The sequence below is a fragment of the Nocardioides lianchengensis genome, from assembly GCF_900101465.1.
GTDB classification, from domain to species: Bacteria; Actinomycetota; Actinomycetes; order Propionibacteriales; family Nocardioidaceae; genus Nocardioides; species Nocardioides lianchengensis.
In genome coordinates this window covers 1-111352 of record NZ_FMZM01000001.1, presented here as the reverse complement: position 1 = coordinate 111352, position 111352 = coordinate 1, and the positions used below count along the sequence as shown (strand labels likewise).

At 73.4% G+C, this 111352-nt stretch carries 115 protein-coding genes and 1 riboswitch (1 of these 116 cut by a window edge); of the genes, 48 read left to right on the top strand and 67 right to left on the bottom strand.

Annotation, left to right across the window (positions count from 1 at the left end):
- Positions 1–566: the 3' portion of a DUF58 domain-containing protein gene (locus tag BLT76_RS00590; protein ID WP_090849706.1), read on the top strand. 727 nt of this gene lie to the left of the window's left edge; the window shows 566 of its 1293 coding nt (coding positions 728–1293); its start codon lies beyond the left edge, outside the window; its stop codon occupies positions 564–566.
- A gap of 7 nt (positions 567–573) precedes the next feature.
- Here BLT76_RS00590 and BLT76_RS00585 read toward each other — a convergent pair whose 3' ends face one another.
- Complete coding sequence (locus BLT76_RS00585; RefSeq protein WP_090849704.1) at positions 574–1569, bottom strand: stage II sporulation protein M; 996 nt, start codon at positions 1567–1569, stop codon at positions 574–576.
- Positions 1570–1611: 42 nt separating this feature from the next.
- Here BLT76_RS00585 and BLT76_RS00580 point away from each other — a divergent pair, with 42 nt between their 5' ends.
- Both BLT76_RS00580 and BLT76_RS00575 read left to right on the top strand, forming a co-directional pair.
- On the top strand, positions 1612–2421 hold the full coding sequence (locus tag BLT76_RS00580; protein WP_090849702.1) for an RDD family protein: 810 nt from the start codon (positions 1612–1614) through the stop codon (positions 2419–2421).
- Entirely contained in the window at positions 2418–2915 is a 498-nt protein-coding gene (locus tag BLT76_RS00575; protein ID WP_090849700.1) for a helix-turn-helix domain-containing protein, read from the top strand. Before BLT76_RS00580 ends, BLT76_RS00575 begins: the two co-directional genes overlap by 4 nt.
- On the opposite strand, the gene BLT76_RS00570 is transcribed toward BLT76_RS00575, so the two are convergent.
- Positions 2826–3377 (bottom strand): hypothetical protein, encoded by a 552-nt coding sequence (locus BLT76_RS00570; RefSeq protein ID WP_090849698.1) that lies wholly within the window; start codon positions 3375–3377, stop codon positions 2826–2828. The two genes, BLT76_RS00575 and BLT76_RS00570, sit on opposite strands and share 90 nt — an antisense overlap.
- 115 nt (positions 3378–3492) lie before the next feature.
- Between BLT76_RS00570 and BLT76_RS00565 the strand changes: the two genes are divergently transcribed.
- Positions 3493–3933, top strand: coding sequence for a VOC family protein (locus BLT76_RS00565; protein WP_090849696.1), 441 nt, complete (start codon positions 3493–3495; stop codon positions 3931–3933).
- Between the two features lie 2 nt (positions 3934–3935).
- On the opposite strand, the gene BLT76_RS00560 is transcribed toward BLT76_RS00565, so the two are convergent.
- The 4 genes from BLT76_RS00560 to BLT76_RS00545 form a co-directional block, all read right to left on the bottom strand.
- Positions 3936–5009, bottom strand: coding sequence for a WD40 repeat domain-containing protein (locus BLT76_RS00560; protein ID WP_090849694.1), 1074 nt, complete (start codon positions 5007–5009; stop codon positions 3936–3938).
- A complete protein-coding gene (locus BLT76_RS00555) occupies positions 5006–5497 on the bottom strand; it encodes a SigE family RNA polymerase sigma factor (protein WP_244509199.1) in 492 nt (163 codons plus the stop codon). The genes BLT76_RS00560 and BLT76_RS00555 overlap by 4 nt, the downstream gene beginning before the upstream one ends.
- 16 nt (positions 5498–5513) lie before the next feature.
- Positions 5514–6815, bottom strand: a complete 1302-nt coding sequence (locus BLT76_RS00550) for an MFS transporter (RefSeq protein WP_244509198.1) — start codon at positions 6813–6815, stop codon at positions 5514–5516.
- A gap of 92 nt (positions 6816–6907) precedes the next feature.
- On the bottom strand, positions 6908–8113 hold the full coding sequence (locus BLT76_RS00545) for a S8 family peptidase (protein ID WP_090849689.1): 1206 nt from the start codon (positions 8111–8113) through the stop codon (positions 6908–6910).
- Positions 8114–8349: 236 nt separating this feature from the next.
- Between BLT76_RS00545 and BLT76_RS00540 the strand changes: the two genes are divergently transcribed.
- The gene (locus tag BLT76_RS00540) at positions 8350–10026 is read left to right on the top strand and encodes a dihydroxyacetone kinase subunit DhaK (protein WP_090849687.1); all 1677 of its coding nucleotides are present in this window, start codon (positions 8350–8352) and stop codon (positions 10024–10026) included.
- Position 10027: 1 nt separating this feature from the next.
- Here the strand turns inward: BLT76_RS00540 and trmB are convergent, their stop codons facing one another.
- On the bottom strand, positions 10028–10753 hold the full coding sequence (gene trmB, locus BLT76_RS00535; RefSeq protein ID WP_090849685.1) for a tRNA (guanosine(46)-N7)-methyltransferase TrmB: 726 nt from the start codon (positions 10751–10753) through the stop codon (positions 10028–10030).
- Positions 10754–10786: 33 nt separating this feature from the next.
- On the opposite strand from trmB, the gene BLT76_RS00530 reads away from it, so the two are divergent.
- Complete coding sequence (locus tag BLT76_RS00530) at positions 10787–12133, top strand: transaminase (protein WP_090849683.1); 1347 nt, start codon at positions 10787–10789, stop codon at positions 12131–12133.
- A 60-nt stretch (positions 12134–12193) separates the two neighbouring features.
- On the opposite strand, the gene tuf is transcribed toward BLT76_RS00530, so the two are convergent.
- The 7 genes from tuf to BLT76_RS00495 form a co-directional block, all read right to left on the bottom strand.
- Positions 12194–13387, bottom strand: coding sequence for an elongation factor Tu (tuf, locus tag BLT76_RS00525; protein WP_090849681.1), 1194 nt, complete (start codon positions 13385–13387; stop codon positions 12194–12196).
- Between the two features lie 81 nt (positions 13388–13468).
- Complete coding sequence (gene fusA, locus BLT76_RS00520) at positions 13469–15529, bottom strand: elongation factor G (RefSeq protein ID WP_218856912.1); 2061 nt, start codon at positions 15527–15529, stop codon at positions 13469–13471.
- A 121-nt stretch (positions 15530–15650) separates the two neighbouring features.
- Positions 15651–16121: a 30S ribosomal protein S7 gene (rpsG, locus tag BLT76_RS00515; RefSeq protein WP_090849676.1), complete on the bottom strand. Its 471-nt coding sequence runs from the start codon at positions 16119–16121 to the stop codon at positions 15651–15653.
- 1 nt (position 16122) lies between these two features.
- A complete protein-coding gene (gene rpsL, locus BLT76_RS00510; RefSeq protein ID WP_028636428.1) occupies positions 16123–16497 on the bottom strand; it encodes a 30S ribosomal protein S12 in 375 nt (124 codons plus the stop codon).
- A gap of 151 nt (positions 16498–16648) precedes the next feature.
- The gene (locus BLT76_RS00505) at positions 16649–17953 is read right to left on the bottom strand and encodes an MFS transporter (protein ID WP_090849674.1); all 1305 of its coding nucleotides are present in this window, start codon (positions 17951–17953) and stop codon (positions 16649–16651) included.
- A gap of 8 nt (positions 17954–17961) precedes the next feature.
- On the bottom strand, positions 17962–18411 hold the full coding sequence (locus tag BLT76_RS00500) for a MarR family winged helix-turn-helix transcriptional regulator (RefSeq protein WP_244509197.1): 450 nt from the start codon (positions 18409–18411) through the stop codon (positions 17962–17964).
- 72 nt (positions 18412–18483) lie between these two features.
- Positions 18484–19920, bottom strand: coding sequence for an NCS2 family permease (locus tag BLT76_RS00495; RefSeq protein WP_090849669.1), 1437 nt, complete (start codon positions 19918–19920; stop codon positions 18484–18486).
- Between the two features lie 48 nt (positions 19921–19968).
- Between BLT76_RS00495 and BLT76_RS00490 the strand changes: the two genes are divergently transcribed.
- Positions 19969–20277, top strand: a complete 309-nt coding sequence (locus BLT76_RS00490; RefSeq protein ID WP_244509196.1) for a DUF2530 domain-containing protein — start codon at positions 19969–19971, stop codon at positions 20275–20277.
- Here BLT76_RS00490 and BLT76_RS00485 read toward each other — a convergent pair.
- On the bottom strand, positions 20274–21041 hold the full coding sequence (locus tag BLT76_RS00485; RefSeq protein WP_244509230.1) for a DUF3027 domain-containing protein: 768 nt from the start codon (positions 21039–21041) through the stop codon (positions 20274–20276). The genes BLT76_RS00490 and BLT76_RS00485 overlap by 4 nt on opposite strands.
- Positions 21042–21118: 77 nt before the next feature.
- Here BLT76_RS00485 and BLT76_RS00480 point away from each other — a divergent pair, with 77 nt between their 5' ends.
- Positions 21119–22570, top strand: a complete 1452-nt coding sequence (locus tag BLT76_RS00480; protein WP_090849665.1) for an MFS transporter — start codon at positions 21119–21121, stop codon at positions 22568–22570.
- Between the two features lie 3 nt (positions 22571–22573).
- Here BLT76_RS00480 and BLT76_RS00475 read toward each other — a convergent pair whose 3' ends face one another.
- On the bottom strand, positions 22574–22969 hold the full coding sequence (locus BLT76_RS00475) for a cold-shock protein (RefSeq protein ID WP_170866887.1): 396 nt from the start codon (positions 22967–22969) through the stop codon (positions 22574–22576).
- Between the two features lie 56 nt (positions 22970–23025).
- On the bottom strand, positions 23026–24456 hold the full coding sequence (gene larE, locus BLT76_RS00470) for an ATP-dependent sacrificial sulfur transferase LarE (protein ID WP_090849661.1): 1431 nt from the start codon (positions 24454–24456) through the stop codon (positions 23026–23028).
- A 110-nt stretch (positions 24457–24566) separates the two neighbouring features.
- Here larE and BLT76_RS26500 point away from each other — a divergent pair, with 110 nt between their 5' ends.
- Positions 24567–26693, top strand: coding sequence for a S8 family serine peptidase (locus tag BLT76_RS26500; protein WP_090849659.1), 2127 nt, complete (start codon positions 24567–24569; stop codon positions 26691–26693).
- On the opposite strand, the gene BLT76_RS00460 is transcribed toward BLT76_RS26500, so the two are convergent.
- From BLT76_RS00460 to BLT76_RS00425, 8 genes are all read right to left on the bottom strand, one after another.
- A complete protein-coding gene (locus BLT76_RS00460; RefSeq protein WP_090849657.1) occupies positions 26662–27951 on the bottom strand; it encodes a hypothetical protein in 1290 nt (429 codons plus the stop codon). The genes BLT76_RS26500 and BLT76_RS00460 overlap by 32 nt on opposite strands.
- 7 nt (positions 27952–27958) lie before the next feature.
- Complete coding sequence (locus tag BLT76_RS00455) at positions 27959–28444, bottom strand: SigE family RNA polymerase sigma factor (protein ID WP_244509195.1); 486 nt, start codon at positions 28442–28444, stop codon at positions 27959–27961.
- 37 nt (positions 28445–28481) lie between these two features.
- Positions 28482–30095: an AMP-binding protein gene (locus BLT76_RS00450; RefSeq protein ID WP_090849655.1), complete on the bottom strand. Its 1614-nt coding sequence runs from the start codon at positions 30093–30095 to the stop codon at positions 28482–28484.
- 17 nt (positions 30096–30112) lie between these two features.
- Positions 30113–30667 carry a dihydrofolate reductase family protein gene (locus tag BLT76_RS00445; protein WP_090849653.1) on the bottom strand — a complete coding sequence of 185 codons (555 nt, stop codon included), beginning with the start codon at positions 30665–30667 and terminating at the stop codon, positions 30113–30115.
- 63 nt (positions 30668–30730) lie between these two features.
- Entirely contained in the window at positions 30731–31141 is a 411-nt protein-coding gene (locus tag BLT76_RS00440) for an SRPBCC family protein (protein WP_090849651.1), read from the bottom strand.
- A gap of 81 nt (positions 31142–31222) precedes the next feature.
- On the bottom strand, positions 31223–32524 hold the full coding sequence (locus BLT76_RS00435) for an RDD family protein (RefSeq protein ID WP_090849649.1): 1302 nt from the start codon (positions 32522–32524) through the stop codon (positions 31223–31225).
- A 17-nt stretch (positions 32525–32541) separates the two neighbouring features.
- A complete protein-coding gene (locus BLT76_RS00430) occupies positions 32542–33804 on the bottom strand; it encodes an FHA domain-containing protein (protein WP_090849647.1) in 1263 nt (420 codons plus the stop codon).
- Positions 33801–34619: a PP2C family protein-serine/threonine phosphatase gene (locus BLT76_RS00425; protein WP_090849645.1), complete on the bottom strand. Its 819-nt coding sequence runs from the start codon at positions 34617–34619 to the stop codon at positions 33801–33803. The genes BLT76_RS00430 and BLT76_RS00425 overlap by 4 nt, the downstream gene beginning before the upstream one ends.
- A 33-nt stretch (positions 34620–34652) precedes the next feature.
- On the opposite strand from BLT76_RS00425, the gene BLT76_RS00420 reads away from it, so the two are divergent.
- From BLT76_RS00420 to BLT76_RS00370, 11 genes are all read left to right on the top strand, one after another.
- Complete coding sequence (locus tag BLT76_RS00420; protein ID WP_090849642.1) at positions 34653–36941, top strand: helicase C-terminal domain-containing protein; 2289 nt, start codon at positions 34653–34655, stop codon at positions 36939–36941.
- 11 nt (positions 36942–36952) lie between these two features.
- Positions 36953–37483: a CGNR zinc finger domain-containing protein gene (locus BLT76_RS00415; RefSeq protein WP_090849640.1), complete on the top strand. Its 531-nt coding sequence runs from the start codon at positions 36953–36955 to the stop codon at positions 37481–37483.
- Positions 37484–37579: 96 nt separating this feature from the next.
- Entirely contained in the window at positions 37580–39220 is a 1641-nt protein-coding gene (locus tag BLT76_RS00410; protein ID WP_090849638.1) for a DNA repair helicase XPB, read from the top strand.
- On the top strand, positions 39217–39657 hold the full coding sequence (locus BLT76_RS00405) for a hypothetical protein (protein ID WP_090849636.1): 441 nt from the start codon (positions 39217–39219) through the stop codon (positions 39655–39657). Before BLT76_RS00410 ends, BLT76_RS00405 begins: the two co-directional genes overlap by 4 nt.
- 99 nt (positions 39658–39756) lie before the next feature.
- On the top strand, positions 39757–40398 hold the full coding sequence (locus tag BLT76_RS00400; RefSeq protein ID WP_090849634.1) for a hypothetical protein: 642 nt from the start codon (positions 39757–39759) through the stop codon (positions 40396–40398).
- A gap of 100 nt (positions 40399–40498) precedes the next feature.
- Positions 40499–41080: a hypothetical protein gene (locus BLT76_RS00395; RefSeq protein WP_139175362.1), complete on the top strand. Its 582-nt coding sequence runs from the start codon at positions 40499–40501 to the stop codon at positions 41078–41080.
- Positions 41077–41700 (top strand): hypothetical protein, encoded by a 624-nt coding sequence (locus BLT76_RS00390; RefSeq protein ID WP_139175361.1) that lies wholly within the window; start codon positions 41077–41079, stop codon positions 41698–41700. Before BLT76_RS00395 ends, BLT76_RS00390 begins: the two co-directional genes overlap by 4 nt.
- Before the next feature lie 97 nt (positions 41701–41797).
- Positions 41798–42967 carry an RtcB family protein gene (locus BLT76_RS00385; protein WP_090849628.1) on the top strand — a complete coding sequence of 390 codons (1170 nt, stop codon included), beginning with the start codon at positions 41798–41800 and terminating at the stop codon, positions 42965–42967.
- 31 nt (positions 42968–42998) lie between these two features.
- The gene (locus tag BLT76_RS00380) at positions 42999–43856 is read left to right on the top strand and encodes an oxygenase MpaB family protein (protein WP_090849625.1); all 858 of its coding nucleotides are present in this window, start codon (positions 42999–43001) and stop codon (positions 43854–43856) included.
- A 90-nt stretch (positions 43857–43946) separates the two neighbouring features.
- Positions 43947–45209, top strand: a complete 1263-nt coding sequence (locus BLT76_RS00375; protein ID WP_090849623.1) for an MSCRAMM family protein — start codon at positions 43947–43949, stop codon at positions 45207–45209.
- Positions 45210–45342: 133 nt separating this feature from the next.
- The gene (locus BLT76_RS00370; protein ID WP_090849621.1) at positions 45343–46047 is read left to right on the top strand and encodes an MSCRAMM family protein; all 705 of its coding nucleotides are present in this window, start codon (positions 45343–45345) and stop codon (positions 46045–46047) included.
- A 9-nt stretch (positions 46048–46056) separates the two neighbouring features.
- Here BLT76_RS00370 and BLT76_RS00365 read toward each other — a convergent pair whose 3' ends face one another.
- On the bottom strand, positions 46057–46434 hold the full coding sequence (locus BLT76_RS00365) for a nuclear transport factor 2 family protein (RefSeq protein ID WP_090849619.1): 378 nt from the start codon (positions 46432–46434) through the stop codon (positions 46057–46059).
- A gap of 67 nt (positions 46435–46501) precedes the next feature.
- Here BLT76_RS00365 and BLT76_RS00360 point away from each other — a divergent pair, with 67 nt between their 5' ends.
- Both BLT76_RS00360 and BLT76_RS00355 read left to right on the top strand, forming a co-directional pair.
- The gene (locus tag BLT76_RS00360) at positions 46502–47101 is read left to right on the top strand and encodes an HD domain-containing protein (RefSeq protein ID WP_090849617.1); all 600 of its coding nucleotides are present in this window, start codon (positions 46502–46504) and stop codon (positions 47099–47101) included.
- Positions 47098–48393: an 8-oxoguanine deaminase gene (locus tag BLT76_RS00355; protein ID WP_090849615.1), complete on the top strand. Its 1296-nt coding sequence runs from the start codon at positions 47098–47100 to the stop codon at positions 48391–48393. Before BLT76_RS00360 ends, BLT76_RS00355 begins: the two co-directional genes overlap by 4 nt.
- Positions 48394–48473: 80 nt before the next feature.
- Here BLT76_RS00355 and BLT76_RS00350 read toward each other — a convergent pair whose 3' ends face one another.
- The 6 genes from BLT76_RS00350 to BLT76_RS00310 form a co-directional block, all read right to left on the bottom strand.
- Positions 48474–48740: a DUF4031 domain-containing protein gene (locus tag BLT76_RS00350; protein ID WP_090849613.1), complete on the bottom strand. Its 267-nt coding sequence runs from the start codon at positions 48738–48740 to the stop codon at positions 48474–48476.
- Positions 48737–49450, bottom strand: coding sequence for a copper homeostasis protein CutC (locus BLT76_RS00345; protein ID WP_090849611.1), 714 nt, complete (start codon positions 49448–49450; stop codon positions 48737–48739). Before BLT76_RS00345 ends, BLT76_RS00350 begins: the two co-directional genes overlap by 4 nt.
- Positions 49451–49466: 16 nt before the next feature.
- The gene (locus BLT76_RS26080) at positions 49467–53159 is read right to left on the bottom strand and encodes a lamin tail domain-containing protein (protein WP_211752653.1); all 3693 of its coding nucleotides are present in this window, start codon (positions 53157–53159) and stop codon (positions 49467–49469) included.
- A 138-nt stretch (positions 53160–53297) separates the two neighbouring features.
- Positions 53298–53585 (bottom strand): hypothetical protein, encoded by a 288-nt coding sequence (locus tag BLT76_RS00320; RefSeq protein ID WP_090849609.1) that lies wholly within the window; start codon positions 53583–53585, stop codon positions 53298–53300.
- A complete protein-coding gene (locus BLT76_RS00315) occupies positions 53582–54325 on the bottom strand; it encodes a hypothetical protein (RefSeq protein WP_090849607.1) in 744 nt (247 codons plus the stop codon). Before BLT76_RS00315 ends, BLT76_RS00320 begins: the two co-directional genes overlap by 4 nt.
- Positions 54326–54682, bottom strand: coding sequence for a hypothetical protein (locus tag BLT76_RS00310; protein WP_139175360.1), 357 nt, complete (start codon positions 54680–54682; stop codon positions 54326–54328).
- A 94-nt stretch (positions 54683–54776) separates the two neighbouring features.
- Here BLT76_RS00310 and BLT76_RS00305 point away from each other — a divergent pair, with 94 nt between their 5' ends.
- Positions 54777–55118, top strand: a complete 342-nt coding sequence (locus BLT76_RS00305; protein WP_090849603.1) for a hypothetical protein — start codon at positions 54777–54779, stop codon at positions 55116–55118.
- A 7-nt stretch (positions 55119–55125) separates the two neighbouring features.
- Here BLT76_RS00305 and BLT76_RS00300 read toward each other — a convergent pair whose 3' ends face one another.
- The 3 genes from BLT76_RS00300 to BLT76_RS00290 form a co-directional block, all read right to left on the bottom strand.
- Entirely contained in the window at positions 55126–55797 is a 672-nt protein-coding gene (locus BLT76_RS00300; protein WP_244509194.1) for a GntR family transcriptional regulator, read from the bottom strand.
- Positions 55798–55934: 137 nt separating this feature from the next.
- The gene (locus tag BLT76_RS00295; RefSeq protein WP_090849600.1) at positions 55935–58478 is read right to left on the bottom strand and encodes an ABC transporter permease; all 2544 of its coding nucleotides are present in this window, start codon (positions 58476–58478) and stop codon (positions 55935–55937) included.
- Positions 58478–59203 carry an ABC transporter ATP-binding protein gene (locus BLT76_RS00290; RefSeq protein WP_090849598.1) on the bottom strand — a complete coding sequence of 242 codons (726 nt, stop codon included), beginning with the start codon at positions 59201–59203 and terminating at the stop codon, positions 58478–58480. Before BLT76_RS00290 ends, BLT76_RS00295 begins: the two co-directional genes overlap by 1 nt.
- A gap of 63 nt (positions 59204–59266) precedes the next feature.
- Here BLT76_RS00290 and BLT76_RS00285 point away from each other — a divergent pair, with 63 nt between their 5' ends.
- The 5 genes from BLT76_RS00285 to BLT76_RS00265 all read left to right on the top strand — a co-directional run bounded on the left by BLT76_RS00285 (position 59267) and on the right by BLT76_RS00265 (position 63107).
- Positions 59267–59884, top strand: coding sequence for an alpha-ketoglutarate-dependent dioxygenase AlkB (locus BLT76_RS00285; protein ID WP_090849596.1), 618 nt, complete (start codon positions 59267–59269; stop codon positions 59882–59884).
- A 183-nt stretch (positions 59885–60067) separates the two neighbouring features.
- Positions 60068–61510 (top strand): NADP-dependent phosphogluconate dehydrogenase, encoded by a 1443-nt coding sequence (gndA, locus tag BLT76_RS00280; RefSeq protein ID WP_090849594.1) that lies wholly within the window; start codon positions 60068–60070, stop codon positions 61508–61510.
- A complete protein-coding gene (locus BLT76_RS00275) occupies positions 61511–62383 on the top strand; it encodes an aldo/keto reductase (RefSeq protein WP_090849591.1) in 873 nt (290 codons plus the stop codon).
- Between the two features lie 112 nt (positions 62384–62495).
- A complete protein-coding gene (locus tag BLT76_RS00270) occupies positions 62496–62744 on the top strand; it encodes a hypothetical protein (protein WP_090849589.1) in 249 nt (82 codons plus the stop codon).
- A 36-nt stretch (positions 62745–62780) separates the two neighbouring features.
- Complete coding sequence (locus BLT76_RS00265) at positions 62781–63107, top strand: LapA family protein (RefSeq protein WP_090849587.1); 327 nt, start codon at positions 62781–62783, stop codon at positions 63105–63107.
- Between the two features lie 16 nt (positions 63108–63123).
- On the opposite strand, the gene BLT76_RS00260 is transcribed toward BLT76_RS00265, so the two are convergent.
- From BLT76_RS00260 to BLT76_RS00220, 9 genes are all read right to left on the bottom strand, one after another.
- The gene (locus BLT76_RS00260; RefSeq protein ID WP_090849586.1) at positions 63124–63837 is read right to left on the bottom strand and encodes an SRPBCC family protein; all 714 of its coding nucleotides are present in this window, start codon (positions 63835–63837) and stop codon (positions 63124–63126) included.
- Positions 63837–64688: an FAD binding domain-containing protein gene (locus BLT76_RS00255; protein ID WP_090849584.1), complete on the bottom strand. Its 852-nt coding sequence runs from the start codon at positions 64686–64688 to the stop codon at positions 63837–63839. The genes BLT76_RS00260 and BLT76_RS00255 overlap by 1 nt, the downstream gene beginning before the upstream one ends.
- Positions 64685–67159 (bottom strand): xanthine dehydrogenase family protein molybdopterin-binding subunit, encoded by a 2475-nt coding sequence (locus BLT76_RS00250; RefSeq protein WP_090849582.1) that lies wholly within the window; start codon positions 67157–67159, stop codon positions 64685–64687. Before BLT76_RS00250 ends, BLT76_RS00255 begins: the two co-directional genes overlap by 4 nt.
- Positions 67156–67629, bottom strand: coding sequence for a (2Fe-2S)-binding protein (locus BLT76_RS00245; RefSeq protein ID WP_090849580.1), 474 nt, complete (start codon positions 67627–67629; stop codon positions 67156–67158). Before BLT76_RS00245 ends, BLT76_RS00250 begins: the two co-directional genes overlap by 4 nt.
- A 196-nt stretch (positions 67630–67825) precedes the next feature.
- Complete coding sequence (locus BLT76_RS00240) at positions 67826–69067, bottom strand: helix-turn-helix domain-containing protein (RefSeq protein WP_090849578.1); 1242 nt, start codon at positions 69065–69067, stop codon at positions 67826–67828.
- Between the two features lie 62 nt (positions 69068–69129).
- A complete protein-coding gene (locus tag BLT76_RS00235; protein WP_090849576.1) occupies positions 69130–70191 on the bottom strand; it encodes an alpha/beta hydrolase family protein in 1062 nt (353 codons plus the stop codon).
- Positions 70188–71321: an XdhC family protein gene (locus tag BLT76_RS00230; RefSeq protein ID WP_090849574.1), complete on the bottom strand. Its 1134-nt coding sequence runs from the start codon at positions 71319–71321 to the stop codon at positions 70188–70190. Before BLT76_RS00230 ends, BLT76_RS00235 begins: the two co-directional genes overlap by 4 nt.
- Positions 71314–72435, bottom strand: a complete 1122-nt coding sequence (locus BLT76_RS00225; protein WP_090849572.1) for a vWA domain-containing protein — start codon at positions 72433–72435, stop codon at positions 71314–71316. Before BLT76_RS00225 ends, BLT76_RS00230 begins: the two co-directional genes overlap by 8 nt.
- Complete coding sequence (locus BLT76_RS00220) at positions 72432–73307, bottom strand: AAA family ATPase (protein WP_090849570.1); 876 nt, start codon at positions 73305–73307, stop codon at positions 72432–72434. Before BLT76_RS00220 ends, BLT76_RS00225 begins: the two co-directional genes overlap by 4 nt.
- 17 nt (positions 73308–73324) lie before the next feature.
- Here BLT76_RS00220 and BLT76_RS00215 point away from each other — a divergent pair, with 17 nt between their 5' ends.
- Positions 73325–73567: a DUF3253 domain-containing protein gene (locus BLT76_RS00215; RefSeq protein WP_090849569.1), complete on the top strand. Its 243-nt coding sequence runs from the start codon at positions 73325–73327 to the stop codon at positions 73565–73567.
- Here BLT76_RS00215 and BLT76_RS00210 read toward each other — a convergent pair.
- The 6 genes from BLT76_RS00210 to BLT76_RS00185 all read right to left on the bottom strand — a co-directional run bounded on the left by BLT76_RS00210 (position 73558) and on the right by BLT76_RS00185 (position 79101).
- A complete protein-coding gene (locus tag BLT76_RS00210) occupies positions 73558–74133 on the bottom strand; it encodes a nucleotidyltransferase family protein (protein WP_090849567.1) in 576 nt (191 codons plus the stop codon). The two genes, BLT76_RS00215 and BLT76_RS00210, sit on opposite strands and share 10 nt — an antisense overlap.
- Complete coding sequence (locus tag BLT76_RS00205; RefSeq protein ID WP_090849565.1) at positions 74130–74798, bottom strand: hypothetical protein; 669 nt, start codon at positions 74796–74798, stop codon at positions 74130–74132. The genes BLT76_RS00210 and BLT76_RS00205 overlap by 4 nt, the downstream gene beginning before the upstream one ends.
- The gene (locus tag BLT76_RS00200) at positions 74795–75331 is read right to left on the bottom strand and encodes an RNA polymerase sigma factor (RefSeq protein ID WP_244509193.1); all 537 of its coding nucleotides are present in this window, start codon (positions 75329–75331) and stop codon (positions 74795–74797) included. The genes BLT76_RS00205 and BLT76_RS00200 overlap by 4 nt, the downstream gene beginning before the upstream one ends.
- A 254-nt stretch (positions 75332–75585) precedes the next feature.
- Complete coding sequence (groL, locus tag BLT76_RS00195; protein ID WP_090849563.1) at positions 75586–77217, bottom strand: chaperonin GroEL; 1632 nt, start codon at positions 77215–77217, stop codon at positions 75586–75588.
- Positions 77218–77417: 200 nt separating this feature from the next.
- Positions 77418–78260 carry an ATP-grasp domain-containing protein gene (locus tag BLT76_RS00190; RefSeq protein WP_090849561.1) on the bottom strand — a complete coding sequence of 281 codons (843 nt, stop codon included), beginning with the start codon at positions 78258–78260 and terminating at the stop codon, positions 77418–77420.
- A gap of 10 nt (positions 78261–78270) precedes the next feature.
- On the bottom strand, positions 78271–79101 hold the full coding sequence (locus BLT76_RS00185; RefSeq protein ID WP_090849559.1) for an SGNH/GDSL hydrolase family protein: 831 nt from the start codon (positions 79099–79101) through the stop codon (positions 78271–78273).
- A 110-nt stretch (positions 79102–79211) separates the two neighbouring features.
- On the opposite strand from BLT76_RS00185, the gene BLT76_RS00180 reads away from it, so the two are divergent.
- From BLT76_RS00180 to BLT76_RS00160, 5 genes are all read left to right on the top strand, one after another.
- A complete protein-coding gene (locus tag BLT76_RS00180; protein ID WP_090849557.1) occupies positions 79212–79580 on the top strand; it encodes a YciI family protein in 369 nt (122 codons plus the stop codon).
- On the top strand, positions 79577–79924 hold the full coding sequence (locus BLT76_RS00175) for a YciI family protein (RefSeq protein WP_090849555.1): 348 nt from the start codon (positions 79577–79579) through the stop codon (positions 79922–79924). The genes BLT76_RS00180 and BLT76_RS00175 overlap by 4 nt, the downstream gene beginning before the upstream one ends.
- Before the next feature lie 3 nt (positions 79925–79927).
- Positions 79928–80245 carry a YciI family protein gene (locus tag BLT76_RS00170; RefSeq protein WP_090849553.1) on the top strand — a complete coding sequence of 106 codons (318 nt, stop codon included), beginning with the start codon at positions 79928–79930 and terminating at the stop codon, positions 80243–80245.
- 182 nt (positions 80246–80427) lie between these two features.
- Positions 80428–81444 (top strand): RNA polymerase sigma factor, encoded by a 1017-nt coding sequence (locus tag BLT76_RS00165; protein WP_308632312.1) that lies wholly within the window; start codon positions 80428–80430, stop codon positions 81442–81444.
- 41 nt (positions 81445–81485) lie between these two features.
- Entirely contained in the window at positions 81486–82262 is a 777-nt protein-coding gene (locus BLT76_RS00160; RefSeq protein WP_090849550.1) for a hypothetical protein, read from the top strand.
- 12 nt (positions 82263–82274) lie between these two features.
- Here the strand turns inward: BLT76_RS00160 and BLT76_RS00155 are convergent, their stop codons facing one another.
- Complete coding sequence (locus BLT76_RS00155; RefSeq protein WP_090849548.1) at positions 82275–82568, bottom strand: helix-turn-helix domain-containing protein; 294 nt, start codon at positions 82566–82568, stop codon at positions 82275–82277.
- 153 nt (positions 82569–82721) lie between these two features.
- Here BLT76_RS00155 and BLT76_RS00150 point away from each other — a divergent pair, with 153 nt between their 5' ends.
- Positions 82722–83063 carry a DUF6907 domain-containing protein gene (locus BLT76_RS00150; RefSeq protein WP_139175359.1) on the top strand — a complete coding sequence of 114 codons (342 nt, stop codon included), beginning with the start codon at positions 82722–82724 and terminating at the stop codon, positions 83061–83063.
- Between the two features lie 5 nt (positions 83064–83068).
- The gene (locus BLT76_RS00145) at positions 83069–84292 is read left to right on the top strand and encodes a PucR-like N-terminal domain-containing protein (protein ID WP_090849544.1); all 1224 of its coding nucleotides are present in this window, start codon (positions 83069–83071) and stop codon (positions 84290–84292) included.
- Here BLT76_RS00145 and BLT76_RS00140 read toward each other — a convergent pair.
- Complete coding sequence (locus BLT76_RS00140; protein ID WP_090849542.1) at positions 84267–84542, bottom strand: MoaD/ThiS family protein; 276 nt, start codon at positions 84540–84542, stop codon at positions 84267–84269. The two genes, BLT76_RS00145 and BLT76_RS00140, sit on opposite strands and share 26 nt — an antisense overlap.
- 66 nt (positions 84543–84608) lie before the next feature.
- Positions 84609–85874, bottom strand: coding sequence for a threonine synthase (thrC, locus tag BLT76_RS00135; protein ID WP_090849540.1), 1266 nt, complete (start codon positions 85872–85874; stop codon positions 84609–84611).
- Positions 85875–85883: 9 nt separating this feature from the next.
- Positions 85884–86026: riboswitch (SAM riboswitch) on the bottom strand.
- Positions 86027–86190: 164 nt separating this feature from the next.
- On the opposite strand from thrC, the gene BLT76_RS00130 reads away from it, so the two are divergent.
- The gene (locus BLT76_RS00130) at positions 86191–87006 is read left to right on the top strand and encodes a hypothetical protein (protein WP_139175358.1); all 816 of its coding nucleotides are present in this window, start codon (positions 86191–86193) and stop codon (positions 87004–87006) included.
- Entirely contained in the window at positions 87003–88391 is a 1389-nt protein-coding gene (locus BLT76_RS00125; RefSeq protein ID WP_090849536.1) for a glycosyltransferase family protein, read from the top strand. The genes BLT76_RS00130 and BLT76_RS00125 overlap by 4 nt, the downstream gene beginning before the upstream one ends.
- A 6-nt stretch (positions 88392–88397) precedes the next feature.
- On the opposite strand, the gene BLT76_RS00120 is transcribed toward BLT76_RS00125, so the two are convergent.
- Both BLT76_RS00120 and pseB read right to left on the bottom strand, forming a co-directional pair.
- Positions 88398–89522, bottom strand: coding sequence for a DegT/DnrJ/EryC1/StrS family aminotransferase (locus tag BLT76_RS00120; RefSeq protein WP_090849534.1), 1125 nt, complete (start codon positions 89520–89522; stop codon positions 88398–88400).
- A 28-nt stretch (positions 89523–89550) separates the two neighbouring features.
- Complete coding sequence (gene pseB / locus BLT76_RS00115) at positions 89551–90531, bottom strand: UDP-N-acetylglucosamine 4,6-dehydratase (inverting) (RefSeq protein ID WP_090849532.1); 981 nt, start codon at positions 90529–90531, stop codon at positions 89551–89553.
- Positions 90532–90591: 60 nt separating this feature from the next.
- On the opposite strand from pseB, the gene BLT76_RS00110 reads away from it, so the two are divergent.
- Complete coding sequence (locus tag BLT76_RS00110; protein WP_090849530.1) at positions 90592–91614, top strand: PseG/SpsG family protein; 1023 nt, start codon at positions 90592–90594, stop codon at positions 91612–91614.
- On the opposite strand, the gene BLT76_RS00105 is transcribed toward BLT76_RS00110, so the two are convergent.
- The 7 genes from BLT76_RS00105 to BLT76_RS00075 form a co-directional block, all read right to left on the bottom strand.
- On the bottom strand, positions 91607–92662 hold the full coding sequence (locus BLT76_RS00105) for an N-acetylneuraminate synthase family protein (RefSeq protein WP_170866885.1): 1056 nt from the start codon (positions 92660–92662) through the stop codon (positions 91607–91609). The genes BLT76_RS00110 and BLT76_RS00105 overlap by 8 nt on opposite strands.
- Positions 92663–92735: 73 nt before the next feature.
- Positions 92736–93218 (bottom strand): GNAT family N-acetyltransferase, encoded by a 483-nt coding sequence (locus BLT76_RS00100; RefSeq protein WP_170866884.1) that lies wholly within the window; start codon positions 93216–93218, stop codon positions 92736–92738.
- Positions 93215–93916, bottom strand: a complete 702-nt coding sequence (gene pseF / locus BLT76_RS00095) for a pseudaminic acid cytidylyltransferase (RefSeq protein WP_090849526.1) — start codon at positions 93914–93916, stop codon at positions 93215–93217. The genes BLT76_RS00100 and pseF overlap by 4 nt, the downstream gene beginning before the upstream one ends.
- 54 nt (positions 93917–93970) lie before the next feature.
- A complete protein-coding gene (gene lon, locus BLT76_RS00090; protein ID WP_090849524.1) occupies positions 93971–96295 on the bottom strand; it encodes an endopeptidase La in 2325 nt (774 codons plus the stop codon).
- Between the two features lie 337 nt (positions 96296–96632).
- The gene (gene otsB, locus BLT76_RS00085) at positions 96633–97478 is read right to left on the bottom strand and encodes a trehalose-phosphatase (protein WP_090849522.1); all 846 of its coding nucleotides are present in this window, start codon (positions 97476–97478) and stop codon (positions 96633–96635) included.
- Positions 97479–97561: 83 nt separating this feature from the next.
- The gene (locus BLT76_RS00080) at positions 97562–98053 is read right to left on the bottom strand and encodes a LytR C-terminal domain-containing protein (RefSeq protein WP_090849520.1); all 492 of its coding nucleotides are present in this window, start codon (positions 98051–98053) and stop codon (positions 97562–97564) included.
- Positions 98054–98061: 8 nt separating this feature from the next.
- Complete coding sequence (locus BLT76_RS00075; RefSeq protein WP_090849518.1) at positions 98062–98361, bottom strand: nucleoid-associated protein NapA; 300 nt, start codon at positions 98359–98361, stop codon at positions 98062–98064.
- A gap of 112 nt (positions 98362–98473) precedes the next feature.
- On the opposite strand from BLT76_RS00075, the gene BLT76_RS00070 reads away from it, so the two are divergent.
- Entirely contained in the window at positions 98474–99484 is a 1011-nt protein-coding gene (locus BLT76_RS00070) for a Gfo/Idh/MocA family protein (protein WP_090849516.1), read from the top strand.
- Here BLT76_RS00070 and BLT76_RS00065 read toward each other — a convergent pair.
- Complete coding sequence (locus tag BLT76_RS00065) at positions 99466–100119, bottom strand: sensor domain-containing protein (RefSeq protein ID WP_139175356.1); 654 nt, start codon at positions 100117–100119, stop codon at positions 99466–99468. The two genes, BLT76_RS00070 and BLT76_RS00065, sit on opposite strands and share 19 nt — an antisense overlap.
- Positions 100120–100235: 116 nt before the next feature.
- On the opposite strand from BLT76_RS00065, the gene BLT76_RS00060 reads away from it, so the two are divergent.
- From BLT76_RS00060 to BLT76_RS00035, 6 genes are all read left to right on the top strand, one after another.
- The gene (locus tag BLT76_RS00060) at positions 100236–101663 is read left to right on the top strand and encodes an alpha,alpha-trehalose-phosphate synthase (UDP-forming) (protein WP_090849512.1); all 1428 of its coding nucleotides are present in this window, start codon (positions 100236–100238) and stop codon (positions 101661–101663) included.
- Entirely contained in the window at positions 101663–102070 is a 408-nt protein-coding gene (locus BLT76_RS00055; protein ID WP_090849510.1) for a GNAT family N-acetyltransferase, read from the top strand. Before BLT76_RS00060 ends, BLT76_RS00055 begins: the two co-directional genes overlap by 1 nt.
- Positions 102071–102079: 9 nt before the next feature.
- Positions 102080–103300 (top strand): alpha/beta fold hydrolase, encoded by a 1221-nt coding sequence (locus tag BLT76_RS00050; protein ID WP_090849508.1) that lies wholly within the window; start codon positions 102080–102082, stop codon positions 103298–103300.
- A gap of 88 nt (positions 103301–103388) precedes the next feature.
- Positions 103389–104126 (top strand): D-Ala-D-Ala carboxypeptidase family metallohydrolase, encoded by a 738-nt coding sequence (locus tag BLT76_RS00045; protein ID WP_090849506.1) that lies wholly within the window; start codon positions 103389–103391, stop codon positions 104124–104126.
- A gap of 60 nt (positions 104127–104186) precedes the next feature.
- On the top strand, positions 104187–105497 hold the full coding sequence (locus BLT76_RS00040) for an MFS transporter (RefSeq protein WP_090849504.1): 1311 nt from the start codon (positions 104187–104189) through the stop codon (positions 105495–105497).
- A complete protein-coding gene (locus tag BLT76_RS00035) occupies positions 105497–106942 on the top strand; it encodes a pyridoxal phosphate-dependent decarboxylase family protein (protein WP_090849502.1) in 1446 nt (481 codons plus the stop codon). Before BLT76_RS00040 ends, BLT76_RS00035 begins: the two co-directional genes overlap by 1 nt.
- Before the next feature lie 211 nt (positions 106943–107153).
- Here BLT76_RS00035 and BLT76_RS00030 read toward each other — a convergent pair whose 3' ends face one another.
- The 3 genes from BLT76_RS00030 to BLT76_RS00020 are packed head-to-tail and all read right to left on the bottom strand — an operon-like array spanning position 107154 to position 109359.
- On the bottom strand, positions 107154–108089 hold the full coding sequence (locus BLT76_RS00030; protein ID WP_090849500.1) for a carbohydrate kinase family protein: 936 nt from the start codon (positions 108087–108089) through the stop codon (positions 107154–107156).
- Positions 108086–108733 (bottom strand): class II aldolase/adducin family protein, encoded by a 648-nt coding sequence (locus BLT76_RS00025; RefSeq protein ID WP_090849498.1) that lies wholly within the window; start codon positions 108731–108733, stop codon positions 108086–108088. Before BLT76_RS00025 ends, BLT76_RS00030 begins: the two co-directional genes overlap by 4 nt.
- A complete protein-coding gene (locus BLT76_RS00020; RefSeq protein ID WP_090849496.1) occupies positions 108730–109359 on the bottom strand; it encodes a TetR/AcrR family transcriptional regulator in 630 nt (209 codons plus the stop codon). Before BLT76_RS00020 ends, BLT76_RS00025 begins: the two co-directional genes overlap by 4 nt.
- 99 nt (positions 109360–109458) lie before the next feature.
- On the opposite strand from BLT76_RS00020, the gene BLT76_RS00015 reads away from it, so the two are divergent.
- Entirely contained in the window at positions 109459–109824 is a 366-nt protein-coding gene (locus BLT76_RS00015) for a VOC family protein (protein WP_090849494.1), read from the top strand.
- A gap of 16 nt (positions 109825–109840) precedes the next feature.
- Positions 109841–110272, top strand: a complete 432-nt coding sequence (locus BLT76_RS00010; RefSeq protein ID WP_090849491.1) for a VOC family protein — start codon at positions 109841–109843, stop codon at positions 110270–110272.
- A 61-nt stretch (positions 110273–110333) separates the two neighbouring features.
- Here the strand turns inward: BLT76_RS00010 and BLT76_RS00005 are convergent.
- Positions 110334–111352: YncE family protein (locus tag BLT76_RS00005; protein ID WP_211752651.1), on the bottom strand; the 1019-nt coding region annotated here is incomplete at its 5' end.

The following is a 111352-nucleotide window of genomic DNA, read 5'->3' as shown; positions in this document are numbered from 1 at the left end:
CGGACGTCCCCCGTCTCGACTCGGCGATGGACGCGACCCTGCTCCTCGCCGCCCTCGCGGCCCGCGCCGGTGACCGGGTCGACTTCGTCGCCGGCGACCGGCGCGTCCGGGCCCGGCTTCGCTCGGCCGGCTCACGAGACGTCGCGGCCCGGCTCCAGGACGTGATGGCCGACCTTGAGCCGGTGATCGTCGAGGCCGACTGGGGCGCGCTCGCCGGCGCGGTCACCGCCCTCGGCCGCCAGCGCGCGCTGCTGGTGCTGCTGACCCCGCTGGAGCCCGCGGCCGTCGAGGAGGGTCTGCTGCCGGTCCTGCCCACGCTGACCCGCCACCACCGGGTCGTCGTCGCCTCCGTGCGCGATCCGGCGTTGGAGGAGCTGGCCGGGCGCCGTACCTCTGTCGACGACGTGTACGGCGCCGCCGCGGCCGAGCAGGCGCTGCGCCGGAGGCGAGCCACCGCCGACCTGCTCGGCGCCCTCGGCGTCGAGGTGATCGACGCCGACGCCGAGCGGCTACCGCCGGCGCTGGCCGACCACTACCTGTCGTTGAAGGCGCGCGGACTGCTCTGAGAGCGTCCTACTCCTGCATGGCCACCCGGTCCTCCAGCAGCGCGGCGTCGACGTCGCCGGTGCTGCCGCGGAGGACCGCCTGGCGGCCGAGGACGAAGACGTAGGCGAAGAAGAGAACCTCGGCGAGGACGCCGATCGCGAGCCGGGCCCAGGTGGGCAGGCCGGACGGCGTCACGAAACCCTCGATGATCCCGCTGACGAGCAGCACGGCGACGAGCCCGAGCGCGACGGTGCCGGCGGTGCGGCCCTCGCGGGCGATCGACTGGGTGCGGGTCAGGCCACGCGGCTCGACCCAGGACCAGAACAGGCGCAGGCCGACGCCGCCGGCGACGAAGACCGCGGTCAGCTCCAGCAGTCCGTGCGGGAGCAGCAGTCCCCAGAAGTGCTGCCCGTGGTCGTGGCGGTGCATGATCGAGCCGATGATCGCGAGGTTGGCGATGTTCTGGAACAGCAGGTAGACGACCGGGAACCCCAGGATCCCCAGGGCCACGCAGAGCGCGGCGACCCAGGCGTTGTTGATCCAGACCTGGGCGGCGAAGTTCCCGGCGGCGTACTCGCTGTAGTAGCCCTCGAAGTCCTCGTTGACGAGCTGGTCGACCTCGGCCGGCGACAGCAGGCTCTGCTCGACCGCGGGGTGCTGGACCAGCCAGATCATCATCACCGCGATCACGACCGCGTTGGCGACCAGGCAGCCCAGCCACCACCAGCGCAGCCGGTAGAGCGCGGCCGGGAAGCGGTCGGTGAAGAACCGGGCGACGCCGCGCCAGGAGCCGACCCGGGCACCGACGGTGCGATATCGGGCCTTGGCCAGGAGGGAGGAGAGGTAGGCGATCGTCGCCCCGTCGGGTGCGGAGGTGCGCAGCACGGAGAGGTGCGTCGCCACCCGCTGGTAGAGCTCGACCAGCTCATCGCTCTCGGCACCGCTCAGCCGCCGACGACGAACCAGGTCCTCCAGGCGCTGCCACTCGTGGGCGTGCGCGAGCACGTAGGCGTCGAGATCCACGCGATCACCCTAGTGGCGCGCGCGCCCATAGACTTCGACCCGATGTCAGCCCCGGAGTTCGCCACCCTCACCAGCGACGACCTCGTCACCGGCGAGGCCGTGGCGCTCGACCTGCCGCCGGCCGGGCTCGGGGTACGGATGGTGTCGTCGCTGATCGACGTCTGCCTCACCATCGTGCTGCTGTTCGTGGTGCTGCTGGTCTTCGTCGTCGCCGCCCTGCAGGCCGACGGCGCGATCTTCCACATCGCGATCATCGGCACCCTGATCACCGTGTTCCTGGTCTACCCGACGGCGATCGAGACCCTCACGCAGGGCCGCTCGGTCGGCAAGCTCGCGATGGGGCTGCGGACCGTCCGCGACGACGCCGGTCCGATCAGCGCCCAGCACGCCTTCGTCCGCTCGCTGATCGCCGTGGTCGAGATCTGGGCCTTCACCGGCGCGCCCGCGTTCATCTGCGCCCTGATCAGCCCCCGCGGGAAGCGGCTGGGCGACTACGCCGCCGGGACGTACGTCGTGCGCGAGCGGGTCCGGCTGCGGCTCGCCCCGCCCCCGCAGATGCCGCCGCCGCTGGCCGGCTGGGCCCGGACCGCCGACCTGACCGCGTTGCCGACCGGGCTGGCGCTGGCGGTGCGCCAGTACCTCTCCCGCCTCCCCTCCCTCGACCCGGCCTCCCGGCAGCGGATCGGGCTGGACCTCGCCGGGCGGGTGTCCGTGCACGTCGCACCCGCGCCGCCGCCGGGCACCCCGCCCGAGGCGTTCCTGGCGGCGGTCATCGCGGCTCGCCGCGAGCGGGACGCCGCCCGCCTGGCCCGTGAGGCCGAGCTCCGGCGGCGGCTGACCCGGCGCCGATGAGCCGGCGGGCCCCCGACGACACGCTCGTCCACCTGCGCCGCGCCCGGGACCACGCCGACCGGAACTTCGCGGAGCCGCTGGACCTGCCGGCGCTGGCCGCCGTGGCCGGCATCAGCAAGTACCACTTCCAGCGACTGTTCACCGCGACCTACGGGCGCAGCCCGGCGGCGTACCTCTCCGAACGGCGCATCGAGCGCGCCCAGGACCTGCTCCGCACGACCAACCTGACGGTGACCGAGGTCTGCCACGCGGTGGGGTTCTCCAGCCTCGGCTCGTTCAGCAGCCGGTTCCGGCAGCTGGTCGGCGAGACACCCAGCGCGTTCCAGCGACGGTACGCCGAGTCCGGCGTCCCGCGGGTGCCCGGCTGCTACGTCTTCATGTGGGGGCTGGCCGAACGTCGCGGGTCAGAGCCCGCTGGAGAGGACCAGCCCGTTGCGGGCCTCCAGCCGCCAGCCGGTGGCGACCGGTCCGGCCAGCCCGACCACGCCGGATGAGACGACCCGGACCGGGGTCGCCTCGGTCAGCAGCGCCTCGACCGATCCGGCCTGGGCGTCGCTGAGGCGGGCGGTCCCCGGGATCCGCCAGCGGGAGGTGCCGGGACCGCCGCCGCTGACGTGGTCGGGCGTCCCGGACTCGTCGAGCACCATCGTCTGCACCTCCTCGCTCGCGACGAGCAGCGTGACGCCGCCCTCGTCGTGGCTGATGCCGGTGACCCGGGCCCCTTCGTGGCGGGTGACGAAGTGGCGGCCCAGGTCGGGCAGGTGCCGCAGCTCGCCGAGCCGCCGGCGCAGGACGAGCGAGGCCGCCGCGACACCGGCCGCGGCCAGGGCCACGGCCAGCAGGGCGGCCGCGCCTGCGACGCGCAGGCTGGTGTCGACGCCGAGCAGGCCGGCGGGGAGCACGCCGGCGGCCAGGACGCCGACGAAGGTCAGGACGGGGGCGAGTCGCGAGGTCATGTTGTCGATCCTGCGAGCCCGGGCGGTGCGGGCGCCGTACCCCGGCTGTGGGGTGGCTGTGGTTGTCGCAACCTGGGAGAAGCAACCCGCCGTACGACGTCCCTAGCCTGGCCGCATGATCACCAACATCTCCCTGGTCAGCGTCTTCGTCACCGACATCGACGACGCGCTCGCCTTCTACACCGACGTCCTCGGCTTCACGGCGAGGGAGGACCTCATGTTCGGCGAGGACTTCCGCTGGTGCACCGTCGTGCACCCGAACCAGCCGGAGCTCCAGGTGCACCTGACGACGCCGTCGGCACCACTGTCGGACGACCTGGTCGCGGCCATGCGACGGGCCCAGGCCGAGGGCGGGCTGCCGGGCCTGGGGCTGGCCGTCGACGACTGCCGGAAGACCTACGAGGAGCTGTCCGCCAAGGGCGTCGTGTTCCTGCAGGAGCCGACCGAGCGGCCGTACGGTGTCGAGGCCCTGATGCGGGACAACTCCGGCAACTGGATGGTGCTGGTCGAGCACCGCGACTACGTGCCCGCGGACTTCCAGGGCTTCGAGGTCTAGCCTCAGGACGTCAGCTTCAGCGTCCCGGACGGGTCCTGGTAGAGCAGCCGGCAGGTCCGCTCGACCGCGTCGCACTCCTGGAGGGTGCCGGTGCCGGTGCCGGTGGCGGTCTGGTCGCCGCGTGCGGCGACGACGAACGTGTCGGGTCCGGTCCACGCGATGCCTGTCGCGGAGCCGTCGACCTCCGTCGCCACCGGCGAGAGACGTCCGTCGCGTGGGTCGACCAGTGTCACCCCGTCCGGCGCGGTGCGGGCGTAGCTCGTGCCGTCCGGAGCGAGCCGGCCGCTGTAGCCCGCGCCGCGGATCCGGGACAGGAGCTCGCCCGTGCTCGCGTCGAAGAAGCGAGCGCCGTGCGACGTCTCCAACGCCAGCACTCCGGCCACCAGGTCCTCATCGATGATGCCTCCCCCGGTCGGCAGCGACCGGACCGGGCCGCCGGTGCCGGTGAGGAGGTAGCCGTCAGGTCCCGAGTCGACCCGGTGGTCACCGTCGAAGGCTGCGGCGCTGCCGCCGTCGGCGGGGTCGACGTCCAGGTCGGTCCAGGTCCGGGTCTCGGGCGACCACGCCCGGTAGGTGTCGTCCTCCTGCTGGGTGATGATCCGACCGCCCGCCGGGTCCAGGTAGTCCCGGAGACCCGTGCCCAGCCTCTCGGCCTTCCCGGGCACCCCGTCCTGATCGACCGGCACGGCCACCAGGTCCCCCGCCCCGTCCGAGAGCAGCACCCGTCCCCCGAGGACACCCAGCACGTTGCGCGCCGGGATGCCCGTCACGGTGAAGCCGGCCGGCCCGCCGACGACCAGGCGGCCCTGCACCACGAAGCCGACGACCCGACTCGGGTCGTCGACCTCCAGCGGGGACCCGCTGGCCACCGGGGCCCGGTCCGCCTCGGGAAGGAGCCGGCCGACGCCCGCCGCTGCCGCGGTCACCGCGACCGCCGCCACGAGCGCGACCGCGGTGCGGCCCGTCGTACGACGGCGACGCGCGGCGCGGACCCGGGCCTGGAGGGCGACCCGGTCGGGGGCGGGGACGTCGACGGCGTCGCGGACGGCGCTGAGGGTGGTGCGGACCTGGTTCATGACAGCTCCTCGATCAGGGTCCGGGCATCGGGCAGGGCGGCGCGCAGCCGCTGGAGGGCGTGGTGGGTCTGGCTCTTGACCGAGCCGACGGAGCAGCCGAGCTCCTGGGCCGTCGCCTCGACGGTGAGGTCCTCGACGTAGCGGAGCACCAGGGTGGCCCGCATCCGCGGCGGCAGCCGGCGTACCTCCGCCCACAGGTCGAGGTGCTCGGCACGCACGTCGAGGCCGCCGGCGTACGACGACTCCGGCAGCTCGTCGGTCGGCACCTCGCGACGCCGCTTGGGCCACTGCCGGGTCATCTGCCGGACCATCGCCTGGCGGACGTAGCCGTCGGCCGCGCGCGTGTCGCGGATCGACGACCAGCGCACGCAGGTGCGGGCCAGGGCGTCCTGCAGCAGGTCCTCGGCCTGGTGCCGGTCACCGGTGAGCAGGTACGCCGTACGGAACAGCGGCGCCCAGCGCGCGGCCATGAACTCCTCGAACGTCACACCCGGAGAAGACACCTCAGGGCGCCGAAAGGTTGAGAGCCCTCTCGTCGGGGCGCTCCGGGATGAACAGGCACAGGCCGGCGGCCAGCAGGCAGAGCACGCCGGCGGTGATCCAGGCGGCGAAGTAGTCGCCGTTGGCCTGCCGGACCCACCCGGCGAAGCTCGCGGCGACGCCGGCGCCGACCATGTGGCTGGCGAAGACCCAGCCGAACACCACCCCGGCCCTCTCGATGCCGAAGTGCTGGCGGCACAGAGCCACCGTCGGGGGCACCGTCGCCACCCAGTCGAGGCCGTAGAACACGACGAACAGGAACAGGCTCGGGTGCACCTGCGGGCCGAGCAGCAGGTGGACCCACAGCAGGGAGAGACCGCGCAGGCCGTAGTAGGCGAAGAGCAGCTTGCGCGGGTCGACCCGGTCGGTGAGCCAGCCGCTGGCGATGGTCCCGACGATGTCGAAGACGCCGACCAGGGCGAGCAGGCTCGCGCTCGTCGTCTGGGCCATGCCGTGGTCGTGGGCGGCCGGGATGAAGTGGGTGCCGATCAGGCCGTTGGTCGACCACCCGCAGATCCAGAACGTCGCGAACAGGATCCAGAACGTCCGCGAACGGGACACGCCGCGCAGGGTGGTCAGCGCGGCGGCGGCCGCGCCGCGCGAGGCGGTGACGGGCGGCGGGGGCGTCCAGTCCGCCGGAGCGCCGTACGGCGTGGCGCCGACGTCGGCCGGCTGGTCCCGCATCAGCCACAGGACGAACGGCACCAGGGCCAGCGCGAACGCCGTCACCAGGCCCGCGGCCCAGCGCCAGCCCGGCCCGTCGGCCAGGTGCGCGATGGCCGGCAGGAACACCAGCTGACCGGTCGAGCTGGCCGCCGAGAACACACCGACCACGAGGCCGCGGTGCCGGACGAACCAGCGGTTGGCGACGATCGCGCCGAAGACCAGGGCCAGCGAGCCGGTCCCGACCCCGACCGCGAACCCCCACAGCAGCCACAGCTGCCAGGCCTCGGTCATCACCAGGGTGAGACCCGAGCCGGCCGCGACGAGGGTCAGCGAGGCGGCGACCACCCGTCGTACGCCGAAGCGCTCCATGAGCGCGGCCGCGAACGGGGCGGTCAGGCCGTAGACGATCAGGTTGAGGCTGACCGCGCCGCTGGTGGTGGCCCGTGACCAGCCGAAGTCCTCCTCGAGCGGCTCGAGCAGCGCTCCGGTCGACGAGCGGAAGCCGGCGGCCGCGATCAGTGCGGCCATCGTGATGATCGCGACCGGCCAGGCCCGGTGGAGCCGCCGCGCCCCGACGCTCTTCTCCAGGGACGCGGTCACGCGCGTCAGCGTAGAACGCCGCCTGTGGACAAGTCCGCCGAGTCGGCGCACATGTGCGCCGACTCGGCGAGCTCATCCACAGGCGGGGTGGGTCAGAAGCCGGTGAACAGGAGCAGGTTGGGCGAACCGGCGGGGTCGGCGATCGCGTCCGGGGTCGCCGCGCCGGTCAGGCCGGCCGAGACGTCCGCCGGGCTGGCACCGGGGTTGGACTCCAGGTAGAGCGCTGCGGCACCCGCGACGTGCGGGGAGGCCATCGACGTGCCGGAGATCGTGTCCGTCGCGGTGGAGCCACCGATCCAGGCGGAGGTGATGTCCTCGCCGGGGGCGATGATGTCGACGCACGAGCCGAAGTTGGAGAAGTAGGCGAGCTCGTCGCTGCTGTTGGAGGCCGCGACGGTGATCGCCGAGGGAGCCGCTGCCGGCGAGCTGCCGCAGGCGTCGGAGGTCTCGTTGCCCGCGGCGACGACGGTGGTCACGCCGGCCGAGGTGAGCCGCTCGACGGCCTCGTCGATCGCGGCGTCGGCCGGACCGCCGAGGCTCATGTTGGCGACCGCCGGTCCGCCCTGGCCGGCCACCCAGTCCATGCCGTCCACGACGCCCGCGAACGAGCCGCTGCCCGCGCAGTCGAGCACCCGGACGGGCACCAGGGTGACGTCCTTGGCGACCCCGTACGTCGTGCCGCCGACGGTGCCGGCGACGTGCGAGCCGTGGCCGTTGCAGTCCTCGGTGCCGTTGCCGTCGCCGACGGCGTCGTACCCCTCGCCGAGGCGGTCGGCGTACTCGCTGTGGGAGCTGTTGATGCCGGTGTCGATGACGTACGCCGTGACGCCCGCGCCGGTGGCGGTGTACTCGTAGGTGCCGGAGAGCGGCAGCGCCGCCTGGTCGATCCGGTCGAGACCCCAGGTCGCGTCGTCCTGGACCTCGTTGATCGTGACCTGGGCGTCCTGCTGGACGAAGGCGACGTCGGGGTCCTGGCGGACCGCGGCGAGCTCGTCGGCGCTCAGCTCGGCGGCGTACCCCTTGAGGCTGCGGAAGGTGTCGGAGATCTGCGCACCCTCGCCGCGGGCCTCCTTCTTCGACGCCCGCAGCTCCTTCAGCGAGCTGCCCTCCTTCAGCATCACGACGTAGTGGCCCTTGATGGCCCCGGACTCCGCCTGCATCAGCGGGGCCGCGGACCCGTCCTTGGCGGCCGCCGGGGCGGTCCCGGTCGCAGCGCTGGCGCTGCCCGTGGCGAGCCCCGCCGAGGCCAGCGTGGTGACGGCGAGGGCTGCCGCTCCGAGAGCTGTTCGCTTCAACATCCTGCTTTGACCTCCAGTGGAGCCGGTCGGGCTCCTCGTCGGCACCGTCCCGAGAAACGGACAGCGAGCGGTGTCGTCGACCGCTGCCACCGACCCTCCCCCGGCCCGCAGGGGGCCACCAGGGGGATAACCCTTGACGTCACCCCACGGTGACCGGGTCGACTTGGACCCGGCGGACAGGGTGGAGCTGAGCGTCCCGCCCCCACCCTGCTCCTGTTCCCGACGGAAGGTCCGACATGGCCCGCAGCTTCCTGACCGACGGCGTCTCCCCCTCCGCCCACGCGCTGGAGGGGGTGGCGCTCGCCTCCGGCCACACGGTCGGCACCAGCCCCGCCCCGTCGTACGTCTGGGCGCTCCGGCCCGCACCCGAGCGACAGGTGGCGCTGGTCAGCGGCGGCGGCGCGGGTCACGAGCCGATGCACGCCGGCTTCGTCGGCGCGGGCGGCCTCGACGCCGCCGCTCCCGGCGAGGTCTTCACCTCGCCGCACAACCGCCAGGTGTACGCCGCCAGCGCGCGGGTGGCCCGGCCCGGCGGCGTGATCCACGTCGTGAAGAACTACACCGGCGACCGGATCAACTTCGCCATCGCCGCCGAGCGGCTGCGCGCCGAGGGCCACCGGGTGGCCGAGGTGCTGGTCGACGACGACCTCGGCTCCGAGGGCCATGAGGTCGGGCGGCGCGGCACCGGCGCGACCGTCGTCGTCGAGAAGGTGCTGGGCGCCGCCGCCGACACCGGCGCGACGTTCGACGACCTCGTCACCCTCGGCCGCCGCGTCGTCGACCGCTCGCGGACCCTCGCGGTCGCCCACGGCGCGCAGACCTCCCCCGAGACCGGTGAGCCCGCCTTCGACGTCGCCCCCGGCGCCCTCGAGTACGGCGTCGGCATCCACGGCGAGACCGCCGCCGAGAGCATCGACCAGCCGGACCTGGGCAGGCTGGTCGACCGGATGGTCGGCGACCTGCTCGCCGCGCTGCCGGCCTCCGAGGACGGCTACCTGCTGCTGGTCAACGGGCTCGGGGGCACCGGCAACCTCGAGCTGGCCCACGTGGCGACCGAGGCCGCCCGCGCGCTCGACGCCGCGGGTCGCCGGCTGCGCAGCGTCGAGACCGGCACCTACGTCTCCGCGCTCGACATGCGCGGCTTCTCGATCACCCTCACCGCCGCCGAGGAGTCCTGGCTGGCGCACTGGTGGGCCCCGCACGACACGGTCGCGCTGCCGAGCCCCCGCGAGCTCGGGACCGGCGTCACCGCCGCCGCCGAGGACCCCGCGCCGGCCACCGGTGGGGAGCCCTCGCCCTGGCTGGCCGGGCTGGCCGCCACGTTCGAGGCCCGTCGCCCCGGGCTCAACGCCCTCGACCAGCGCGCGGGCGACGGCGACATCGGCACCAACCTGGACAACGGCCTCCAGGCCGCCGTACGACGGGCTCCGGGCCCGGAGGCCGACCTCGCCGCTGACCTGGCCGCGGTGGCGGGCGCGTTCCTGGACGACGTCGGCGGCTCCAGCGGTCCGCTCTTCGGCCTGGTGTTCCAGGCGGTCGCCGCGGCGGTCGAGGGAGCCGACGACCCGTCCGCGGCCCTCGTCACCGGGCTCCGCGAGGGCCAGGAGGCGGTGACCCGGGTCGGCGGCGCCGTCCCGGGCGACCGCACGCTGCTCGACGCCCTGGCTCCGGCGGTCGCGGGCCAGCGCCTCGACCGCGAGGCGGTCGCCGCAGCGGTCGCGGGTGCCCGTGAGACTGCGCGGCTGGTGGCCAGGCGCGGCCGGGCCAGCTACCTCGGCGACCGGGCGCTCGGCGTTGCCGACCCCGGCGCCGTCGCCGTGGCCCTGCTCCTGAGCGCGCTGCTGGAGCACCTGGACGGCTCGGTCGACGACGACCTGCGGACCGACCTGGACGAGCTGGTGGCCGGGCGGTGAGTCAGCGCCTGACGTAGCGCAGGTCGGTGATGTCGCGGCCGACCTCGAGGCCCTTGCGCTCGAACTTGGTGACCGGCCGCTCGGACCAGCGCTCGACGACGCCGCCTTCGAGAGCCGGCTCGGCGTCGAGGACCTCGCGCATCTGGTCGGCGTAGTCGGCCCAGTCGGTGGCCAGCCGCCAGGTCCCGCCCGGCACCAGCCGGGTCGAGACCAGGCGGGCGAAGTCGGCGTCGACCAGCCGGCGCTTGCGGTGCTTCTTCTTGTGCCACGGGTCCGGGAAGAACGTCCACAGCTCGCTGATGCTCGCCTCGCCCAGCAGGTGCTGGAGGGTCCACGCCGCGTCGACGCTGCACAGCCGGAGGTTCTCCGCCCCCGCCTCGGCCGCCCGCCAGAGCGTGTCGGCGACACCCGGCCGCCACACCTCGAGCGCGAGGACGTCGTACGACGGGCGCGCCGCCGCGAGGACGGCCGTCGCCTCGCCGACACCCGACCCGATCTCCACGATCAGCGGCGCCTCGCGGCCGAACCACGACGCCCACGCGAAGTCGGGCCGGTCGACGGCCTCGTCCGGGATGACCCACTTCTCCTGGTGCGCGGCCCAGGCCGCGGCCTGGTTGGGGGTGAACCGCGCCCCGCGCCGTGAGTAGCTCAGCACCTCCCGCATCCGGCGACCGTCCTCGGTCAGCCGATGGTGGGGTCGTGCGGGTCGGACGCCGTGCTCGTGCATGCGCCCATCCTCCCTGATCGCTACGTTCAGACCATGATCGCCAGAGCCCGCCTCCAGTCCCTGCACGCCGAGGAGGAGCGCCGCTTCGTCGAGCTCCACCCCCGATCCGCCACCCTGGCCGAGCAGGCCCGCGGACCGCTGCTCGCGGGCGTGCCGATGCCGTGGATGACCCGCTGGCCCGGGGCGTTCCCGGTCTTCGTGGAGTCGGCCTCCGGCGCCCGCCTCGTCGACGTCGACGGCGTCGAGTACGTCGACCTCTGCCTCGGCGACACCGGCGCGATGACCGGCCACGCGCTCCCCCAGGTGGCCGAGGTGATCGCCGAGCGGGCCCGCACCGGCATCACCACCATGCTGCCGTCGGCCGACGCGGTCTGGGTCGGCGAGGAGCTGGCCCGGCGGTTCGGCCTCCCGACCTGGCAGCTGGCCATGTCGGCCACCGACGCCAACCGCTTCGTGCTCCGCTTCGCCCGCTACCTCACCGGCCGTCCGCGGGTCGCGGTGTTCGACTGGTGCTACCACGGCACCGTGGATGAGACCCTGGCCGTGCTGGACGGCGACCGGGTGGTCCCCCGCCCGGGCGCCCTCGGGCCACAGGTCGACGTCGCGGTGACCACGGCGGTCGTGCCGTTCAACGACCTCGACGCCCTCGAGCGCCGCCTCGCCGAGGGTGACGTCGCCTGCCTGCTGATGGAGCCCGCGCTCACCAACATCGGCATCGTGCTCCCCGAGGAGGGCTACCTGGCGGGCGTGCGCGAGGTCACCCGGCGGCACGGGGTGCTGCTGATCGTCGACGAGACGCACACGATGTGCGCCGGGCCGGGCGGCTGCACGGCCGCCTGGGGCCTGGATCCCGACCTGGTCGTGGTCGGCAAGGCGATCGCGGGCGGGGTCCCGGCTGCGGCGTACGGCATGAGCGCCGAGGTCGCCGGGCGGCTGTCCGGCCCGATGCTCGGCCACGAGATCGACGTCGCCGGGGTCGGCGGCACCCTGACCGCCAACGCGCTCGCGCTGGCCGCGGTCCGGGCGACGCTGTCGACCTGTCTGCGCGAGGAGGACTTCGCGGTCGCCGTACCCCTGGCGGAGCGGTTCACCGAGGGCGTCGCCGGGGTGATCGCCGAGCACGGGCTGCCCTGGCACGTGCAGCGGCTCGGCTGCCGCGCGGAGTACTGGTTCTGCCCGCCGCCCCGCGACGGCGCGGCCGCTGCGGCAGCGGTCGACGAGGAGCTCGAGGCGTTCCTGCACCTGTGGTGCCTCAACCGCGGCGTGCTGCTGACGCCGTTCCACAACATGGCGCTCTTCAGCCCGCACCACACGACGGCCGACGTCGACCGGCACACGCAGGTGTACGCCGAGGCCGTCGCCGCCCTGCTCGGCCAGTGAAATGCAGGACGGCCCCGGACCGAGGTCCGGGGCCGTCCTGGTGAAGCTGGTGGGACTAGATCACTTGGTGATCTTGGTGACCCGGCCGGCGCCGACGGTGCGGCCACCCTCACGGATCGCGAACCGCAGGCCCTCGTCCATGGCGATGGGCTGGATCAGCTCGACGGCCATCTCGGTGTTGTCACCGGGCATGACCATCTCGGTGCCCTCGGGCAGCGTGACGACGCCCGTGACGTCCGTGGTCCGGAAGTAGAACTGCGGACGGTAGTTGTTGAAGAACGGCGTGTGACGGCCGCCCTCCTCCTTCGACAGGATGTAGACCGACGCGTCGAAGTTGGTGTGCGGGGTCGTGGTGCCCGGCTTGATGACGACCATGCCGCGCTCGATGTCCTCGCGCTTGGTGCCACGGAGGAGCAGACCGACGTTCTCGCCCGCCTGGCCCTCGTCGAGCAGCTTGCGGAACATCTCGACACCGGTGACGGTCGACTTCTGGGCCTTCTCGCGGATGCCGATGATCTCGACCTCCTCGTTGACCTTGACGATGCCGCGCTCGATGCGACCGGTGATGACGGTGCCACGACCGGTGATCGTGAAGACGTCCTCGACGGGCATGAGGAACGGCTTGTCCGTCTCACGCTCGGGGGTCGGGATGGCCTCGTCGACCGCGTTCATGAGCTCGACGATCGAGTCGCCCCACTTGGCGTCGCCCTGCAGCGCCGGGAAGGCCGCCACGCGCACGACCGGGATGTCGTCGCCCGGGAACTCGTACTCGGAGAGGAGCTCGCGCACCTCCATCTCGACGAGCTCGATGAGCTCCTCGTCGTCGACCATGTCGCACTTGTTGAGCGCGACGACCAGGGCGGGGACGCCGACCTGGCGGGCGAGCAGCACGTGCTCACGCGTCTGGGGCATCGGGCCGTCCGTGGCCGCCACGACCAGGATCGCGCCGTCCATCTGCGCCGCACCGGTGATCATGTTCTTGATGTAGTCGGCGTGACCCGGGCAGTCGACGTGCGCGTAGTGGCGCGCCTCGGTCTGGTACTCGACGTGCGCGATCGAGATCGTGATGCCGCGCTGACGCTCCTCGGGAGCCTTGTCGATGTCCTCGAACGCCGACGCGGCGTTGAGGTCCGGGTGCTTGTCGTGCAGCACCTTGGTGATCGCCGCGGTGAGCGTCGTCTTACCGTGGTCGATGTGACCGATGGTGCCGATGTTGACGTGCGGCTTGGTCCGCTCGAACTTCGCCTTAGCCACTGGGGGCTCCTCCTGGTTGGTGTGTTGCTGACTCGTACTGACGGGGTGGTGCAGAGGTCGTGCTGAGTAGGCCCGGGTGGGCTACTCGCCACGGACCTTCTTGATGATCTCGTCGGCGATGTTCGTGGGAACCTCGGCGTACGAGTCGAACTCCATCGAGTACGAGGCCTGGCCGGAGGTCTTGGACCTCAGGTCGCCAACGTACCCGAACATCTCGGACAGCGGCACGAGGGCGTTGACGACGATGTCGCCGTGCCGCTCCTCCTGCGCGCGGATCTGACCGCGACGGCTGTTGATGTCGCCGATGACGGTGCCGAGGAACGAGTCGGGCGTCGTCACCTCGACCGCGAACATCGGCTCCAGCAGGACCGGCTTGGCCATGCGGGCGGCCTCCTTGAAGGCCTGGTTGCCGGCGATCTTGAACGCGAGCTCGGACGAGTCGACGTCGTGGTAGGCGCCGTCCTCGAGCGTGAACTTCACGTCGACCATCGGGTAGCCGGCGAGCACGCCGAACTCCATGGCGTCCTGGCCGCCCTGGTCCACCGACGGGATGTACTCGCGGGGCACGCGGCCACCGGAGACGCTGTTGACGAACTCGTAGCCCGCGCCGGTGCCGGTCTCGGGGTCGATGTTCGGCCCGAGGGAGACGACGACCTTCGCGAACTGACCCGAGCCACCGGTCTGCTTCTTGTGGGTGTAGCTGTGGCCGGTGACCTCCTTGCGGACGGTCTCGCGGTAGGCCACCTGCGGCTTGCCGACGGTCGCCTCGACGCGGAACTCGCGCTTCATCCGGTCGACGAGGATCTCCAGGTGGAGCTCGCCCATGCCGGCGATGATCGTCTGGCCGGTCTCCTCGTCGGACTTGACCGTGAAGGTCGGGTCCTCGTCGGAGAGCCGCTGGATCGCGGTGCCCAGCTTCTCCTGGTCGCTCTTCGTCTTGGGCTCGATCGCGACCTCGATCACCGGGGCCGGGAACGTCATCGACTCGAGGATGACCTGGTGCTGCGGGTCGCTCAGGGTGTGACCGGTCTTGGTGTCCTTCAGACCCATCACGGCCACGATCTGGCCGGCGCCGACCGACGCGATCTCCTCACGCTTGTTGGCGTGCATCTGGTAGACCTTGCCGATCCGCTCCTTGCGGCCGTTGACCGAGTTGACCACGGTCGAGCCCGCCTCCAGCTTGCCGGAGTAGACGCGCACGTAGATCAGCTTGCCGAGGTGCGGGTCGGAGGCGATCTTGTAGGCCAGACCCGAGAACGGCTCGTCGTCGGAGGGCTTGCGGATGATCTCCTCGTTCTCGTCCTTGACCGAGTGGCCGACGATGCCCTCGATGTCGAGGGGGGACGGGAGGTACTTGACGACCGCGTCGAGCAGGGGCTGGACGCCCTTGTTCTTGAACGCGGTGCCGCAGAGGACCGGGTTGACCTTGTCGGCCAGGGTGGCGCGACGGATCGCGGCCTCGAGCTCCTCGACGGTGAAGTCCTCGCCCTCGAGGTACTTCTCCATGATGTCGTCGTCGGCCTCGGACAGCGTCTCGAGGAACTTCTCGCGGTACTCGGCGGCCTGCTCGGCCAGCTCCGCGGGGATCTCCTCGACCTCGTAGTCCTCACCCATCTTCGTCTCGCCGCGCCAGGTCAGGGCACGCATGCCGACCAGGTCGATGACACCGAGGAAGTCGCCCTCGGCGCCGATCGGCAGCTGGAGGACGAGCGGGTTGGAGTTGAGGCGCTCGACCATCATGTCGACGCAGCGGAAGAAGTCCGCGCCGGTGCGGTCCAGCTTGTTGACGAAGCACATCCGGGGCACGGAGTACTTGTTGGCCTGCCGCCACACGGTCATCGTCTGCGGCTCGACACCGGCGACGCCGTCGAACACCGCGACGGCACCGTCGAGGACGCGCAGCGAGCGCTCGACCTCGGCCGTGAAGTCCACGTGGCCCGGGGTGTCGATGATGTTGATCTGGTGGTTCTTCCACCAGCAGGTCGTCGCGGCGGACGTGATCGTGATGCCGCGCTCCTGCTCCTGCTCCATCCAGTCCATCGTGGCCGCGCCCTCGTGGACCTCACCGATCTTGTAGGTGATGCCGGTGTAGAAGAGGATGCGCTCGGTGGTGGTGGTCTTGCCGGCGTCGATGTGCGCCATGATGCCGATGTTGCGGACCTTGTTGAGGTCCGTGGTGATGTCGACAGCCACTGTCTGTGCGTTCCTTAGAAAGTAGGAAGGTGCGGTGCGAGCGGGGGCTGGTACCCAACCCCCGCCGAGATCACCAGCGGTAGTGCGCGAAGGCCTTGTTGGACTCGGCCATCTTGTGGGTGTCCTCACGCTTCTTCACCGCGGCACCGAGGCCGTTGGAAGCGTCGAGGATCTCGTTCATCAGCCGCTCGTGCATGGTCTTCTCGCGACGGTCGGCCGCGTAGCCGACGAGCCAGCGCAGCGCGAGCGTGGTGCCGCGCGTGCCCTTGACCTCGATCGGGACCTGGTACGTCGCGCCGCCGACGCGGCGGGACTTGACCTCGATGGCCGGCTTCACGTTGTCCATCGCACGCTTCAGCGTGACGACGGGGTCGGTGCCGGTCTTCTCGCGGCAGCCCTCGAGCGCGGTGTAGACGATGCGCTGAGCGACCTGCTTCTTGCCGTCCTGGAGGACCTTGGACACGAGCTGGGAGACCAGCTGCGACCCGTAGACCGGGTCGACGTCGATCGGCCGCTTGGGAGCGGGACCCTTGCGCGGCATATCAGCTCTTCTCCTTCTTCGCGCCGTAACGGCTGCGGGCCTGCTTGCGGTTCTTCACGCCCTGGGTGTCGAGCGTGCCGCGGATGATCTTGTAGCGGACACCGGGGAGGTCCTTCACCCGGCCGCCGCGGACGAGCACGATGGAGTGCTCCTGGAGGTTGTGACCGACACCCGGGATGTAGGCCGTGACCTCGACGCCGCTGCTCAGGCGCACACGGGCGACCTTGCGGAGGGCGGAGTTCGGCTTCTTCGGGGTGGTGGTGTAGACGCGGGTGCAGACACCGCGCCGCTGGGGCGAACCCTTGAGGGCAGGCGTCTTGTTCTTCGACACCTTGTCCTGGCGGCCCTTGCGGACCAGCTGGTTAATCGTGGGCACCTGGCGGTTCCCTTTCTTGGTGACTCTCAGTGCGGGGCACGGTGCCGCGCACGATCGAACTGCTGCGTGTCCGGGTGGTGCGAACCAACCGGTGTTGCTCACCCCCGAGGTCGGGCGTGTCGCGCCTGGTGCCGCGGTCCTGTCCCGCGATCTACTTCCGAGCACGCGCAACGGCCTGGTCGTCCCAGACACGAGGAAAGAGGCTACCGGGCGCCCCGACAGGGGTCAAAACGCGCTGACGGCGCTGTTCCTGGACCAGGTAGACGATCGTGGCGACACCGACACCGAGCAGGGTGATCAGGCCACCCCCGACCAGGGTCCAGCGGGCCCCGAAGGTCTCCCCCACCCAGCCCACCACCGGCGCGCCGAGCGGCGTACCGCCCATGAAGATCATCAGGTAGAGCGCCATCACCCGTCCGCGCAGCGCGGGCGCCGTCGAGACCTGCATCAGGGTGTTGGCGGCGGTGATCATGGTCAGCGCCGACAGGCCCAGCAGCGGCATCCAGACCGCGAAGGCGACGTACGACGGGAGCACGCCGGCGACCACCTCGACGGCACCGAAGGCGAGCGCGGCGCCGACGACCAGGCGCAGCCGGACCACCGGGCGCCGGGCGGCCAGGAGCGCACCGGTCAGCGAGCCGACCGCCATGAAGGTGCCGAGCAGGCCGTACTCGGTCGCGCCCTTGTCGAAGACCTGGGTGGCCATCAGGGCCGAGGTCATCTGGAAGTTGAGGCCGAAGGTGCCGACGACGAAGACGATCACCAGGACCAGCACCAGGTCGTGGCGGCTGCGGACGTAGCGCAGCCCCTCGCGGATCATGCCGCGCGATCGCCGCGACGGCTCGACCTGGGCCAGGCGGGACGCGTCCATGCCGCGCAGCGCCAGGATCGGGGCGAGGTAGCTGACCGCGTTGAGGACGATCACCCACCCGGTGGCCTGGGCGCCCCCACCGAGGGCGGCGATCAGCACGCCGGCGACCGCAGGTCCGACGATCCGGGCGGCGTTGAAGGACGCCGAGTTGAGGCCCACCGCGTTGGTGAGGTCCTCGGGCGAGACGATCTCGCTCACGAACGACTGGCGTGCCGGGGCGTCGAAGGCGGTGCCGATGCCGAAGACCAGGGCCAGCACGTAGACGTGCCACACCTCCGCGACGCCGGTGACGGCGAGCACGCCCAGCACGAAGGCGGGGACGGCCATCATCACCTGGGTGACCTGGAGCAGCTGGCGCTTCGGGACCCGGTCGGCGACCACGCCCGCCAGCGGCGAGAGGAGCAGGGCCGGGAGGAACTGGAGGCCGGTCGTGATGCCGACCGCGGTGCCGCCGTTGACGGCGAGCTGGAGGACCAGCCAGTCCTGCGCGACGCGCTGCATCCAGGTGCCGGTGTTCGACACCACGGCGCCGGCGGCGTAGCGGCGGTAGTTGGCGTTGTGGAGCGAGCGGAACGTGGGACTCAAAGCGGGTGTCAGTCCTCCTGGGCGAGGCGTTCGAGGATGGGAGCGGCGCGGCGGAGGACGTCGCGCTCGTCGGGGGTCAGGTCCCGCAGCCGGCGGGCGAGCCACTCGTCGCGGCGGCGGCGGTCGGCGAGCAGGGTGGCGCGGCCGGACTCCGAGATCGCGACCAGCACCTGGCGGCCGTCGGTCTCGTGCGGGCGTCGTACGACGTGGCCGCCCTCCTCGAGGCAGTTGACCGTGCGGGTCATGCTCGGCGCCTTCACGCGCTCGCGGGCGGCGAGCTCGCCGACCGTCAGCTCGCCGTGGCGGTAGAGGGCGCCCAGCACGGCCATCGCGTTCATGCTCAGCTCGTTGGCCGGGTCGACCTCGTTGGCGAGGCGACGACGCAGGCGCATGACCGACAGCCGGAGCTCGGAGGCGAGACCGGCGTCGGTGCGGGCGACCTTCTGGACCCTGGGCATGTCGTTAGCATAACTCATTACTCTTGCTAACTATTCCGGCTGGGCACGCGCCCTCCGCGGAGGGCGCGTCGATCAGGTCAGCCAGGAGGTGATCGGGTCGATGGCGAAGTAGACGACGAAGAGTCCGCCGACGACCGCCATCAGGGGGTGGATCTCGCGGGCCTTGCCGACGACGAGCTTGATGAGCAGGAAGGCCAGGAAGCCGCCGCCGATGCCGACCGAGATCGAGTAGGTGAAGGGCATCAGCACGATGGTCAGGAAGGCCGGGATCGCGATCTCGACGTCGGACCAGGCGATGTCGGTGACCTGCTGCATCATCAGGAACCCGACCAGGACCAGGGCCGGGACGGCCGCCTCGGAGGGGATGGCCCGCACGATCGGGGTGAAGAAGGTCGCCAGCAGGAAGAGCAGGCCGGTGACCACCGAGGCCAGGCCGGTGCGCGCACCCTCGCCGACGCCCGAGGCCGACTCGATGTACGACGTGTTGGACGAGACGCCCCCGAGACCGCCGGCGATGGCGGCGACCGAGTCGACGACCAGGATCCGCTCGGGGTTCGGCGGGATGCCGTCCTCGTCGTTCAGACCGGCCTCGGCACCGATGGCCGTCATCGTGCCCATGGTGTCGAAGAAGTCGGCGAGCAGCAGCGAGAAGACCAGCAGCAGCGCGGCGATCACGCCGATCGAGCCGAACGCGCCGAAGAGCGAGACCTCGCCCAGGGTGCCGAAGTCCGGGACGTCGACGAAGCCGTCGAGGTGGGGCACGCTCAGCGCCCAGCCGCCGGGGTTGTCGGCGGACCGGGCCCCGAGGTCGAGGACGCCGTCCAGCACCAGGGCCAGGACGGTGGTCACCGCGATGGCGATCAGGATCGCGCCGCGGACACGCCGTACCCACAGGGCGACGAGGAGCAGGAGGCCGACGGCGAAGACCAGGACCGGCCAGCCGCTGAGCTGCCCGGTCTGGCCGAGCTGGACGGGCACCGTGGTCTGCGCGGCGTCGGGGATCCGGGTGACGAAGCCGGCGTCGACGAAGCCGATCAGCGCGATGAACAGGCCGATGCCGACCGAGATCGCGACCTTCAGCTGCGTCGGGACGGCGTGGAAGACCGCGGTCCGGAAGCCGGTCAGCACCAGGACCAGGATCGCGATGCCCTCGAGCACCACCAGGCCCATCGCGTCGGCCCAGGTCGAGCGGGTGGCGATCTGCACGGCGACGAAGGCGTTCAGGCCGAGACCGGTGGCCAGGGCGAGCGGGAAGTTGGCCACCGCGCCCATCAGGATCGTCAGGACACCGGCGACCAGGGCGGTGCCGGCCGCGATCGCGGGGAGGTTCGGCGCGGCGCCACCGGCCAGGTAGTTGCCCTCGCTGTCCTGGACGAAGCCGAGGATCAGCGGGTTGAGCACGATGATGTACGACATCGTCAGGAAGGTGACGAGGCCGCCGCGCACCTCCTGCCCGACGGTGGAGCCACGCTGGCCGATCTTGAAGTAGCGCTCGAGTGCCAAGGTCACGACGCACCAGCATTCCAGGCCGCGCGCCGGCCGGGCTAGCCTGCCCCCGTGGAGTTCAGCGACGAGCAGCCGACGCAGCACGAGATCGGCAACCGCACCTACCTCGTCGCCGACGTCGAGCCGCTGGACGTCGACGGCGTGCGCACGGTGCTGGTCGGGTCGATCGTCTGGGCGGTCGCGTTCGTGGCCCTGCTGCCGTTCTACGGCGAGCTGGAGGCCGAGGGGCGCACCTGGTGGCTGTGGACCTGCCTGGCCGGCTTCGGGCTGGGGCTCTTCGGCTACGAGTACTGCCGGCGCCGCCGGCGGACCCGGGTCGAGGCCGCGGAAGCAACCGACCCGCCTGTCACCGAGGGCTAGAAGCGCTCGAGCTCGTCGAGGCTGACCGTGTCGACCACGTGGTCGGGCAGCGGCTGCGGCTCGTGCTTCTTGGCCAGCCGCACCTCGGAGTGGGCACCGCAGCCGTGGTCGAACGACACGATGCGGCCGTCGTCGTTGGCGTCGCCGTTGGCACAGACACCGAAGAGCTCGGACAGCGGTCCGGCGATGCGGACCAGGAAGCCGCAACCGTGGCAGTGGTCGGGGGCCGACTGGGCGATCGGAGCGGACGGGCCGCCGTCGCCGTCGTACCAGCGCTGGGCGGCGAGGTCGCGGCCCTCGACCGACAGGGTGCGGGCCCGGCCGAGGTAGAGGTCCTGCGCGACCTGGCGGATCTGGGCCTTCTCGTCGGCGTCGAGCGGGTCGTCGCCGAAGGAGTACGTCGGGACCAGCCGCGGGTCGTCGTCGTCGACCGGGAGCAGGTCGCCGGGGGTCATGTCGCCGGGCTTGATGCGCTCGCGGTAGGGCACCCACTCGGGCGCGACGATCGCCTCGTCGCCCGGGATCAGCACGACCTCGTCGACGGTGATCAGCTTCTGCCGCGGCGCGCGGGCGACGGTCACCGACCAGCGCCAGCCGACGTACCCGGGGCGGGTGCAGGCGAACAGGTGGGTGACGACCCGCTCCCCCTCGACGACGTGGCCGAGGTGGTCGCCGACGTCGGTCGGCTCCGCCTCCTGCAGGAGGGTGTCCCGGGCCAGGTCGACCGCCGCCACGGCGGCGGAGTCGGGCTTGGCGCGCAGCATCGTCGTCACGGCGGCATCATGACCCATCGGCCGCGGCGCTGTCAGGTCGGGGCGGCACCTCAAGGCAGGATGTGCGCATGACGTCGGAGGACCAGCGGTGGCGCGACCCGCACGCCGACGGCACGGGCACCCGCACCGACACCGGCCCGACCCGCGCCGACCGGGCCCGCTCGGTGGGCCGCGGGATCGGCACCGGGGCCAAGGTGACCGCGCGCGGCATGGCCGCGACGGGCCGGGTGACCGGCAAGGTCGGGCGGGCCGTCGGGCGCAACGCGCGCCGGGCCGCGGGCGCCCAGGGAGCGGAGCAGTCGGGACTGAACCGGCTGATCTACCTGCACTTCTTCAACACCGCCGGCGACGCCGCGGTCGCGATCTCGCTGGCCGGAAGCCTGTTCTTCCAGGTGCCGTCGGGCGAGGCCCGCGGCCAGGTGGCGCTGTTCCTGGGCCTGACGATGCTGCCGTTCGCGATCGTCGCTCCGCTCATCGGGCCGTTCCTCGACAAGTTCAGCCACGGCCGGCGCTGGGCGATCGGGGCGACCCAGGCGGTCCGCGCGTTCCTGTGCTGGGCGCTGGCCGGCGGCATCAGCGGGGGCACCTCGCCCTGGCTCTTCGCGGCCGCGCTCGGTGTCCTGGTCTCCTCCAAGGCGTACGGCGTGACGCGGGCGGCCGCCGTGCCCCGGCTGCTCCCGGAGGGCTTCACCCTGGTCAAGGCCAACGGCCGGGTGTCGGTCTCCGGCCTGGTCGGCGTCTCGGTCTCGGCGCCGCTCGCCGGCCTGGCCTCGCTGGCCGGTCCCGAGTGGTCGCTGCGCTACGCCTTCCTGCTGTTCGCGGTCGCGACCGTCTGCGCGATCCGGCTGCCCGAGGCGGTCGACTCGTCGGCCGGCGAGGGCGCGCTGGCCTTCCGCGACGAGACCGACGACGGCCGCCCGGGCCGGCGTCCCCGCACCCGGATCCCCCCGGCCGTCGCGTTCGCGCTGCGCGCGAACTGCGGACCGCGGTTCCTGTCGGGCTTCCTGCTGATGTTCATGGCGTTCCTGCTGCGCGAGAACCCGCCCGAGAGCTCGCTGTCGGCCGAGCTGCTCATCGGCGTCGTGGTGGGCGGCGCCGGCGCCGGCAACGCGGTCGGCGTGGCGCTGGCGGCGATGCTGAAGAAGATCAACCCGTCGGTCACCGTGGTGCTGGTGCTGCTCCTCGACGCGGCGGCCGCGCTGCTGGCGGCGCTGTTCTACGGCGTGCTGTTCCTGGCCCTGCTCGGGCTGGTCGCCGGCATGGCCCAGACGCTGGCCAAGTTCTGCCTCGACTCGACCATCCAGCGCGACATCCCCGAGCGGGTGCAGGCCAGCGCCTTCGCCCGCAGCGACACGACGCTGCAGCTGGCCTGGGTGGTCGGCGGCTTCGTCGGCATCGCGATGCCGCTGGAGCCGGCCCGGCTCGGCCTGTCGGTCGCGTTCACGGTCCTGGCGGCCTGGACGGTGTTCGTCCTGGTCAACCGGGTGCAGCAGCGCCCGGCCCGTCGTACGCCGGCGTAGGGCTCAGATCTCCAGCTCGTCGGCGAGCGCGCGGAGCAGCTTGGCGGTGGGCTTGGCCGCCTTGGCGTCGGGGTGACGACCGTGGCGGTAGGCCTCGCCGACGTTGTCGAGCAGCCGGATCAGGTCCTCGACGATCGGGGCCATCTCCTCGGGCTTGCGCCGCCGGGCCTGGGACTGGGCCTTGGACACCGAGGCCGGGGCGTCGACGACGCGGACCTGCAGGGCCTGCTCGCCGCGTCGGCCCTGGGCGATGCCGAACTCGACGCGGGTGCCGGCCTTGAGGTTGGTGGTGCCCTCGGGCAGCGCCTCGGTGCGGACGTAGACGTCCTCGCCGCCGTCCTGCGACAGGAAGCCGAAGCCCTTGTCGGCGTCGAACCACTTCACCTTGCCAGTGGGCACGGGTCTGACCTCTTCCATCGAGTTACGCGAGTTCCGCAGGGATGCGGAGTCGGAGTCTAGAGCGACTCGTTCATCGATCCCGAACGAAATCCGCGAGCGTCCACCTCGGCGGCCCCGAAGCCGGCGTCGCGGACCGCTGCGAGCACCGCCTCCTCCAGGCCCGGGGCCAGCGGCAGCAGGGCCGCGTCGAGCTCGACCGAGACGCGCTCGCCCAGGTCGCGGACCCGCAGGTTCGCGAGCGGTACGCCGGCCAGCGCGGCCCGGACCCCGCTCTCGGCCCGTTCGACGCGCCCCAGCCGGAAGGGGGTGACCTCGACGCCGTACGCGACCCGCGACGAGAGGCAGGCGGCTGCGGGCTTGTCCCAGGTCGGCAGCCCCCAGCGCCGCGAGGCCTCGCGGACCTGGGCCTTGGTCAGCCCGGCGTCGCGCAGCGGGGCGATCGCGCCGCGCTCGGCCGCCGCCCGGATGCCGGGACGGAAGCCGGCGACCGCGTCGTCGGCGTTGGTGCCGGTGGCGACGTGGGCGAGCCCGAGGTCGGCGGCGAGCGGGACCAGCACGTCGAGTAGCTCGGCCTTGCAGAAGAAGCAGCGGTCCGGCCCGTTGGCGCGGTAGCCCTCGCGGTCCATCTCGTGGGTCTCGGGGGTGAGCACCCGCACCCCCAGCGACTCCGCGAAGTCCCGGGCGGGGTCGCGCTCGGCCTGGGGCAGGGAGTGGGAGTAGCCGGTCGCGGCCGCGACCCGCTCGGGACCGAGCGCGCGGACGGCGGCGGCCAGCAGCAGGGCGCTGTCGGCGCCGCCGCTGTAGGCGACCAGCACCGAGCCACGCTCGCGGAGGTCGGCCTCGAGCGCCGCCATCCGGGTGGTCAGCAGGTGCTCGTCCAGCCAGGCCGGGAACTCCAGCAGCGAGTCGAGCACCACGTGGGTGCCGGCGGCGAGCAGCTCCTCACGGGTGCAGCCGCCGGTCAGCACGGACACGCTGAGCGCCCCGGCCGCGAGCGCGCCCTCGACGTCGTGGACGTGGTCGCCGACATAGATCGACGCGCCCTCTCGGACCAGCACGTCGGCCTTGCCGACGCCCCACACCCAGCCCTCCAGGAGGTCCACGTCGAAGCCGACGTGGTCGAGGTGGAGCCGGGCGTTGTCGGGGAACTTGCCGGTCACGACGAGCACCCGCCCGCGGTGGCGTCGTACAGCGGCGATGGCGTCGTGGGCGCCCGCCAGCGCGGGGACCGAGGTGATCGCGTGGTCGGGGTAGAGCGCCCGGAAGCGGTCGCCGGCGGCGGCGATCGCGTCCTCGGGGAGGTAGGGCTGCAGCAGCAGGTCGAGGGGCGGCCCGAGCCGGGCCGTCATCTCCTCGACCGGGAAGTCGACCCCCAGCTCGGACCCGAGCGCGCGGAGCACGTCGCCGAACCCCGGCGCGGTGTCGATGAGCGTCATGTCGAGGTCGAACCCGACCGCCAGAGGGGCTGGGGCGGGGCGGTCGGACATGCGGTCAGGCTAGCCCGCGGTGGGGACACGTTTGGCAGGGTGCCCCCTCCCCTGTCACCCTGGGCGTTTCTGGGACGGGTGTTCACTCGAGAGACGGGTGGGAGGTCGAGATGGGGAGTCGTCGTCGTACGACGCTGCTCGGCGCGCTCGCCGCGGCCCTGCTGGTGACGCCGCTCGCGCCCGCCGAGGCTCGGACCGCCACGGTCGAGCCTGCCACCGATCTCTTCCTGGTCACCCTCGACACACCCGGCGCCGCCGGCCGGTCCGCCGGGCTGTCCACCGCGCTCGACCGCTTCCGGATGACCGTCCAGCAGGACGCCGTCCTGGTGTCGGTCGCGGCCCCGCGGCCGGTCTACCGCTGGACGACCGCCCTCAACGGGGTCGCCGTCGAGCTCACCGACGACCAGGCCCAGGACCTGCAGGCCGACGGCCGGGTGGTGTCGGTCGAGCGCAACGAGGTCCGCCCGCTGGCGGGGACCGTGGCGCCCGCATCGAGCGCCGCACCGGTCGGCGCCGGCCGGGCCCGCGGGGGCGCCGGCGTGGTGATCGGGGTGGTCGACACCGGCCTCGACGCCGACCACCCGCTCTTCGCCAGCACTCCCGGCCTGGCCGACGACCCCGAGGGGTTCACCGGGCCGTGCCAGACCGGGGAGGGCTGGTCCGCGTCGTCCTGCACCGCGAAGGTGATGGGGGCGCGCTGGTTCGTCGACGGCTTCGGCGCCGACCGGACCCGCAGCTCCGAGCAGCTCTCGGCCCGCGACGACGACGGGCACGGCACCCTCGTCGCCTCGATCGCGGCCGGTGACGCCGGGGTCCGGGTGCGCACCGACGCCGGCACGCTGGGCCGCTACTCGGGCGAGGCTCCCGACGCCCGGCTCGCCGTCTACAAGGCCTGCTGGACCGCGCCCGAGCCGCGCGACGACGGCTGCGCGACCGCCGACCTGGTGACCGCGATCGACCGGGCCACGGCCGACGGCGTCGACGTCCTCAACCTCTCGGTCGGCGGGCCCGCGCAGGTCGACACCGTCGAGCGTGCGCTGCTCGGCGCGACCGAGTCCGGCGTCGTCGTGGTCGCCGCCGCCGGCAACCAGGGCGGCAGCCGGTACGCCGCCCACCCCTCCCCCTGGGTCACCACCGTCGGCGGCAGCACGGGCGTGGAGCGCACCGGCCGCGTCGTGCTCGGCGACGGCCCGCGCCTGCGCGGCGCGATGCTCTCGGCCCGCTCGGTGGGCCCGGCCCGCCTGGTCGTCGGGGCCGACGTCCCGGCCGCCGGGAGCACCCGCGCCGCGGCCCGGGCCTGCGAGCCCGGCAGCCTCGACGCCGGCCGCGTCGCCGGCCGGGTCGTGCTGTGCGAGCGCGGCCGGGTCGGCCGGGTCGACAAGTCCGCGGCCGTCCGGCGGGCCGACGGGGTCGGGATGGTCCTGGTCAACACCGGTCCCGCCTCGCGCAACGCCGACCTGCACAGCGTCCCCACCGTGCACCTCGACGCCCGTGCGGGCCGCGTCGTACGACGCTGGGCCGCGCGGCACCCCGCCGGCGAGCTGAGCCTGCGCCCCCTCGGTCCGAGCCGCGCCGCGAGCCGCGTGCTCGACTGGTCCGGCTCGGGCGACCCCACCGCCACCGTCCTCAAGCCCGACCTGGTCGCGCCGGCGACCGGCCGGCTCGGCGCCGTACCGGCGCGGGTGCGCTCCTCGCGCTGGGACCTCGCCTCCGGCACCTCGGTCGCCAGCGCCCAGGTCGCCGGTGCGGCCGCCCTGCTGGTCGCCCGGCACCCCGACTGGTCGGTCTCGGCCGTCCGGTCGGCCCTGGTCACGACCGCGTCGACCACCGCCGGCGGCTCGGTCCTCGACTCCGGCGCGGGCCGGCTCCGCGCGGACGCGGCGCTGCGGCCCGGCCTCGCCTACGAGATCGATCCCGCCGACTACCGCCGTTGGCTCGACGGTCGCCGGGTCCGGCTCAACACCCCGTCGGCCGTCCTGCACGCGGGCCAGGACGTCGTGCGCCGCACGATCACCAACCAGGGGCGCCGGACCCGGTACTTCTCCTCCTCCACCTCCGGGTTCCGCCGCCACGGCGTCACCCTCACCCCGGCCGCCGTCCGCCTGAAGCCCGGCGAGTCCGCGACCTGGACGCTGCGGGTCACCGGCCCCGACCCGCGTCCCTTCGACGACGGCTACGTCACCTGGACCAGCGGTGACGGCACGGTCACGCGGATCCCGGTGCTGCTGACCCGCTGACCCGGCGGCGTCGTACGACGAGGAGCCCGGCCAGGGCCAGCAGCCCGCCGACCACGCCCAGTCCGGCCTCGCGCCAGTGCCACGAGAGCCACCCGGTGCGGGTGCCGAAGACCAGGCCGCCGAGTCCCCGATGCGGCTCCCCGGCGAGTGCGTCGCCGGCCATGCCGACGCAGCCGACTGCCAGCGCCGGGTCGGTCACGACGAACGTGCGGCCGGAGCGGTCCACGAGGCCGCCGGACGCGACGTCGACCGGCAGGCCGTCGTACCAGCTGGTCGGGCAGTCCCAGAGCGACCCGATCCGGCCGGACCACATCTGTGTCCCTGTGCGGGTGTCGAGCACGACATCCGTCTCCGCTCCCGGTCCGCCGACCACGAGCAAGAGGCTGCGGCCGTCGGGTGACACCGAACCGGACCACTGGTTGAGAGATCCGGACTCCAGCCTCCGCGCCTCGAGGTTCACCCGGTCGACCTCGCGCGCCCGGTCGTCCGTGACGAGCAGTTCCACGGCGCCCGGGGCGTTACCCTCCACCAGCCAACCCAGCCGGTCCGCCGAGAGCCAGCCCACCGGCGAGCCGCTCGGGCTGGGGAGGTCGGGCAGCACCGACAGCGTCCCGTCCGCGTCTACGAGGAGGAAGCTGCCGGTCGCGCCTCGGCCGCGCCGGGAGCCCATGAGCAGCAGGCGCTCGCCGTCCGGCGACCAGAACCCGGGCGTCTGGCCGTAGGTCAGGTAGGGCTCGTCCGAGCGACCGGAGTTGTCGCCGAGGCCCGGGACGACCGTCCTGGTGCCGGCGACGAGGTCGTGGAGCACGTACGTCCGCACGTCCACGAGGTAGGCGAGGTGGCGGCCGTCGTCGCTGAGGATCGGGGGGAAGGTGTCGCTGGTGTCTCCCTCCGGGATCCGGAGCAGCCGCCCGCCGGGCGTGACCCCGAGGCGCCCTCTCTCCGACGCCACCACGAAACCCGCCAACGGACCCGGGGCATCCGGCAGGTCGCTGATCCGCCAGGGATCCGCGATCCGGGTCGGGTAGCCGTCGACGCCGCCACCCCGATGCTCGGCCGGGTCCACGGTGCCGGGCCGGGGCAGGGCGCCGAGTCCCAGGCCGGCGAGCAGCACCAGCACCACCACCAGCACGCCGGCCCCCACCTGGCGACGACGTCGCCGCCGGGCACCGGCGCGCCAGGCGGCGCCCGCGTCCGCGACGACGTACGACGGGGTCGCGTCGAGCAGGTCGTCGAGGCGTTCGCGCAACTCGCTCACCGGTTGCTCACCAGGCCTCCAGCAGGTCGGGGGCGTGCTCGCGCAGGCGGCGCAGCGCGTCCCGGGTGGTCGACTTCACGGTGCTCACCGAGCAGCCGAGGACGGCGGCGGTCTCGACCTCGGTGAGGTCCTCGTAGAAGCGCAGCGACACCGTCGCGCGCTGGCGCGGGGTGAGCCGGAGCAGCGCGTCGCGCAGCACGACCCGACGCTCGACGTCGTACCCGTGACCGGTCAGCTCGGGCGGCGCCGCACCGAGCGCCTCCGGCGGGCGGACCCGGCGACGGCGCCAGCGGTCGACGGCGAGGTGGTGCATCACCTGGCGCGCGTAGGCGTCCGGGCTGCCGCGGCGGCTGACCCGCCGCCAGTGGTCGGCCACCCGGGCGAGGGTGTCCTGGACGAGGTCCTCGGCGAGGTGGACGTCGCCGGTGAGGAGGTACGCCGTCCGCGCCAGCGAGCCGGCGCGCGCCTGCACCCAGGCCTCGAAGTCCTCCACACCCCTATCCACGCACACCGGGGCGGGTCCGGGTGGGTCAGAGGCCGAGCTTCTCGGCGGACTCCTCGCGCATCTGGACCTTGCGCACCTTGCCGGTGACGGTCAGGGGGAACTCTTCGACGACCAGGACGTAGCGCGGGACCTTGTAGTGCGCGAGCCGGCCGTCGCAGTAGGCGCGCACCGCGGCGGCGTCGAGGGGCGCCGCACCCGCACGCATGCGCACCCAGGCGCAGAGCTCCTCGCCGTACCGCTCGTCGGGGACGCCGACGACCTGGACGTCCTCGACGTCCGGGTGGCCGTAGAGGAACTCCTCGATCTCGCGCGGGTAGATGTTCTCGCCGCCGCGGATGACCATGTCCTTGATCCGGCCGACGATCACGCAGTAGCCGTCCTCGCGCATCTCGGCCAGGTCCCCGGTGTGCATCCAGCCGTCGGCGTCGACGGCCTCGCGCGTCTTCTCCGGGTCGTCCCAGTAGCCCAGCATCACGCTGTAGCCGCGCGTGCACAGCTCGCCGGGCGTCCCGCGTGGGACCGTCTCCCCCGTCGTCGGGTCGACCACCTTGACCTCGACGTGCGGGTGCACCCGGCCGATCGTGGCGGTCCGACGGTCCAGGTCGTCGTCCGCCCGGGTCTGGCAGCTGACCGGCGCCGTCTCGGTCATCCCGTAGGCGATCGACACCTCGTGCATGTGCATGTCCTCGATGCAGTGCCTCATCACCTCCACCGGGCAGATCGAGCCGGCCATGATCCCGGTCCGCAGCGACGTCAGGTCGTACGACGCGAAGCCCGGGTCGTGCTGCATCGCGATGAACATCGTCGGCACGCCGTACACGCCGGTGCAGCGCTCGTCCTGGATCGCACGGAGCGTCGCTGCCGGGTCGAAGCGGGGCGCCGGGATGACCATCGTGGTGCCGTGGGAGGTGCAGCCGAGGTTGCCCATCACCATCCCGAAGCAGTGGTAGAAGGGCACCGGGATGCAGAGCCGGTCCTCGGGCCCGAGCCGGATCAGCTCGGTGGTGAGGAAGCCGTTGTTGAGGATGTTGCGGTGGCTGAGCGTCGCACCCTTGGGCCGACCGGTGGTGCCGGAGGTGTACTGGATGTTGATCGGGTCGTCCGGTGCGAGTCGGGCCGCCCGCTCTCCGAGCACCGCCTCCGGCAGGCCGGCACCGCCCGCGAGCAGCTCGTCCCAGTCGGCGGTGCCGAGGAACACGGCCCGCTCCAGCCCCGGGCACTCCGCGCGCACGTCGTCGACCATCCGCCGGTAGTCGGAGGTCTTGAACCGCTCGGCGGCGACCAGCAGCCGCAGCCCCGACTGGTTGACGGCGAAGGCCAGCTCGTGGGTGCGGTACGCCGGGTTCACGTTGACCAGCACGACCCCGGCGCGGGCGGCGCCGTACTGGACCAGGGTCCACTCGGCGCAGTTTGGCGCCCAGACCCCGACCCGGTCGCCGACCTCCAGCCCCGCCGCCACCAGCCCGCGCGCGACGGCGTCGACGTCGCGGTCGAGCTCGGCCCAGGTCCACCGACGCCCGCTCGCGACCTCGACCAGCGCCTCCCGCTCGGGGTGCCGGGCGACGGTGCGGGCCAGGTTGTCGCCGATGGTCTCGTCCAGCAGACCGGGGGTGCTCTCGCCCTTCGCGTACGACTCCATCCGGGGACGCTAGGCGCTCATCGCCGCGGACGGAAGACCTGGTACTGCACACCGTTCGAGTACGTCGTGGAGTCGACCAGCGTGAGCCGGACCTTGTCCTCGGCGTCGGTGGGGAACGGCCCGCGGCCGCTGCCGAGGACGACCGGGAAGACCATCAGCCGCACCTCGTCGACCAGGCCCGCCTTCAGCAGGCCCTGGGTGAGCTGCATGCTGCCCTGCACGTAGATCGGGCCGCCGTCGCCCTCCTTCAGGCCGGCGACGTCCGCGAACGAGATCACGGTCGTGTCGTGCCACTGCGGGTCGGTGACGGTCGAGGAGACGACGTACTTGGGCAGCGAGTTCCAGCGGGCGAAGAAGTCCAGCGACGGCCAGACGGGCGAGAACGCGTCGTAGCTGCGCCCGCCCATCAGCATCGCGCCGGCCTCCTCCTGCTCGCGGCCCTTGACGTCGTACTGGGTGGGGTCGGCCTCGATGTCGGTGGTCCAGCCGGTGTGGCGGTAGCCCTCCTCGCCGCCGGGCGCCTCGGCGACGCCGTCGAGGGAGACGAAGTGGGTGGTGACGATCTCGCGCATCAGGGGTTCCTCTCGTGGATGGGTTCATCCTCTCCACGAACGGGACGGACCGGGTACGACAGGTCAGGCCGAGCTCTCGGCGAGCTCGACCAGCCGGGCCATCGCGACCGGGGTGTCGTTCGTGACGATGGGCCCGATGTCGTCGGCGCCGGGACCCTCCACGGTGGTGCGGACCGTGATCTCCGACCCGTCGCCGGCGGGGGTGACCACGTGGTCGATCCGGATCACCAGGTCGCCGATGGTGAGCCGGTCGAGGAACCGGGTGCCGGGCTCGACGATCTCGAGCACGAACGGCGCCTCGATCGGTCCGGCCAGCACGATGGTGCCCGCGGCCCCCTCGGCGAAGTGACCCTCCAGGGCGACGCTCTGCACCGGCGGGTCCCAGGACGGCCAGCTGCCCGGGTCCTTCCAGAGCGCCCAGACGGCGGCGGGTGAGGCGGAGGTGGTGACGGTGCGCTCGAACTCGAAGGTCATGGTCGGCAATCTAGAACAAGTTCTAGCTCGGCAGCGGGGAGTCCGGGTAGCCGGTCCTGCGACCCGGCACCAGCGGCCCGGTCAGTCGTCGCGGGCGACGGTCATGGTGCGGTCGCCGAAGCGGACCTGGTCGCCCGCCAGCAGGGTCGCCGGCTTGTTGCCGGAGAGGTGGCGCGGGACGCCGCGGCGGATCAGCACCGAGCCGTTCGTCGACCCGCGATCCATCACGACGAGGGCCCCGTCGGGGACCACCTGGAACTGGGCGTGGGTCTTGGACAGCGACTGGTCCTCCGAGGCCAGCGGCACCAGGCGGTGGACCGGCTCCCCCGGCCGACCCTCGGGGCGACGGCCGACCAGGGTCAATCCGCTCACCTCGAACGCCTCGCCGGTGTCGAACGCGACCCGCCACCGGGGCTGCGGCGGGGGCGCGCTCGGGGTGGGCGGTGCCGCCGGCGCGGGGGACGCCGGCGCCGCAGGCGGTACGGCGGGCGGCGGGCCGGTCGGCGGCGTACCGACCAGCGGGTAGCCGAGCTGCCGCCGGCGGGTGCGGGTCGGGGCGGTCCGGGCCTCCAGGGCCGACACCTCGACCGGCTCCGGCACGGGCTCCGGGGCGATCTCCCGCGCGGGCTCCGGGGCGGGCTCGGGGACGGGCGGGACAGGCGGAGCGACCGGGTTCGGGGCCGGCGTCGGCAGGGTGGGGGCGGGCGGTGCGGGACGTGCCGGGGTCGGCGGAGCTGGCGGAGCGGGGGTCGGCGGAGCCGGGGTCGACGGGGCGGCCACCGGGGGCCGCGGGGCGGGACGCGCGGGTGGTTCGGGACGCTCGGGCTCCGGCGGCGGCGGGACCAGCCGCATGGCGGTGAGGTTGACGATGGCCCGCGGCGCGGGCTCCTCGGCGATCTCGGCCGCGGGCAGCGGGCGCACGTCGACCACGACCGAGCGGGCCCGGCGGTCGTGCCAGCCGCGGCGCCGACCGCCCGGGTCCATCACCGCGGTCCAGGCCAGCGCGGCGACCCCGAAGCCGAACGTCGGCAGGGTCCCCACCCCGAGGACGACGGTGCGCAGCAGCGCGCGGCCCACCCCGATCGGCGCGCCGGTCTCGACGTCGACCACTCGGAGACCGACGGCGGCCTTGCCGGGCGAGGTGCCCCGCAGGCCGAGCAGCACCGCGTGGACCAGGCCGACGACCAGCACCACCCCGACGATCACGGCGATCCCGCCGATGGTGTGGCCGGGTTCGAGGAGCAGCATCACCGCGCCGGCCACGCCGGCCGCGATCACGGTCCAGCCCAGCAGCCGGTCGAGGGTGAACGCGTAGAAGCGTCGGTCCAGCTCGGCGGCCGGGAAGGCCGCGTCGGCCGCGTCGGGGGTCGGGTGGTCGGTCATCGGCTGCCGGTGGGTGCTCAGGGGTTCGAGACGCGGATGGTCACGCCGTCGCCGAGGTCGACCACGGCACCCGGCAGCAGCTGGACCGCCACCCCCGGCTGGAGCACCTCCGGCGGCAGCCCCGGCTGGACCAGCACGGTGCCGTTGGTCGAGCCCAGGTCGGTGACGACCGCGCTCCCGTGGTCGGCGCCGGAGCCGGGGCGGATCTCCAGATGGGTCGAGGAGATCTCCTGGTGCGGGCTCGAGACCGTCACCAGCCGGGGCTGGTCGGTCGCGGTGAACCGCCGGGCCTCGGGGGCCCGGCCGACCAGGACGACCCGGTCGACGTCGACCAGCTCGCCGCCGGAGAAGCTGAGCCGGGCCACCGGTCGGGCGGTGACGGCCGGGGCCTGCGGCTGACCGGGGATGCCGGGCTGGGCGCGCTCGAAGTCGTCACCGGTGCCCGGGCCGGGGGTGCGCGTGGTGCCGTCGTGGTCGGCCGGGTCCCACCCGCCCGGCACGGGCGGCGGGGGCGGCACGGTCGGGATCGGCGGCACCACGGCCAGCGGAGGCAGCGGGGGGACGGGCGGGGCCGGCGGCGGGGGCGGCAGGTCGGGCAGCTCGCTGAGGTCGATCGCCTCGGTCGGCTCGTCGGACAGCTCGTCGCCGAGCTCGTCCGCGAAGGACGCCTCCTCGACGACCTCCTCGACGGCGGCCTCCTCCTGGACGGGCTCCTCGTCGACCGGCTCCTCGACGAGCGCGGCCACCGGCTCCAGCACCGGCGGCTCCACCCGCTCGGGCGTGGGCGTGGGCACGGGGACGGGCGCGGGGTCGTCCGCGGCCTCGACGTACGGCGGCCGGTCGAGCCGGCCGACCCGCACGAGCCCGTCGTCGATGGGGCGGTCGGCGCCCTCGGCGTGGTCGGCGACGTCGATCCGGACGGACCGCACCCCGGGGAGCACCCGCTCCACCCACGTGGTGGCGTCGGCGCCGTCGAGCGCGACAGGCCCGTCGAAGGTGTCGATGCCGGCCCGGGCCGGGCCGCGCAGGACGACCCGCACCCGGTCGCCCACGTCGGCGACCAGCACGAACCCCGGCAGCGAGCGCAGCCCGCCCGCGATCAGCGCGTCGAGCACCTCGTCGGCGCCGGCACCGCCGTCGACGAGCTCCCAGAGCGCGGCCACGCGGGACCGCTCGGACGGCGGGACCAGGACGGCGATGTGACCGCTGTCCGGGCCACCGAGGACGGCGTACCAGTCACCGGGTCGGTAGGACCGGAGACCCGTCGGCGCGACGGTCATGGCAGGGCTCCCAGCTTCTCCTCGAGACTCACCGGCTGACGCTCGGAGTCGGGTTGCTCGTGATCCCATCCCACCACATCGACGACGACGGCCGTCGCGTTGTCCCGTCCCCCCGCCGCGACGGCGGCGGCGACCAGGTCGGCGGCGGCGGCCCGCGGGTCGCCGGCCCCGGCCAGGACGGCGCCGATCTGCTCGTCGTCGAGCATCCCGTTGACCCCGTCGGAGCAGAGCACCAGCCGGGCGGTGCCGGCGAACGGGAGGAGGAAGTAGTCGGCCTCCGGGTGCTCCGAGGCGCCCAGGGCCCGGGTGACGATGTGGCGCTCGGGGTGGAGGGAGGCGTCGGCGGCGGTGATGGTGCCGGCGTCGACCAGCTCCTGCACGAGGCTGTGGTCGACGCTGACCTGCTCGAGCAGGCCGCCGTCGAAGCGGTAGGCCCGCGAGTCGCCGAGGTTGGCCAGCAGCCAGCGGGACTCGCCGTCCACCTCGACGAGGAGCGCGACGACCGCCGTCGTACCGGCCTGGTAGGACGGGTGCCCGGCGGCCTGCTGCCGGGCGGCGTACGCCTCGATCCGCTGCTGGCAGACGACCAGCGTGGCCGCGACCGTCTCGGGACCACGGGCGGGGTCGTAGCCGGCCTCGGCGAGCCGGCCGAACTCCTCGACCACGATCGCGCTGGCGACGTCGCCGCCGTCGTGGCCGCCCATGCCGTCGGCGACGACGAAGACCGGCGGCCGGGCCAGGAAGGAGTCCTCGTTGACCTCGCGGACCCGGCCGACGTCGGTCGCGCCGCCGTACCGGAGCTCGACGCTCCTCACGCGCGCGCCCGCGGGGTCGGTAGCGTGGGAATGATGTCCGGACACCCTGCGCCCGCCGAGGACCCCGACGCGGGGTACCGCTCGCTCGCCGACCAGCTGCGCGCCTGGCCGGACGAACGACTCGCCCGGCTGCTGTCCGACCGTCCGGATCTCGCCACCCCTGCCCCTCACGACTCCGGTCAGCTGGCGTCCAGGGCCGCCGTCCGATCCTCGTTGCTCCGTGCGCTCGACCAGCTGACCCGGGTCGAGCTCTGCGTCCTAGATGCCCTCGTCGTCCTCGGCCAAACCACGCCGGAGGCGCTGCCCGCGGTGGTGCACGCGGAGCCGGCCACGGTCGCGACCGCGCTGGCCCGGCTGGAGGCGCTCGCCCTGGTGTGGCGGAGCACCTCCGGGCTGCGTCCGCTCTCCGGCGTGCCGGAGAGCCTGACCGGCGGACCGGGGTCGAGCGGCCTGCAGAAGGTCTCGCCCGATCCGCTGCCCGCGGCCGAGGTGGACCGGCGCATCGGCCAGCTCTCCGACCCGGCCCGCGCCCTCCTCGATCACGTCGCGGCCCACGGCGGCGAGGCCACCACCGGCACCTCCCGCCACCACGTCACGCCCGAGGACGCCGAGACGCCCGCGGAGGAGCTGCTCTCGCGGGGCCTGCTGGTCCCCCGCTCCGGCGGGGTCGTCGTGCTGCCGGGCGAGGTCGGCCTGGTGCTGCGCGGCGGCCGGACCACGACCGAGCCGGTCGACGTAGTCCCCGGATTGGTGACCTCCGAGCGGTCGGCGACCGTGGTCGACCGGGCGGCGGCGGGAGCCGCCTTCGACGCCGTACGACGGGTGGAGCTGCTGCTCGACCACTGGGGCACCCACCCGCCCGGCGCGCTGCGCAGCGGTGGGCTCGGCGTGCGGGACCTGAAGGCGACGTCGGTGCACCTGCAGGTCGACGAGCCCGCCGCGGCGCTGATCGTCGAGACCGCGTACGCCGCCGGGCTGGTCGCGACCGCCGCCGACCCGGACGGCAACCCGGTCTGGGTCCCGACCGACGCGTACGACGCCTGGTCGGCCCAGCCGCCGGCCGAGCGGTGGGCGACCCTGGTCCGGGCCTGGCTGTCGTCGCCGCGGATGCCGGGGCTGGTCGGGCAGCGCGACACGGCCGGCAAGCCGTGGAACGCGCTGGCCCCGGAGCTGACCGGCATCCACCAGGTCGAGAGCCGGCGGATGGCGCTGGAGGCGCTCGTGGACCTGCCCGCGGGGTCGGTCCTGGCGACCGGCACCGGCACCCCGTCGCTGGTCGCCCTGGTCGCGTGGCGCCGGCCGCGGCGACCGCGCACCCGCGCCGACCAGCTGGTCTGGGCGGTCACCGAGGCGTCGGTCCTGGGCGTGGCGGGGCTGGGCGCGCTGGCGTCGTACGGCCGGGCGCTGGTGGCGGGCGAGGACCCGGTCCCCGAGCTCGCCGGGCTGCTGCCCGAGCCGGTCGACCACGTGCTGCTGCAGGCCGACCTGACCGCGGTCGCGCCCGGCCCGCTGGAGTCCGGGCTGGCCCGCACGCTCGCGCTGGTCGCCGACGTCGAGTCGCGCGGCGGCGCCACGACGTACCGCTTCACGCCGGGGTCGGTACGCCGCGCCCTCGACACCGGGTGGACCGCCGCCGAGCTGCACGCCTTCCTCGCCTCGGTGTCGCGGACCCCGGTGCCGCAGCCGCTCACCTACCTCGTCGACGACACCTCCCGCACCTTCGGCACGATCCGGGTCGGGCACGCCGAGGCGTTCCTGCGGGCCGACGACGAGACCGCGCTGACCGAGCTGCTGCACCACCCCAAGGCCGGGTCGCTGGGGCTGCGGCGGCTGGCGCCCACGGTGCTGATCAGCAGCACCCCGATCGACGTCCTGCTGCCGCGGCTGCGCGAGCTCGGGGCGGCGCCGGTCGTCGAGGCCCCGGACGGCACCGTGCGCGTCACCCGTCCCGACCTGCTGCGCGCCCGCACCCCGCGCGAGCATCGGCGCGGGGCGGGCGCGGCGGCGGCCCGCTCGACGGCCGTGGTCGCGGCGGTCGTGACCGCCATCAGGTCCGGTGACCGGGCCGCCCTGGCGCGTCCGTCGTCGGCCGGATCGCTCACCCCGAGCGGCTCGCTGGCCGCGCTGCGCGAGGCCGTGGAGAGCCGCTCGACGGTGCTGATCGGCTACGTCGACAACCACGGCACGGCGACCGAGCGGATCGTCGACCCGATCTCCGTGGAGGGCGGCCAGCTCACCGCCCACGACCACCGCTCGGACGACGTACGGTCCTTCGCGGTGCACCGGATCTCGGTCGTGAAACCGGTTGCCGGGTCTTCCTAGACTTCGACGTCGTGGACGTCATCCGGTACGCCGAGCAGTCGGCCGCGTTGCTGAACGCGGAGATCGACGGCGTCGACGCGCTCGTGGCGCACCTGGGTGAGCGCGCGTGGCTGCACGCGCAGGCCAGCGACCGTGACTGCATGCTGCTGCGGAAGTTCCAGCGCGAGCTGCGGCCGATCTTCGAGGCGGCCGCCGCCGAGGACGCGGCGGGCGTCGTCGACGGGATCAACGAGCTGCTCGTCCGGCACCCGCTCACCCCGCAGATCACCGGCCACGCGCCGGACGAGGGGCACCTGCACCTGCACGCCGCCGCCCGCAGCGCCTCGGTGGCCGAACTGCTCGTCGGCGAGTCCCTGCTCGGCCTGGCCACCCTGGTGTGCGACCTCGGTCCGTCCCGCCTCGGCGCCTGCGACGCCGCCCCGTGCACGAACGTCTACGTCGACACCTCCCCCAACGCCTCGCGCCGCTACTGCTCCGAGCGGTGCTCCTCGCGCGCCAACGTCGCGGCGTACCGGGCGCGGCAGCGGGCCGTCGCTGGTTGAGGCGTCACGCGTCTCACCGGGTTTCGAGGCTCGGGACTTTCGTCCCTCGCACCTCAACCAGCGTCGGGCGTCGGGGGGCCTCCGTAGACTTGTCCGGTGAACGACGGACCCCTGATCGTCCAGTCCGACAAGACCCTTCTCCTCGAGATCGACCACGAGCGCGCGCAGGACTGCCGCAAGGCGATCGCGCCGTTCGCGGAGCTGGAGCGCTCCCCCGAGCACATCCACACCTACCGACTGACGCCGCTCGGCCTCTGGAACGCGCGCGCCGCCGGCCACGATGCCGAGCAGGTGGTCGACACGCTGCTCGAGTACAGCCGGTACGCCGTGCCGCACGCGCTGCTCGTCGACGTCGCCGAGACGATGGCCCGCTACGGGCGGCTGCGGCTGGAGAAGCACCCGGTGCACGGGCTGACCCTGGCCAGCACCGACCGGCCGGTGCTGGAGGAGGTGCTGCGGGCCAAGAAGGTGCAGGGCATGCTCGGCGCCCGCATCGACGACGACACCGTGGTCGTGCACGCCTCCGAGCGCGGCAACCTGAAGCAGGCGCTGCTGAAGCTGGGCTGGCCGGCCGAGGACTTCGCCGGGTACGTCGACGGCGAGGCGCACCCCATCGACCTGGCCCAGGACGGCTGGACGCTGCGCGACTACCAGCGCGACGCGGCCGACTCGTTCTGGCACGGCGGCTCGGGCGTCGTCGTACTCCCGTGCGGGGCCGGCAAGACCATCGTCGGCGCGGCCGCGATGGCGCACGCGCAGGCCACGACGCTGATCCTCGTGACCAACACGGTCAGCGCGCGGCAGTGGAAGGACGAGCTGGTCAAGCGCACCTCGCTGACCGAGGACGAGATCGGCGAGTACTCCGGCGCCGTCAAGGAGATCCGCCCGGTCACGATCGCGACGTACCAGGTCCTGACGCTGAAGCGGAAGGGCGCCTACCCGCACCTCGAGCTGCTCGACGCCCGCGACTGGGGCCTCATCGTGTACGACGAGGTGCACCTCCTCCCGGCGCCGATCTTCCGGATGACCGCCGACCTGCAGGCGCGCCGGCGGATCGGCCTGACCGCGACGCTGGTGCGCGAGGACGGCCGCGAGGGCGACGTGTTCTCCCTGATCGGCCCCAAGCGGTACGACGCCCCCTGGAAGGACATCGAGTCGCAGGGCTGGATCGCGCCGGCCGACTGCGTCGAGGTGCGGGTGACGCTGCCGAACGACGAGCGGATCGTCTACGCGACCTCCGAGCCGGAGGAGCGCTACCGGATCGCCTCCTGCACCGCCGAGAAGACCCGGGTCGTCCAGGACCTGGTCGCGCAGCACGCGAACCAGCCGACGCTGGTGATCGGGCAGTACCTCGAGCAGCTCGACGAGCTCGCCGCCGCGCTCGACGCCCCGGTCATCAAGGGCGACACCAGCGTGAAGGAGCGCCAGCGGCTCTTCGAGGCGTTCCGCTCCGGCGAGGAGCGGCTGCTGGTGGTCTCCAAGGTCGCCAACTTCTCCATCGACCTGCCCGACGCCGAGGTGGCCATCCAGGTCTCCGGGTCGTTCGGGTCCCGGCAGGAGGAGGCGCAGCGGCTCGGCCGGCTGCTCCGCCCCGGACACGACGGCAAGGTGGCCCGCTTCTACACCGTCGTCTCCCGCGACACCGTCGACGCCGACTTCGCCCAGAACCGGCAGCGGTTCCTGGCCGAGCAGGGGTACGCCTACCGGATCGTCGATGCGGAAGACTTGCCCGCGTGAGCCTGCCTCCCCCGCCGCCCGGTCCGCCCCCCTCGCCGCCGCCCCCGCCGCCGGCCCAGGCCCCGGCCGGGTGGGTCGCCCTGACGCTGCAGGGCAGCGTGATGACCAGCAACATGATCGCGCCGAAGGTACGGATGAACGGCTACCCGGTGCCGGCGTCGTACGGCCAGAACCCGATCCTGGTCCACCCCGGCCGGATCCGGGTCGACATCAGCTGCCAGTGGCTGCGCGAGTACGGCCAGGCGACCCTCGACATCGACGTGGCGCCCGGCCAGACCGTCCCGGTCTTCTACGCCGCCCCGCTGCACCAATTCACCCGCGGCCGGATCGGCCACGAGAAGCAGCCGCGGCCGGGCGTGGTCGGTCTGGTCGTCACCCTGGTCGTCATCCTCGCGTTCGTCGTCGCGGTCGTCGCGGCCGCGGTCGTCGCCGGCTGAGATTCGCGTCTCGATCCACCGAACGTTCGGTGAATCGCCAGCGGGGAGCGCCGCCGGTCCTTAACCTTCGGGGTTCGACCCCACCCCGGAAGGACCCCCGTGACCCTCCCCCGCCGGCGCACCCGCGTCGCCCTGCTCGCCGCCGCCCTGACCCTGCTCGCCGCGCCGGTCGCCACCGCCGGCTCGGCGCACGGGGCCACGTGGACCCACCGCGACGCCCAGGGTGACGTCGTCCGGATCGCGTCAGGCGACAGCGACGCGGATGCCTCCGTCGGCGTCGTCGCCGATGACGCCACGGACATCACCCGGTTCACCGTCAAGCACCGGGCACGCAAGGTCGTCGTCTCAGTGCACCTGCGAGACCTGCAGCGCGGCGACAACGCACTGGTGGGCCGTGTGGTGACCCCGCACGCCAAGTACAGCGTGCTGATCATGCGCAGCAGCGACATGCGCATGTTCACGCTCTCCGAGGTCTCCGGCCGTGAGGACTCCGCCGTCTCCTGCCGGGGCAAGCGGCAGTCCTTCGACATCCGCCGCAACACGATCACGGTCACCATCCCGCGGACGTGCCTCGGCGACCCGACGTGGGTGCGGGCCGGCGCGGCGTTCATCCGGGGCAGCCTGATGGCGGTCGAGGACGACGCGGCGATCACGGTCGACGACGCGCTGCGCACGGGCAACAAGCGCTCCGTCCTGCGCTTCGCCTCGCCCAAGGTCGGCAGGAAGGTCCGAGCTGGCTGAGCGACCGGCTTCCTCTTCCCCGCTTGTGTTCGCGACCTTCGGAAGGACTCTCGTGTCCCACACCCCTCGACGCTCCCGCGTCACCGTTCTCCTCGCCGCCATGACCCTGGCCTCGGCCCCGCTCGCCGTGACCGGACAGGCCCACGCGGCCACCTGGACCCAGCAGGACGCCCGCGGCGACGTCCTCGCCATCAGCCAGTCCGCCGGCAGCGAGAAGGAGACGGTCGAGCCCGCTCCCGAGGACACCGCCACCGACATCACCCGCTTCACCGTCAACCACACGGCGCGCAAGGTCGCCTTGGTGCTGCGGGTGCGCGACCTGCGCCACGGCGACACCATGGTCAGCGCGCGCCTCGTGACCCCGCGCGGCGCGTACGACGTCCTCGCCTTCCGGTCCGCCGACCTGCGCATGTTCGGCGTGTCCGCCGCCAACGGGACCGATGTGCCGTGCCGCGGCAAGAAGCTCCGGCTCGACACCGTCCGCGACCTGATCCGGATCACGGTCCCGCGGGCCTGCCTCGGAGATCCGCGCTGGGTTCGCGCCGGCGCCGGCCTCGTCCGCGGCAACCTCCTGAGCGACGACTCCAGCATCACCGCCGACGAGGCACTTCGCACGGGCAGCGAGGAGGCCGCCTCCAGCGACGCCCGGCTGAAGGTCGGCAAGAAGGTCCGGGTCGGGTGAGGCGCGCCGCCGTACTCGTGAGTGCGCTGGTCGTCCTCGCCGCGCCGGTCGTCACGGCCGGTTCCGCGGCAGCCGAGACCTGGACGCACCACGACTCCCGCGGCGACGTGCTGCGGTTCGTCCTGCCCGACGACGAGGAGCAGGCCAGCGTGCGGCGCGACTCCACGAACACCTCCACCGACGTCACCCGCCTGCGGGTCGACCACACGCAGGGCGCGGTGATCGTCACCATCAAGGTCCGCGACCTCCGCGGCGGCTACACCCTCGCGCCGGTGCGCCTGGTGACCCCCGACGAGGAGTACGACCTGCAGGCGATGCGGAGCCCGCTCGGCAGGATGCTCTCGCTGACCGCCAAGACCTCGGGCGCGGAGGTCGCCTGCGAGCGCAAGCGGGTGCGCTTCGACAACGCGCGGGACCGGATCCGGGTCCGAGTGCCCCGCGCGTGCCTGGGCCGGCCCGCGTGGGTCCGGGGCGGTGGAGGAGTGCTGCGCAGCAACCTCGCCGACGAGGACACGTCCTCGACGGTCTTCACCGCCGACGAGGCTCTGCGATCGGGCCGGCGGCAAGCGGTCCTGGGCGACGGCCCCCTCAAGGTGGGTCCGCCGATCCACGCCGGCTGACCAGCACAGGCAAAACCCGTCGAGCAAGGCGTTTCCGGGCACCTACCTTCGGCAGTCGTCGGCCGTCCGGCCGACGACTGCCAGCAAGGAAAGGACCATGGAGCAGATCACCAAGAAGCTCATCAGCTGGGCTTCGATCCTCGAGGAGGGCACGCGCCAGCAGGCGGTGACGGCGTCGACGATGCCGTTCATCCACCCGCACCTGGCGCTGATGCCCGACGCCCACCTGGGACGGGGGGCGACCGTCGGCTCGGTCATCCCCACGCTCGGCGCGATCATGCCGGCCGCCGTCGGCGTCGACATCGGTTGCGGCATGATCGCCGTGCGCACCCAGCTCACCCGCGACGAGCTGCCCGCCGAGCGGCGCAGCCTGCGCGAGGCCGTCGAGCGGGCCATCCCGCTCTCGGCCGGCGTCAGCAACCGGACGATCAGCCGCGACCACACGCGGGTGCGGCTGGAGGAGCTGACCCGACGGGCCGAGCAGGCCGGCTTCGACCCCGCGTCGTACGCCGGGCGCTGGGAGCTGCAGCTGGGCACGCTGGGGTCGGGCAATCACTTCATCGAGGTGACGGTCGACGAGCTCGACCGGGTGTGGCTGTTCCTGCACTCGGGCTCCCGGGGCGTCGGCAACAAGATCGCCCAGAAGCACATCCAGGTCGCCCGCGACCTCTGCGCGAAGTGGTGGATCCCGCTGCCCGACCAGGACCTCGCCTACCTCGCCGAGGGCACCGACGAGTTCTGGGCCTACATCCGCCAGATGCGGTGGGCGCAGCACTACGCGCTGCTCAACCGCGAGGAGATGATGGACCGGCTGGTGCGGCAGGTCGAGGAGTGGACCGGCGGCCCGGTGGAGCGGCAGGAGGAGATCAACTGCCACCACAACTACACCGAGCAGGAGCACCACGTCGGCCGGGACGTGTGGCTCTCCCGGAAGGGCGCGATCAACGCCGAGGCCGGGCGGCCCGGGCTGATCCCCGGGTCGATGGGCACCGCGTCGTACGTCGTGACCGGCAAGGGGTTCGCGCCCTCGCTGAACTCGGCCCCGCACGGGGCGGGGCGGGAGTACTCCCGGTCGAGGGCGCGGCGGACCTTCACCCGGGAGCAGCTCCAGGAGGCGATGGTCGGGATCGAGTACCGGGACACCGACGCGTTCATCGACGAGATCCCAGCGGCTTACAAGGACATCGACCGGGTGATGGCCGACGCGGCGGACCTCGTCGAGGTCCGCCACGTGCTGCGGCAGATCGTCAACGTCAAGGGCGACTGAGGGTCGCGAACCCCGGACTACCGTCGGGGACATGACCGATCTCCGCACCCGGCTCGGCGCCGCGCTCTTCGAGCGGGTCGCCGGGCCGGACGGCGCCCGCGAGCGCGACCGCATCCACGGCCGACCCGGGCCGCGGCTCTACGAACCGGGCAGCCCGATCACCCGGGTGCACGGCGACGCGTCGATGTTCGTCGGCGGTCTCCGGGCCCTGCTCCTGCAGACCCTGCACCCGGCGGCGATGCGGGGCGTGGCGGAGCACTCGGGCTACCGCGGCGACATGTGGGGCCGGCTGCACCGCACCAGCACCTTCCTGGCCACCACCACCTTCGGCCACGTCGAGGACGCCGAGCGCACCATCGCGATCGTGCGGGCCATCCACCGGCGGGTCACCGGCACCATGCCGGACGGCACGCCGTACGCCGCCTCGGACCCGCACCTGCTGCAGTGGGTGCACGTCGCCGAGATCGACAGCTTCCTGCGCGCGCACACCGTCTACGGCGCCGCGCCGCTGCAGGGCGCCGAGCGCGACGAGTACGTCGCCCAGGCCGGCGAGGTCGCCCGCCGGCTCGGGGTGCTCGAGCCGCCGACCACCGAGGCCGAGCTGCGCGACGTGCTGGCGTCGTACCGTCCCGAGCTGGGCGGGACGCCGGAGGCGCGGGAGGCGGTCCGCCACGTCCTGGTGCACCCGCCGCTGCCGCTCGCCGCGCGGCCGCCGTACGCCGTCCTGTCCGCGGCCGCCGTCGGCCTGATGCCAGCCTGGACCCGGCCGCCGCTGCGACTGCCGTGGCTGCCGGTCTCCGAGCGCACCGTCGTCCGGGTCCTCGGCACCGCCGCGACCGGCACGATCCGGTGGGCGATGCGCCCTCCCGAGGTCGCCGTCGGATCTTGAGGGAACCCTGCACCTTCCTTGAGGGCGGGCCCCGGCTGCCGACCTACGATGGAGTCCGACCCGTCCGCCTGTCTGCTCGGAGCTCTCGCCATGGGGACCACCACCGCCCGCCGCACCACGACCGTCCTGGCCGTGCTCGTCGGCCTGTTCGCCTCGCTGCTGCTGTCCGTCGCCGCGACCGCCCCGGCGGACGCCGCGTCGGCCGCCCGCACGTTCGAGGTCCGGGGCCAGGTGCTGACGCCCGGCAAGCTGCCGAGGCTGCGGCTGAAGTGGTTCACGCGGGACTGGACCTACCTGGGTGAGAAGCGGGTCAGCGGCGACATCTACACGCTGAGCCTGGCCCCCGGCACCTACCACCTGCAGTTCGTCGACCAGCGGCCGTCGTACGACGTCACGAAGTACGCACCCGCCGACGTCACCGTGACGATCCGCAACCGGAGCGTCCAGAAGGACGTCCGGATGCGACCCGGCGCCGCGATCACCGGCACGGTCCGCACCGGTGGCGTGGTCGGGAAGGGCGCCCGCGTCGTGGCCGCCAACACCTACGAGCAGTCCTACGAGACCAAGGCCAACGACAAGGGCCAGTTCGCCATCGGCGGCCTCCCGACCGGCAAGTACTCCGTCTTCACCTACGACCGCCGCGGCACCTACGTCGACAAGAGCACCTACGTCGGCCGGCTGAAGCAGGGGCGGGCCAAGAACGTCGGCATCCGGCTGCGCAAGAAGGGCGGCAGCCTGCTGGTCGACCTGTTCCGCGGCGACGGCTCCCGGGCGACCGGGAAGTTCGCCGTGACCGCGGTCAGCAAGAAGACCGGCCAGTGGTGGACCGCCACCGCCCGCGGCGGCAAGGTCACCTTCCGCGGCCTCTACCCCGGCCGCTACACCCTCGTCGCGCCCGGCAACGGCGACTGGCTCGCCCGCACCGGCCCCATCGCCGGCGCGAACGTGCGCCCGGGCCGCGCCGACCTGGCCAGCCGGTTCACCTGGACCAAGCGCGGCGCGTCGGTCACCGGACGGGTCGTCGACGCCGCGGATCAAGGCTTCGGGCTCGCCGGCGCGCAGGTGCTGCTGTTCTCCAAGTCCGGCCAGCAGCTCGGCAGCGTGGTGGCGAACCGCACCGGCGGCTTCCGCTTCGGCGGCCAGCTGAGCACCCAGTCAGGGCTCACCGTCGTGGCCCTGCCGCAGGCCGACCGTGGCGGCTACATGAGCACCCGCAACAACTACTGCATCTTCACGCGCGCCGAGCGGCGCGGGATCGCGGTCCGCACCGGACAGGCGAGCAACCTCGGCCCCGTGGCTCTCCCCCGCTCCACCGTGTCCCCGCCGCAGTCCGAGACCTGCCTGCCCGCCTGAGCAGTCGGGCTCCCTTGCGGCTTTCTTGAACCAGACCTGACGAAAACCGACACACGGTCTTGATCCTCGCTCCCTAGGTTCGTGCCATCGACGGCGATCGGCGCCCGTCCGCACCATCCATGGGGAGAAAGCCATGAGCACGACCAGCACCACGACCGAGCGGGGCCGCATCCAGGGCCGCATCCACGCCCCCGGACCCTGCGTCGTCCAGATCCGGTGGTACGCCGTCGACGGCCGCTGCCTCGGCCGCAAGCGGTCGTACGCCGGCTCCTGGTCGCTCCGGCTCCCGGCCGGCCGCTACTTCGTCGAGGTCGAGGACGAGCGCGCCGAGTCGGACCCCACCCGCTTCACCACCAGCACCTCCGCGGTCGTCGTGCGGGCCGGCTACGTCTCCGAGCTCGACGTACGACTCACCCGCGACACGCGCACCTCCCCCGCCCGCCGCGTCGTCGAGGCCCCGGCCCCGGCCGGCGTGCTGCAGGGCCGGGTCGTGGACGGCGCCGACCCGACCGCCACCCTCGCGGGCGCCCGGGTCCGGTTGCTCGACGCCGACGGCCGCCTGGTGGGCCGCACCCGCACCGAGGCCAGCGGCTACTTCGCCTTCGAGGCGCTCGCGACCACGCACGGGCTCCAGCTCGTGGTCCGCCCGGCGCCCGCGAGCCACGACCACCTGCGCCTGCACCTCACCGGCCTGAGCGTCCACGACGGCGCCTGGCGCGACCTCGGCGACCTGGCGCTGCCGGCCAACGACCGGCCGCGCCCCGCCCCCCGGCTGCGCTCCGCCGCGGCCGAGTTCGGCTCCTCCGCCGCGCTCAGCCTGCCGGCGACCCGCGTCTGACCCGTCGGGTCAGGTCACCGTCATGTCGGTGTCGGCGTTCCAGTAGGCCTTCATCGAGGTGATCAGCCCGTCGTCGTCGAAGGTCATGACGTCGATCGGGGCCATGGTGAAGGTCTGGTCGCCGACCTTGGTGCTGATCCGGAACAGGAACGCCGCCTGGCCGCCACCGATGCGGGCCTCGACCAGGCTCGTCTCCTGCTCCAGGCCGTCGAGGTTGCCGTAGAACGTCGCGATCTGCTCGCGGGTCGTGAGCACGTCGGCGCCGACCGGGTCCTCGACCGTCGCGCCCTCGGCGTACAGGGCGACGACCTCGGCGGACGTGCCGTTGCCGACGCGGTCGACGTACGCCTCGACCACCTCGCGGATGCGTTCGTTGCTCGCTGCCATCGTCGTTCTCATTTCTGTAACAGGTTCTCGTGCACGTGACCCTAGTCCGTCTTGGTTGAATGTGCGGGTGGACCTGAGTGACAGATGGCCCCTGCCCGACTCCCCCGGCCTGCGGGACGAGCTGATCGCGGCCTACGCCGACGAGACGCGCGGCTACCACGACACGCTCCACCTCACCGAGGTCCTGGACCGGCTCGACGAGCTGGCTGCCGCCGGCACGTCGTACGACGTCCGCGCGGTGCTGCTCGCGGCGTGGTTCCACGACGCGGTCTACGACGGCGAGCGCGACGCTGAGGAGCGCTCGGCGACCTGGGCCGAGGACGCGCTGCCCGGGCTGGTCGCGCCCGAGGTGGTCGAGGAGGTCGCGCGGCTGGTCCGACTGACCGAGACCCACCACCCCGACGACGACGACGCCAACGGCTGCGCGCTCTCCGACGCCGACCTGGCGATCCTGGCGGCCCCGGCCGAGCGCTACGCGTCGTACACCTCGTCGGTGCGGCGGGAGTACGCCCATCTCGACGACGAGGTCTTCCGCGCGGGTCGGGCCCAGGTGCTGGGCGGGCTGGCCGACAAGGAGCACCTCTTCCACACCGCCTACGCGCGCGAGCAGTGGGAGGCGGCGGCCCGGGCCAACCTGGAGCGCGAGCTGGACGGGCTGCAGGCGTGACCCGCACCGTCCTGCGCGGCGCCCGGTGGCCGGGCGACGTGGCGTTCGAGGACGGCCTGATCACCGCCGTCGGGTCGGTCCCGGCGGAGGAGGGCGACGTGGTCGTCCGGTGCGACGGCGACCTGCTGACGCCCGGGCTGGTCAACACCCACCACCACTTCTACCAGTGGCTGACCCGCGGCTGGGCCGTCGACAGCACGCTCTTCGGTTGGCTGCAGACGCTCTACCCGGTGTGGGCGCGGCTGACCCCCGAGGATGTCGAGGCCGCGGCCCGGGTCGCGCTCGCCGAGCTCGCGCTCTCCGGCTGTACGACGGCCGCCGACCACCACTACCTGGTCCCGGGCGGCGACGACTCGGTCTTCGACGCGATCGCCGCGGCCGCCCGGTCGATCGGGGTCCGCACCCACATCGCCCGGGGCTCGATGGACCTGGGCGAGAGCCGCGGCGGGCTGCCGCCGGACTCGGTCGTCGAGGACCTCGACGCGATCCTCGCGTCCACCGAGGCCGTGCACGCACGGCTCCACGACGGCGAGACCATCTTCGTGACCGCCGCGCCGTGCAGCCCGTTCAGCGTCACCCCGGAGCTGATGCGCGAGTCCGCGACGCTCGCGCGCCGGCTCGGGATCCGGCTGCACACCCACCTCGCCGAGACCCTCGACGAGGAGCGCGACTCCGTCGCCCGCTTCGGACGCCGTCCGCTGGAGCTCCTCGACGACCTGGGCTGGATCGACCACGACGTCTGGGTCGCCCACGGCATCCACTTCTCCGACCGTGAGGTGGTCCGCCTCGGCGACGCCGGCACCGGCGTCGCGCACTGCCCGTCCAGCAACAGCCGACTCGGGGCCGGCATCGCCCGGGTCCGCGACCTGGTCGCGGCCGGCGCCCCGGTCGGCCTGGGTGTCGACGGCGTCGCCTCCAACGAGATCGGCACCCTGCAGCCCGAGCTGCGGATGGCCCTCTTCCTGGCCCGCCAGCGCGACCTCGACCCGACCGCGTTCCTGCCCATCGACGCCCTCGCGCTCGGCACCGTCGGCGGCGCCCGCTGCCTGGGCCGCCACGACATCGGCCTCCTGGAGCCCGGCCTCAAGGCCGACGTCGTCGTGTGGCCCGGCGACGACGTCGCCGACGTGCTCGACCCCGTCGCCGCCCTGGTCCTCGGCCCCGAGCGCTCGGCCCGCCACGTCTACGTCGGCGGCGCCCCGATCGTCACCGACGGCCACCTCGTCGACGCCGACCTGACCACCCTCCGCGCCGACCTGACCCGCCGGGCCCGCCGCCTCTGGCCCACCTGACCCGCCCGCGTCGTCGAGTCAGCAGAAGTTGCGGGCCGAGTCAGCACTACTGGTGCTGACTCGGCCGGAGAGCCGGGGGGTCAGGTCGGGCGGCGGGGCTTGCGGCGGCGCAGGCCAGCGGCGACCAGGCGGGCGACCAGCTCGCGGGAGGTCACGGCGACGGCGCCCGCGGCCAGGACGTCGTCGTACCACTCGGACGGGACGTCGTAGTGGTCGCGGTCGAAGCCGCGCTCGGGGATGCCGAGGGTGCGGGCGAAGGCGTGCAGCTCGTCGTACGACGTGTCGCTGGCCAGGTGGGACCACATCCGGCCCCGGGAGGGGACCAGGGGCGGGTCGATGAGGATCACCGGCGCTGCCGCGTGTCGTCGAGGAGCCGGCGCCAGGAGCGGACGTGGCCCGCGTCGACGTAGGACTTGTACGACGCGCCGGGCCGCGCCTGGACGCCCAGGTGGAACTGGCGCACCCCGGCCCGGACCAGCCACGGCACCTGCTCGGCGAGCAGGCCTCCGCCGGCCATCATCATCCGGGCGATCGCCGGGTCGGACTCCGCGGTGGCGAGCAGGTCGTCGCCGCCGACGGCCATGCCGCGCGGCGAGCCGGCCGAGCGCACCCCGGCCAGACCGGGCAGGTCGAGGACCCGGCGCCAGGAGCGGCGGGGGTCGAGGGTGTGGTCGAACGCCCGGTGGAAGGTCCACGGCACCCCCGGCAGGCCGGTGGCGAGGTGGCGGCAGACCTCGACGTCGACCTCCAGCTCGCTGTCGAGGAAGCCCCACGACAGGCCGGCCGCACCGGCGCCGAGGTAGTCACCGGCCAGGCCGAGCAGCCGGGTGAGCTCGCCGCCGGTCGTGGTCCACGAGTCGTTGAGCCGCAGCAGCACGAAGACGGGGACGTCGCTGGCCCGGCACACCGCCGAGACCAGCGCCGGCTCCGGCGAGGAGGCGTAGCCGTCGGGACCGGTCCCGAGCGCGACGAGGTGGAGCCGGTCGGCCCCGCCCTCGTGCGCGCCCGGGACGTCACGCTCGTGGAGCGCCGTCACCTCGAGGAGCAGCTCGCCCATGGCGTGAGCGTAGAGGTCAGCGCCCCCGCTTGGCCTTCACCACGACGCGAGTCGCGGTCGCCGAGCCGCGGTGCAGCGCGTCGCCGGCGTAGACCGCGCGCACCTGGTAGGTGCCGGCGACCAGCCGCGCGGTGCTGAACCGGACGACGCCGTCGCGCAGCCGCACCGTCTTGGTGACGGTCCGGCCCTTCCGCGGGTCGAGCAGCACGGTGACCGTGCCGGTCGGGTCCCAGGCACCGGTGACCCGCACCGTGACCGCGGCCCGCTTGCCGGCCGTGACCTTCCGGGCGACGCTCAGCCGGGTCCTCGACACCGCCGGGCCGGTCGCCCGGACGGCCGCGCTGGTCGCCGTACCGCTGGCGTGGCCGGCGCGGGCCGCCGTCACCCGGACGGCGACGCGCCGGCCCTGGTCCGCTCCGACCAGCCGGTACGACGAAGCCGTGGCGCCGGCGATCGGGGCCCCGTCGCGCAGCCACTGGTAGCCGAAGGCCAGGCCCGGGACCGACCAGCTGCCGCTGGTGGCGACCAGGCGCTGCCCGGTCACCGGGGTCCCGGAGACCCGCGGCGCCGCCGTCGCGGTCGCGGCGTCGCCGGCGACCACGGAGGCCGGCTCGGTCGTCGCCGGGGCGCCGGACGCCCCGCCCGCCGGGCGGGTCGCGGTGACGCGGGCCGAGACCGCGCCGGCGGCCAGGTCGGCCGCCGTCGGCGTGTACGACGCCGAGGTCGCCCCGGCGATCGGCGCGCCGGAGCGCAGCCACTGGTAGGCGAAGGTCAGGCCGGTCTCGTCCCAGCCGCCGGTCGAGACGGCGAGCTCGTCGCCGACCCGGCCCGACCCGGAGACGGCCGGTGCCGTGACCAGCAGCGGCAGGTCCTCGACCGTGACCGGCGCCGAGGCGGCGGTCTCGTCGGCGTACCCGGTCTTCGAGGCGGTGACGACCACGTTCAGCGCCGCGCCCTTGTCGGCGCCGGTGACGACGTACGACGGGCCGGTCGCGCCCTCGATCGGGATCTCCCCGCGACGCCACTGGTGGGCGAGGGCGACTCCGTCGACCGACCAGGTGCCGGCCGTCGCGGTCAGGGTCTCGCCGGAGCGGGCCGTGCCCGAGACCTGCGGTGCGGTGGTGCTGTCGATCAGCCCGGTGCACGGCAGGGTCGCGGAGCGGAGCGAGTGCCCGCCGGTGCCGGCGTCGTCGGACCAGACGACCTCCTTCGCCCCGTCGACGCAGGTGGACTGCGGGGCGAGCGCGAAGCCCTCGTTGTTGAGGTTCGGCATGCCGGTCGGGCGCTCGTAGCCCCCGACCACGCCGAGCTTCCCGTTCGCCCCGATCCTCAGGTGAGAGACCTGCCCCTGGCAGGTGTCGTCGCAGACGGCCCACAGCTGCTGGCGCTCGGGGTCGAACGAGACGTCCATGACATGCGGGAACCCGCTCGCGACCTTGGCGACCCGGTGCTGCAGGCCGTTGCCGAGGGCGTAGGCGTAGAGGGCGCCGTCGTTCTCCAGGGCCATCACGAACAACCCGTCCCCGTGACCGGCGTACGACGACGGCCGGTAGGCCGCGCCGGTGCTCTCGTCGACGAACCCGCCGGCGACCAGGTAGCTGTCGGGCACCCAGGTGAGGCCCTCGAACCCGAGGTTGGAGCCCCCGGCGATGCCGGCCAGCTCGGGGAAGTCGGCGTTCAGGTTCCACGTCGCGGTGGCGCGCAGCGGACCCGGCTGCGTCGGGTCGAAGCGGAGCACCTGGTTGAGCGGGACGCTGCTGGCGGTGTTGTCGCGCTCGGTGGTCGCGTAGATCGCGCCGTCCGGTCCGACCGTCACGCCCTCGGTGTCGGGCTCGCCCGAGCCGTCGGCGAAGGTCAGCGCCTTGCCGGTTGCCCAGCCGTCGGTGGTGAGGGGGGTCCACAGGCCGCCGACCTTGGTCAGCTTGAAGAGCCGGTTCTTGTTCTTGATCGCCCACAGCACGCCGGGCTCGGTCGGGCTGAAGGCCAGACCGCTGACGTCACCGGTGCTGACGTCGGAGACGAAGGCGTTCTGCGGGTCCGACGTCGTGACCGTCTGGCTGCCCGGCCACGGCTCGGTGTCGACTCCGAAGAACGGCGGCGGGCAGAGGTTGGCGGCGCCCTTGGTGACCGCCTCGGTGGTCACGAAGGCACCGGCCCCGTCGGCACACCGGCCGTACGACGTCGTCGCGTGCGTCGTCCAGGCGTAGGAGTCCACCAGCGTGGTGCCGTCGGCGCGGAAGAGGCGCGCTGCGTCGGGCTGGCCGAGACCGAAGCCGAACGCGGCCTCGTCGAGGACCAGGTAGCCACCGACGGCGATCGTGGTCGCGGCCGGGATGGCGTAGGAGTGGGTGTCGTCGGCGTCCTTCAGCACCCAGCCGGACACGTCGACCGGCCCGGCGCTCACGTTGACCAGCTCGACCCAGTCCCCCGGCTGCCCGCCGCTGGACTCGACCTCGTTGATCCGCACCGGCTGGCAGACGTTCTCGGCGCCGGGGCTGGCGACGGGGTTCTCGACCAGCCCGGGGCCGTCGGGACAGCGCCCGTACGACGGCAGCCGGTGGGTGGTCCACGCGTAGGTGTCGACGACCGTGGTCTTGTCGGACAGCAGGATCGTCACGCTGTCGGCGGCCCCGAGGCCGAAGCCGCCGACGATCTCGTCGGGGTTGAAGGCGAAGAGCTCGCCGGGTTGGAGTGGGGTGGACTCGGAGGTGATCCGGACCGGGCTCGCGGCCGAGTCGGCCACCCAGAAGTCGGCCACGTCGACCAGCGCGTCGCTGACGTTGCGGACCTCGACGAAGTCGGGGTTCGGGTTGGTCTTGACCTCGTTGATCTCGAGGGCGTCCGCACCGGCCGGGGTCGGGCAGGTGTTGACCGCGCCCTTGGTGGGCGCCGTGGTCGTCGTCAGGTTCCCGGTCCCGTTCGGGCACCGCCCGTACGACGTCGTCGCGTGCGTCGTCCACGCGTAGGAGTCGATCACCGTGGTGCCGTCCTCCGCGAGCAACCGCGCCGAGTCCGGCTGGCCCAGCCCGAACCCGAACGCAGCCTCCTCCAGCAGGAAGTAGCCGCCCGCCGGGATCGACGTCCCCGCCGGGATCACGTACGCGTGCGTGTCGTCGGCGTCCCGGAAGACCCACCCCGACGCATCCACCGCACCCGTCCCGGTGTTGAGCAGCTCCACCCAGTCACCCGGGCTCCCACCGCTCGACTCGACCTCGTTGATCCGCACCGCCGTGTCAGGCACCGTGCAGGCGTTGGCCGCGCCGAGGCTGGCGGCCTGCGCCTGCACGAACGCACCGGTGCCGTCCGGGCAGCGCGACCAGGACGGGTTCGAGTGGCTCGGGAACGTGTGTCCGTCGACCAGCGTGGTGCCGTCCGGCAGGAACACCCGCGCGGCGTCGCCGTTGCCGAGCCCGAAGGTGGTGGGGAAGGACAGGAAGCCGCCCGCGGGGAGCGTCGTACCGGCGGGGATCGGCTGCGAGCTCGCGTCCTTGTCGTCCTTCAGGATCCAGCCGGAGAGGTCGACCGGTGCCGCGCCGATGTTGGTCAGCTCGATCGAGTCGGGAGCCGGACCGTTCGACACGATCTCGTTGATCTTGACGTCGGCGGCCGCGGCGGACGCCGGGGGCGCCAGCGCGACCAGGAGCGGGACCAGGCCGACGGAGCCGGCCAGGAGGGAGGTGATGAGGGCAGAGCGGTGACGCGATGGCACGAGGTGAGTCCTCCACGATTTCGGCCGGACCCGAGTCGGCGGCGTCCACAACAGGCTCGTGCACTGTCATCGCCACCGGAGAACCCGGCGTGAACGCCGGGCCAACTCGAGCCGGACGACCGCCGTCGTACTCCTCGCTCAGCCCGCGGCGCGACCGATGTCCTGCGCCACCACGACGAGGGCCCGCTGGACCAGCCGGACGGCCGCCGGGCCGAGCGCGTGCGGGTCCCGCCAGACGTCGTCCCACTCGAGCGGGCCGCAGCGGACCCGCTCGCCGACCGACTGCTCGGCCGCCGACGCCGACGCCCCGCTGACCTCGTCGAGGGCCGCCCGGACCGCCGGGTCGACGGGCTGGGTCCGGGTGACGGCCGTCGCGCGCTCGGAGACCGCGGCGGCGCGGGCCAGGGCCGCCTCCAGGGCGGTCACGAGCGCACCAGCGAGGGCAGCCCGCGGAACAGCTCGAGGCGGTCCTGCTGCTGGTGGACCCAGTCGACGACCGTCCCGTGGAGGTCGCGGAGCGTCTCGATCAGCTCCAGCACCCGCTTGACATCGTCGATGATGTCGGTGATCGCGTCCAGGCCCTTCAGCAGCAGCTCGGCCGCGAAGGCGCCCCAGCCGGCCGGGCCGGAGACCTTCGACAGGATCCGGCGGGCCAGGCGGACCAGGGTCCGACCCAGCTCGACGACCAGCCGCTCGACCTCGATGCCGATCCGCTCGGAGAACCGGGCGATCTCCTCGAAGGCGATCGCCCCGATCCGCACCGTCTCGCCCAGCCCGCGGGCGGCCAGGCCCAGGGCGTTGACCCGGAGCAGGTACGCCGACGCCGCGGCCCCGCCCCAGCCCGGCTCGACCCCGACCGAGAGCCGCGCCAGGTTGTCGGCCCAGTCGTGCAGCGCCTCGCGCACGTCGATGCACGCCGCGGCGTTCTGGCCGATCGTCGCGTAGTCGCCGGTCAGCGGCAGGATCAGCAGCTCCTCCAGGCTGCCCTCGGGCAGCCGCGGCAGCCCGGCACCGGCGTGGTTGACGGCGTCGATGCCGTGGTTGACCACGTCGCGCATGGTCGTGAAGGCCTCGTCCCAGGCCGTGAAGGTCGCGTCGTGGTCGAGCTGCTTCCCGCCGCGGTCGGGCTCCTCGAGCCGGATGCTCATCAGGGTCGGGACCGGCATTCAGGCCACCCCCCGCAGGTCCCGCCCGAGCGCCACGCTCGAGTCCGCGGCCCGCCCGTCGGAGCCGGCCAGCTCGCGCTCGGCCGCCACCACGCCCGCCCGCACCTCGGCCCACTGCTCGGCGAACTCCTCACCGGTCCGCCGGAACGCCCAGGCGACCAGGTCCATCGCCTCGGCGAGCGGCCGGAGCAGGCAGACCGGGCTCGGCTCGAACCCGGCCCGGTTGGCGACCCAGGTCGTCGCGTGCCCGACGATCCGCTCCGCCTGCTCGGCCGCCTCGTCCATCACCTGCGGCAGCCGCCGTAGGTCGTCCCACGCCTCCACGAACACCTCTGCCGGTGCATCGGTCGCGCCCATCGTCGTACCTCCCGAGACCGCGGTCACCCGTCGTGACCGGTGCCCGACGCGTGCCCGGACGGGCCGGCCTTTGAAACGCGAGCACAATGGGGCTGTGGACAACGCGCTGCTGTACGACGCGCGGGCTCGGGTGCTCGCGGACCTCTCGGCCCGCGGTCAGGCGACGGCGGCCGCGGTCAGCGCGCTCGAGGACGCCGTCTCGGCCCGGAAGTGGTGGGCCGAGCAGTGGCCCGAGGGTGCGGTGTACGTCGCCGGGCTGGTCGCCCAGGACGTCCAGGACGCGCTGTTCGAGGCGGCCGGCCGCTGGCCGCTGTGCTCGATCTGCGAGGACGGTCCCGTGCACACGCTCTACATCCAGCCCGACCTGGGCGGCCCCGACCCGGTGTGGGTCTGCGAGGAGACCGGCGAGCCGGTCGCGGCGCTGGGGAAGCTGTAGCGGCCTGCTAGCCGTCCTGGCCGAGCTGCACCCAGAGGGTGAACCGGTCCGCGCGGTAGACGGTGCGCGAGACCTCGACGACCTTGTCGCCGGCGATGGCCCGGCGGGAGTGGCGCAGCACCGGGGAGCCCGGCTCCACCTCGAGCAGGCCGCACTCCTCGGCGTTGCCGCGGTCGGCGTTGATCGAGTCCTCGGCCCAGGAGGGGCGCAGGCCGCGCGACTCCAGGGCGTCGTACAGGCTGGTGGGCATGCCGCTCTGCAGGAAGCCCGGCAGCAGGACCTCGTTGAGGTAGGCGTCCTCGATGCACATCGGGACCCCGTCGGCGCGGCGCAGCCGGCGCCAGTGGATGACCGCGTCCCCCTCGGTCAGGCTCAGCGCGCGGGCGACGCCAGGGCCCGCCTGCTCGCGGCGGGCCAGCAGGGTCTGCGACTCGGCGAGCATGCCGCGGCGCGCCATCTCCTCGGAGTAGCTGGTGATCCGGCTGGCGGTACGACGGGGCCGCGCGACGAAGGTGCCGCGTCCGGGGATCCGCTCGAGGAGCCCCTCGACGACCAGCGCGTCCATGGCCTGGCGCACCGTCATCCGGGCGACGCCGAAGCGGTGCACGAGCTCGCGCTCGGACGGCGCGGGCGATCCGGGGGCGCTGCCGGTCACCAGGGAACGGACGTACTCGCGCACCTGTACGTGCTTGAGCGATCGTCCGTCCGGAACCAGTACTTCCTCCACATCCCCGAGGGTAGATGGACTAGACACCTTCCGTCCGGGAAATCCGGGATCTTGACCGATTCGGGCTGACGAAGTCCAATCCGGCGGCCTCACTCCGTGGCGATGGCCCGCAGCACGTCGAGGCGGGCCGCCCGGCGGGCGGGCAGCACCGCCGCGAGCACCCCGATCAGCACCGACAGGGCGAGGAAGACCGCGAGCTGGCCGGTCGGCACGCTGATCACCTCGAGGCCCTCGTCGCGCAGGGCGTACATCAGCACGATGCCGAAGAAGGTGCCGAGCAGCACCCCGAGCACCGCGCCGAGCACCGCGATCACGACCGACTCCAGCGTGATCATCCACCGCAGCTGGCGCCGGGAGAGCCCGATGGCCCGCAGCAGCCCGACCTCGCGGGTGCGCTCGATGACCGACAGCGCGAGGGTGTTGACGATGCCGAGCACGGCGATCACCAGCGCCAGCGCGAGCAGGGCGAAGATCAGCAGCACGAACTGGTCGATCGGGGCGCGCTGCTCCTCGGCGAACTCGGCCTGGTCCTTGACGGTGACGATCGGCAGGTCGGCGATCGCCTCCTCCAGCCGGTCGCCGACGCCCGGCGAGGCCGGGTCGACGTCGATGATCAGCGCGTTGTCCTTGTCCTGCGCCCCGGTCGCGAGCAGCGTGTCGACGGTGGTGACGATCGGGAAGAACAGCACCGGGTTGTCCTCGTAGATCCCGACGACCTCCCAGCGCTGGTCGCCGGCCGGCATCTCGATCTCCAGGTCGTCGCCCACCTGGAGATCCTCGTCGTCGGCGTAGGTCTCCTGGAGCAGGACCGTGCCCTCGCGCAGCGCGGTGACGTCACCGGCCGCGGCGGTGAGCTCGAGGAACTCCGCGCCGTCGGCGTCGATGCCGACCACGCCCTGCGGCTCGCCGTCGATGGTGCCGCCGGTGTAGCGCTGCCGCACCACCTGGACCACGCCGTCGACCGCCCGCATCCGCTCCGCGACCTCGGGCGAGAACGAGCCCGCCACGACGTTGCTGACGACGTAGTCGCCGACGAAGTTGTCCTCGATGGACTTGTCGACCGAGGCCTTGGCGGAGTCGCCGACGATGGCCATCGTGCAGGCCAGGGTGAGCCCGATCATCAGCGCCGAGGCCGTGGCCGTCGTACGACGGGGGTTGCGCAGCGAGTTCTGGCCGGCGAGGTTGCCGACGGTGCCGAACAGGCGCGCGAAGGTGACCCGGGCCAGCACGAGGAACGGCCGGCTGATCACCGGGCTGGCGGCCGCGACGCCGAGCAGGATCGCCAGCACCCCGGCGCCGACGAACCAGCCGCCGTGCGGCACCTCGACGACGTCGCCCAGGCCCGCGAAGAGCGAGACCAGCCCGGCCAGCACCAGCACCACGCCGACCTGGAGCCGGCGCTGGATCGAGGACTCGGGCAGCACGACGTCGTCGCGCAGCGCCTGCACCGGCGCGATCCGGGTGGTGCGCAGCGCGGGCAGCAGCGCCGCCGCCATGGTGACCAGGACGCCGATGGCGTAGGCGGCGAGGACGGTGCGCGGCGCGAAGATCAGCGACTGCCCCGACAGGTCCAGCCCGACCTGGGCGAAGACGGCCCGCAGCCCGATCGCCAGCAGCACGCCCAGCCCGAGGCCGAGGGTCGCGCCGAGCAGGCCGAGCACCAGCGCCTCCAGCTGGACCGAGCCGAGGACCTGCCGCTTGGACGCCCCGAGGGCCCGGAGCAGCGCGAGCTCGCGGCTGCGCTGGGCCACCAGGATGGAGAAGGTGTTGACGATCAGGAAGGCGCCGACCACGAGCGCGATGCCGGCGAAGATGAGCAGGAAGGTGGTGAGGAACGAGATCGCCTCGAGCAGGTCGGAGGCCGCCTCGTCGGCCGCGTCGTCACCGGTGACCGCCTCGAGCCCGTCGGGCAGCTCGGCCTCCACCCGGTCGCGCAGCTCCTCCTGGGAGACGCCGTCCTCGGCGGTCACCCAGAGGTCGGAGTAGGCGTCGGCACCGTCCAGGAAGAGCTCCTGGGCGGTCGCGGTGTCGAAGATCGTGAGCGTCGCCCCGTTGAGCGAGCCGCCCTCGCGGAAGTCGGCGATGCCGACCAGGGTCGGCTCCAGGGTCGCGGTGGCGCCGGCGGTGTTGAGGGTGACGGTGTCGCCGACGACGTACCCGGCCTTCTCCGCCGTCCCGGCGTCGAGCGCCACCTCCTCGGGACCGTCGGGCACCCGCCCCTCGGTCATGACCAGGCCCTCCAGGCCGTGGCCCGCGGGGGCCCCGGTCCAGTTCGAGCCGAGCGACGGCGGGCCGAAGCCGCCGACCACCTTGTCGTCCTCGTCGAGGACGACGACGTTCGTCGCGTTGACGTTGCCGTCGACCCGCGCGGCGCCGTCCACCCGCTCGAGGTCGGCCGCGACCTCCGCGGGCACAGTCAGCGTCGACAGGTCGCCCATCGGGTTGACCGCGCCCTCGGGCCGGACGACGACGTCGCCGACCGTCGAGGCGAACAGCGCGGTGAAGCTGCGGTTGAGCGTGTCGGAGAAGACCAGGGTGCCGGCGACGAACGCGACCCCGAGCACGATCGCGAACGTGCTCATCAGCAGGCGCACCTTGCGCCCGAGCAGGCTCTTCAGCGCGGCGCGCAGCATCAGCCCGCCATCCCGGCCATGACCTCGAGGACCTGCTCGCGCGTGGGCTCGCGCAGCTCGCTGACGACCTGGCCGTCGGCCAGGAAGACCACCCGGTCGGTGTACGACGCCGCCACCGGGTCGTGCGTCACCATCACGATCGTCTGGCCCTGGTCGGCGCTGCGGCGCAGCAGGTCGAGCACCTCGGCGCCGGAGCGCGAGTCGAGGTTGCCGGTGGGCTCGTCGGCGAAGACGATCCGCGGCCGGCTGACCAGCGCCCGGGCGACGGCGACGCGCTGCTGCTGGCCGCCGGACAGCTCGCTCGGCTTGTGGCGCAGCCGGTCACCGATGCCGACCGTGTCGACGACCGCGTCGTACCACTCGCGGTCGGGCTTGCGGCCGGCGATGGCCAGCGGCAGCAGGATGTTCTCCTCGGCGCTGAGCGTCGGGACCAGGTTGAACGACTGGAAGACGAACCCGATCTCGTCGCGACGCAGCCGGGTCAGCGCCTTGTCGTCGAGCGTGGTGAGGTCCTGCTCGCCGACCAGGACCTGGCCGCTGGTGGCGGTGTCGAGCGCGGCCAGGCAGTGCATGAGCGTCGACTTGCCGGAGCCGCTCGGCCCCATCACCGCGGTGAACTCGCCCGCGAGGAGGTCGAGGGTGACGTCGTCGAGGGCGCGTACCACGGCCTGGCCCGTGCCGTAGGTCTTGGTGAGCCCGCGCACCTGGCAGGCGATCTCGGTCATGGAGGGATGCTCCCAGACTTCTCCGACATTTTGCTCGAACGCCTGTTCGACTAGGATGCGCGCATGGACTTCCAGAGCTCGCTGTTCCAGGCGGCCCCCGCCGGGGTGCGCGACTTCTCGGGGATCGAGCGGATGGGACTGACCCGCGGCGCCTGGGTCGACGTACGACGCAGCTGGCTGCCGGACGCCGACGACGTCTTCGCCCGGCTGGTCGCCGACGTCCCGTGGCGGGCCGAGCGGCGGCAGATGTACGACCGGGTCGTCGACGTGCCGCGACTGCTGCACACCTACATGCTCGGCGAGCCACTCCCCCACCCCGTGCTCGAGGAGGCGCGCGACGCGCTCAGCGACCACTACCGGCCCGAGCTGGGCGAACCCTTCCGCACCGCCGGCTGCTGCTACTACCGCGACGGTCGCGACTCCGTCGCCTGGCACGGCGACACGATCGGCCGCGGGAAGACCCAGGACACGATGGTCGCGATCGTCTCCGTCGGCGACCCCCGCAAGCTGCACCTGCGCCCGCGGGCCGGCGGGGCCGAGGCGGTCGTGGTCGAGATGGGCCACGGCGACCTGGTCGTGATGGGCGGCTCCTGCCAGCGCACCTGGGAGCACGCCGTCCCCAAGGTCTCGTCCGCCGGACCTCGGATCTCCGTCCAGTTCCGCCCCCTCAACGTGTTCTGAGGGCGCTTCGCCCGAGCCTGCGAGGGCGAAGAGGCACGCCCCAGGTCGAGTAGCCGCGCGACCGACGAAGGAGGTCGCGACCGGCGTATCGAGACCGTGACCGAGGGTCTCGATACGCTCGCTGGCGCTCGCGAGAGAGACCAGCGAGAGCCGGGGTTTGGCCTGGCGTAGTTGGCTGGAGACATGGCAGAGCAGCAGGCAACGATCGGGGTGACCGGGCTGGCCGTGATGGGCCGCAACCTGGCCCGCAACATCGCCCGGCACGGGCACGTCACGGCGGTCCACAACCGCACCTTCACCAAGACCGAGGCGCTCGTCGACGAGTTCGGCGACGAGGGCACGTTCGTGGCCAGCGAGTCGCTCGAGGACTTCGTGAAGAGCATCGAGACGCCGCGCGCGATCATCATCATGGTCAAGGCCGGCGAGCCGACCGACGCGGTGATCGACGAGCTGGTGCCGCTGCTCGACGAGGGCGACATCGTGGTCGACGGCGGCAACGCCCACTTCGCCGACACGGTCCGCCGCGAGCAGGCGCTGTCCGAGAAGGGCCTGCACTTCGTCGGGATGGGCGTCTCGGGCGGCGAGGAGGGCGCGCTCCACGGCCCCTCGATCATGGTCGGGGGCTCCGAGCACGCCTACGAGCGGCTCGGCCCGATCGTCGAGTCGATCGCCGCGCAGGTCGACGGGACGCCGTGCGCGGCCCACGTCGGCCCCGACGCGGCGGGCCACTTCGTGAAGATGGTCCACAACGGCATCGAGTACGCCGACATGCAGCTGATCGCGGAGGCCTACGACCTGCTGCGCAGCATCGCCGGGCTCAGCCCGGCCGAGATCGCCGACGTCTTCGAGGAGTGGAACGGCGGCGACCTGGAGTCGTTCCTCATCGAGATGACCGCCGACGTGCTGCGCCACACCGACGGCGAGGGCGGTCAGCCGTTCGTCGACGTCGTCCTCGACGAGGCCGAGCAGAAGGGCACCGGCCGCTGGACCGTGCAGGCGGCGCTCGACCTCGGCGTCCCGGTCACGGGCATCGCCGAGGCCACCTTCGCCCGCAGCCTGTCGGGCCACACCGAGCAGCGGGCCGCCGCCCGCGAGGTGTTCACCACCGACCCCGACGAGCAGCGGGTGTCGGTGGACCGCGACGTCTTCGTCGACCAGGTCCGGGCCGCGCTCTACGCCTCCAAGGTGGTCGCCTACGCCCAGGGCTTCGACCAGATCGCGGCCGGCGCCGAGGAGCACGGCTGGGACGTCGACCTCGGCTCCGTCGCCACGATCTGGCGCGGCGGCTGCATCATCCGGGCGCAGTTCCTCGACCGGATCAAGGACGCGTACGCCGAGGAGCCCGACCTCACCACCCTGCTGACCACGGCGTACTTCGCCGACGCGGTCAAGGGCGGCGTGGACGCCTGGCGCGAGGTGGTCGCCACGGCGGCCCGGGGCGGCGTCCCGGTCCCGGCCTTCGGCAGCTCACTGTCCTACTTCGACGGGCTCCGCCGCGAGCGGCTGCCCGCCGCCCTGATCCAGGCGCTCCGGGACGACTTCGGGGCGCACACCTACCGACGCGTCGACCGCGAGGGGACCTTCCACACCCTCTGGGCCGGCGACCGCAGCGAACAGGAGATCTGAATGACCACCACGAGCGACAACCTGGCAGCAGCCAGCGGCACCTTCCAGCTGGGCGGCGACCTCCCCGTCGTCCGCCTCGGCTACGGCACGATGCAGCTCCCCGGCGAGGGGGTCTGGGGTCCGCCGAAGGACCACGACGAGGCGATCCGGGTGCTGCGGCGCGCGGTCGAGATCGGGATCACCTTTTTCGACACCGCCGACTCCTACGGCCCCGAGACCGCCGAGCAGCTGCTGAAGGAGGCCCTGCACCCGTACGCCGACGACGTCGTGATCGCCACCAAGGCCGGGCTGACCCGCCAGGGCCCCGGCGTGTGGACCCCGGTCGGCAACCCGGCGTACCTGCGCCAGCAGTGCGAGCTGTCCCTGCGCCGGCTCGGGCTGGAGCGGATCGACCTGTTCCAGCTGCACCGCATCGACGGCGCCGTCCCCCTCGAGGACCAGGTCGGCGAGCTCGCGAAGCTCCGTGACGAGGGCAAGATCCGGCACATCGGGCTCTCGGAGGTCGACGTCGACCAGCTGAAGGCGGCCCAGCAGGTCGCGCCGATCGTGTCGGTGCAGAACCTCTACAACCTGGCCGACCGCTCGGCCGAGGAGCTGCTGGACCACTGCGACGCCGAGGGCATCGGCTTCATCCCGTGGTTCCCGCTCGCGACCGGGGCGCTGTCGAAGGAGGACGGCCCGCTGGCCGACGCCGCGCGCGAGCACGACGCGACGCCCTCGCAGCTGGCCCTGGCCTGGCTGCTGCGCCGCTCTCCGGTGGTGCTGCCGATCCCCGGCACGTCCAGCGTCGACCACCTGGAGTCCAACACCGCCGCCGCCGGCATCGAGCTGACCGACGAGGAGTTCGACCGGCTCTCCGCCGCGGGGGGCTGACCACCCGCCGGGAGCCGCCCGCCCGGAAAGCCGGGTGACGGCGGTCTCGGCAGGGGGTGTGATGGGCACCGGACAGCAACTCCGTCCATCTCGGAGACGAAGGAGCGACGCCATGCCCGAGCGCCAGGACCCCCGGACCGACCCGGTCGACATCCCGCCCGCCCCGCACGAGCACGTGCGCGGCGAGGACGCCTATCCCGGCGCGGCCAGCGAGCCGACGATGGGCTTCGTGGTCTCCCAGGACAGCCGTGTCCACCACACCGACGGCTCCGCGCCCGACCGGCCGCGGCCGCTGGTCTGGGCGCTGCTGCTCCTGCTGGTGCTCGCGGTGGTCGTGGCCCTGGTGGTCGTCGTCGTCTGAGCGTGTGACGGCGCGCGCCGACGGGCACCGGGGGTCATGAGCGACACCACCGACCCGGTCACCGGCGACACCGGCAGCGCCCCCGTGACCGAGGCCCCCCGGGCCGACCCGCTGCGCGGCTCGAGGACCAGCGGCACCTGGGCCGCCCTGGTCGTCGCCGCCGTGGTGCTGATCCTGCTGGTCGTCTTCATCGTGCAGAACACCCAGTCGGTGCAGGTCTCCTACTTCGGCTGGGAGGGCACCGCCCCGCTGGCCGCCTCGCTGCTGGTCGCCACCGCGGCCGGGATGCTGCTCGCGATCATCGCGGGCTCCCTGCGGATGCTGCAGGTACGACGGCGCGTACGGCGCGATCTCAAGCGCTGACCCCGCCCGCCGGGGCTCAGCGCCCCCGGCGTCCGATCAGCCAGCCGACCAGCAATCCGAACAGACCGGCCGCCAGCGGGCCGCCGTACGTCCTCAGCAGCACCGGTACGACGGCCGCTCCCAGGTCGACCGAGTCCGCGGCGTGGGCCCGCGGCGGCGGTGACCTGTCCACCGATCCGACCGCGGAGCCGGTGGCGGGCTCACCGCTGCTCGGGGGCGGCGGTGAGCTGGCCACCGGACCGGGGGCCGGTTCGGTGGCGGACTCACCGCCGACCCCCGGGTCTGGCGTGCTCGAGAGCCGCTGCTCGAGACAGGTCACGAACTGGCCGAGCAGCTTGTCCGAGACGTCCTGCATCACGCCGCGCCCGAACTGGGCCGGTTTGCCGGTGATGGCGAGGTCGGTGAGCACCTCGACGTCGGTGCCGGCCGGTCCGGGCGCCATCGACAGCGTGACCGTCGCGCCCGCCGTGCCGTTGCCGCGCTTGTCCTTGCCGTTCGCCTCCACGACGAACCGGTGCGCCGCCTCGTCCTTCTCGACGAACCGGCCGGAGCCGGAGTAGACGAGCGCGATGGGGCCGAGCTTGACCTTCACCGAGCCGGCGAAGGTGTCGGGCTCGACCGAGGTGACCGTGGCGCCCGGGAAGCACTCGGCGACCGAGGCGATGTCGTTGAAGTGCGCCCAGGTCTCGTCGACCGAGGTGGGGACGGTGAAGCGGTGCTGGAGGTCCATCAGGACGCGGCCGCCAGGATCGCCCGCCGGGTGAGGACCCGCGCGAGGTGCCGCCGGTAGTCGGCGTCCCCGTTGAGGTCCGAGGGCGGGTTCGTGCCCTCGGTCGCGTGCTCGGCAGCGGCCCGTACGGCGTCCTCGGTCGCCGGCTGTCCCGCCAGCGCCTCCTCGACCGCCCGCGCCCGCAGCGGCGTCGAGCCCATGTTGGTGAGCCCGATCCGGGCCTCCGCGATCACGCCTCCCTCGACCCGCACGGTCGCCGCGACCGCCACGATCGGCCACTGGTGGGCGACCCGCACGAACTTCTCGTAGTGCGCGCCCCAGCCGGTCCGCTTGGGCAGCCGCACCTCGGTGAGGATCTCGTCCTCGCCGATCGCCGTCTCGAAGAGATCGACGAAGAAGTCGTCGGCGGCCACGGTCCGGCTGCCCCCCGGGCCGGCCACCACGAACTCGGCCCCGAGCGCGAGCGCGGGCGCTCCGAGATCCCCGGCGGGGTCGGCGTGCGCGAGCGCGCCGCCGAAGGTCCCGCGGTGCCGCACCTGGGCGTCGGCCAGGTGCTCGACGGCCTTGGCCACCAGCGCGGCGTGCTGGGCCACCAGCGGGTCCGAGCCGACGACGGAGTGCGGGGTCATCGCGCCGACCACGATCGCGTCGCCGTCGTCGCGCACCCCGCGCAGCGACTCGATCCGACCGAGGTCGATGACCATCTCGGGCGCGTTGAGGCGCATCCGGAGCACCGGCAGCAGGCTCTGACCGCCCGCGATGATCTTGGCGTCGTCACCGTGCTGGGCCAGGGCGGCGAGCGCGTCCTCGACCGAGGTGGGCGCGACGTAGTCGAATGCGGCGGGGATCATCGGGCGTCTCCTTCCGTGCTGTCGGCGCCGGGTTCGGCGGGATCGAAGTGCGGCATCGCCGCGGCCTCCGTGGCGGGGCCGCCCGAGGCGCCGTCGCCGTTGATCGCCTTCCACACCCGCTCGGGCGTGCAGGGCATCTGGACGTCGGTGACCCCGAGCGGTCGCAGCGCGTCGACGACCGCGTTGACCACGGCCGGGGTCGAGGCGATCGTGCCGGCCTCGCCGACCCCCTTGGTGCCGAGCGTGTTGGTCAGCGACGGGGTCGTCGTGTGGTCGACCTCGAAGCTGATCGTGTCGGCCGCGGTCGGCAGCAGGTAGTCGACGAACGAGCCGCTGACCAGGGTGCCGGACTCGTCGTACACGGCCTCCTCCCAGAGCGCCTGGGCGATGCCCTGCACCAGCCCGCCGTGCACCTGACCGGCCACGATCAGCGGGTTGATGACGTTGCCGATGTCGTCGACGCAGACGTACTTCCGCATCGTCAGCGCGCCGGTCTCGGTGTCGACCTCCATCGCGCACAGGTGGGTGCCGTGCGGGTAGTTGAAGTTCACCGGGTCGTACGTCGCGTCGCTGTCGAGCGACGGCTCCATCCCGTCCGGCAGGTCGTGGGCGGCGAACACCGCGGAGGCGATCTCCTGGATCGCCATGCCCTGGTCGGTGCCGCGGACCGTGAACCGGCCACCGCCGAACTCCAGGTCGTCGGCCGACGCCTCGAGCAGGTGGGCGGCGACCACCTTCGCCTTCTCGACGACCTTGTCGGTGGCCTTGACCAGCGCCTCGCCGCCCACGACCAGCGACCGGGAGCCGTAGGTGTCCAGCCCCTTGTGGGCGACCTGGGTGTCGCCGTGCAGCACCTCGACGTCCTCGAACGGGACGCCGAGCCGGTCGGCGACGATCTGGCTGAACGCCGTCTCGTGTCCCTGCCCGTGCGCGCTCGCGCCGGTGACCACCTCGACCGTGCCGGTGGCCAGCATCCGCACGCTCGCGTGCTCCCAGCCGCCCGCGCCGTAGTCGAGCGAGCCGAGCACCCGCGACGGCGCGAGGCCGCACATCTCGGTGAACGTCGAGACGCCGATGCCGAGCTGGACCGGGTCGCCGGAGTCGCGGCGGCGCCGCTGCTCGGCGCGCAGCTCGTCGTACCCGAACATCTCCTTGGCCCGGGCGGTGGCCGCCTCGTAGTTGCCGGAGTCGTACTCCAGGCCGGCGACCGTGGTGAACGGGAACTCCTCGTGCTTGATCCAGTTCCGTTCCCGGACCTCGAGCGGGTCCACGCCCAGCTCGGCGGCCAGCTCGTCCATCAGCCGCTCGATGGCGAACGTCGCCTCCGGGCGGCCGGCGCCGCGGTAGGCGTCGGTCCAGGTCTTGTTGGTGAGCACGGTCTGGACGGCGAAGCGGTAGGCGGGGAACTTGTAGATCGCGTTGAACATGAAGGCGCCGAGCACCGGGACGCCGCCGCCGACGAGCGACACGTAGGCGCCGAGATCGGCCAGCAGGTCGACCTTGAGGGCCTTGACGTTGCCCTCCCTGTCGGCCGCCAGGGTCAGCCTCTGCCACTGGTCGCGGCCGTGGTGGGCGGCCATCAGCGACTCGCTGCGGGTCTCGGTGTACTTCACCGGACGGCCCACCCGGCGGGCCACCGCGACGGTGATCCACTCCTCGGGGGTGGTCTGCAGCTTGCCGCCGAAGCCCCCGCCGACGTCGGGTGCGATCACCCGCAGCTTGGACTCCGGGATGCCGGTTGTCGCGGCCAGCGCGAAGCGGAGGATGTGCGGGATCTGGGTCGCCGACCAGACCGTCAGCTGCTCGCCGGTCGGGTCGACCACCGTCGAGCGCGGCTCCATGAAGGCGGGGATCAGCCGCTGCTGACGGTACTCCCGCTCCAGGACGATGCCGTCGGCGCGGGCCTCCGCGATCGCGGCCTCCACGTCGCCGCCCGTCCCGGCCTCGTTCGAGTCGAAGACCCACAGCGCCGACTTGTTGGTGCCGAGGTCGGGGTGGGCCAGGACGGTGTCCTCCGCCGACTCCCGCAGGTCGAGGGCGGCCGGGAGCACGTCGTACTCGACGTCGACGAGCTCGGCCGCGTCGCGCGCCTCGGCGGCGGTGCGGGCGACGACGACCGCGACGATCTCCCCGGCGAACGCGACCCGGCCGGTCGCCACCGGCAGGTGCGTCGGCGCCTTCTGGTCGGGGGTGATCGGCCAGGCGTTGATGAGCACGCCCTGCGCCTCGCCCAGGTCCTCCCCGGTGACGACGTCGACGACGTTGGTCGCAGCCTTCGCGGCGCTCGTGTCGATGCTGGTGATGGTCGCGTGGGCGAACGGGCTGCGCACCATGGCCAGGTGCAGCATCCCCGGCAGGGTGATGTTGTCGGTCCAGCGGGTCCGGCCGGTGATCAGCCGCTGGTCCTCCTTGCGGCGCCGGTCACGGCCGATCTCCTTGGCGACCTCGGGCGCGTCCTGGACGGCGGTCATGCCTCGGCCCCTGCCGCGTGCTGCACCGCTCGCACGATGTTGTGATAGCCCGTGCAGCGGCACAGGTTGCCCTCGAGCCCGAGCCGGATCTCCTCCTCGGAGGGGTGCGGGTTCTCCTTCAGCAGGTCGACGCTCTGCATGATCATCCCGGGCGTGCAGAAGCCGCACTGCAGGCCGTGGCACTCGCGGAACGCCTCCTGCACGGGGTGCAGCTCGCCGTTGCCCGTCGTCGCCGCCAGTCCCTCGATGGTCGTCACCTCCGACCCGTCGGCCTGGACGGCCAGCACGTTGCACGACTTCACGCTGGTGCCGTCGAGGTGCACCGTGCACGCGCCGCAGTTGCTGGTGTCGCAGCCGATCACGGTGCCGGTCTTGCCGAGCCGCTCACGGAGGTACTGCACCAGCAGCATCCGGGGTTCGACGTCGTCGGCGACCTTCGCGCCGTCGACGGTGAGGCTGATCCGGGTCATGAGGACTCCCTTGCGTGTGTGGTGCAGGTCACGCTAGGGAGCCGTGGTTGGCCAGCCGTTGGTTGAGCTCCACCGGTGGTCGAGGAAGGACGAAGTCCTGTCTCGAAACCACCGCAGCCTGGCGCCGTCGTCGGCCTGCGGAGGTTTCGAGACGGTCGTGGCACGACCTCCTCAACCACCACCGGGGACGGCGCGGTCAGCGCCGCGCGACCGCGAGCCGCCCCTTCAGCAGGGGTACGGCGGGGTGCGCGCGCCCGCCCACTCCCCCGCTGAGCGAGCGGAGGCAGACCTCCAGCACCTCGACGTCGTACGGCGCGAGCTCGCTGTAGCGGACCACGGCGTCGGGCTGCGGGTCGGCGAGCAGCGCCTCGCGCAGGGCGACGGCGACGTACTCGGCGAGCTCGCCGAGCGCGGGACTGTCGGTGCCGGGGAGCAGGTCGCCGCCGTACGCCTCGACCGCGGCCGCGACGTGCCCGCGGCGCAGCAGCCCGAGCACGTGGTCGACGTCGGTCGCGACCGGCATCAGCAGTCGGTAGGGCCGGGAGGAGAGCTGGCCGCCGAGCGCGGAGCGCAGGTGCGAGACCTCGGCCTTGAGCGTGGAGAAGGTGACCGGCTGGTCGCCGTACACGAGGGCGTGCAGCTGCTCCAGCGAGAGCCCCTCGGGGTGCATGGCGAGCAGGGCCAGGATCTCCGTCTGGCGCCGGTTGAGCAGCAGCCGCTGGCCGTCGAGGCGGGTCTCGGCCGTGCCGAGGAGCGTCATCACCAGGCCCGGATCGTGGGTGTCGTCGGCACCGGCCGTCCCGGCGGTGGAGCGGGGCAGGGCCGACTCGATCAGCCGGGCCATCACCCGTGCGGTGGCGAGCCCGATCGGGTGGGTGCGGTCCCAGGTGGTCGACAGGTCGAGGACGCCGAGCTCGACCCCCGTCACCGGGTCGTGGACCGGGGCCGCCCAGCAGACCCAGTTGTGCACGATCGAGGCGTAGTGCTCGGCGCTGAAGACCATCGCCGGGGCATCGAGCCGGGTGGCCAGGTCGAGGGCGTTGGTGCCGACCGACCCGTCGTCCCAGCGGCCGCCGGCGACGAAGTTCACCGTCTCGGCCTTGCGCCGCATCACGCGGCCGCCGTACGTCCACAGGATCCGGGTCTGCGGATCGGTCACGGCGACGACCAGGTCACCGTCCTCGGCGGTACGGCGCAGCTCGGACTCGACGCTCTCGACCGCCACCTGCAGCGGCGAGCCCCGCCAGATCGAGGCGGTCTCGGACTCGTCGGCCAGCGGCGCCTCGGTGACGTCGGGCGAGACGGTCGCCTCGGACCGGGCCCAGCTGCTCAGGATCTCCGGCCGGACGAGCGGCTCGGCGTCGTCGCCGTGCTCGACGAACGTGCTCCAGGCCTCGACGGCGTGGTGCCGCCTCGTGCGCAGCTCGCGAGCGTCCATCGCGTCTCCCCCGGGTCGGTGCTCGCACTGTAGCCGGGAGGGTGATGGGCGTCACCCGTCGTCTACACGTCGAGCCGGCGCTTCAGGAAGCGCACCGTCTCCTCGATGGAGGCCTGCCACTCCGGGACGAACGCGTGCCGCTCGCCGTCGTACACCTCGAGCCGGCTCTCGACGCCGGCCTCGGTGAGCAGCCGCTGGGTGGTCCGCGCCCAGGGGAACGGGCACTGCTCGTCGTCGGTGCCGTGGTGCATCAGCACCGGCTCGGTGATCCGGTCGAAGTAGGTGCGCGAGGAGAGGCCGCGGTAGACCTCGGGCGCCTCCTGCGGCGTGCCGAACCGCTCGTAGACCGCGTCGACCGCGTCGGGCCGGCTGACCGCCGTGAAGTGGCGCAGGTTGTCGAGGTAGCGCGAGCTCACGCTGGCGTAGACCACGGCCGCGTCGACGATGCCGGGCTGGGCGACCAGCGCGTTGAGCGTGATCCCGCCGCCCATCGACCGGCCGAGCATGGCCATCTTGTCGGCGTCGACGTAGGGCTCGCGCTTGAGCGACGCGACGGCGTTCAGGGCGTCGCGGGTGTAGCCGATCCGGCTCTCCCGGTCCAGCGCGGTCGCCGGGTCCGAGCCAGCGTGGCCGCGGTAGTCGGTGTGCAGGACGACGAAGCCCGCGTTGGCCAGCCAGTCCTGCTCGCGGGCCAGGCCCTGGCCGGTGACGTAGACGTCGGGGTCGATGTAGCCGTGGTTGAGCACGATCCCCGGGAACGGCCCTTCGCCCTTCGGCCGGAGCAGCACCCCGCTGACCCGCACGTCGCCGCTGCGGTAGACCACCCGGTGCCGCGTGTACGACGCCGTCTCGCCCTCCAGCTCGGTGAACCGGATCCGGCTGCCCCGGAACTCCTCGCGCATCAGCTGCGGCAGCGAGGTCCGGTCGGTCACCGGCGGAAGGGTGTCGGCAGGCTCGGCGGGCTCGGCGGGCTCCGTGGGGGTGGGCGCGGAGGTCGCGCTCGGCTGCTGCGTCGGGGGCGTGGACGCGGACGGCGCCGCGTCCGGGGCGTCCGAGGAGTCGTCGTCGCTGCAGGCCACCAGGGGGGCGAGCAGGAGCAGGGCGGCGGCCGCCGTACGTCTCATGCGAGAGGTCCTTCCCGGTGGATCCGTCCCTGGGTGTGCGCGAGCGGCTCGCCGGAGCCGCCCCAGCGGCCGGCGATGATCTCGGCGGCGATGCTGACCGCCGTCTCCTCGGGCGTGCGGGCGCCGAGGTCGAGCCCGATCGGGCTGGACAGCCGGGCCAGCTCGTCGTCGGTGAGACCGGCCTCCTTCAGCCGAGCCGTCCGGTCCTCGTGCGTACGACGGGAGCCCATCGCCCCGACGTAGGCGATCTCGGGCAGCCGGAGCGCCACCTCGAGGAGCGGTACGTCGAACTTCGGGTCGTGGGTCAGCACGGTGACGACGGTCCGCGGGTCGATCGCACCGGCTTCGGCCTGCGCGGCGAGGTAGCGGTGCGGCCAGTCGACGACCACCTCGTCGGCGTCGGGGAACCGGCTCGCCGTGGCGAAGACCGGCCGCGCGTCGCAGACCGTGACCCGGTAGCCGAGGAAGCTGCCGACCCGGGCCACCGCCGCCGCGAAGTCGATCGCGCCGAAGACCAGCATCCGCGGCTGGGGCGCGAACGCCCAGACGAACACCCGCATCCCCTCCCCGCGCCGCTCGCCGTCGGGGCCGTAGGTCAGCGTGGCGTTCGTGCCCGCCGCCAGCAGTCCGAGCGCATCGTCGGCGACGGCCGCGTCGGCCCGCGGCGAGCCGAGGCTGCCGACCCCCTCCGTCTCCGGCCGTACGACGAGCCGCCGCCCGAGCCAGGCCGGGTCGGGGTGCTCGACGACCGTGGCGAGCGCCACCGGACGGCCGGCGGCGACGTCGGCCGCGATCTCGCCGAGCTCGGGGAAGGTCGCGCGCGAGACCTGCTCGACGTAGACGTCGAGGATCCCGCCGCAGGTGAGCCCGACCGCGAACGCGTCGTCGTCGGAGACGCCGTACCGCTCGAGGACGGGGACGCCCTCCTCGACGACCGACCCGGAGAGCTCGTAGACCGCGCCCTCGACGCAGCCGCCGGACACCGATCCGACCGCGGTCCCGTCGGGGCCGACCAGCATCGAGGCGCCGGGCGGGCGCGGGGCGGACCGGAAGGTCGCGACCACGGTCGCCACCCCGACGGTCTCGCCGGCCTCCCACCAGGCCAGCAGCTCGGGCAGCACGTCACGCACGGGCGACCACCTCCACCAGCTCGGCGTAGGTGGCGAGCGAGTGACCCGCGACGAAGTCGTCGACGTGCGGCAGCACGGCGAGGATGCCCCGCTGGACCGGCTCGTAGCCGGCCTTGCCGCGGTGCGGGTTGACCCACACGACCCGGTGCGCGACCCGGTGCAGCCGGGCCACCTGGGCGGTCAGCTCGGTGGTGTCGCCCCGCTCCCAGCCGTCGCTGAACACGACGACCACCGCACCGCGGGCGGTCCCCCGCTGGCCCCAGCGGTCGAGGAACGAGCGCAGCGTCTCGCCGAGCCGGGTGCCGCCGGACCAGTCCGGGACCGTCCGGCCGGCGGCGACCAGCGCGCGCTCGGGGTCGCGCAGCCGCAGGGCGCGGGTGACGTGGGTGAGCCGGGTGCCGAGCGTGAACGTCTCGACCGACGCGGGCGCGGCCTGGGTGAAGCGGTGCGCGAGCCGGAGCAGCGCGTCGGCGTACCCGCTCATCGAGCCGGACACGTCGACCAGCAGCACCACCCGGCGCGGCTTGCGGCCGCGGCGGCGTCGAGCGATCTCGGCCGGCTCGCCCATCCGCCGCAGGCTGGCGCGCAGGGTGCGGGAGGCGTCCACGTCGCCGCGGTGCCACGGCCGGTGCCGCGGCGTACGACGGAACGGCACCCGGGGCCGCAGCGACGAGAACAGCGCTGTCAGGCGCTGCCGCTCGGCCGGCGACAGGGTGGCCACGTCGCGGTGCCGCAGCACCTCCACCTCGCTGGCCCGCGCCCGGACGACCTCGGCGTCCTCACCGGGTCCGCCCGTCCCGTCGCCGTCGGTCTCCGGCAGGTCGGTCGCCACGGGGGTGACCGGCTGCGGCGGACGCGGTCGCGGGAGTCCGTCGCGCGCACCGAACCAGGCGGCGAAGACGGCGTCGTACCGCTCGAGGTCGTCAGGGCCGCTGCACAGCGTCGCCCGGCCGGCGGCGTACGTCGCCCGCCGGTCGTCGATCCCGACCAGCGCGACCGCCTCCAGGAAGCCGCGCGAGCGGTCGGGGGTCACCGGCACGCCCGCCGCCCGCAGCGCCCGGGCGAAGCCGAGCAGCACCTCGTCGGCCTCGTGGCTCGTGCCGGGAGCGCTCATGCCAGCATCCGCTCCAGCGCGCCGCGGACCCGGTCGGCGTCCTCGCGGTACTTCACCAGCGCCCCGAGCGTCCGCGCGGCCGTCGCGAGGTCGAGCTCGACCGTGCCGAGGTGGTGCAGGGCCCGGGCCCAGTCGAGGGTCTCAGCGACCCCGGGCGGCTTCACCAGCTCACCGCCGTCCCGCAGCCGCTGGACGACGCCGACCACCTGCGCGGCCAGGGCCGCCGACACCTCGGGCGCGCGGGACCGCACGATCTGGACCTCGCGCTCCAGGTCCGGGTGGTCGATCCAGTGATAGAGGCAGCGCCGCTTCAGCGCGTCGTGCAGCTCGCGCGTGCGGTTGCTCGTCAGCACGACGTACGGCGGGGTCGCGGCGCGGACGGTCCCGAGCTCGGGGATGGTCACCTGGTAGGTGGCGAGCACCTCCAGCAGGAACGCCTCGAACTCGTCGTCGGCCCGGTCGACCTCGTCGACCAGCAGCACCGCGGGCGCCTGCTGCAGCGCGGCCAGCACGGGGCGGGCGAGCAGGAAGCGCTCGTCGTACAGGCTCTTCTCGGCCTCCTCGACGTCCGCTCCACCGGCCGCCTCCAGCGCACGCAGGTGCAGGATCTGGCGCGGGAAGTCCCAGTCGTAGAGCGCCTGGCTGGCGTCGATGCCCTCGTAGCACTGGAGCCGCACCAGCGGCAGGCCCAGGCTCTCGGCCAGCGCCTCAGCGAGGGCGGTCTTGCCGGTGCCGGGCTCGCCCTCGAGCAGCAGCGGCCGCTCCATCCGCAGGGCCAGGAAGGCCACGGTCGCCAGGTCGTCGTCGCAGAGGTAGCCGGTCGCCGCCAGGCGCGCCGCGACGTCGGCCGCAGTGTGCAGCTCACCCTCCATGGGGAAAGGCTACTGACGTGACCGAACTGGAGCAGCGGATCCTGGCCCTGCTCGACGCCCGCGCCGCCGACGCGTCGATCTGCCCGAGCGACGTCGCCCGCGACGTGGACCCCGACGACTGGCGCCCGCTCATGCAGCCGGTGCGCGACGCCGCCGCCCGGCTGGCGGCGTCCGGACGGGTCGAGGTCACCCAACGAGGCCGGGTGGTCGACGTAACGACGGCCCGGGGCCCGGTGCGGATCCGCCGCCCTCAGGCGTAGTCGACGTCCCGGCCGGTCGCCAGGTCGCCGCACTCCACCAGGGTCACGTCGTGGGCGCGGAGGTGGTCGCGCGCACCGTGGTCGCCGGTCGCCGTCGCGACGACCGGGGCCCAGTGGTCACGACCGAGGAGCACCGGGTGGCCCGGGACTCCGTCGTACGACGCCCGCGCGAGGGTGGTCGGCCCGGTGGCGGACGCGAGCACCCGGGCGACCACGTCGGCCGTGACGTCGGGCAGGTCGACCAGGTGCACCAGGGCCGCGTCGGCCGACCCGCTCAGCGAGGTCAGCCCCGCGCGGAGCGAGGAGGACATGCCCTCGGCCCAGTCGTGGGCGACGACGACATCGGCGCCGCGCCCGTCGAGCAGGGCCACGGCCTCGTCGACCACGGCCCCCAGGACCACGGTCACCTCGGCGCAGCCGCCGGCGTGCAGCACGTCGACGGAGCGGGCGAGCCAGGCCTCACCCGCTCCGTCGTCGGAGGTGTCCACGACCAGCGCCTTGGGCCGGCCCATCCGGGTCCCGGCCCCCGCGGCCAGCAGCAGGCCGTGGACGGCGGGCGTGCTCACCCGCCGAAGGCGTCCGTGTAGAGCTGCTCGAGCTCCGGCGTCGCCGGGCCGCTAAAGCCGCAGACCGTGACCTGGCCGTCGGTGGCCGAGACCAGGTAGGTCTCGCCCACCTGGAAGTCGACCGCGCCGATCAGCTGGGTCATCTCCTCCGACGGCTGCACCACCTCGACCCGGTCGGCCTCGTCACCGGCGTACGTCGTGGTGGGCGTCAGCACCACGGTGCCGTCGCTGATCTCGTCGACCGTGCCAGCGAAGGCGACCTGCTGCTGGGCGAGCACCTCGGCGTTGGGGACCATGCACCGCCCGCTCGCCCCGGTGGGCGCGCGGAGGCTGATGACCACCGGCTCGGGGCCATCGCTGCTGCCGGTGCCGTTCTCGGCGACCGGCGGCGCCGAGTCGTCGTCGGGCGAGCCGGTCAGCGTGAAGACTCCGACGCCCCCGATGACCAGCACCGCCGCGGCGGCGACCAGCCAGGTGAGCGGGTTGCGTCCGCGGGTGCCCGTGCGGCGCTCGGGGACCTGCGTCTCGGTGTCGTGGCTCATGGTGTCCTCCAGGAGTCGGGCGACCCGCTCGGGGTCGGCCGGGCCGAGGGAGGCAGCCGGGTCCGCGGCGCGCAGGCGCGCGCGCAGCTCGTCGTCACGGTCGAAGTCGTGCGTGTCGGTCATGGCCTTCTCCCCTCTCTCGACTCCTCATGTCCGACACGCCCGTCGACCTTTCGCAGCTCGTCGGCCAATTTCTGCCGGGCCCGGTGCAACCGGATGCTGGCGGCGTTGGGGGTGATGCCGAGGACGGTGGCGATCTCGCCGGGCCCCAGCTGCTCCCAGGCCCACAGGCGCAGGAGCTCCGCGTCGGGCGGGCGCAGCGCCGCGAGCGCCGCGGTCACGGCCTCGTCGCCCGACCCCTCGGCCGGGTCCGGCACGACGTCGGGCACCCCGGCGCTGGCGACCTTCGCCGCCAGCCGGCGCTGGCGCCGCTCGCCGCGCTCGGCGTTCGCCAGGCAGTTGCGGGCCACGCCGTACGCCCACGGCAGGGCCTCGGCCGGGATCTGGTCGGCCCGGCGCCAGCAGACCAGGAGGGTGTCGGCCAGCACGTCGTCGGCGGTCGCCGGATCGGTACGACGCAGCAGGAACCGCCGCAGCGGCTCGACCAGCCCCCGGGCGAGCTCCTCGAACTCGGCCCGGCGCACCTCGTCGTCCACGTCGTTCCTCTCGCTGGTGGTCCGGCCCGGTCCGGGTACCCCGGGGGCCAGCCTCTCAAATGCGGGAAGGCCCCGGTCCCTCGTGGGGATCGGGGCCTTCCTGCTGGTGCTGTGGTGCGTGGTGCGGTGTCCTTGCGGAACCTGGATCCCGGTCTCGATACGCGTCGCACGTCCGTCGCTTCGCTCCGGTCGTGCCGACGCTACTCGACCTGATCGACCACGCTGCCCGCGACTTCGTCGCGGGCAGCTGTCGATCAGAAGTCCATGCCGCCCATGCCGCCGGTCGGGTCGCCGCCCATGGGCGCCGCCTTCTCCGGCTTGTCGGCCACGACGGCCTCGGTGGTGAGGAACAGCGCGGCGATCGACGCGGCGTTCTGCAGCGCCGAGCGGGTGACCTTCGCCGGGTCGATGATGCCCTCGGCGATCATGTCGACGTACTCGCCGTTGGCGGCGTTGAGGCCGTGACCCGCGGTGAGGTTCGCGACCTTCTCCGCCACGACGCCGCCCTCGAGGCCGGCGTTGATGGCGATCTGCTTCAGCGGGGCCGAGGTGGCCACGCGGACGATGTTGGCACCGGTGGCCTCGTCGCCCACCAGGTCCAGCTTGTCGAACGCGGTGGCGGCAGCCTGCACCAGGGCGACGCCGCCGCCGGCGACGATGCCCTCCTCGACGGCCGCCTTCGCGTTGCGAACGGCGTCCTCGATGCGGTGCTTGCGCTCCTTGAGCTCGACCTCGGTGGCCGCGCCGACCTTGATGACGGCCACGCCGCCGGCCAGCTTGGCGAGGCGCTCCTGGAGCTTCTCGCGGTCGTAGTCGGAGTCCGACTTCTCGATCTCGGCGCGGATCTGGTTGACCCGGCCCTCGATCTGGGCCGCGTCGCCGGCACCCTCGACGATGGTGGTCTCGTCCTTGGTGATGACGACCTTGCGGGCCTGGCCGAGCAGCTCGATGCCGGTGGTCTCGAGCTTGAGGCCGACCTCCTCGGAGATGACCTGGCCGCCGGTCAGGATCGCGATGTCCTGCAGCATGGCCTTGCGGCGGTCACCGAAGCCCGGAGCCTTGACGGCGACGGACTTGAAGGTGCCACGAATCTTGTTGACCACCAGGGTCGAGAGGGCCTCGCCGTCGACGTCCTCGGCGATGATCAGCAGCGGCTTGCCGGACTGCATGACCTTCTCGAGGAGCGGCAGCAGGTCCTTGACGTTCGAGACCTTCGAGTTCGCCACGAGGATGTAGGGGTCCTCCAGGACCGTCTCCATGCGCTCGGGGTCGGTGACGAAGTAGGCCGAGATGTAGCCCTTGTCGAACCGCATGCCCTCGGTGAGCTCCAGGTCGATGCCGAACGTGTTCGACTCCTCGACCGTGATGACGCCCTCCTTGCCGACCTTGTCCATCGCCTCGGCGATGGCGTCACCGACGGTGGTGTCGCCACCGGCGGAGATGGTGGCGGTGGCGGCGATCTGCTCGCGCGTCTCGACGTCCTTGGCCATGCCGAGCAGCTGCTCGGACACGGCGGCGACGGCGGCCTCGATGCCGCGCTTGAGACCCATCGGGTTCGCACCGGCGGCCACGTTGCGCAGGCCCTCGCGGACCATCGCCTGGGCGAGCACGGTGGCGGTGGTGGTGCCGTCGCCAGCGACGTCGTCCGTCTTCTTGGCGACCTCCTTGACGAGCTCGGCACCGATCTTCTCGTAGGGGTCCTCGAGCTCGATCTCCTTGGCGATGCTCACACCGTCGTTGGTGATCGTGGGGGCGCCCCACTTCTTCTCCAGGACGACGTTGCGGCCCTTGGGACCGAGGGTGACCTTGACGGCGTCGGCGAGCGTGTTCATGCCACGCTCGAGGCCGCGCCGGGCCTCCTCGTTGAAAGCAATCAGCTTGGGCATAACTCCTGCGATTCCTCACGCTTAGAGTTGTGGATCCGGTTCGGTGGGTTGCCCGCGACGGACGGTCCTGCGTGACCGGCGAACCCTTTCTCGCCGGCGCTCGGACCTCAACTGGCACCGATCCGGTTTGTCACTCTCATGGTAAGAGTGCCAACCCAATGTTTAGCACTCGCCCCCTGCGAGTGCAAGAAGATCGTGCCTCACAGCCGGGCCTGCACCGCGTCCGCGAAGGCCACGGCGTTGCCGGGGATCACGTCGAGGTAGAGCCCGGGCTCGGTGGCCTCGACCTCGCTGACCACGAGGCGGCCGTCGTACCGCATCAGGTCGACGCGGGCGTAGGCGAGCGAGGAGCCGAGGAGCTCCTCGACCGCACGGACCGTGGTCACCGCGAGCTCGGCCGGCTCCGGCTCCAGCTCGGCGAGGTACGACGCGCCGCCGTACTGCTCGTGGACGCGCACCTCGCCGGCGGCCGCCACCTTGCGGACCTGGCTGGTGGCCCGACCGTCGAGGACGAAGACGGAGATCTCGCCGTCGGTGTGCACGGACTCGACGACCGGCTGGGCCAGCCAGGGGCCGTGCTCGGCCTCGGGGGTCCAGGCGTCGGCGTCGTCGACCACGATCAGGCCGCGGCCGCCGGCCCCGACGCGCGGCTTCACCACGGCGCGCCCGTGCTCGGCGACGGCGGCGGCCACGCCGGCCCGGTCGTCGACCAGTGCGCTCGGCACGATCGGGACGCCGCGCCCGGCGAGCTCGACGAGGTAGCGCTTGTCGGTGTTCCAGCGGAAGAGGGCGGCGCCGTTGAGCAGCACCGGACCGGCCGCCTCGACGGTCTCGGCCCAGGCCAGGAACTCCTCGAGCCGCCACTCGTAGTCCCACGTCGAGCGGACCGCGACCACCGACGCCGCCGCCCAGTCGACCTCGGCGTCGTCCCAGCGGACCCACCGGGCGTCGATCCCGCGCCGGGCCAGCTCGATGTCCAGGGCCTCGTGGCCGGGCTCGCCGTCGGGCATCGCCGCGAAGGTGGTCAGCAGGACGTCGCTCATGTAGCGAACGCTACAAGTGCGGCAGGCTGTGGCCGAACGGCACCCGGTCGTGCACGCCGAGCGCGGCCAGCACCGACGGGAGCATCGCCTTCGCGGTCCGCTTGTAGCCCAGCGCGCTGGGGTGGAACCGGTCGAGGCTGAACATCTCCTCGGGATTCGTGATGAAGAACGGGCCGACCACGTGGGACAGGGACACGACGTGGGCGCCGGAGCGCACCGCCGCCAGACGCTGGGCGTGGGCGAGCTGCTTGGAGGCCCGGGACCCGAGGGAGCGCAGCGGCTGCGGCACCGGCCGGAGCATGCCGAGGTCGGGGCAGGTCCCGACCACCACGGCGGTCCCCCGCTCGCGCAGCCGGACGATCGCGGCCTCCAGGTCGCGCACCGAGTCGGCGAGCGGGACCCGGTGGGTGACGTCGTTCCCGCCGACCACGATCACCGCCACGTCCGCCACGTACGACGGCGGCAGCCGGTCGAGCTGCCCCGCGAGCGCCGAGGTCTCGGCCCCGACCACGGCCACCGTGCGCAGCCGGACCGCACGCTGCGTGGAGGTCGCGAGCGCCCGGGCGATCCGCCCGCCGAGGGTCTCCTTGGGCCTCTCCGCCCCGAGCCCGGCCGCGATCGAGTCGCCCACGAGCAGCAGGTCGACAGGGTCGCCGTACCTCTTCTTCCAGGTGCGGTCGGCGTCGATCGCGTGCTCGCCGAGCGGCTTCCCGATGATCGCGCGCGCCTTGGCGGCCTGGGCACGGAGCAGCTGACGGGAGCCGACGACGAAGCCGACGCCGAGGAGTCCGGCCGCCCCGAGGGCGGTGCCGGCGGCCCGGGCGGCGCGGGGAGTGCTCATGGGGAGGTCCAATCACGGTCACCTGAACGGATTCCTGCCGGGAGGTGTCGATTCGGGTCGACCTGGGCCGTCACCACCGTGACACATCACCCGTGAGAGAGGATCGACCCATGACGGAGTACGTCGTACTGCTGCCCGGTGACGAGAGCCGCTGGGAGGCCGCCACCGCCGAGGAGAGGGTGGCCACCTACGCCCGCCACGAGGAGTTCTCCCGACTGCTGGCCGAGCGCGGCCACCGCGTGACCGGAGGCTCCGAGCTCACCCACTCGCGGACCGCGAAGGTGGTCCGACGTACCCCCGAGGGCGGGCACGCCGTGACCGACGGCCCGTACGCCGAGGCCGTCGAGCAGCTGAGCGGCTTCTACATCGTCGAGAGCGACGACCTCGACGACCTGCTGGAGATCTGCGGCGTGCTGGCCTCGGTCGACGAGGGCGTCGAGGTGCGCGCGGCCGTCGACCACGGCGGGGACCCGGCATGAGGTTCGTGGTGCTGATGGCCGAGGCCGACCACTTCGCGCGGTGGTCGGCGCTCGGCGAGGACGAGCAGGGCGCGGTGTTCGAGGCGTTCGGCGCCTTCGAGGCGGCCGTCGTCGAGCGCGGCGGGTCGGTGGTCGGCGGCGAGGGCCTCGCCCCGGTCGCCGAGGCCCGGACCATCCGGCCCGGCCCGGACCGGGTCGTGACCGAGGGCCCGTACGCCGAGTCCGTCGAGCAGCTCGGGGGCTTCTTCGTCGTCGACCTGCCCGACCTGGCGACGGCCGTCGAGACCGCCCGGCTGCTGCCCGCGTCGTACCTGGTCGAGGTCCGGCCCGCGTCGGACGGCTGAGCGATGCGCTTCCTGGTGCTGCTCGGCGGCGTCGGCCACCACGAGCTGTGGGAGGGTGCGGGCGAGGCGACCCGCGAGCGGATGATCGCCGACTACCACGCGTTCGCCGACGCCGTCCGGGCCCGCGGGACGCTGGTCGTGGGCGACGCGCTGCCGCCGCCGGGGCGGGTGACCGACGGGCCGTTCGCCGAGGCGGTCGAGCAGCTGGGCGGCTTCTACGTCGTCGACCTGCCCGACCTGGCGGGCGCCGACGAGGTGGCCCGGCTGCTGCCGCACGAGCACGACGTCGTCGTCCTGCCGACGCTGGGGGTCGAGGTCTGAGCCCGCTCGAGACGCTCCTGCGCGACGAGTGGGGCCGGCTGCTGGCCCTGCTCGTCGCGCAGTACCGACGTCTCGACCTGGCCGAGGACGGGCTCGCCGACGCGTTCGAGGCGGCCGCCCGCACGTGGACCACGCCTCCGGACAACCCCGCCGCCTGGCTGCTGACCGCGGCCCGACGGCGGGTGCTCGACCGGCTCCGGGCCGAGGCGGTGGCCGCCCGGAGGCTCCCGCTGCTCGAGGTCGACGCCGCGGTGCAGGAGGGAGCGGGGCGGGTGATGGCGGACGCCGGAGAGGTGGTCGTGGACGAGCGGCTGCGGCTGGTGCTGCTCTGCGCGCACCCCAGGCTGTCGCGCGAGGCGGCCGCGGCGCTCACGCTGCGGCTGGTGCTCGGCGTCGCCACCGAGGACGTCGCCCGGCTGTTCCTGGTGCCGACCGCGACCATGGCGGCGCGCCTGACCCGGGCGCGGAAGCGACTGGCGGACGCACGGTTCGTCGTACCCCCGCCGGCGGAGCTGGCCGCGCGGGTCGACGTGGTCGCGGACGTCGCCTACCTCGCCTTCACCGCGGGGTACGCCCCGGGCTCCGGCGCCGACGTGCTCCGCACCGACGTCGCCGCCGAGGCGGTCCGGCTGGTGCGCGTGCTCCGCTCCGTCCTGCCGGACGGCCCCTGGCCGGAGCTCGACGCGCTGCTCGCCCTGATGCTCCTCCAGCACGCCCGCCGCGACGCCCGGGTCGAGGACGGCCGGCTGGTGCTGCTGCCCGACCAGGACCGCTCCCGCTGGCACCACCACGAGATCCTCGAGGCGCTCGACCTGCTGCGCCCGCTCGTGGACGCGCGGCCCGCGCCGTACCTCCTCCAGGCGCTGGTCGCCGCCGAGCACGCCGTCGCCGTCTCCGCCGAGGCGACCGCCTGGGACCGCATCGTCGACCGGTACGACGAGCTGCTCGCCCTCGCCGACTCCCCCGTGGTCCGGCTCAACCGGGCGGTCGCGGTCGCCGAGCGCTCCGGCCCCGCCGCCGGGCTGGCCGCGCTCGACGGCGTCGCCCTGCGCGGCCACCGGCTGCCCGCCGTACGGGCCGAGCTGCTGGCGCGGTCCGGTCGGGTCGAGGAGGCCAGGCTCGCCTACGACGCCGCGCTCGCCCTCTGCGCCAACGAGGCGGAATCCACGCATCTGCGGACGCGGCGCGGCGAGCTGTGAGAGCGTGCGGCTCCTCCTGCCCATCTGCCCGAGGAGTCCCTGTGCGTCGTCTCTTCCTGGCGCTGACCGCCGTGATCCTCGCCCTCCCCGTGCCCGGCGCGGTCGCCCGTCCGCCCGACGCCGAACGACGTGCGCTCGAGTGGGGGGTCTACATCGGGGCGCACCACGACGACCTGATCGAGTTCACCGTGACCGCGCGGTCCCACGTCCGGTTCTGGATCATGGCCGGCTCACCCGACAACGGCTGGCCCGACGTCCCCGAGAACCGCACGTACGACGTGCAGATCCGTCGCGCGAGCATGCTGGCCGCCCGGGCGCCGGCCTGGCGCACGCGGTGGACCGGACTGACGGCCGAACGCCTCCGGCTGCGCATCGGCGGGGGCCGCGTGCCCTGCCTGCGGATCCGCCAGCACTCCTTCGGCCTCACGAGCGCCTGGTCGCGGCCCGACTGCGTCGTCCGCGGGCGCGACGACGCGCGGGTCCGTCGTACCGGCCCGATGCACGTCGAGCGCGACACCGCCTACCCCGACCGACGGGCCACGGTCCTCGGCGAGGGCGGCACCCTCCGGCTGCGTGGCGTCCCCCGGGGTGCGCGCTACGGCGTGGTCTACACCGATCGGTACGACGGACGCGGCTGGCCGCACATCCGGACCATCGGCTCCCGGGACGTCTACACCTCAGGGGGCACGGGCGCGCACGGTCTCGGGTGGGACGCCCGCCCGGCCGCGCCCCGTCGCGGGACCCTGGTGATCGACACCGAGTACGGCTCGACCGAGCCGATCGGCGCGCTGGTGGTCATCCCCCGCTGGGTGCGCTGACCGCCTCGAGCGTCACTCCGAGCCCAGCGCCGGCAGCACCGGCGGCAGCAGGTCCACGATCGCGACCTCCAGCACCTGGCTGAGCGCCACCAGCGAGGTGAGGGTCGGGTTCATCGGCGTCCCCGGGCGCGACTCGCCCTTCTCGTACTTCTGGTAGGTGAAGGACGTCAGCCCCGCCAGGTGGGCCACCCGCTCCTGACTGATCCCCTTCGCCGCGCGAGCGCGCGCGAGGTTCTGGCCGAGCTCGCGGGCGAACTCCTCCCACGTCGGGGTCGTCGTACCGTCTGCTGCCACACGGCCCAGCATCCCGCATCCCTTCCGACCGGATGCCCATACGGGTATGGTAAAGTCATGCTCAAGGTCGGACCTGTGGACGGCGCCCCCCGCCGACGCCGCGTCGTCGGCGGTCACCCCTACGGTCGGACCCACCAGGAGGCCACGGCACCGGAGGTGGGGCAGATGACCAGACCCGAGCGACCCGTCCCCTCGTGGCTGGCCGAGCACTGTCCGCCGTGGTGCGTCCGCGAGCACCACGAGGGCGACCACGTCGAGGACCGCTATCACCAGGACGAGCCGGGGATCTACCCCGTCGTCGGCGGGACGGCCGACACCGTGCCGATCACGTCCTCGCTCGAAGCGGTCGAGCTGGTGGTCCGCCGCGGTCGCCACGTCGGCGAGTCCGTCACCTGGGTCGCGGTCGAGGCGATCGACCGCACCGGCCCGCGCCTGCTGCTCACCCTGGAGTCCGCCCGACACCTCGCCAGCCACCTGGTCCGCCGGCTCGGCACGGTGGACGGCTGACCGGGGTGCTCACCCACGAGGCGACGTACGGCGGCCGCCCACTGCTCCCGCCCGACCTGGTCGTCGAGCTCGGCCGTCGAGCACCGGCCCTGACCGAGCTGGTCGCCGACCGCGTCCGCACCGACGTCCCCGACCTCGCGGGCCCGCGCACCGACCGGCGGCACCGACGACTCGCAGGCGCCGCGACCGTCGCGACGCACCACTTCCTCGAGCTCGCCCGCGGCCGGGCCCGCTCACCGGTGCCGGTCTACCAGCTCTTCCGGCAGGTCGGGTACGGCGAGGCCGTCGAGGGCCACGGACTCGGTCCGGTGCGGGCCGCGCTCCGCATCGCCGCCCACGAGGCCTGGTCGACGGTGCGGGAGTTCGCCTCCGAGCACACGCTCACCGCCAACGACCTCGGCCTCCTCGGTGACGCGCTGTTCGACCTGCTCATCCACGTCGACGAGCAGGTCGTCCACGGCCACGCGATGGCCGAGCACGCCCTCGACCGCGACGTCGGCCGGGCCCGGGCCCGGCTGCTGGACGCCCTCCTGGGCGGCGCCGACCGACCTCGGCTCGACGCCGAGGCGGCGCGGGCCGAGTGGCCGGTCCCCGCGAGCGTGGTGGTCCTCGCCGCCACCTTCCACGGCACCCTCCGCCTCGACGGGGTTCCCGACCAGGTCCTGGCCCGCACGACCTCCAGCCCGGCGGTCCTCGTGTGCGACGCCGCGCTCGCCGACCAGGTGGTCGGTCGGCTCCGCTCGGCCGCGCCCGACGTCCGCGTGGTGGTCGCCTGGCCGGTGCCCGCCGAGGAGGTGGGAGCGGCCCACGCCTGGTGCACGCGGGTCCTGGGCCTGGTCGACCAGGGCGTGATCGCGCCGGCGCCGGTCCTGTGGTGCCGCGACCACCGCACCCAGGTCTGGCTGCACGCCGACCCGGTGCTGCGCGCGCCCCTCCGCGACGAGCTGCTCCAGCCCCTGCTGGACGCCACGCCCCACGCGCGCGACATCCTGTCGGAGACCTTCCTCGCCTGGCTCGAGACGCGCGCGAGCGCCCCCGCGCTCGCCCACCGCCTGGGCGTACATCCCCAGACGGTGCGCTACCGCTGGAAGCGGATCAACGAGCTCTTCGGGTCGGCGCTGCAGGACCCGGAGTTCCTGCTCCTGGCGACGATGCTGCTGAGGTCGAGCGTGCTGAGGACGAGCGTCCCCCGGCCGGACCCGCTCAGCCGCCCGCCACCGCCGGGATGACCGAGATCTGGGTGCCGTCCGGGGTCGGGGTGGCCAGGTTGTCGAGGAAGCGCACGTCCTCGTTGCCGACGTAGACGTTCACGAAGCGCCGCAGCTCGCCCGAGTCGTCGAGGATCCGCCCCTTGATCCCGGCGTACGACGCGTCGAGGTCCGCGATCACCTCGCCCAGGCTCGCGCCCGAGGCGGTGACCTCGGACTCGCCGCCGGTGTAGGTGCGCAGGATGGTCGGGATGCGGACGGAGACGCTCACGGTTCTTCTCTCCTCGTCGGTGTCGGTGGTCGAGTGCCTCGCGAGGAACGCGAGGTGTATCGAGACTCAGGCCAGGCCGGTCGCCACGAAGGCGGCGTACGACGGCGCGATGGTCGCGATCGGGCCGACCGAGTCGGCGACCGCGTCGAGCGTCTTGAGCCCGTGCCCGGTGTTGATGACGACGGTCTCCAGCGAGGTGTCCAGCTGACCGGACTCGACGAGCTTCTTCAGCACGCCCACGGTGGTGCCGCCGGCGGTCTCGGTGAAGATGCCCTCGGTGCGGGCCAGCAGTACGATCGCCTCGCGGACCTCGTCGTCGCTGATGTCCTCGACGGCTCCGCCGGTCTCGCGGCAGATGTCGAGGACGTAGATCCCGTCGGCCGGGTTGCCGATGGCCAGGCTCTTGGCGATGGTGTCCGGCTTGACCGGACGGATCGCGTCGACGCCGGCCTTGTAGGCGACCGAGACGGGCGAGCAGCCGGTGGCCTGGGCGCCGTACACCTTGTAGGGCTTGTCCTCGACCAGGCCGAGCTTGATCAGCTCCTGGAAGGCCTTGTGCACCTTGGTCAGCTGGGAGCCGGACGCGACCGGGATCACGATCTGGTCGGGCAGCCGCCAGCCGAGCTGCTCGGCGATCTCGTAGCCCAGGGTCTTGGAGCCCTCGGCGTAGTAGGGACGGACGTTGACGTTGACGAACGCCCACCCGTCCTCTTCGCCCGCGATCTCCGAGGCGAGCTTGTTGACGTCGTCGTAGTTGCCGTCGACCGCGACCAGGTTCTCGGTGTAGACCGCCGAGTTGACCTGCTTGGGCTTCTCCAGGTTGCTGGGGATGAAGACCACGGTCTTGATCCCGGCCCGGGCACCGGCCGCGGCGACCGCGTTGGCCAGGTTGCCGGTCGAGGGACAGGCGAAGACCTTCGCGTCGAGCTCGCGGGCCGCGCTCAGGGCGCAGGCGACGACACGGTCCTTGAAGGAGTTGGTCGGGTTGGTGCTGTCGTCCTTGACCCACAGGTTGTCGATGCCGAGCGTGGCACCCAGGTTGTGGGCCTTCAGCAGCCGGGTGAAGCCGGGCTCCATGTTGGGGCTCTGCTCGATGTCGTCCGGCACGGGGAGCAGCGCCTTGTAGCGCCAGATGTTGCGGGGGCCGGCCTCGATCTCCTCGCGCGTCACCTGCGGGAAGTCGTAGGCGATCTCGAGGGGTCCGAAGCACTCCGGACACGCGTAGAACGGGCCGAGCTCGACCTGGTGCCCGCACTCGCGGCAGGAGAGGGCGGTGGCGTTGCCGAACGCACCCTCACGCAGGGTCTTCTTCTCGGTGACAACAGCGCTCATGAGTCCTCCTCCTCATCTTCCCCGGCGCGACCGTCGCGGTCCGGGCGGAATTGGCACCGTCTCCACGTCCGATCCCGAAGTCCGGGAGGCGGAGGCTCGTGGCGGTTGCCGGGACTTCACTGGGCCGTTCCCTCAGTCCCTCTTGATGAGCTGAGACAGACTGTACGGCGCCCGTCTCACCATGTGCACATCGGTTCCGGGATGTGGGACATGAGGGGTGGGCCCGCCCCGACCCAACGGCGGTCGTCGGGTCGGGGCCCGCGCCAGGCATAATCGCGCTGCCCGCCGCTCGGTGGGACGCGACGGAAGGATGCTCGTGCCGCCAGTCCCCTCGGCCCCGCCGGCGCGACCGGAGCCGCTCGCCCTGCTCGCCGAGACGATCGTCGAGCACCTGACCCGGCGCCACCGCTCCCCGCAGGGCGGGACGACCCTGGTCAGGGGTGACACCGGCGACGACTGGCGCGCCGCCGTACGCACGCACGACGCTCCTGGTCGCCGGGTCCTCCTGCTGCTCGCGGGTGACGACGTCCCCGGTGACCTCGAGGCGCACGCGGCCGGGGCCGGGTTGGCGCTCTCGCGCGCAGTGCCGTACGGCGTGCTGCTGGGGGGTGGGGACTCCGTGCTGGCCCCGCTCGACCGGACCCACCGCTGGCGGCGCGTGCTGTCGTGGCTGCCGTACGACCCGCGGCTCCTCGACCTCGCCGTCACCCTCGACGGCGTGCTCGGCGCGGCCCTCCCCGACGCGACTGCGCCGCGCCGCCTCGTGATCCTGGACCCGGTCGGAACGCCCGCGCCCGACGTACCCGACGACCCCGGCCCGGCCGACCTCGACCCGCTGCTGACGACGAGCCGGACCCGCTACCTCTGCTTCGCGGTCGTCGCTCAGCTCGCGCAGCGGCTGGCGTCGCTCGAGATCGCGTCCGTCCTGCCCCCGCAGCGCGCCGAGGAGTACGACGCCTGGCAGGCGGCGCACGCGGTGGACGACCAGGTCACCCGGATCCTGGGCGCCTGGTCGACGGGGTGCGCACGCCGGATGCGGCACGGCGCCGACGTCACGCTGGCCTCCGACTACCCGCTGGCCCGGCAGCTCCTCGAGCAGCACTACCGCGTCTTCGACGGCGGTCCGGCATGAGGCCCACCGCTCTCCTGAGCTACCTCTGGGACAAACAGCAGCACGTCCTCGACAGCTACCTCGCCCGGGTGCGCGTGGACGTCGTCGTCACCCCGGCCGCCCTCGTCACCGACCACCTGCGCCGCATCGCTGCTGCGCACGGGTGCGAGCTGGTCACCGTCGAGAGCCTCCACCCGCCGCGTCGTCGGACGACGGCACGGTCGGCACCCCTGCAGCGAGCGCTCCGACGACACCTGCGGACCGCCTCCTGGGCACCCGACGACCTCGACGCGGAGTCCGCCGCCCAGGTCGCCGGCCACCTCCGGACCCGGCTGGCCGTCGACGTCCCGATCGCCGTCGAGGTGCTCGACGCGCTCGCCCGCGTCGACGAGGCCTACGACGTCGTGCTGTTCGCGACCAGCGAGGACATCGTGCAGCGCTCGAAGGTCGCGACCGCCTGGGCCGGTGCTCACGGCATCCCGACGGTGCACCTGGCCCACGCGATCGCCCTGGTCGACCCCTACACCGTCCACGCCCATCTGCTGGCCGACACCCTCGTCGTCTACGGCGAGCGCGGCGCCGAGGGCTATCTCGACCTCGGGATCGCCCGCGAGCGGATCGAGGTCACCGGCAACCCGTCCTGGGACGTCTACGCGTCGCTGCGTCACGAGCGCGAGCGGCTCCGCCGGGACCTGCTCGCCGAGCACGACCTCGACCCCGACGCGCCGATCGTCGTGTTCGGCACCACCTGGTCGGCCCACCTGACGGCGCAGGAGACCGGCGCGGCGCACGCCCGGACCCTCAGCGCCTTCGTCGCGGCCTGCGTGGAGCTGGAGCGCTCGGGCGTGCGAGTGAACGCGGTCGTCAAGGACCGGCCCAACAACGTCGCCGCCGGCCGGGACCTGCTCCACCGCCTGGTGTCCGAGCACGGGCCGACCGACCAGCGGTTCGCCTACGCCACCGACGACCCGGAGCCGTGGGTCGCCGGCTCGGACGTCCTGGTCGCCGTCGACTCCAACCTGCTGGTGGAGGCGATGCTGGCCGGCACGCCCGCCGTCAACCTCGTCGGCGTGGCGCTGCGCCCGATCCCGCCCGCCTTCGACGGCGAGAGCGGGGTCGTCGAGGCGGAGCCCGACGAGCTGGCCGCCGAGCTGCGGGCCATCCTCGTGGACCCGGCGGTCCGCTCGGAGCTGGCGGCCCGCACCGAGCTCCGGCTGTCGCACTACCACCACGGTGGGATCGACGGACGGTCCACCGAGCGGGTCGCCGCCCTGCTCGTCCGACTGACCCGCCGGCCGTCCCGGCTTCGCGAGCTGCGCCGGCGCCTCACCCGGCAGCGCAACCGGCTCCGGCGCCGCTGGCGGCGTGCCCGGCGCGCGGCCCGGCGGCGGGGTGGGCGGGACTGAGACCGCTCAGCGCAGCGCGGCGCGGAGGGCGTCGACGACGCGGTCGACGTCGTCGTCGGTGAGGTCCGGGAACAGCGGGAGCGAGAGCTCCTGCGCGTAGAAGGCCTCGGCGTTCGGGCACGCGCCCCGACGGTGACCCAGGTCCGCGTAGACCGGGTGCCAGTAGACGGGGATGTAGTTGACCTGGACGCCGATGCCCGCCGCCCGCATCCGGTCGTAGACCTCGCGCCGGCGGCCCTCCAGGACCCGGACCGGGTAGAGGTGCCACACCGGGTCCGCCCCCGGGCGGCGCCCGGGCAGCGCGAGGCCGGGTACGTCGGCGAGCCGCTCGTCGTACCGCGCCACGATCTCCGCGCGGCGCCGCTTGAACGCCTCGAGCCGGTTCAGCTGCGACAGCCCGAGGGCGGACGCGACGTCGGTGAGCCGGTAGTTCACGCCCAGCTCGTGCACCTCCTGGTGCCACGGCCCCTCGTCGGTCATCCGGAAGCGGGCCGGGTCGCGGACCAGCCCGATGAAGTGGAACTCGTGGGCGCGCTGGGCGAGGGCCGGGTCCCGGAACACGGCCGCGCCCCCCTCGCCGGTCGTCAGGTTCTTGGTCGGGAAGAACGAGAAGGTCGTCATGTCGGCGAGGTCGCCGACCGGCCGGCCGTCCAGCGTGGCCCCGATCGAGTGGGCGGCGTCGGCGAGGGTGAGGGCCCCGACCTCGTTGGCGAGCGGCTGGAGCCGGCCGTAGTCGGCGGGCTGACCCGCGTAGTCGACGGCGGTCACGACCTTGGTGCGCTCGCCCACGGCGGCGGCGACGGCGTCGGGGTCGATCAGGCCGGTCTCGGGATCGATGTCGGCGAAGACCACGGAGGCACCGAGCAGGCTGGCGCCCGAGGCCGACGCGACGAACGTCATCGGGGTGCACACCACCTCGTCGCCGGGCCCCACCCCGGCGGCGGCGTACGCCATGTGCAGCGCCGCCGTACCCGAGGTGCAGGAGACGGCGCGGTGCCCGCCCGCCAGCTCCCCGATCCGCTGCTCGAGCTCGGCCACGAGCGGACCCGTGGTCAGCCAGTCGCCCCGGAGAGCGGCGACGACCGCGTCGATGTCGGCGTCGGAGATGGACTGCCGACCGTACGGAAGCACGCTGCTCCTCCTCTCGTCCGCGCCCGCGTCAGGCGAGGATCGCGGCGATCTGGTCGCGGGTGTACCACTCGTCGTTGGTGTCGGAGCGGTAGGCGAACCCCGGACCGACGGGCGTCGTCCCCGACGGGGCCCGGTAGCCCCAGGTCGCGAGGTCCGGCTGGATGACGTAGTAGCGACCGTCCTCGAGGACCAGGGCGCGGCGGCCCTCCTCGGGACTGATCATCTCCTCGTGGAGCTTCTCCCCCGGGCGCAGCCCGACGTCGTGCATCTCCGCACCGGGCGCGATCGCCTGCGCCAGGTCCGTCACCTTCATCGAGGGGATGCGGGGCACGAGCAGCTCGCCGCCCTGCATGAGGTCGAAGGTGTCGACCACCATCCGCACCGCCTGCTCGAGGGTGATGAAGAAGCGGGTGCACCGCAGGTCGGTGATGGGCAGCGACCGCCCCTCGGCGGCCAGCCGCCGGAAGTAGGGGATGACCGAACCCCGGCTCCCCATGACGTTGCCGTACCGCACGACGGCGAACCTCGTGTCGTAGCCGGCGGCGTAGTGGTTCCCGGAGATGAACAGTTTGTCCGCGGTCAGCTTCGTCGCGCCGTAGAGGTTGATCGGGCTCGAGGCCTTGTCGGTCGAGAGCGCCACGACCTTCTGGACCCCGGTGTCGATCGCCGCCTCGATCACGTTCTGGCTGCCGAGCACATTGGTCTTCACGAACTCGAACGGGTTGTACTCCGCCGTGTCCACCTGCTTGAGGGCGGCGGCGTGAACCACGTGGTCGACGCCGTGCATGGCCCGGGCGAGGCGGCGCTCGTCGCGGACGTCGCCGAGGAACCAGCGCAACCGCGGGTCGTCGCCGAACTGCTGACGCATCTCGTACTGCTTCAGCTCGTCGCGGGAGTAGATGACCAGACGGGCCGGGTCGAGGTGGTCGAGCGCGTATCGGGTGAAGGTCTTGCCGAAGGACCCGGTGCCGCCCGTGATCAGGAGGCTGGCGCGCTGGAGGACGGACACGAGCGCCTATCCTAGGCCCGTGCCACGCCCTGGGACCCCGGCGCCCCGACGATGACGACCGTGGCGTTCCTGTGCGACCTCGGCCCCGTCCGCGGCACCGGCCACGTCATGCGCTGCGTGGCGCTCGCCGAGGAGCTCGCCGCCCGCGGTGTCCGGTGCGAGGTCGTCGCCGACTTCGAGAGCGTCCCGTGGGCGGCCGACCAGGTGGCCGCGCGCGGCTTCGGCGTCCACCCGGCCGCGGGTCCCGTGACGGACGCGCTCCCGGTGCTGGAGGCACTCGGGGCGCACGCGACGGTGCTCGACTCGTACGTCGCCACCCCCGCGCTCAGCGCGCGACTGGGGGCCGGAGGCCGACCGGTCCTGGCCGTGGTCGACCGCGACGCGCGGGACCTGGTGGCCGACCTCTACCTCGACCAGAACCTGGGGGTCACGCCCGCGGACTACCCCCCGGGGCTGCCGGTGCTGACCGGCCCGCGCTACGCCCTCGTCCGCGACGAGGTGCTGCGCCTGCGACCCCCCGCCCCGCTCGCGGTACGGCGAGCGTCGCGCCCCCAGGTGCTCGCCTACTTCGGCGGCACCGACGCCTACGGGGCCGGGCCGGTGGTGGCGACGGCGCTGGCGCGGACCGGGGTGGCGATGGACGTCACCGTCGTCGCACCGCGGCGCGAGCTGCGCGACGCGGTCGCCGAGGCGCCGTGGACCAGCGGACAGCGGCTCACCGTGACCGGTCCGCCCCCGTCCCTGATGGCACTCGCCGTCCGCGCCGACCTGGTCGTGAGTGCGTCCGGGACGTCCCTGGTCGAGCTGGCCTGCCTGGGCTGCGCCTGCGCGCTGGTCTCGGTGGTCGACAACCAGGAGGAGGGCTACCGGCTGGCGACCAGCACCGGCCTGGCGGTCGGCATCGGCCGTCTCTCGGCCCTGCGCCGGGACACCGACGAGGCCGTCACCGCCTTGCGCGGCGTGCTCGGCGACGACGCCCAGCAGCACCGACTGCGTCAGGCGGGCTGGGCCCTGGTGGACGGCCGGGGCCGGGGCCGGGCGGCCGACCGGCTGCTCGGGCTCCTCGAGTCCCGGGTCACTTGAACGAGTCCCACGTCAGGGGGGTGTTCGCGGGCAGGTCCTCGCTGAGCGCCATCCCGACGACGGCGTCGAGGTAGCGCGGCGCCAGGCCCGTGCCGGGCCGCACGATCTTCACGTCCTCGGCCGTCACCCGCTCCCCCGCGCTCATGGCGCGCGCGAGGATGAGGGAGCGGATCGCCGTACGACGCTCGGCGACCTCGCCGCCCACGACGTGCTTGCGCGCCGAGCCGGGCTCCCCGAGCGCGAGGTGCGCGTCGGCCAGGGCCCGGGTCAGCGCCCCGACCTCCGCGATCGGCAGGCTGAACCAGTGGTCCGGGCCGTCGTCGTCCTGGGAGGGGGTCACGTGCTTCTCGACGATGCCGGCACCGAGGGCGACCGCCGCGATCGCGGCCGTCGACCCGAGGCTGTGGTCGGAGAGCCCGATGACGGCCTCGGGGTACATCTGCTGCAGCAGCGGGATCGCGCGCAGGTTCATCTCGTCGATCGGCGCGGGGTACTCGGCGACGCAGTGGAGCAGGCTCAGGCTCGCGACGCCCTCGCCGAGGAGGGTCTCGACAGCCTCGTCCGCCTCGCTCAGGGTGCACTTGCCCAGCGACAGGATCACCGGCTTGCCGGTCCGGGCGAGGTGCCGCAGGAACGGCAGGTGGCCGACGTCGGAGGCGGCCACCTTGTAGCCGGGCACCCCGACGCTCTCCAGGTAGTCGACGCCGTCCTCGCTGAACGGCGTGGCGAACGAGACCATGCCCAGCTCCTCGCCGAGCGCCATCAGGTCGCGGACCGCCTCGCGCGGGAGCGACAGCCGGTCGAACATCGGCCCGATCCGCTCGGTCCGCTGCCGTCCGGCCGGTCCCCAGGTCACGTCGCGGTCGTGGTCGGCGACGAGCTCGGCCGCCGTGTAGAGCTGGAACTTGATCGCCTCGGCGCCCTGCTCGGCCAGCGCCCGGACCATGGTCTCGGCCTTGACGACGTCGCCGTCGTGGTTGGCGCCGATCTCCGCGACCAGGAGCGGCGGGTGCGGCTCCCCGGCCGTCCGGTGACCCAGTGTGAACATGATCCGCCCTTCCGATCGAGTACGCCGCGTACAGCATGGCGCACCCCCACGCGCCCGCCTCGGGCAGGCTCGCTCAGACCGGGCGAGCGAGCGCGACGACCCCGTCGTCGCGGCCCAGCTCGTCGTACCCGAGGCCGGCGAAGAGCCGCAGCGAGGCCGCGTTCTCCTCGCGCACATGCGCGAGGAGGCGGATCACCTCGGGCCACGGGAGGGCGCCGCGGACGAGCCGGAGCGCCTCGGCCCCGACCCCGCGTCCGCGCACGTGCTCGGCGAGCCCGATCGACACCTCCGCGTCCCCGCCGGAGCGGTCGAGCCGCACCTGGCCGACCGGGGTCCCGTCGAGCTCCACGATGAGCAGCCGACAGGTCTCGTCGGCGAGGCGCCGCTCGAGCCAGGAGCGGTGGGCAGCGGGTTCGATGACGTCCTGGGTCAGGGAGGCGGCGCGCGTGGACCGCTCGTTGCGCCAGGCCAGCAGCCGGTCCGCGTCGTCGAAGCGCGCCGGTCGCAGCCGGAGCCCGTGGGGGCCGTGGGGGCCGTGGGGGCTGTCCGGGCTCACGGCTGCTCGCCGCCGGCCACGAGCGCGGCGTACATGAGCTCGGCCCGGGTCCAGTCCGCCGGGGTGTCGATGTCCTGCACGCGGTGGCGAGGCAGGCGCACCGGTCTCATGCCGGCCGGCCAGAGGCTCCGGGTGGCCCGCAGCACCGGCACCGGCGTCCAGTAGAACTGGCCGGCGTCGTGCAGCGCCTCCGGCAGGTCCTGCGACCGCGTGCCCGCGTGCTCCGGCCACAGCACCCGCAGCGCACCGTCCTCGGCCAGGCCGAACGCGCGGTGGACCGGGAAGTCGAACTCCGTGACGGACACCGCTCCCGGGTGCCCCTGGGCGAGCACCTCGAGACCGGCCACCAGGTCGGCCGCGCGGATGAACGGGGCGGTCGCGAAGAGGGTGCACACGTGGTCGTACGACGAGCCGGCCCGCTCCAGCTCGTCGACCGCGTGCAGGACCACGTCGACCATCGGGGTGACGGCGTCGGCGATCTCCCCCGGTCGCAGGAACGGGGTCCGGGCGCCCAGCGATCGAGCGACGGCCGCGATCTCCTCGTCGTCGGTGGTCACCACGACGTCGTCGAAGAGCTGCGAATCGAGGGCCGCGTCGACGGCGTAGGCGAGGACGGGACGGCCGGCGAACGGTCGGATGTTCTTGCGCGGGATGCGCTGGCTGCCACCCCGCGCCGGGATGACCGCCACGTTCCGCACGGCGTCATCCAAGCACATCGTCCGTCCGCCGGCCGCCGTCGTCGGCTCCCGTCCTCAGGCCGCCGCGTGGGCCTCCGCGCCGGCGGTCCCAGCCGGGGTCAGCGCCCCCCGGACGACGTCCAGCACGTCACCCACCACGTGCACGGTGACCGACTCCAGGACGTCCGCGGGGACGTCGTCGAGGTCCGGCTCGTTGCGCAGCGGCACGAACACCTCGGTGAGGCCGGCCCGCTGGGCGGCGAGCAGCTTCTGCTTCAGCCCGCCGATCGGGAGCACCCGGCCGTTGAGCGTGACCTCACCGGTCATGCCGACCTCGGAGCGCACCGGCCGGCCGGTCGCGAGGGAGGTGAGCGCGGTGACCATGGTGATGCCCGCGGACGGGCCGTCCTTGGGCGTGGCGCCCGCGGGCACGTGCACGTGGATCGCCTTCTCGAAGAACGCCGGGTCGACGCCGAGCACGTCGGCGTGGGCCCGCACGAAGGAGAGCGCGATCTGGGCGGACTCCTTCATCACGTCGCCGAGCTGGCCGGTCAGGGTGAGGCCGGACTTGCCGTCGCTGGCGCTCGCCTCGATGAACAGGACGTCGCCACCCAGGCCCGTCACGGCCAGGCCGGTCGCGACACCCGGGACCGAGGTCCGCTCGTGCGCCTCCGGCGTGAACCGCGGCCGCCCGATCAGCTCCTTGAGGTCCGGCTCGTCCACGTCGAGACGCTCGGCGCCCGTGGCCAGCTTGGTCGCCGCCTTCCGCAGCGCCTTGGCCAGCAGCCGCTCCATCTGCCGTACGCCGGCCTCGCGGGTGTAGTTCGCCGCCAGCTCGCGCAGCGCCGCGTCGGTGATGGTGAACTCCTCGGGCGTCACCGCCGCCCGCTCCAGCTGCCGGGGCAGCAGGAAGTCACGGGCGATGGCGACCTTGTCGTCCTCGGTATAGCCGTCGAGGGTGACCAGCTCCATCCGGTCCAGCAGCGCGCTGGGGATCTGCTCGACCACGTTGGCCGTGGCGATGAACAGCACGTCGGACAGGTCCAGGTCGAGCTCGAGGTAGTGGTCGCGGAAGGTGTGGTTCTGCGCCGGGTCCAGCACCTCCAGCAGCGCCGCGGCCGGGTCGCCGCGGTAGTCCGCGCCGACCTTGTCGACCTCGTCGAGCAGCACGACCGGGTTCATCGAGCCGGCCTCCTTGATCGCCCGCACGATGCGTCCGGGCAGCGCGCCGACGTACGTCCGGCGGTGGCCGCGGACCTCGGCCTCGTCGCGCACGCCGCCGAGGGCGACGCGGACGAACTTCCGGCCCAGGGCCCGGGCCACGGACTCGCCGAGCGAGGTCTTGCCGACTCCGGGAGGGCCGGCGAGCAGGATCACCGCGCCGGAGCCGCGGCCGCCCACGACCTGCAGGCCGCGCTCGGCGCGCCGGGAGCGGACGGCCAGGTACTCGACGATCCGGTCCTTGACCTCCTCCAGCCCGTGGTGGTCGGCGTCGAGGACCGCGCGGGCCGCGACCACGTCGGTCGAGTCCTCGGTGGTGACGTGCCAGGGCAGGTCCAGGACGGTGTCGAGCCAGGTGCGGATCCACCCGGTCTCGGGGCTCTGCTCGCTGGAGCGCTCGAGCTTGTCGACCTCCTTGAGCAGCGAGGTGCGCACGGCCTCCGGGACGTCGGCGGCCTCGACCCGGGCCCGGTAGTCCTCGGACCCCTCGGGCTCGCCCTCGCCGAGCTCCTTGCGGATGGCGGCGAGCTGCTGGCGCAGCAGGTACTCGCGCTGCGTCTTCTCCATGCCCTCGCGGACGTCGTTGCCGATCTTGTCGGTCAGCTCGGACTCGGCCAGGTGCTCGCGGGTCCACTCGATCAGGGTCTCCAGCCGCCGCTCGACGTCGGGCTGCTCCAGGAGCTCGCGCTTGCGCTCGATGGAGAGGTACGGCGCGTAGCCGGCCGCGTCCGCGATCTGCGCCGGGTCGGTCATGCCGTGCACCTGGTCGATGACCTGCCAGGCCTCCCGGCGCTGCAGGACCGCGACGACCAGCCGCTTGTACTCCTCGGCGAGCTCGTGGGCCCGCTCGGAGACGACCTCGTCGACGGGCTCGACCTCGACCCACAGGGCGGCACCGGGGCCGGTCACCCCGCTGCCGATCTCGGCGCGCTGCTCGGCCTTGAGGACCGCGGCGGGGGCGCCACCGGAGAAGCGGCCGACCCGCTCGATGGTCGCGACCACGCCGTACGACGCGTAGCGGTCCTCGAGCCGGGGCGCGACGAGCACCCGCTCGTCGCCGCTGCTCTGGGCGGCGTCGATCGCGGCCCGAGCGGCCTCGTCGAGCTCGATGGGGACGACCATGCCGGGCAGCACGACCAGGTCGGTGACGAACAGGACGGGAAGACGCGTGACAGACATGCGTCCCTCACTTTCGGCGAAGTTGAGTAGTACCGGCTCAACTACCGAGAGGCCTCTCCTGTTCCGGAGAGTGCCTCCGTTCACCGTGGGCGAACAGGGGGTGTCGGGAAAGGCCGGGAACGTCCTAGTTCCCCGGTGAACCGGGGAACTAGGACCGAGGCGACGCCACGGCTGACCCCCGGCACGTCCCACCAGCACCACGAACCACCCTGGTTCGGACCTCCCGGCCTTTCCCTGACGTTCCCGGGCATCGCGTTGCCCGGGAACGTCCAGTTCTCCCTGAGGAGGACGCCGCCGCCGGGTTGGCCGATGCACCCGGCGGACCCGCCGTACGACGTCAGGCCCGCAGGTCCCGCGCGTCCGCGGTCAGCTGCCGCAGCAGGTCGAGCACGCCCTCGGGGCCGTGGACGACGACGTCGGAGTGCTCGACGAGCGCGGACTGCTCGTCGGAGGCGGAGCAGACGAGCAGGGTGGGCATGCCGTCCTTGGCCATCTTGGCCACCGCGTCGAAGGCCTCGAGGTCGCCCAGGTCGTCACCGGCGAAGAGGAAGCCGCCGGCGCCCACCTCGTCGGCCAGGGTGCGGACCGCCTGGCCCTTGTCCATGCCGGGGGCGCGGACCTCGATGACGTTGCGGCCGGGTTCGAGCACCAGGCCGTTGCGGCCGGCCAGCTCGCGCAGCAGCGGGAGCAGCCGGTCGTAGGCCGCGTCGCGGTCGGGCAGCCGGCGGGTGTGCACGGCGTGGGCCAGGCCCTTGTCCTCGACGAACGCGTCGGACGCCTCGGCGGTGCGCAGCGCCCGGGGCAGGTCGCGCAGGAACGCCGCCAGCCCGACGGGCGGGCGCGGCGAGATGATCCGGCGGTGGGTCGAGCTCCACCGCTCGTTGCCGTACTGGCCGAAGAGGTAGAGCTCCTTGCCGGACCTCTCGATCGCGTCGCCGACCTCCTCGAGACCGCCGAGGTCGAGCGCCTGGCGGGCCGGGCGCCCGGTGACCACGGCGACCGCGGCGACCTGCGCCGCGAGGTCGACCAGCACCTCGCTGGCATCGGGGTGGATGTGCGCGGCGGCGGGGTCGTCGACGATCGGCGACAGGGTGCCGTCGAAGTCCAGCCCGACGACGGTCTCGGCCGCCGCCCGGACGAGGGCGGCCCAGCGCTGCTCCCCGACCGACGAGGTGAACTCCATGAGCCTCAGCCTGTCACGGACCGGGGCGACGTCGTACGACGTGGGTCACTCCCGAGACGAAGACCCGGTGACGAGCGGGTGGCCTAATCCAGCTCGCCGGTGAGGACCAGGGTCAGCCGGTCCTCGCGCATCCCGCTGACGGCGGGCTGGGTGCGCTTCACCCCGAGGTCGCGGGCCAGCAGCTTGGCGGCCCGCTCCAGGCGCTTCGGGAAGTAGACCGTGGAGGTCGGGATGGTGCCGTACCAGTTGTCCGAGCCCACGACCGACCAGCCCACGGTGGTCGCGCGGTCGGCGACCCGGCCGGCGAGCCCGCTGATGCCGGAGTTGTTGTAGACCTCGACGTAGACGTCGCCGCGCTTCACCGCGGGCTTGCGCGGCTTGGCGGGCGCGGAGGTCGTCGGGGCCGAGGCCGTCGGGCTGGGCGCGGCGCTGGAGGACGGCTCGGCGACCGGCGTGATCTCACGCTCGGTCGGCTCACCGCCGCGGGTGGCGACGAAGGCGATCGCCGCCATGGCGACGGCGATGATGCTGAGCATCACCACGGGAGAGGGGAAGAGCAGCCCGCGCTGGCGCATGTCGGGCCTCAGACCTCGAACCCGAGGCGGCGCGCCGAGCGCTGGCGCTGCCGGGCCGCGCGGAGCCGACGCAGCCGGCGGACCAGCAGCGGGTCGGCCTCGAGGGCCTCGGGACGGTCGATGAGGGCGTTGAGGACCTGGTAGTAGCGGGTGGAGCTCATGTCGAACTTCTCCCGGACCGCGGTCTCCTTGGCGCCGGCGTACTTCCACCACTGCCGCTCGAACTCGAGGATGTCGCGGTCGCGCTCGCTCAGGGTCGGCTCGACCTCGGCCTCGTCGGGGCCGTGGAGGGCGTTCGCGGCATCCATGCGATGTCTCCTGGGAGCGGTCGGGTGGGGGTGTCCACGCAGCACTGTACGCGGCGAACCACATTGATGTCATTCGCACCGCGGCGAGTCCCCTGATCGCTAGTCTCCAGCCATGGCCGACACGATTCGCTGGGGCATCCTGGCCACCGGCAAGATCGCCCGCTCCTTCGCCCGCGACCTGGCCCTGGTGCCCGACGCCGAGATCGCCGCCGTCGGCTCACGCCGCATCGACGCCGCCCGCGCCTTCTCCGAGGAGCACACCCGAGGTACGGCGACCGCCCACGGCTCCTACGAGGAGCTGGTCGCGGATCCGGCGGTCGACGTCGTCTACATCGCCACGCCGCACGCGCTGCACCTCGACAACGCCCGGCTGGCCTTCGAGGCCGGCAAGCACGTGCTGTGCGAGAAGCCGCTGACCCTGACCACGGCCGACGCCGAGGAGCTCTTCGCCCTGGCCCGCGAGCACGGCCGGTTCGCGATGGAGGCGATGTGGATGGCCTGCCACCCCGTCATCCGGGCCCTGGCCGAGCGGGTGCGGGCCGGAGACTTCGGCTCCCCGCGCTCGCTGCGGGCCGAGCTCGGCTTCCGGGTCGACGCGCCGCCGGAGGACCGGATGTTCGACCCCGCCCTCGGTGGCGGCGCCCTGCTCGACATGGGCATCTACCCGCTGACCTTCGCCCACCTGATGCTCGGGGAGGCCGAGCAGCTCACGGCCCAGGCCGACCTGACCGCGACCGGCATCGACCTCGACGTGGCGATCGCCGGCCGCTACCCCGGCGGCGCGGTCGCCGCGCTCACCGCTTCCATGACCTCGTGGTCCTCGCGCTCCGCGGCGATCGCGACCGACCGGGGCCGGGTCGAGGTGCCGTTCGGCTTCCACCACCCGCGCTACGCCACGTTCACCGAGCACAGCGCCCAGGGTCCGGCCCACCCCCAGCGGATCGAGGGGCTGGAGCCGGTGATCGGGAAGGGCTACGGCAACGAGATCGCCCATGTCGGCGACTGCCTGCGCCAGGGTCTGCTGGAGAGCCCCTTCGTCCCGCACGCCCAGACGCTGACCCTGATGCGGCAGCTCGACGGCCTGCGCGAGCAGGTCGGGATCCGCTACGCCGCCGACGCCTGAGCCGTCTGCGGGGCCGGGGCCGCCACCCGGGCCCGGGTGCTGAGCAGTGCGGAGGCCAGCCCGGCGTGCACGGCCGCGCACCCGCGGACCACGAACGGCAGGGTCACGACCGTGGCCAGCCCGATCGCCAGCATCAGCAGGCTCTCCGCCTGCCGACTGTCCCCCAGCCCGATCAGCTCGGCCAGCCCCTGGTCGTCGCCGTCGGGCAGCCAGCGCTGCCAGAGCCAGTAGGTCAGGCCCATCCCGGCGCTGGCCCACCAGGTCACGGTGACCACGAAGACGACCGTCCCGGTCACGAAGGACAGCAGCGACCAGAGCACGTCGAGCCAGGGCTGCGGGTCGCGCAGCGGCGTCGCCGTACGACGCAGCCAGCCGTCGCCCGGCCCCGCCGAGCGGTACGACGCCCGCGGGACGTCGGCGTCGAGCAGCCGCACCATCCGGACCCGCTCCAGCTGCGCCAGGCCGCGGGCGACGTAGAGCGTCGCGGCCAGCACGAACACGCCGACGACGGTGAACAGCAGGCCGACACCCAGCGCGAGCCCGACCACCGCGAGCACGAAGCCCACGACGCCGAGCACGAACGCGGACAGGACGTAGGCGGACTCGCGGAGGAGGCGGGTGAGGGGGTTGCTCATGACGTCCACGCTAGGGAGATCCGGGGGTGGGTACAGGGGCCCACGCCCACCACCCGGAGGTGGTGCCAGCACCACCTCCGGCCGTGCCACGACTACCGAGTGACTAGGGTGACCGCGTGTCCAACAACCTGGTGATCGTCGCCAACCGACTGCCGGTCGACCGGGTCGCGCAGGCCGACGGGACGCCCGGCTGGCGGGTCTCCCCCGGTGGCCTGGTGACCGCGATCGAGCCGGTGATGCGCGCCAACGACGGGGTCTGGATCGGCTGGCCCGGCGGCACCGAGACCGACCTCCAGCCGTTCGAGCACGACGGCATGAGCCTGGTCCCGATGACGATGACGCAGGAGGACATCCAGGGCTTCTACGAGGGATTCAGCAACGGCACCCTCTGGCCGCTCTACCACGACCTGGTCGCCAAGCCGGAGTTCCACCGGGAGTGGTGGGACTCCTACGTCGCGGTCAACCACCGCTTCGCCGAGAAGGCCGCCGAGCTGGCCGCCGAGGGCGCGACGGTGTGGGTGCACGACTACCAGCTGCAGCTGGTGCCGCAGATGCTCCGCGAGCTCCGCCCCGACCTCCGGATCGGCTTCTACCTCCACATCCCGTTCCCGCCGGCCGAGCTGTTCCAGCAGCTGCCGTGGCGCCGCCAGCTGCTCGAGGGCCTGCTCGGCGCCGACCTGGTCGGGTTCCAGCTCCCCGGCGCCGCGCAGAACTTCGTCCGCCTGGTCCGCCAGCGGGTCGGCCACAAGACCCACCGCGACCTGGTCTACCTGCCCGACGGCCGCACCGTGCAGGCCGCCGCCTTCCCGATCTCCATCGACGCCGCCGGCTTCGAGGAGCTGGCCCGCTCCGAGTCCGTCGGGAAGCGCGCCACCGAGATCCGCGAGGCGCTCGGCAACCCGCGCAAGGTATTCCTCGGCATCGACCGGCTCGACTACACCAAGGGCATCTACGCCCGACTGCGCGCGTTCAGCGAGCTGATCGCCGACGGCCACCTCGACGTCGAGGACGCGGTCTTCGTCCAGGTGGCCGTGCCCTCGCGCGAGCAGGTCGAGCAGTACCGCATCCTGCGCGACGACATCGACCGCCTGGTCGGCCGGATCAACGGCGACCTCGGACGGATCGGCCGGCCGGCCATCAGCTACCTGCACTCGTCGTACCCGCGCGAGGAGATGGCCGCGCTCTACCGGATGGCCGACATCCTCGCGGTGACGCCGTACCGCGACGGGATGAACCTGGTCGCCAAGGAGTACGTCGCCTGCAAGTACGACAACGAGGGCGCCCTGGTGCTCTCCGAGTTCGCGGGCGCCGCCGACGAGCTGCGGCAGGCCTGGCTGGTGAACCCCTACGACATCAACGGCATGAAGTCGGCCATGCTCGAGGCCTACCAGGCCGACGAGCGCGAGATCACCCGGCGGATGAAGGCGATGCGCAAGACCGTCACCCAGAACGACGTCGCGGCCTGGGCCGACAGCTTCATGAGCGAGCTGTCCGACGTACCGTCCTCGCACGGCAAGGCCGTGCGCCCCGCGAAGCGGTCCTGATGCTCGAGATCTCCACCGACGCGACGCGCCTCGACGTCGACACCGTCCACCACTGGCTCTCGACCGACGCCTACTGGTCCCTGGGCCGGCCACGGGAGGTCGTCGAGACCTCGATCGCCAACTCCCTGTGCTTCGGGGCGTACGACGACGGTGAGCTGGTCGGCTTCGCGCGGCTGGTGACCGACCGGGCCACCTTCGCCTGGCTCTGCGACGTGTACGTCGTCGCCGAGCGCCGCGGCCAGGGCGTCGGCACCGCGATCATGGACGCCATCGACCAGGAGCTGGTCGGTCGGCACATCAAGCGCGCCCTGCTGGTGACCACCTCCTCGCCCGGGCTCTACGAGCGCTACGGCTACCAGCCGGTCGACGGCGGCGGGACCGTGATGGGCCGCAGCTACCAGGAGTAGCGTCGGACCATGGACCTGATCCCCAAGCCCGACCAGGTCGTCTCGGCCGCGAGCAACGTCGCCCACCAGCTCTTCTACGGCGGTCTCGCCGACCTGCGGCCGATGGCCCGGACCCTGGTCGACGAGGGCCCGCAGCGGCAGGTCTACCACTACCGCCCCTCCGCCACCGCCCGCCCGCAGGGCGACCCGGTGCTGCTGGTCACCCCGCTGGCCGCGCCGGCGATCTGCTTCGACCTGCGGCGCGGCTGCTCCCTGGTCGAGCACCTCGTCGAGCAGGGCCGCCCCACCTACCTCGTCGAGTACGGCGGCGTCGCGTTCCGCGACCGCAACCTCGGCATGGAGCACTGGGTCGACGAGGTGCTGCCCCGCGCGATCGAGGAGGCGTCCGCCCACGCGGGGGGCCGCCCGGTGCACGTGGTGGGCTGGAGCCTGGGCGGGATCTTCGCGCTGCTCGCCGCGGCCGACCGGCCGGACCTGCCGATCGCCTCGCTGAGCGCCGTCGGGTCCCCGACCGACGTCTCGCTGGTCCCCCTGGTCGCCCCGCTCCGGCCGCTGCTGGAGCTGACCGGCGGCCGCGGGCTGGTCACCCGGACCTACCGGGCCGTCGGGGCCGCGCCGGTCCCGCTGGTGCGGTGGGCCTTCCAGCTGTCGTCGTTCCAGAAGCTGGTCACCAAGCCGCTGGCCGTCGCGACCCACCTCGACGACGCCGACTTCCTCGCCCAGCTCGAGGCGGTCGACCGGTTCACCGACCAGATGTCGGCGTATCCCGGCCGCTCGTTCGGGCAGCTCTACCACCGGTTCATCAAGGGCAACGCGCTCGTCGGCGGCTCGATGGAGCTCGGAGGGCGGACGATCTCGCTGTCGGCGATCACGGCGCCGGTGCTGGTCCTCGCGGGCGCCACCGACGGGATCGCCCCGGTCGCGGCGGTGCGCGCGGTGCTGCCGCACCTCTCGGGGTCGCGGGAGCCCCGGTTCGAGATCGTCCCGGGCGGCCACCTCGGCATGCTCACCGGCCGCGCGGCCCGCACCAGCACCTGGGCGGTGCTCGACGAGTGGGTCGACGAGTGGTCCGGGGCGGCCGTCGTGCCGCCGCGGAAGCGGGCGGCCGCGAGGAAGAAGGCGCCGGCGAAGAAGGCCGCGCCGCGCAAGAAGGCCGCGAGCAAGGAGGCGATCGGGGCCAACCCGACCCGCCGCTACGGGTCGGGCGGGTCGCGGGCGCTGTCGCGCTGATCCCGCGCCGACGGATCCTTCCGGTGTCGGGTGTCGGCGATCCGTGGCAGGGTCGAACGGGTTCTGACCCCTCTCGGAAGGTCCGACCATGTCCCTGCTCCGCCGCGCTCTCGCCGCCCTCGCGCTGGTCGTCACCAGCCTCGTGGTGGTCGCCGCGAACCCACCGGCCGCGCACGCCGACGAGTGCTACTCCTGGTCCCGCAACCTGTCCTCCGGCGCGACCGGCGCCGACGTCACCGAGCTCCAGGCCCGGGTGGCCGGCTGGGCCGGCTCCGGCGTCAACATGGGGGTCGACGGCTCCTTCGGCCCGCAGACCGAGCAGGCGGTGCGCAACTTCCAGGCCGCCTACGGCCTGGGTGCCGACGGCGTGGCCGGGGCCGCGACGTACGCGAAGATCTACGAGCTCCAGGACGCCGACTGCTCGACCGCCCACTTCGACTGGGCCGAGGTCAGCGGCGGCTGCGGCCAGGGCGGCTACTCCGGCGGCTCGGTGTCGGCGGCCCAGGTGCAGGAGAACCTGAAGCGCTCGATGTGGAAGGCCGAGGCGCTGCGCCAGCGGCTCGGCAACGTGCCACTCACCGTCAACAGCGGCTTCCGCTCCCAGGCCTGCGACCGGCAGGTCGGCGGCAGCGGCACCGGCCAGCACACCTACGGCAACGCCCTCGACTTCGCGGCCGTGAGCGGCGGGTTCTGCCCGGTCGCCCAGCAGGCCACGCACGTCGGGTACGGCGGCATCTTCGGCCCGGGCTACCCCGACCACGACGACCACGTGCACGTCGACCTGCGGGGCGGGCGGAGCTGGAGCGCGCCGAACTGCGGGATCTGACGTCTCGACGGGCGGCGGTTTCCCCGGTTCACCGGGGAGACTGCCGCTAGCCTCCCGCAGGTGACCGACCACGTCCTGCCCCGCAGCGTCCGGATCGGCTACGGCTCGGGCTCCGTCGCGACGGGCGCCTTCGGCACCGTCCCGGGCCTGATGCTGCTGCCGTATCTCACCGACGAGGTCGGCATCGCCGCGATCGCCGCCGGCTTCATCGTGTTCCTGCCGAAGGCGTGGGACGTGGTCCTCAACCCGGTCGCCGGCCGGATCAGCGACCGCACCGTCGACCCGCGCGGGCCGCGCCGCCCGTGGCTGCTGCGGGCCGGCATCGCGCTCGCGGTCTGCTTCGCGCTCCTGTTCGCCGCGCCCGACATGGCCACCGGACTGGAGGCCGCCTGGGTGCTGGTGATGTTCCTGGCCTGCGCGTCGGCGTACGCGTTCTTCCAGGTGCCCTACGTCTCGATGCCCGCCGAGATGACCCCGTCGTACGACGAGCGCACCCGGCTGATGACCTGGCGGGTGGCGATCCTGGCCTTCACGATCCTGCTCGCGGGCGCCACCGCGCCGATCATCCGCGACGAGGTCGGCGGGCGGGACGGCTACCGGCTGATGGGCGTCGCGATGGCGGTGATCATCCTGGTGGGCGTGCTGTCGGCCTACCGCGGCACCCGGGCCGCGCCGCTCGGCACCGTCCAGCCCGGCGCCGGGACGCTGCGCGACCAGCTGCGGATCGTGGCCGGCGCGCGGGACTTCCGGCTGCTGCTGGTCACCTTCGTCGTCCAGGCGCTGGCGGTCGGCTGCGTGCTCGCCGGGGTCGACTACCTCGCCGAGGACGTGCTCGACAGCACGGGCGCCGTCACGGTGCTGTTCGCCGGCTTCGTGGGTCCGGCGCTGCTGCTGACCCCGATCTGGTCGGCCGTGGGCCAGCGGATCGGCAAGAAGCGCGGGTACGTCGCCTCCTCGCTCTTCCTCGCGGTCGGCGCCCTGGTCGCCGCGCTGGCCGACACGGCGCCGTTCGGCGTGCTGGTCGGCGCGGTCGTGCTGATGGGCGTCGGGTACGCCGGCTGTCAGGTCTTCCCGATGGCGATGATGCCGGACGCGGCGGCGGTGGACGCCCGTCGTACCGGCTCGCACCGGATCGGCGTCTACACCGGGGTGTGGACCGCCGGCGAGACCTTCGGGCTGGCCCTCGGCCCCGCGGTCTTCGCGCTGGTGCTGCAGCTCGGCGGCTATCGCTCGGGGGCGGACGCCGTCCAGCCGGACTCCGCGGTCACCGCGATCGTGCTCGGCTTCGCTCTCCTGCCCGCGATCCTGATCCTCCTCAGCCTGTGGTGGCTGAGCCGCTACTCCCTCGACGCCTCGGAGGTGTCCGCCTGATGTCCGACGTCCTCGCCCGCCTGCGCAAGCTGCAGTCCGCCGACCTGCCGGTCCACGGCGGCCGCACCCTCGCCTACGTCTACGACTCCGGGCTCGCCGAGGTCGACCGGGTCGGCCGCGAGGCGGTGGCGGCGTACGCCGGCTCCAACGGCCTCGACCCGACCGCGTTCCCGAGCCTGCTGCAGATGGAGAACGACGTGGTCGGCTTCGCCGCCGACCTGCTCGACGCGCCGCCCTCGGCCGTCGGCACGATCACGTCCGGCGGCACCGAGTCGGTGCTGCTCGCGGTGCAGTCCGCGCGCGACAGCCGGCTGGATGTCACGACGCCCACCATCGTGGTGCCGACCACCGTGCACGCCGCGTTCCACAAGGCCGCCCACTACTTCGGTGTCGAGATCCGCCAGGTCCCGGTCAGCGCCGACTTCCGCGCCGATCCGGCCGCGATGGCCGCGGCGACCGACGACTCGACCGTGCTGGTCGTGGTCAGCGCGCCGTCGTACGCGCACGGGGTCGTGGACCCGGTCGAGGCGATCGCCACTGATGCCGCCGCGCGCGGGATCCGCTGCCACGTCGACGCGTGCATCGGCGGCTGGGTGCTGCCGTACGCCGCCCGCCTCGGCCGGCCGGTCCCGCCGTGGACCTTCGCGGTCGAGGGCGTCACGTCGATCTCGGTCGACCTGCACAAGTACGGCTACGCCCCCAAGGGCACCTCGGTGCTGCTGCACCGCACGCCCGCGCACCGGCGGCCGCAGTTCTTCGCGTCCGCGTCCTGGCCGGGCTACACGATGCTGAACTCGACGATGCAGTCGACGAAGTCCGGCGGCCCGCTCGCCGGCGCCTGGGCGGTGCTGGAGACGCTGGGCGACGAGGGCTACCTACGGCTCTCGCGCGACGTCTTCGAGGCGGTCGACCGGATCGTCGCCGGGATCGCCGCGCCGCTGCGGGTCGTCGTACCGCCTGACTCGACGCTGGTCGCCCTGGCCACCGACGACTCGTGCGACCCCTTCACGATCTGCGACGAGATGGCGGCGCGCGGCTGGTACGTCCAGCCGCAGATGTCGTACGACGGCCACCGGGCCACCGTGCACCTCTCGGTCAGCGCCGCCACCCTCGCCTCGGTCGACGAGTTCCTGACCGCCCTCGGGGAGTCGGTCGCCGCCGCGGTCGCCGCGGGACCGGTGGCGGTCGACCCGGGCGTCGCCGCCTTCATCGCCGCCCTCGACCCGGCCACGCTCTCCGACGACGACTTCGACGGCCTGCTCGCCGCCTCCGGCCTGGTCGGCGAGTCCGACTCCGGCTCGCTGGAGCTGCCGGGTCGGATGGCCGAGGTGAACGCGATGCTCGACCTGGCCAGCCCGGCCATGCGCGAGGCCCTGCTGGTCGCGTTCCTCGACCGCCTGTCGCGCCCGGTGCGCGGCGCCGCGGGCGGACCGACGCCGCTGTAACGCGGTGTCCACCGCTGCGCCGCAGCACCGCAGGTGAGCGGTGGACACCGCGTGACAGCGGGGGCGGCGGGTACCGGTCATCCATGACCACCATCCCGACCGAGCCGCTGCCCGAGCCCGAGGTCGTCCCCAGCGGCGACCCCACCCCGATCCCCGACACCCCGCCGCCGGCCGAGCCCGCGCCGGTCTGAGCCGCGGGCCGACCTCGCTGTCACGACAGCTGGCGCGTCACCCCGGCCGCCACGACGGCCAGCACCGAGTCGAGCGAGTAGGACCCGGCGTCGGTGCCGAGGCCGGCCGCCACCTGGCCGGCGGTGGCGCAGCCGAGCTCGGCGGCGCCGCGCAGGTCGCGGCCGAGGGCCAGGCCGCGCAGGAAGCCGGCGGAGAAGGCGTCGCCGCAGCCGGTGGTGTCGACGACCGGGACGTCGTACGCCGGGACCTCGACGACCGAGTCGGCGGTGACGACGACGGCCCCGCGGGCACCGGCAGTCGCGGCCACGCAGCCGGCTCCGGCCTCCACCAGCGCCCGCGCGCCGTCGACCAGCGACGAGGCGCCGGTGAAGCCGAGCACCTGCTCGTCGTTGGGCAGCAGGTAGTCGGTGTGCGGCAGCGCGTCCCTGATCCAGGCGAGCATGTCGGGATCCCCGGGCGCCAGGACGTCCAGCGACGTCACGATGCCGAGCGAGCGGGCCCGGGCGAGCAGCTCGCCGGCCGCCGGACCGCCGAGGAACTCCGGCCCGCCGAGGTGCAGGTGGGTGACGCCCTCGAGCGCGTCGGCCGGCAGGTCGTCGAGGGTGAAGGCGCCGTTGGCGCCGATGCAGTGCCAGGCCGGCCGGTCGCCGTTCGGCCGGACCGGGATCACCGACGACGAGGTCTGGTGGTCGTCCTTGCGGACCAGCCCGGCCACGGAGACGCCCTCCGCGGCCAGCAGGTCGAGCAGCACCGAGGCGATCGGGTCGGTCCCGACGGCGCCGTACGACGCCACCTCGGCGCCCAGCCGCGCGAGCACGACGGCCGTGCCGCCGGCGGTGCCGGCCGGCGAGAACCGGATCTGCTCGACCAGCTGGCCGTCCGAGCCGGCGGGGATGGAATCGATCCCGATGACGTGGGTGTCGAGGACGTGCACGCCGACGGCGGCGATCTTCATGGGTTCTCCTGCGGGGTTCCGTAGCCGCGCGCGAGCGCGGCCGTGATGACGGCGACCTGGTCCTCCTCGGACAGGACGCGGACCGGGCCGAGCGCACTGGCCCGGTGGTAGAGCGCCGCCAACCACTCGAGCAGCAGCGCGTGGTCGACCGCCTGCTCCAGCGTCGTCCCGACGGTCACCGAGCCGTGGCTGGCCATCAGCGCGGCCTGGCGGCCGGCCAGCGCGTCCCGCACGTGGGCGGCCAGCTCCGGCGTCCCGAAGGTGGCGTACGGCGCGACGCGGACCGACCCGCCCAGCAGCAGCTGCTGGTAGTGGACGACCGGCAGCTCGTCGAGGACGCACGCCAGCGCCGTCGCGTACGGCGCGTGCGTGTGCACGACCGCGCTCGCGTCGGTGTCGGCGTAGACGCCGAGGTGCAGGCCCAGCTCGGAGGTCGGCTGGAGCCGGCCGGCGAGGACCCGGCCCGTGAGCGACACGACGGTGACGTCCTCGAGCCGGCACTCGGCGAGGTCCAGGCCGGAGGAGGTGACCGCGACCCGGTCACCGGAGCGCAGGGAGACGTTGCCGGCGGTGCCGATCAGCAGTCCCTCCGCGGCCAGGCGGCGGGCAGCGGAGGCGACGGCGGCGCGGAACTGGTCGGTCATGCGGCGTACCGCTCGAGGTAGGCCGTGACCATCGCGACGCCCTCGGCGACCAGCGCGCGGTCGCCCCCGGAGCGCCGCTCGTAGGCGAGCTGGAAGACCCGGTCGCCGACCTCCACCGCCAGCTCGACCAGCGGGTCGGTGAGGCTGGGGCGGACCAGGCCGAGGTCGGCGGCGTACTCCCGCAGGGTGCGCGCCACGCGCGCGTTGTGGTCGCGACCGAACTGCGCCACGGCGGCGTTGGTACGCCCGCGCAGGTAGACCTCGACGAAGGCGGGGCGGCGGTCGTAGACCTTCACGAAGGCGGCCATGGTCGCGCCCACGATCCCGGCGATCGTCCGGTCCTCCTCGGGGAGGGCGGCGAGGTCGGCGAGGACCTGCTCGTCCATCTCGGCCATGTCGCGCTCCACGAGCGCGAGCAGCACCTCCTCCTTGTCGGCGAAGTACTGGTAGAGCGAGGCGACCGGCATGCCCGAGACCCGGGCGATCTCGCGGGTCGTCAGCGCGGCGACGCCGTGCTCGAGGACGACCGCGGCCGCAGCGTCGAGGACGCCCTCGACCCGGCGGCGACTGCGGGCCTGGGTCGGGACCCGGCGGCGCGGGGCGGGCTCGACGGAGTGCAGCGACATGAGGGGAATGTAGGCCGCAGGAGTCGAACCTGACACACGTTCAGGTCAGAAGTCGGACAACGGTCGGGATCTGACCGCAATCGCCGACACCGTGGAGCCATGACCGCACCGAACCTGTTCCTGCTCTACGTCACCGACGTCGAGCGATCCACCGCGTTCTACCGCGACCTGTTCGCCATGGAGCCGCAGCTGACGACCCCGCGGTACGTGCCCTTCGAGGTCGCGCCCGGCGTGCTCTTCGCGCTCTGGAGCGGCCGGGCCGACCGGGTCGCCCCGGAGGTCGTCCGCACCTCCGAGGTCGGCCTGATGGTGCCGGGGTCGGCGGCGGCGGTGGACGAGCTGTTCACCGCCTGGACCGCGCAGGGCGCGACCGAGGTCGAGGCGCCGTACGACGACGTCTTCGGGCGGACCTTCGTGGTGGCCGACCCGGACGGCAACCTGATCCGGGTCTCGCCGCTGGACTGACCGGGTACCGGAGGCCATGGCTCTCATCGACAGCTCCGGCTTCGCCCACGTCCGCCTCACCGTCACCGACATCGCCCGCTCGAAGGCCTTCTACGACCGGGTCTTCGGCTGGCCGACCGCGGTCGACGCCTCGCCGCACGTCGACGAGCCCGGCGTCCGCGAGTCGGCCGAGCAGTTCTACGGCGGCGTCGTCTACCAGACCCCGCAGGGCACGCTCTTCGGCCTGCGGCCGGTCGGGAGCACGTCGTTCGAGTCGGCGACCACGGGCCTCGACCACGTGAGCTTCGCGGTCGGATCACGCGCCGACCTGATCAGCGCGGCCGCCGCCCTCACCGACGCCGACATCGAGCACGGCGAGGTGACCGACCTCAGTGACGCCGGCATGGCGATCCTGTCCTTCCAGGACCCCGATGACATCAACATCGAGCTGACCGCACCACTCAGCTGACCCGAGCGACAGCGACGCCGGCCCCCGGGAGGATTCCCCGGGGGCCGGCGTCGTGGGTGGCTCAGGCGCCGCGCTGCAGCTGGACCAGCCCGGTCGGGTAGCGGTCCCGCGCCGAGACGTAGACCCGCCCGTGCCGGGTGTCGACCGAGACGCCGTACACCTTGTTGCCGAAGGCGTGCGCCGACAGCCGCGCGACCTGCGAGAGGTCGGTCGTGCTGAGCACCGTCACCCCGGAGGCGTCGAAGGTCGTCGCCGCGTGGCCCAGGTAGACCCGGCCGGCGACCGGGTCGACCGCGACGGAGCGCCAGCTCGGGGCCGCCGTCGCGACCTCGCTGAGCAGGGCGTACGTCGACCCGTCCAGCACCCGGAGCCCGACCGTGCCGGCCGCGTTCTCGTTGGAGAGGTAGACCCGGTCGTGGACCGCGTCGTAGGCGACGCCGTGCGAGGTCCAGGCCGCGCCCGGGAGCTCGACCTTCTGCACCTGGGCGCCGGTCGTCGCGTCGGCCACGAGGAACCCGGTGCCGCGGGTCGCCCCGAGCACCCGGCCCCGCGCCAGGTCGACGTCGATGCCCCGCACGTTCGCGTCGAAGTCGAACGGACCCCGCTTGACCTCACCCGACGCCTGGTCGAGGACCACCCACTTGTTGGCGTAGGCGACGTACAGCTCGTCCTTGGCCTCGTCGAGCGCCACGTCGCGCACGCCCTCCTCGGCCGCGTTCGGCACCGTGATGGTGCGCAGCGTCGTGTCGGCCACCGGGTCGATCACCCGGATCCGGGCCGGCCGCTGCTCGTTGGCGACGTAGACGTGGCCGGTCGACTGCTCGACCACCGAGCCGACCGGGCGGTCGTCGGTCGCCGTGTCCGAGGCGTCCGGGATCGCGGTGAGCGACCTCGGCGTGTACGCCGTCCCCGCCGGCACCTCGGGCTCCGGCTCGGGCTCGGGCTCCGGCTCGGGGTCCGGGTTGCCGCCCTCGAGGATCCGCTCGCTGACGGTGACGGCGACCGGGACGGTCTCCTCACCCGGCGGGTTCAACCGGTGGTCCCGGTTCGACACGTAGACCCGCTGCCGCTCCTCGTCCA

Excerpts from the sequence above, each read along its gene's own strand:
- BLT76_RS00540 (WP_090849687.1), top strand. The coding sequence starts at position 8,350 with ATGGCCCGCAGCTTCCTGACCGACGGCGTCTCCCCCTCCGCCCACGCG.
- BLT76_RS00435 (WP_090849649.1), bottom strand. The coding sequence starts at position 32,524 with ATGACCGACCACCCGACCCCCGACGCGGCCGACGCGGCCTTCCCGGCC.
- BLT76_RS00395 (WP_139175362.1), top strand. The coding sequence starts at position 40,499 with ATGACCCTGGCCTCGGCCCCGCTCGCCGTGACCGGACAGGCCCACGCG.
- BLT76_RS00315 (WP_090849607.1), bottom strand. The coding sequence starts at position 54,325 with ATGCCGGTCCCGACCCTGATGAGCATCCGGCTCGAGGAGCCCGACCGC.
- BLT76_RS00485 (WP_244509230.1), bottom strand. The coding sequence starts at position 21,041 with ATGCTGCGCGCCAAGCCCGACTCCGCCGCCGTGGCGGCGGTCGACCTG.
- BLT76_RS00150 (WP_139175359.1), top strand. The coding sequence starts at position 82,722 with ATGACCAGACCCGAGCGACCCGTCCCCTCGTGGCTGGCCGAGCACTGT.
- BLT76_RS00310 (WP_139175360.1), bottom strand. The coding sequence starts at position 54,682 with ATGGGCGCGACCGATGCACCGGCAGAGGTGTTCGTGGAGGCGTGGGAC.
- groL (WP_090849563.1), bottom strand. The coding sequence starts at position 77,217 with ATGCCCAAGCTGATTGCTTTCAACGAGGAGGCCCGGCGCGGCCTCGAG.
- BLT76_RS00070 (WP_090849516.1), top strand. The coding sequence starts at position 98,474 with ATGGCCGACACGATTCGCTGGGGCATCCTGGCCACCGGCAAGATCGCC.
- BLT76_RS00205 (WP_090849565.1), bottom strand. The coding sequence starts at position 74,798 with ATGACCGACACGCACGACTTCGACCGTGACGACGAGCTGCGCGCGCGC.
- BLT76_RS00545 (WP_090849689.1), bottom strand. The coding sequence starts at position 8,113 with ATGTTGAAGCGAACAGCTCTCGGAGCGGCAGCCCTCGCCGTCACCACG.
- BLT76_RS00480 (WP_090849665.1), top strand. The coding sequence starts at position 21,119 with ATGACGTCGGAGGACCAGCGGTGGCGCGACCCGCACGCCGACGGCACG.
- BLT76_RS00175 (WP_090849555.1), top strand. The coding sequence starts at position 79,577 with ATGAGGTTCGTGGTGCTGATGGCCGAGGCCGACCACTTCGCGCGGTGG.
- trmB (WP_090849685.1), bottom strand. The coding sequence starts at position 10,753 with ATGCACGAGCACGGCGTCCGACCCGCACGACCCCACCATCGGCTGACC.
- BLT76_RS00190 (WP_090849561.1), bottom strand. The coding sequence starts at position 78,260 with ATGAGCGACGTCCTGCTGACCACCTTCGCGGCGATGCCCGACGGCGAG.
- BLT76_RS00080 (WP_090849520.1), bottom strand. The coding sequence starts at position 98,053 with ATGCGCCAGCGCGGGCTGCTCTTCCCCTCTCCCGTGGTGATGCTCAGC.
- BLT76_RS00285 (WP_090849596.1), top strand. The coding sequence starts at position 59,267 with ATGGACTTCCAGAGCTCGCTGTTCCAGGCGGCCCCCGCCGGGGTGCGC.
- BLT76_RS00065 (WP_139175356.1), bottom strand. The coding sequence starts at position 100,119 with ATGAGCAACCCCCTCACCCGCCTCCTCCGCGAGTCCGCCTACGTCCTG.
- BLT76_RS00440 (WP_090849651.1), bottom strand. The coding sequence starts at position 31,141 with ATGACCTTCGAGTTCGAGCGCACCGTCACCACCTCCGCCTCACCCGCC.
- BLT76_RS00530 (WP_090849683.1), top strand. The coding sequence starts at position 10,787 with ATGATCGCCAGAGCCCGCCTCCAGTCCCTGCACGCCGAGGAGGAGCGC.
- BLT76_RS00170 (WP_090849553.1), top strand. The coding sequence starts at position 79,928 with ATGCGCTTCCTGGTGCTGCTCGGCGGCGTCGGCCACCACGAGCTGTGG.
- larE (WP_090849661.1), bottom strand. The coding sequence starts at position 24,456 with ATGTCCGACCGCCCCGCCCCAGCCCCTCTGGCGGTCGGGTTCGACCTC.
- BLT76_RS00420 (WP_090849642.1), top strand. The coding sequence starts at position 34,653 with ATGTCCGGACACCCTGCGCCCGCCGAGGACCCCGACGCGGGGTACCGC.
- BLT76_RS00105 (WP_170866885.1), bottom strand. The coding sequence starts at position 92,662 with ATGTTCACACTGGGTCACCGGACGGCCGGGGAGCCGCACCCGCCGCTC.
- BLT76_RS00250 (WP_090849582.1), bottom strand. The coding sequence starts at position 67,159 with ATGACCGCCGTCCAGGACGCGCCCGAGGTCGCCAAGGAGATCGGCCGT.
- BLT76_RS00380 (WP_090849625.1), top strand. The coding sequence starts at position 42,999 with ATGACCGATCTCCGCACCCGGCTCGGCGCCGCGCTCTTCGAGCGGGTC.
- BLT76_RS26500 (WP_090849659.1), top strand. The coding sequence starts at position 24,567 with ATGGGGAGTCGTCGTCGTACGACGCTGCTCGGCGCGCTCGCCGCGGCC.
- BLT76_RS00290 (WP_090849598.1), bottom strand. The coding sequence starts at position 59,203 with ATGACCGAGATCGCCTGCCAGGTGCGCGGGCTCACCAAGACCTACGGC.
- BLT76_RS00075 (WP_090849518.1), bottom strand. The coding sequence starts at position 98,361 with ATGGATGCCGCGAACGCCCTCCACGGCCCCGACGAGGCCGAGGTCGAG.
- BLT76_RS00045 (WP_090849506.1), top strand. The coding sequence starts at position 103,389 with ATGTCCCTGCTCCGCCGCGCTCTCGCCGCCCTCGCGCTGGTCGTCACC.
- BLT76_RS00430 (WP_090849647.1), bottom strand. The coding sequence starts at position 33,804 with ATGACCGTCGCGCCGACGGGTCTCCGGTCCTACCGACCCGGTGACTGG.
- BLT76_RS00575 (WP_090849700.1), top strand. The coding sequence starts at position 2,418 with ATGAGCCGGCGGGCCCCCGACGACACGCTCGTCCACCTGCGCCGCGCC.
- fusA (WP_218856912.1), bottom strand. The coding sequence starts at position 15,529 with ATGGCGCACATCGACGCCGGCAAGACCACCACCACCGAGCGCATCCTC.
- BLT76_RS00450 (WP_090849655.1), bottom strand. The coding sequence starts at position 30,095 with ATGGAGTCGTACGCGAAGGGCGAGAGCACCCCCGGTCTGCTGGACGAG.
- BLT76_RS00010 (WP_090849491.1), top strand. The coding sequence starts at position 109,841 with ATGGCTCTCATCGACAGCTCCGGCTTCGCCCACGTCCGCCTCACCGTC.
- BLT76_RS00270 (WP_090849589.1), top strand. The coding sequence starts at position 62,496 with ATGCCCGAGCGCCAGGACCCCCGGACCGACCCGGTCGACATCCCGCCC.
- BLT76_RS00445 (WP_090849653.1), bottom strand. The coding sequence starts at position 30,667 with ATGCGCGAGATCGTCACCACCCACTTCGTCTCCCTCGACGGCGTCGCC.
- BLT76_RS00265 (WP_090849587.1), top strand. The coding sequence starts at position 62,781 with ATGAGCGACACCACCGACCCGGTCACCGGCGACACCGGCAGCGCCCCC.
- BLT76_RS00030 (WP_090849500.1), bottom strand. The coding sequence starts at position 108,089 with ATGAAGATCGCCGCCGTCGGCGTGCACGTCCTCGACACCCACGTCATC.
- BLT76_RS00225 (WP_090849572.1), bottom strand. The coding sequence starts at position 72,435 with ATGAGCGCTCCCGGCACGAGCCACGAGGCCGACGAGGTGCTGCTCGGC.
- BLT76_RS00220 (WP_090849570.1), bottom strand. The coding sequence starts at position 73,307 with ATGGAGGGTGAGCTGCACACTGCGGCCGACGTCGCGGCGCGCCTGGCG.
- BLT76_RS00295 (WP_090849600.1), bottom strand. The coding sequence starts at position 58,478 with ATGCTGCGCGCCGCGCTGAAGAGCCTGCTCGGGCGCAAGGTGCGCCTG.
- BLT76_RS00015 (WP_090849494.1), top strand. The coding sequence starts at position 109,459 with ATGACCGCACCGAACCTGTTCCTGCTCTACGTCACCGACGTCGAGCGA.
- BLT76_RS00570 (WP_090849698.1), bottom strand. The coding sequence starts at position 3,377 with ATGACCTCGCGACTCGCCCCCGTCCTGACCTTCGTCGGCGTCCTGGCC.
- BLT76_RS00180 (WP_090849557.1), top strand. The coding sequence starts at position 79,212 with ATGACGGAGTACGTCGTACTGCTGCCCGGTGACGAGAGCCGCTGGGAG.
- lon (WP_090849524.1), bottom strand. The coding sequence starts at position 96,295 with ATGTCTGTCACGCGTCTTCCCGTCCTGTTCGTCACCGACCTGGTCGTG.
- BLT76_RS00500 (WP_244509197.1), bottom strand. The coding sequence starts at position 18,411 with ATGCCCAGGGTCCAGAAGGTCGCCCGCACCGACGCCGGTCTCGCCTCC.
- BLT76_RS00235 (WP_090849576.1), bottom strand. The coding sequence starts at position 70,191 with ATGAGACGTACGGCGGCCGCCGCCCTGCTCCTGCTCGCCCCCCTGGTG.
- BLT76_RS00370 (WP_090849621.1), top strand. The coding sequence starts at position 45,343 with ATGAGCACGACCAGCACCACGACCGAGCGGGGCCGCATCCAGGGCCGC.
- BLT76_RS00565 (WP_090849696.1), top strand. The coding sequence starts at position 3,493 with ATGATCACCAACATCTCCCTGGTCAGCGTCTTCGTCACCGACATCGAC.
- rpsG (WP_090849676.1), bottom strand. The coding sequence starts at position 16,121 with ATGCCGCGCAAGGGTCCCGCTCCCAAGCGGCCGATCGACGTCGACCCG.
- BLT76_RS00035 (WP_090849502.1), top strand. The coding sequence starts at position 105,497 with ATGTCCGACGTCCTCGCCCGCCTGCGCAAGCTGCAGTCCGCCGACCTG.
- BLT76_RS00385 (WP_090849628.1), top strand. The coding sequence starts at position 41,798 with ATGGAGCAGATCACCAAGAAGCTCATCAGCTGGGCTTCGATCCTCGAG.
- BLT76_RS00580 (WP_090849702.1), top strand. The coding sequence starts at position 1,612 with ATGTCAGCCCCGGAGTTCGCCACCCTCACCAGCGACGACCTCGTCACC.
- BLT76_RS00260 (WP_090849586.1), bottom strand. The coding sequence starts at position 63,837 with ATGGACCTCCAGCACCGCTTCACCGTCCCCACCTCGGTCGACGAGACC.
- BLT76_RS00055 (WP_090849510.1), top strand. The coding sequence starts at position 101,663 with ATGCTCGAGATCTCCACCGACGCGACGCGCCTCGACGTCGACACCGTC.
- gndA (WP_090849594.1), top strand. The coding sequence starts at position 60,068 with ATGGCAGAGCAGCAGGCAACGATCGGGGTGACCGGGCTGGCCGTGATG.
- otsB (WP_090849522.1), bottom strand. The coding sequence starts at position 97,478 with ATGGAGTTCACCTCGTCGGTCGGGGAGCAGCGCTGGGCCGCCCTCGTC.
- BLT76_RS00185 (WP_090849559.1), bottom strand. The coding sequence starts at position 79,101 with ATGAGCACTCCCCGCGCCGCCCGGGCCGCCGGCACCGCCCTCGGGGCG.
- BLT76_RS00245 (WP_090849580.1), bottom strand. The coding sequence starts at position 67,629 with ATGACCCGGATCAGCCTCACCGTCGACGGCGCGAAGGTCGCCGACGAC.
- BLT76_RS00240 (WP_090849578.1), bottom strand. The coding sequence starts at position 69,067 with ATGGACGCTCGCGAGCTGCGCACGAGGCGGCACCACGCCGTCGAGGCC.
- BLT76_RS00125 (WP_090849536.1), top strand. The coding sequence starts at position 87,003 with ATGAGGCCCACCGCTCTCCTGAGCTACCTCTGGGACAAACAGCAGCAC.
- BLT76_RS00255 (WP_090849584.1), bottom strand. The coding sequence starts at position 64,688 with ATGATCCCCGCCGCATTCGACTACGTCGCGCCCACCTCGGTCGAGGAC.
- BLT76_RS00275 (WP_090849591.1), top strand. The coding sequence starts at position 61,511 with ATGACCACCACGAGCGACAACCTGGCAGCAGCCAGCGGCACCTTCCAG.
- BLT76_RS00345 (WP_090849611.1), bottom strand. The coding sequence starts at position 49,450 with ATGGGCGAGCTGCTCCTCGAGGTGACGGCGCTCCACGAGCGTGACGTC.
- BLT76_RS00050 (WP_090849508.1), top strand. The coding sequence starts at position 102,080 with ATGGACCTGATCCCCAAGCCCGACCAGGTCGTCTCGGCCGCGAGCAAC.
- thrC (WP_090849540.1), bottom strand. The coding sequence starts at position 85,874 with ATGAGCGCTGTTGTCACCGAGAAGAAGACCCTGCGTGAGGGTGCGTTC.
- BLT76_RS00155 (WP_090849548.1), bottom strand. The coding sequence starts at position 82,568 with ATGCTGGGCCGTGTGGCAGCAGACGGTACGACGACCCCGACGTGGGAG.
- BLT76_RS00365 (WP_090849619.1), bottom strand. The coding sequence starts at position 46,434 with ATGGCAGCGAGCAACGAACGCATCCGCGAGGTGGTCGAGGCGTACGTC.
- BLT76_RS00375 (WP_090849623.1), top strand. The coding sequence starts at position 43,947 with ATGGGGACCACCACCGCCCGCCGCACCACGACCGTCCTGGCCGTGCTC.
- BLT76_RS00020 (WP_090849496.1), bottom strand. The coding sequence starts at position 109,359 with ATGTCGCTGCACTCCGTCGAGCCCGCCCCGCGCCGCCGGGTCCCGACC.
- BLT76_RS00560 (WP_090849694.1), bottom strand. The coding sequence starts at position 5,009 with ATGAACCAGGTCCGCACCACCCTCAGCGCCGTCCGCGACGCCGTCGAC.
- BLT76_RS00025 (WP_090849498.1), bottom strand. The coding sequence starts at position 108,733 with ATGACCGACCAGTTCCGCGCCGCCGTCGCCTCCGCTGCCCGCCGCCTG.